This window comes from Streptomyces sp. ISL-94, assembly GCF_018614075.1.
Taxonomy (GTDB): Bacteria; Actinomycetota; Actinomycetes; order Streptomycetales; family Streptomycetaceae; genus Streptomyces.
Genome location: NZ_JAGGOZ010000013.1, coordinates 1 through 115,343, shown reverse-complemented (window position 1 = coordinate 115,343; position 115,343 = coordinate 1). Strand labels below are relative to the sequence as shown.

91 protein-coding genes, 4 pseudogenes and 1 riboswitch (1 of these 96 running past the window's edge) are annotated in these 115,343 nt (G+C 72.0%); of the genes and pseudogenes, 46 read left to right on the top strand and 49 right to left on the bottom strand.

Translation table 11 applies throughout. The features are described 5' to 3' along the window. The 3 genes and pseudogenes from J7E94_RS04295 to J7E94_RS04285 form a co-directional block, all read right to left on the bottom strand. Window positions 1-635: pseudogene (locus J7E94_RS04295) on the bottom strand (MerR family transcriptional regulator) (it extends 458 nt beyond the left edge of the window). Window positions 636-843: 208 nt separating this feature from the next. Further along, window positions 844-3,390: a DUF262 domain-containing protein gene (locus J7E94_RS04290; RefSeq protein WP_215012414.1), complete on the bottom strand. Its 2,547-nt coding sequence runs from the start codon at window positions 3,388-3,390 to the stop codon at window positions 844-846. 273 nt (window positions 3,391-3,663) lie between these two features. Continuing rightward, window positions 3,664-4,368: a hypothetical protein gene (locus J7E94_RS04285; RefSeq protein ID WP_215012412.1), complete on the bottom strand. Its 705-nt coding sequence runs from the start codon at window positions 4,366-4,368 to the stop codon at window positions 3,664-3,666. Between the two features lie 444 nt (window positions 4,369-4,812). Here J7E94_RS04285 and J7E94_RS04280 point away from each other — a divergent pair, with 444 nt between their 5' ends. Next, window positions 4,813-10,923 carry an AAA domain-containing protein gene (locus J7E94_RS04280; protein WP_215012410.1) on the top strand — a complete coding sequence of 2,037 codons (6,111 nt, stop codon included), beginning with the start codon at window positions 4,813-4,815 and terminating at the stop codon, window positions 10,921-10,923. A gap of 79 nt (window positions 10,924-11,002) precedes the next feature. On the opposite strand, the gene J7E94_RS04275 is transcribed toward J7E94_RS04280, so the two are convergent. After that, complete coding sequence (locus tag J7E94_RS04275) at window positions 11,003-13,174, bottom strand: DEAD/DEAH box helicase (RefSeq protein WP_215012409.1); 2,172 nt, start codon at window positions 13,172-13,174, stop codon at window positions 11,003-11,005. A gap of 181 nt (window positions 13,175-13,355) precedes the next feature. Here J7E94_RS04275 and drmA point away from each other — a divergent pair, with 181 nt between their 5' ends. The 7 genes from drmA to J7E94_RS04240 all read left to right on the top strand — a co-directional run bounded on the left by drmA (window position 13,356) and on the right by J7E94_RS04240 (window position 22,134). Next, complete coding sequence (gene drmA / locus J7E94_RS04270; RefSeq protein WP_215012408.1) at window positions 13,356-17,186, top strand: DISARM system helicase DrmA; 3,831 nt, start codon at window positions 13,356-13,358, stop codon at window positions 17,184-17,186. Further along, on the top strand, window positions 17,183-19,078 hold the full coding sequence (drmB, locus tag J7E94_RS04265) for a DUF1998 domain-containing protein (protein ID WP_215012407.1): 1,896 nt from the start codon (window positions 17,183-17,185) through the stop codon (window positions 19,076-19,078). Before drmA ends, drmB begins: the two co-directional genes overlap by 4 nt. Then, window positions 19,075-19,848 carry a DISARM system phospholipase D-like protein DrmC gene (gene drmC / locus J7E94_RS04260; RefSeq protein WP_215012406.1) on the top strand — a complete coding sequence of 258 codons (774 nt, stop codon included), beginning with the start codon at window positions 19,075-19,077 and terminating at the stop codon, window positions 19,846-19,848. Before drmB ends, drmC begins: the two co-directional genes overlap by 4 nt. A gap of 155 nt (window positions 19,849-20,003) precedes the next feature. Further along, window positions 20,004-20,264 (top strand): helix-turn-helix domain-containing protein, encoded by a 261-nt coding sequence (locus J7E94_RS35860; protein ID WP_215012405.1) that lies wholly within the window; start codon window positions 20,004-20,006, stop codon window positions 20,262-20,264. 440 nt (window positions 20,265-20,704) lie between these two features. Next, the gene (gene panD / locus J7E94_RS04250) at window positions 20,705-21,124 is read left to right on the top strand and encodes an aspartate 1-decarboxylase (protein WP_215012403.1); all 420 of its coding nucleotides are present in this window, start codon (window positions 20,705-20,707) and stop codon (window positions 21,122-21,124) included. A 15-nt stretch (window positions 21,125-21,139) separates the two neighbouring features. Continuing rightward, window positions 21,140-21,481, top strand: a complete 342-nt coding sequence (locus J7E94_RS04245) for a GNAT family N-acetyltransferase (protein ID WP_215012401.1) — start codon at window positions 21,140-21,142, stop codon at window positions 21,479-21,481. Next, window positions 21,478-22,134, top strand: a complete 657-nt coding sequence (locus J7E94_RS04240; RefSeq protein WP_215012400.1) for an aspartate/glutamate racemase family protein — start codon at window positions 21,478-21,480, stop codon at window positions 22,132-22,134. The genes J7E94_RS04245 and J7E94_RS04240 overlap by 4 nt, the downstream gene beginning before the upstream one ends. Window positions 22,135-22,383: 249 nt before the next feature. On the opposite strand, the gene gndA is transcribed toward J7E94_RS04240, so the two are convergent. Next, window positions 22,384-23,829 (bottom strand): NADP-dependent phosphogluconate dehydrogenase, encoded by a 1,446-nt coding sequence (gene gndA / locus J7E94_RS04235; RefSeq protein ID WP_215012399.1) that lies wholly within the window; start codon window positions 23,827-23,829, stop codon window positions 22,384-22,386. 186 nt (window positions 23,830-24,015) lie between these two features. Between gndA and J7E94_RS04230 the strand changes: the two genes are divergently transcribed. Further along, a complete protein-coding gene (locus tag J7E94_RS04230) occupies window positions 24,016-25,311 on the top strand; it encodes a transglycosylase family protein (RefSeq protein WP_215012398.1) in 1,296 nt (431 codons plus the stop codon). A 108-nt stretch (window positions 25,312-25,419) separates the two neighbouring features. On the opposite strand, the pseudogene J7E94_RS04225 reads toward J7E94_RS04230, so the two are convergent. After that, a pseudogene (locus J7E94_RS04225) lies at window positions 25,420-26,148 on the bottom strand (DMT family transporter); the annotation flags it as partial. Window positions 26,149-26,388: 240 nt separating this feature from the next. Here J7E94_RS04225 and J7E94_RS04220 point away from each other — a divergent pair. The 3 genes from J7E94_RS04220 to J7E94_RS04210 all read left to right on the top strand — a co-directional run bounded on the left by J7E94_RS04220 (window position 26,389) and on the right by J7E94_RS04210 (window position 29,867). Then, window positions 26,389-27,864 carry an SDR family oxidoreductase gene (locus tag J7E94_RS04220; protein ID WP_215012397.1) on the top strand — a complete coding sequence of 492 codons (1,476 nt, stop codon included), beginning with the start codon at window positions 26,389-26,391 and terminating at the stop codon, window positions 27,862-27,864. Window positions 27,865-28,511: 647 nt separating this feature from the next. Beyond that, complete coding sequence (locus J7E94_RS04215) at window positions 28,512-28,685, top strand: hypothetical protein (RefSeq protein ID WP_215012521.1); 174 nt, start codon at window positions 28,512-28,514, stop codon at window positions 28,683-28,685. A gap of 198 nt (window positions 28,686-28,883) precedes the next feature. Continuing rightward, the gene (locus J7E94_RS04210; protein WP_215012396.1) at window positions 28,884-29,867 is read left to right on the top strand and encodes an NAD-dependent epimerase/dehydratase family protein; all 984 of its coding nucleotides are present in this window, start codon (window positions 28,884-28,886) and stop codon (window positions 29,865-29,867) included. On the opposite strand, the gene J7E94_RS04205 is transcribed toward J7E94_RS04210, so the two are convergent. The 3 genes from J7E94_RS04205 to J7E94_RS04195 are packed head-to-tail and all read right to left on the bottom strand — an operon-like array spanning window position 29,853 to window position 32,730. Further along, entirely contained in the window at window positions 29,853-31,292 is a 1,440-nt protein-coding gene (locus J7E94_RS04205; RefSeq protein WP_215012394.1) for a lipase maturation factor family protein, read from the bottom strand. The genes J7E94_RS04210 and J7E94_RS04205 overlap by 15 nt on opposite strands. Window positions 31,293-31,312: 20 nt before the next feature. Continuing rightward, entirely contained in the window at window positions 31,313-31,846 is a 534-nt protein-coding gene (locus J7E94_RS04200) for a DUF1990 family protein (protein ID WP_215012392.1), read from the bottom strand. Next, window positions 31,843-32,730 (bottom strand): YndJ family protein, encoded by an 888-nt coding sequence (locus tag J7E94_RS04195; RefSeq protein ID WP_215012390.1) that lies wholly within the window; start codon window positions 32,728-32,730, stop codon window positions 31,843-31,845. Before J7E94_RS04195 ends, J7E94_RS04200 begins: the two co-directional genes overlap by 4 nt. A 163-nt stretch (window positions 32,731-32,893) precedes the next feature. On the opposite strand from J7E94_RS04195, the gene J7E94_RS04190 reads away from it, so the two are divergent. The 5 genes from J7E94_RS04190 to J7E94_RS04170 all read left to right on the top strand — a co-directional run bounded on the left by J7E94_RS04190 (window position 32,894) and on the right by J7E94_RS04170 (window position 38,255). Next, window positions 32,894-34,237: a DUF6777 domain-containing protein gene (locus J7E94_RS04190; protein ID WP_215012388.1), complete on the top strand. Its 1,344-nt coding sequence runs from the start codon at window positions 32,894-32,896 to the stop codon at window positions 34,235-34,237. A gap of 7 nt (window positions 34,238-34,244) precedes the next feature. Continuing rightward, on the top strand, window positions 34,245-36,335 hold the full coding sequence (locus tag J7E94_RS04185) for a SpoIIE family protein phosphatase (protein WP_308344526.1): 2,091 nt from the start codon (window positions 34,245-34,247) through the stop codon (window positions 36,333-36,335). A gap of 86 nt (window positions 36,336-36,421) precedes the next feature. Next, entirely contained in the window at window positions 36,422-36,937 is a 516-nt protein-coding gene (locus J7E94_RS04180) for a hypothetical protein (protein WP_215012386.1), read from the top strand. Between the two features lie 20 nt (window positions 36,938-36,957). Then, the gene (locus J7E94_RS04175; protein ID WP_215012384.1) at window positions 36,958-37,818 is read left to right on the top strand and encodes an Fpg/Nei family DNA glycosylase; all 861 of its coding nucleotides are present in this window, start codon (window positions 36,958-36,960) and stop codon (window positions 37,816-37,818) included. Window positions 37,819-37,844: 26 nt separating this feature from the next. Continuing rightward, complete coding sequence (locus J7E94_RS04170; RefSeq protein WP_215012382.1) at window positions 37,845-38,255, top strand: hypothetical protein; 411 nt, start codon at window positions 37,845-37,847, stop codon at window positions 38,253-38,255. A 22-nt stretch (window positions 38,256-38,277) separates the two neighbouring features. Here the strand turns inward: J7E94_RS04170 and J7E94_RS04165 are convergent, their stop codons facing one another. Both J7E94_RS04165 and J7E94_RS04160 read right to left on the bottom strand, forming a co-directional pair. Next, complete coding sequence (locus J7E94_RS04165; RefSeq protein ID WP_215012379.1) at window positions 38,278-38,778, bottom strand: hypothetical protein; 501 nt, start codon at window positions 38,776-38,778, stop codon at window positions 38,278-38,280. Between the two features lie 192 nt (window positions 38,779-38,970). Further along, window positions 38,971-39,510, bottom strand: a complete 540-nt coding sequence (locus J7E94_RS04160) for a sigma-70 family RNA polymerase sigma factor (protein WP_215012377.1) — start codon at window positions 39,508-39,510, stop codon at window positions 38,971-38,973. A gap of 345 nt (window positions 39,511-39,855) precedes the next feature. Between J7E94_RS04160 and J7E94_RS04155 the strand changes: the two genes are divergently transcribed. Continuing rightward, a complete protein-coding gene (locus tag J7E94_RS04155) occupies window positions 39,856-41,061 on the top strand; it encodes a CapA family protein (RefSeq protein ID WP_215012375.1) in 1,206 nt (401 codons plus the stop codon). A gap of 27 nt (window positions 41,062-41,088) precedes the next feature. On the opposite strand, the pseudogene J7E94_RS04150 reads toward J7E94_RS04155, so the two are convergent. Beyond that, window positions 41,089-41,577: pseudogene (locus J7E94_RS04150) on the bottom strand (universal stress protein). A 61-nt stretch (window positions 41,578-41,638) separates the two neighbouring features. Here J7E94_RS04150 and lysX point away from each other — a divergent pair. Continuing rightward, window positions 41,639-44,944, top strand: coding sequence for a bifunctional lysylphosphatidylglycerol synthetase/lysine--tRNA ligase LysX (lysX, locus tag J7E94_RS04145; RefSeq protein WP_215012373.1), 3,306 nt, complete (start codon window positions 41,639-41,641; stop codon window positions 44,942-44,944). A 94-nt stretch (window positions 44,945-45,038) separates the two neighbouring features. Then, window positions 45,039-45,926 (top strand): polysaccharide deacetylase family protein, encoded by an 888-nt coding sequence (locus J7E94_RS04140; protein ID WP_215012370.1) that lies wholly within the window; start codon window positions 45,039-45,041, stop codon window positions 45,924-45,926. A 79-nt stretch (window positions 45,927-46,005) separates the two neighbouring features. Here J7E94_RS04140 and J7E94_RS04135 read toward each other — a convergent pair whose 3' ends face one another. After that, window positions 46,006-46,668, bottom strand: a complete 663-nt coding sequence (locus tag J7E94_RS04135) for a class F sortase (protein ID WP_215012368.1) — start codon at window positions 46,666-46,668, stop codon at window positions 46,006-46,008. A gap of 363 nt (window positions 46,669-47,031) precedes the next feature. Here J7E94_RS04135 and J7E94_RS04130 point away from each other — a divergent pair, with 363 nt between their 5' ends. Further along, complete coding sequence (locus J7E94_RS04130; protein ID WP_215012367.1) at window positions 47,032-47,535, top strand: hypothetical protein; 504 nt, start codon at window positions 47,032-47,034, stop codon at window positions 47,533-47,535. A gap of 140 nt (window positions 47,536-47,675) precedes the next feature. On the opposite strand, the gene J7E94_RS04125 is transcribed toward J7E94_RS04130, so the two are convergent. The 3 genes from J7E94_RS04125 to J7E94_RS04115 all read right to left on the bottom strand — a co-directional run bounded on the left by J7E94_RS04125 (window position 47,676) and on the right by J7E94_RS04115 (window position 49,482). Beyond that, window positions 47,676-48,272 carry a hypothetical protein gene (locus J7E94_RS04125; RefSeq protein WP_215012366.1) on the bottom strand — a complete coding sequence of 199 codons (597 nt, stop codon included), beginning with the start codon at window positions 48,270-48,272 and terminating at the stop codon, window positions 47,676-47,678. Window positions 48,273-48,501: 229 nt separating this feature from the next. Then, a complete protein-coding gene (locus tag J7E94_RS04120; protein ID WP_215012365.1) occupies window positions 48,502-49,272 on the bottom strand; it encodes a DUF4239 domain-containing protein in 771 nt (256 codons plus the stop codon). A 36-nt stretch (window positions 49,273-49,308) separates the two neighbouring features. After that, entirely contained in the window at window positions 49,309-49,482 is a 174-nt protein-coding gene (locus tag J7E94_RS04115) for a hypothetical protein (RefSeq protein ID WP_215012519.1), read from the bottom strand. A gap of 826 nt (window positions 49,483-50,308) precedes the next feature. On the opposite strand from J7E94_RS04115, the gene J7E94_RS04110 reads away from it, so the two are divergent. Further along, on the top strand, window positions 50,309-51,139 hold the full coding sequence (locus tag J7E94_RS04110; RefSeq protein WP_215012507.1) for an SAM-dependent methyltransferase: 831 nt from the start codon (window positions 50,309-50,311) through the stop codon (window positions 51,137-51,139). A gap of 107 nt (window positions 51,140-51,246) precedes the next feature. Then, window positions 51,247-53,391 (top strand): EAL domain-containing protein, encoded by a 2,145-nt coding sequence (locus J7E94_RS04105; protein WP_215012505.1) that lies wholly within the window; start codon window positions 51,247-51,249, stop codon window positions 53,389-53,391. A gap of 88 nt (window positions 53,392-53,479) precedes the next feature. Here the strand turns inward: J7E94_RS04105 and J7E94_RS04100 are convergent, their stop codons facing one another. Beyond that, on the bottom strand, window positions 53,480-54,547 hold the full coding sequence (locus J7E94_RS04100) for an FAD-dependent monooxygenase (protein WP_215012364.1): 1,068 nt from the start codon (window positions 54,545-54,547) through the stop codon (window positions 53,480-53,482). Between the two features lie 107 nt (window positions 54,548-54,654). Here J7E94_RS04100 and J7E94_RS04095 point away from each other — a divergent pair, with 107 nt between their 5' ends. Beyond that, the gene (locus J7E94_RS04095; protein WP_215012363.1) at window positions 54,655-55,299 is read left to right on the top strand and encodes a TetR/AcrR family transcriptional regulator; all 645 of its coding nucleotides are present in this window, start codon (window positions 54,655-54,657) and stop codon (window positions 55,297-55,299) included. 12 nt (window positions 55,300-55,311) lie between these two features. On the opposite strand, the gene J7E94_RS04090 is transcribed toward J7E94_RS04095, so the two are convergent. Beyond that, window positions 55,312-56,190 (bottom strand): LysR family transcriptional regulator, encoded by an 879-nt coding sequence (locus J7E94_RS04090; RefSeq protein WP_215012361.1) that lies wholly within the window; start codon window positions 56,188-56,190, stop codon window positions 55,312-55,314. Window positions 56,191-56,283: 93 nt separating this feature from the next. Here J7E94_RS04090 and J7E94_RS04085 point away from each other — a divergent pair, with 93 nt between their 5' ends. The 4 genes from J7E94_RS04085 (at window position 56,284) to J7E94_RS04070 (ending at window position 60,693) form a co-directional block, all read left to right on the top strand. Further along, the gene (locus tag J7E94_RS04085) at window positions 56,284-56,988 is read left to right on the top strand and encodes a succinate dehydrogenase cytochrome b subunit (RefSeq protein WP_215012360.1); all 705 of its coding nucleotides are present in this window, start codon (window positions 56,284-56,286) and stop codon (window positions 56,986-56,988) included. A gap of 2 nt (window positions 56,989-56,990) precedes the next feature. Beyond that, window positions 56,991-58,955, top strand: coding sequence for a fumarate reductase/succinate dehydrogenase flavoprotein subunit (locus J7E94_RS04080; RefSeq protein WP_215012359.1), 1,965 nt, complete (start codon window positions 56,991-56,993; stop codon window positions 58,953-58,955). Then, window positions 58,952-59,692, top strand: a complete 741-nt coding sequence (locus tag J7E94_RS04075) for a succinate dehydrogenase/fumarate reductase iron-sulfur subunit (protein ID WP_215012358.1) — start codon at window positions 58,952-58,954, stop codon at window positions 59,690-59,692. Before J7E94_RS04080 ends, J7E94_RS04075 begins: the two co-directional genes overlap by 4 nt. 347 nt (window positions 59,693-60,039) lie before the next feature. Next, a complete protein-coding gene (locus J7E94_RS04070) occupies window positions 60,040-60,693 on the top strand; it encodes a hypothetical protein (RefSeq protein WP_251056107.1) in 654 nt (217 codons plus the stop codon). 3 nt (window positions 60,694-60,696) lie between these two features. Here the strand turns inward: J7E94_RS04070 and J7E94_RS04065 are convergent, their stop codons facing one another. From J7E94_RS04065 to J7E94_RS04055, 3 genes are read right to left on the bottom strand one after another with little or no spacing between them, the layout of a single operon-like run. Further along, window positions 60,697-61,089 carry a hypothetical protein gene (locus J7E94_RS04065; protein ID WP_215012357.1) on the bottom strand — a complete coding sequence of 131 codons (393 nt, stop codon included), beginning with the start codon at window positions 61,087-61,089 and terminating at the stop codon, window positions 60,697-60,699. 9 nt (window positions 61,090-61,098) lie between these two features. Next, on the bottom strand, window positions 61,099-63,525 hold the full coding sequence (locus tag J7E94_RS04060) for an excinuclease ABC subunit UvrA (protein ID WP_215012356.1): 2,427 nt from the start codon (window positions 63,523-63,525) through the stop codon (window positions 61,099-61,101). A 10-nt stretch (window positions 63,526-63,535) separates the two neighbouring features. Continuing rightward, window positions 63,536-64,525, bottom strand: a complete 990-nt coding sequence (locus J7E94_RS04055) for an LLM class flavin-dependent oxidoreductase (protein ID WP_215012354.1) — start codon at window positions 64,523-64,525, stop codon at window positions 63,536-63,538. A 74-nt stretch (window positions 64,526-64,599) separates the two neighbouring features. Here J7E94_RS04055 and J7E94_RS04050 point away from each other — a divergent pair, with 74 nt between their 5' ends. Further along, the gene (locus J7E94_RS04050; RefSeq protein ID WP_215012353.1) at window positions 64,600-65,097 is read left to right on the top strand and encodes a hypothetical protein; all 498 of its coding nucleotides are present in this window, start codon (window positions 64,600-64,602) and stop codon (window positions 65,095-65,097) included. Between the two features lie 50 nt (window positions 65,098-65,147). Here J7E94_RS04050 and J7E94_RS04045 read toward each other — a convergent pair whose 3' ends face one another. Beyond that, a complete protein-coding gene (locus tag J7E94_RS04045; RefSeq protein ID WP_030012846.1) occupies window positions 65,148-65,363 on the bottom strand; it encodes a dodecin in 216 nt (71 codons plus the stop codon). A gap of 166 nt (window positions 65,364-65,529) precedes the next feature. Between J7E94_RS04045 and J7E94_RS04040 the strand changes: the two genes are divergently transcribed. The 3 genes and pseudogenes from J7E94_RS04040 to J7E94_RS35580 form a co-directional block, all read left to right on the top strand. After that, on the top strand, window positions 65,530-66,792 hold the full coding sequence (locus J7E94_RS04040; protein WP_374224391.1) for an extracellular solute-binding protein: 1,263 nt from the start codon (window positions 65,530-65,532) through the stop codon (window positions 66,790-66,792). A 165-nt stretch (window positions 66,793-66,957) separates the two neighbouring features. Beyond that, window positions 66,958-67,809: a GNAT family N-acetyltransferase gene (locus J7E94_RS04035; RefSeq protein ID WP_215012352.1), complete on the top strand. Its 852-nt coding sequence runs from the start codon at window positions 66,958-66,960 to the stop codon at window positions 67,807-67,809. Beyond that, window positions 67,806-68,336, top strand: a pseudogene (locus J7E94_RS35580) (lysophospholipid acyltransferase family protein); the annotation flags it as partial. The gene J7E94_RS04035 and the pseudogene J7E94_RS35580, both read left to right, overlap by 4 nt. A 290-nt stretch (window positions 68,337-68,626) precedes the next feature. Here the strand turns inward: J7E94_RS35580 and egtD are convergent. From egtD to egtA, 4 genes are read right to left on the bottom strand one after another with little or no spacing between them, the layout of a single operon-like run. After that, on the bottom strand, window positions 68,627-69,670 hold the full coding sequence (gene egtD, locus J7E94_RS04025; RefSeq protein ID WP_215012351.1) for an L-histidine N(alpha)-methyltransferase: 1,044 nt from the start codon (window positions 69,668-69,670) through the stop codon (window positions 68,627-68,629). Beyond that, complete coding sequence (gene egtC, locus J7E94_RS04020; protein ID WP_215012350.1) at window positions 69,667-70,443, bottom strand: ergothioneine biosynthesis protein EgtC; 777 nt, start codon at window positions 70,441-70,443, stop codon at window positions 69,667-69,669. The genes egtD and egtC overlap by 4 nt, the downstream gene beginning before the upstream one ends. Then, window positions 70,443-71,747, bottom strand: coding sequence for an ergothioneine biosynthesis protein EgtB (gene egtB / locus J7E94_RS04015; protein WP_215012349.1), 1,305 nt, complete (start codon window positions 71,745-71,747; stop codon window positions 70,443-70,445). The genes egtC and egtB overlap by 1 nt, the downstream gene beginning before the upstream one ends. Continuing rightward, entirely contained in the window at window positions 71,744-73,129 is a 1,386-nt protein-coding gene (egtA, locus tag J7E94_RS04010; RefSeq protein ID WP_215012348.1) for an ergothioneine biosynthesis glutamate--cysteine ligase EgtA, read from the bottom strand. The genes egtB and egtA overlap by 4 nt, the downstream gene beginning before the upstream one ends. A gap of 107 nt (window positions 73,130-73,236) precedes the next feature. On the opposite strand from egtA, the gene J7E94_RS04005 reads away from it, so the two are divergent. After that, on the top strand, window positions 73,237-74,073 hold the full coding sequence (locus tag J7E94_RS04005; protein ID WP_215012346.1) for a TIGR02452 family protein: 837 nt from the start codon (window positions 73,237-73,239) through the stop codon (window positions 74,071-74,073). A gap of 168 nt (window positions 74,074-74,241) precedes the next feature. Here the strand turns inward: J7E94_RS04005 and J7E94_RS04000 are convergent, their stop codons facing one another. Further along, a complete protein-coding gene (locus J7E94_RS04000; protein ID WP_215012344.1) occupies window positions 74,242-74,706 on the bottom strand; it encodes a type II toxin-antitoxin system PemK/MazF family toxin in 465 nt (154 codons plus the stop codon). Window positions 74,707-74,810: 104 nt separating this feature from the next. Here J7E94_RS04000 and J7E94_RS03995 point away from each other — a divergent pair, with 104 nt between their 5' ends. Beyond that, window positions 74,811-74,963, top strand: a complete 153-nt coding sequence (locus J7E94_RS03995) for a Fe-S protein (protein WP_215012342.1) — start codon at window positions 74,811-74,813, stop codon at window positions 74,961-74,963. 68 nt (window positions 74,964-75,031) lie between these two features. On the opposite strand, the gene J7E94_RS03990 is transcribed toward J7E94_RS03995, so the two are convergent. The 3 genes from J7E94_RS03990 to J7E94_RS03980 all read right to left on the bottom strand — a co-directional run bounded on the left by J7E94_RS03990 (window position 75,032) and on the right by J7E94_RS03980 (window position 78,575). After that, window positions 75,032-76,468, bottom strand: coding sequence for an amidase (locus J7E94_RS03990; RefSeq protein WP_374224390.1), 1,437 nt, complete (start codon window positions 76,466-76,468; stop codon window positions 75,032-75,034). A gap of 68 nt (window positions 76,469-76,536) precedes the next feature. After that, window positions 76,537-77,232 (bottom strand): alpha/beta fold hydrolase, encoded by a 696-nt coding sequence (locus J7E94_RS03985; RefSeq protein WP_215012340.1) that lies wholly within the window; start codon window positions 77,230-77,232, stop codon window positions 76,537-76,539. A gap of 86 nt (window positions 77,233-77,318) precedes the next feature. Next, window positions 77,319-78,575 (bottom strand): MFS transporter, encoded by a 1,257-nt coding sequence (locus J7E94_RS03980; protein ID WP_215012338.1) that lies wholly within the window; start codon window positions 78,573-78,575, stop codon window positions 77,319-77,321. Window positions 78,576-78,857: 282 nt separating this feature from the next. Between J7E94_RS03980 and J7E94_RS03975 the strand changes: the two genes are divergently transcribed. The 5 genes from J7E94_RS03975 to J7E94_RS03955 all read left to right on the top strand — a co-directional run bounded on the left by J7E94_RS03975 (window position 78,858) and on the right by J7E94_RS03955 (window position 84,956). After that, window positions 78,858-79,904, top strand: coding sequence for a LacI family DNA-binding transcriptional regulator (locus J7E94_RS03975; protein WP_215012336.1), 1,047 nt, complete (start codon window positions 78,858-78,860; stop codon window positions 79,902-79,904). A gap of 253 nt (window positions 79,905-80,157) precedes the next feature. Continuing rightward, window positions 80,158-81,357: a thiolase family protein gene (locus tag J7E94_RS03970; RefSeq protein ID WP_215012334.1), complete on the top strand. Its 1,200-nt coding sequence runs from the start codon at window positions 80,158-80,160 to the stop codon at window positions 81,355-81,357. A gap of 178 nt (window positions 81,358-81,535) precedes the next feature. Further along, window positions 81,536-82,999: an aldehyde dehydrogenase family protein gene (locus J7E94_RS03965; RefSeq protein ID WP_215012332.1), complete on the top strand. Its 1,464-nt coding sequence runs from the start codon at window positions 81,536-81,538 to the stop codon at window positions 82,997-82,999. Continuing rightward, on the top strand, window positions 82,999-83,460 hold the full coding sequence (locus J7E94_RS03960) for a thioredoxin family protein (RefSeq protein WP_215012500.1): 462 nt from the start codon (window positions 82,999-83,001) through the stop codon (window positions 83,458-83,460). Before J7E94_RS03965 ends, J7E94_RS03960 begins: the two co-directional genes overlap by 1 nt. 41 nt (window positions 83,461-83,501) lie before the next feature. Continuing rightward, on the top strand, window positions 83,502-84,956 hold the full coding sequence (locus tag J7E94_RS03955; RefSeq protein WP_215012330.1) for an NAD(P)/FAD-dependent oxidoreductase: 1,455 nt from the start codon (window positions 83,502-83,504) through the stop codon (window positions 84,954-84,956). Window positions 84,957-84,978: 22 nt separating this feature from the next. Here J7E94_RS03955 and J7E94_RS03950 read toward each other — a convergent pair whose 3' ends face one another. Further along, window positions 84,979-85,629, bottom strand: coding sequence for an HAD family phosphatase (locus J7E94_RS03950; protein ID WP_215012328.1), 651 nt, complete (start codon window positions 85,627-85,629; stop codon window positions 84,979-84,981). Window positions 85,630-85,776: 147 nt separating this feature from the next. On the opposite strand from J7E94_RS03950, the gene J7E94_RS03945 reads away from it, so the two are divergent. After that, entirely contained in the window at window positions 85,777-86,544 is a 768-nt protein-coding gene (locus tag J7E94_RS03945) for a metallophosphoesterase (protein ID WP_215012327.1), read from the top strand. Window positions 86,545-86,640: 96 nt separating this feature from the next. Here the strand turns inward: J7E94_RS03945 and J7E94_RS03940 are convergent, their stop codons facing one another. From J7E94_RS03940 to J7E94_RS03915, 6 genes are all read right to left on the bottom strand, one after another. After that, entirely contained in the window at window positions 86,641-87,291 is a 651-nt protein-coding gene (locus J7E94_RS03940; RefSeq protein ID WP_215012325.1) for a hypothetical protein, read from the bottom strand. Then, entirely contained in the window at window positions 87,288-87,716 is a 429-nt protein-coding gene (locus J7E94_RS03935) for a DUF6114 domain-containing protein (protein ID WP_215012322.1), read from the bottom strand. The genes J7E94_RS03940 and J7E94_RS03935 overlap by 4 nt, the downstream gene beginning before the upstream one ends. Continuing rightward, window positions 87,707-88,354, bottom strand: a complete 648-nt coding sequence (locus tag J7E94_RS03930; protein WP_215012320.1) for a DUF6230 family protein — start codon at window positions 88,352-88,354, stop codon at window positions 87,707-87,709. The genes J7E94_RS03935 and J7E94_RS03930 overlap by 10 nt, the downstream gene beginning before the upstream one ends. A gap of 107 nt (window positions 88,355-88,461) precedes the next feature. After that, complete coding sequence (locus tag J7E94_RS03925; RefSeq protein WP_308344511.1) at window positions 88,462-89,214, bottom strand: MerR family transcriptional regulator; 753 nt, start codon at window positions 89,212-89,214, stop codon at window positions 88,462-88,464. A 54-nt stretch (window positions 89,215-89,268) separates the two neighbouring features. Next, entirely contained in the window at window positions 89,269-90,465 is a 1,197-nt protein-coding gene (locus tag J7E94_RS03920) for a methyltransferase (protein WP_374224392.1), read from the bottom strand. 102 nt (window positions 90,466-90,567) lie between these two features. Continuing rightward, entirely contained in the window at window positions 90,568-90,918 is a 351-nt protein-coding gene (locus tag J7E94_RS03915) for a M48 family metallopeptidase (RefSeq protein WP_215012496.1), read from the bottom strand. A gap of 97 nt (window positions 90,919-91,015) precedes the next feature. Here J7E94_RS03915 and J7E94_RS03910 point away from each other — a divergent pair, with 97 nt between their 5' ends. Beyond that, a complete protein-coding gene (locus tag J7E94_RS03910; RefSeq protein ID WP_215012316.1) occupies window positions 91,016-91,981 on the top strand; it encodes a pirin family protein in 966 nt (321 codons plus the stop codon). A 357-nt stretch (window positions 91,982-92,338) separates the two neighbouring features. Here the strand turns inward: J7E94_RS03910 and J7E94_RS03905 are convergent, their stop codons facing one another. Both J7E94_RS03905 and J7E94_RS03900 read right to left on the bottom strand, forming a co-directional pair. Then, a complete protein-coding gene (locus tag J7E94_RS03905) occupies window positions 92,339-93,259 on the bottom strand; it encodes a teichoic acid biosynthesis protein C (protein WP_251056105.1) in 921 nt (306 codons plus the stop codon). A gap of 168 nt (window positions 93,260-93,427) precedes the next feature. Further along, entirely contained in the window at window positions 93,428-93,829 is a 402-nt protein-coding gene (locus J7E94_RS03900) for a hypothetical protein (protein WP_215012312.1), read from the bottom strand. Between the two features lie 883 nt (window positions 93,830-94,712). Between J7E94_RS03900 and J7E94_RS03895 the strand changes: the two genes are divergently transcribed. After that, window positions 94,713-95,165, top strand: coding sequence for a hypothetical protein (locus J7E94_RS03895; RefSeq protein ID WP_215012310.1), 453 nt, complete (start codon window positions 94,713-94,715; stop codon window positions 95,163-95,165). Between the two features lie 165 nt (window positions 95,166-95,330). On the opposite strand, the gene J7E94_RS03890 is transcribed toward J7E94_RS03895, so the two are convergent. After that, the gene (locus J7E94_RS03890; RefSeq protein ID WP_251056104.1) at window positions 95,331-96,251 is read right to left on the bottom strand and encodes an AraC family transcriptional regulator; all 921 of its coding nucleotides are present in this window, start codon (window positions 96,249-96,251) and stop codon (window positions 95,331-95,333) included. Between the two features lie 496 nt (window positions 96,252-96,747). Here J7E94_RS03890 and J7E94_RS03885 point away from each other — a divergent pair, with 496 nt between their 5' ends. Next, a complete protein-coding gene (locus tag J7E94_RS03885) occupies window positions 96,748-97,566 on the top strand; it encodes a hypothetical protein (protein WP_215012309.1) in 819 nt (272 codons plus the stop codon). Window positions 97,567-97,605: 39 nt separating this feature from the next. Here J7E94_RS03885 and J7E94_RS03880 read toward each other — a convergent pair whose 3' ends face one another. Then, complete coding sequence (locus tag J7E94_RS03880) at window positions 97,606-97,884, bottom strand: hypothetical protein (protein ID WP_215012308.1); 279 nt, start codon at window positions 97,882-97,884, stop codon at window positions 97,606-97,608. A 563-nt stretch (window positions 97,885-98,447) separates the two neighbouring features. Then, window positions 98,448-98,513, top strand: a riboswitch (guanidine-III (ykkC-III) riboswitch). Between the two features lie 200 nt (window positions 98,514-98,713). Between J7E94_RS03880 and J7E94_RS34150 the strand changes: the two genes are divergently transcribed. After that, the gene (locus J7E94_RS34150) at window positions 98,714-98,890 is read left to right on the top strand and encodes an OsmC family protein (RefSeq protein WP_308344509.1); all 177 of its coding nucleotides are present in this window, start codon (window positions 98,714-98,716) and stop codon (window positions 98,888-98,890) included. A 138-nt stretch (window positions 98,891-99,028) separates the two neighbouring features. Here the strand turns inward: J7E94_RS34150 and J7E94_RS03870 are convergent, their stop codons facing one another. From J7E94_RS03870 to J7E94_RS03850, 5 genes are all read right to left on the bottom strand, one after another. Then, the gene (locus J7E94_RS03870; RefSeq protein WP_215012307.1) at window positions 99,029-100,468 is read right to left on the bottom strand and encodes a serine/threonine-protein kinase; all 1,440 of its coding nucleotides are present in this window, start codon (window positions 100,466-100,468) and stop codon (window positions 99,029-99,031) included. Further along, the gene (locus J7E94_RS03865; protein WP_215012306.1) at window positions 100,465-101,274 is read right to left on the bottom strand and encodes a serine/threonine protein kinase; all 810 of its coding nucleotides are present in this window, start codon (window positions 101,272-101,274) and stop codon (window positions 100,465-100,467) included. Before J7E94_RS03865 ends, J7E94_RS03870 begins: the two co-directional genes overlap by 4 nt. 498 nt (window positions 101,275-101,772) lie before the next feature. Next, window positions 101,773-103,803: a family 43 glycosylhydrolase gene (locus J7E94_RS03860; protein ID WP_215012305.1), complete on the bottom strand. Its 2,031-nt coding sequence runs from the start codon at window positions 103,801-103,803 to the stop codon at window positions 101,773-101,775. A 96-nt stretch (window positions 103,804-103,899) separates the two neighbouring features. Next, the gene (locus J7E94_RS03855) at window positions 103,900-105,411 is read right to left on the bottom strand and encodes a peptidoglycan DD-metalloendopeptidase family protein (RefSeq protein WP_215012304.1); all 1,512 of its coding nucleotides are present in this window, start codon (window positions 105,409-105,411) and stop codon (window positions 103,900-103,902) included. 68 nt (window positions 105,412-105,479) lie between these two features. Beyond that, window positions 105,480-106,469: an alpha/beta hydrolase-fold protein gene (locus tag J7E94_RS03850; protein WP_215012302.1), complete on the bottom strand. Its 990-nt coding sequence runs from the start codon at window positions 106,467-106,469 to the stop codon at window positions 105,480-105,482. Window positions 106,470-106,809: 340 nt separating this feature from the next. On the opposite strand from J7E94_RS03850, the gene J7E94_RS03845 reads away from it, so the two are divergent. After that, the gene (locus J7E94_RS03845) at window positions 106,810-109,446 is read left to right on the top strand and encodes a penicillin acylase family protein (RefSeq protein WP_251056103.1); all 2,637 of its coding nucleotides are present in this window, start codon (window positions 106,810-106,812) and stop codon (window positions 109,444-109,446) included. Window positions 109,447-109,622: 176 nt separating this feature from the next. Here J7E94_RS03845 and J7E94_RS03835 read toward each other — a convergent pair whose 3' ends face one another. The 3 genes from J7E94_RS03835 to J7E94_RS03825 all read right to left on the bottom strand — a co-directional run bounded on the left by J7E94_RS03835 (window position 109,623) and on the right by J7E94_RS03825 (window position 113,433). Then, on the bottom strand, window positions 109,623-111,284 hold the full coding sequence (locus J7E94_RS03835; RefSeq protein WP_215012490.1) for a peptidase M23: 1,662 nt from the start codon (window positions 111,282-111,284) through the stop codon (window positions 109,623-109,625). Window positions 111,285-111,426: 142 nt separating this feature from the next. Continuing rightward, window positions 111,427-112,542 carry a BTAD domain-containing putative transcriptional regulator gene (locus tag J7E94_RS03830; protein ID WP_215012301.1) on the bottom strand — a complete coding sequence of 372 codons (1,116 nt, stop codon included), beginning with the start codon at window positions 112,540-112,542 and terminating at the stop codon, window positions 111,427-111,429. A 324-nt stretch (window positions 112,543-112,866) separates the two neighbouring features. Next, window positions 112,867-113,433: a TetR/AcrR family transcriptional regulator gene (locus J7E94_RS03825; protein WP_215012300.1), complete on the bottom strand. Its 567-nt coding sequence runs from the start codon at window positions 113,431-113,433 to the stop codon at window positions 112,867-112,869. Between the two features lie 102 nt (window positions 113,434-113,535). On the opposite strand from J7E94_RS03825, the gene J7E94_RS03820 reads away from it, so the two are divergent. Beyond that, window positions 113,536-115,224 carry a CocE/NonD family hydrolase gene (locus tag J7E94_RS03820; RefSeq protein WP_251056102.1) on the top strand — a complete coding sequence of 563 codons (1,689 nt, stop codon included), beginning with the start codon at window positions 113,536-113,538 and terminating at the stop codon, window positions 115,222-115,224. Window positions 115,225-115,343 lie beyond the last annotated feature (119 nt).

Genomic DNA, 115,343 nt, shown 5'->3' with positions numbered 1-115,343 from the left:
TCGCCGGTCAGCAGCGCCCGCATCGCGTCGGCGAGCGGAAGCGGCACGACGACCTGCGTCCGGGGCCCGCCGTGCCCGGTGGTGCGTACTCGCGCGACAGCCATCCGGTAGCGGTCGGTGGCCACGAGGTGGAGTTCCTTTCCCTCGACGTCGAACAGGATCCCGCCGAGCATCGGCAACTCCGCGTCGGTACCGGCGGCGAAGCGCACCGCGTCCAGCGCGGCGGCCAACTCCGGCGCGAGGACGGACAACCGGGCGATGGCGGTGGCGGTGTGGAGCGAGGTCATGGGGTCTGTCTCCCTGCGGTCGAGTAGCGTTCGGAGCGTGGAGAACTCGCTGCGGGCATCGGACAGCCCCAGCTCGAGACGGCGCAGGTGCGCTTGAAGGAGACCGCGCACCAGGTCCGTGTCCGCGCCGGCCCAGCCGGCCAGCGCGAGCCGGATGTCGGCCAGGGGCATGCCCGCCCGACGCAGCCGGGCCAGCAACCGGGCCTCCTCCAGCTGCTCGGGCTCGTACCAGCGGTAGCCGCTGACCGGGTCCACCCAGGCGGGGACCAGCACACCGGCCCGGTCGTAGAACCGCAGCGCACTCACGCTCAGTCCGCCGTCCCGGGCCATCTCCCCGATGCTGCGCATCTCGTTCTCCACACCCGGAACCCTGAGCCCTCGACAAGGTCGAGGGTCAACCCCGGCCACTCGGATTCGTCCCATGGCCGCCCATTTTCTACCGGCCCGAGAGGAAAGTAAGGGCACGGCGGTCCCTCCGCGCAGGATGCGGTGTCTCGCCGCCGGTGACCGCGCGGTCGGCTCTCTGAGAGGGTGCAGCCCCGTGACATTCGCGCATTCAGTCCCTCCGCGCCAGATCCAGCGCCGCCACCCCCACGAACCAGTCCAGCACTTCGCAGATCTCGTCACCGTGCTCCGCGAAGACCCTGACCGGGAAGGACGGGCGCAGCTCCAGCTTCGCCTCGGGCAGGTCGATGCCGTCGATCTTGTTCAGGCGGTTCAGGAGCCCCCGGCGCTGCTCCGTGTCGTCGAACGGGCTGCGGGTCTTCAGGTACTGGAAGACCACCTCGACCGTTCCGCTGACGGGGTAGATCCCGACCGGCCACATCAGGTGCGGCCGACGGCTGGTCCCGAGGTCCAGCATCGGGAAGCAGCTCGTCTCCTCGTGCCGGCCGTAGGTCACGTGGCCGCCCTGGCGGCGCCAGAAGTCGAGGATTGCCATGACTCCGGCGTACGCGTCGGGCCAGCTCTCCCGCAACTGCGCGCGGAACCGCTCGGCCGCCTCCGTGTCCTCCCCCTCCGGGAGTGGGTCCTGCGCTACGGGCTGCGCCACGTCCCTGCCCAGCAGGGTGGCCAGCTCGGCGGCGGACAGACGCTGGGAAGGGTGGGCCCGCCCCAGGGAGTCGAAGCGCACTCCCTCGCTCGCCAGCAGCTCCTGCGGCGGCGGCCGGTCACTGCCGTCCGCCCAGCGGAACGACGGGGAGATCCTGCCCTCCACGGTGAGCACCCGGTAGGCGCCGATCACGCTCGTATTGGCGCCCAGGTAGGCCCCGACGGGCACCGGGTGGCTGCCGATCAGCTCCGCGACATCGCCGTACGTCGTCCAGGTGCCGCTCGGCATCGCCACCAGGGCGGCCCGCAGCTCGATCCAGCCCGGCGATTCCTCACCGCTCGGCTTGACTCCGCCGATCGGACCGGGCCACAGTTCCACGGCGCGGTCGGCCAGACGGTCGGCACGTTCCAGGATCTGCGCCTTGCCCCAGCGCTGAGCCGAGGCGATCTCGAGGTTCATGCGCAGGGCACTGGAGTCGAGGATCTGCTGCTTTCGCTCGAAGGGGTGATTGGAAAGCTTAGAGTTGTCACCGGTCAGCGTCAGGTTGCCGAGCGTATGCACCAGCAGGTCGTGCAGCTCCTGCGGAGTTTGATTCGGCTCCGTCTCCTCTGCGAGCAGGTCGAACCACGCGGGAGCGGGGCGTTGCGGCAGGACGTGCTCCACACTGAGGGATGCCTTGACGAAGTCCACGGGCTCGGAGGCGCGGTAGCTCTCCTCCAGGCGGCGCAGGATGAAGCTGCGCTGTAGAGGGCGCCCGGACCAGTAGAACGGTTTGGCGCGGACCGCCTCGCGCAGTTCCTCGTCGCTCGGCCAACGCCGCCGCCGGCCGGACAGGAACCGCCGCACCGCCTCGGCGGCCGGCCGGTCGGTCTCGAGCTCCTTCGGCGCTTCCATGAAGATTCGGTTGAGGCCGCTCGTCGGCGTCTGACAGATCAGGCGTCGCACCAGATAGGACTCGACGTAGCCCAGCGCCTGCGCCGCGTCGTCGGGCGTCGTCCCGCCGACCGCGAGGAGATCCAGCAGGTGCAGCGCGAGAGGGTAGTGCGTCTGGCCGCCCCAGGAGGCCAGACGTTCCAGGACCGCCCGAAGGGCGGGGGACCGCTCACGCGCAGGGTCGGTGATCCGCAGGAATCGCTCGGCCCGCTCGGCAAGTTGCTCGATGTCGCGCTGCAGGGCGTCCTCGTCGCCGGCCAGCGGCTGGAGCCGCTTCTGCTGCTCGCGGTAGATCTCACTCTGCTTGGTCTTGTAGTGGCCGCGTACCACCAGATCGAGCCAGACCAGGAGGTCGAGGTTCTTCGGGCCGAGGCTCTGCTGCATGGGCAGCCACAGTTCCTGGTAGATCCGCTCGCCCCGCTTGGGCAGCAGCATGAACACGTAGTTGCGCAGCAGGTCGCTCTGACTGAGCCCGACACCCGTGTTGTTGATCGACTCGAAGATCCGGTACACGTTGTCGCCCGGCTCCGCGGTGATCTCCACGATGGAGAGCAGGTCCTTGAGTACGGTCTCGACCGTGGCGGTCCAGTGGTCGTCGCCCGCCTCGTGGCCCTGGGTGAGCGCACCGCGGAAGAACCGGTAGGCAGCCCCGATGTTGTCGCCCCCGCCGGCGTCCGCCCGGGACTGGACACAGGCGGTGTACGCGTCCCGGTCCGCCTGCGTGGGCAGCAACCGATAGTGGTCCGCGCCCTCGTGGAACTCGTTGACCAGTATCTGGCGGTGCACCCGGTCCACCCCGCGGGCGTCACCCGTCTCCTTCAGGTGGTCGCGCAGCGCGGTGAAGGCCAGCATCAGCGTGGTCAACCGCTGTTGTCCGTCCACCACCAGCCACCTCTGCACCCCGCCCGCCTGGATCTGACCGGGTGCGAGAACCACGGAGCCGAGAAAGTGCGGCGTGGCCGGCTCGCCGGCCAGGTGCTGGTCGACGAGTTCCCCGATGTCCTCCCACAGCCGCTGAAGCTGCTCCCTGCCCCAGCTGTACGTGCGCTGGTAAAGCGGCACCTGGAACTGCTTGTCCCCTTGGACGAGCTTCAGGAAGGTGATCTCCTGGGCGCGCATGCGCCTCCTTTCCCCATGACACTCCTGACGGGTGCCCAGGCCAAGCCCCGTTCCGTCCGACACCGTTCGGGCCAGGGGCAGTTGTCCGCTGAATCTATGCCTTTTCAGGCGCCGCCGTTCGCCGATGTCAGGGACGAACGGCTGGAGATGCGCGGCATCGTCTCGTCGGGGGAGCGGCGCAGCAGCTCGATGGTGCGGCCCTCGACCCAGGCGTGAGTTCGTTCATCGCGGCGCGCTGGGAGTCGTCCTGAGCCATCCATCCGAAAACCGACGTTACGGAGTCGAATCCCCCGAGCCAGGACCGAAGGGCACCTCGTCCCCACGATCATCGCTGTCCCAGCTCGACGGGGGCTCTCCGAAGATGGTACGTGCGGACTTGATCGTCAGTCGCCCGAAGACATGGTTGCCGCCGGCGCCGAGCGCGGCACCGATGCCAAGCGGCACCTGTTTGCTCAGCACCAGGACCCCTTGCTTGGTCCCATATTTGGTAATGAACCGCGGGCCCAGAACGCTGTTGGCCCGGTTGATCGCGCTCATTGGGATCGCACCGACGATGCGCCGTGCCCAATAAGGGCCGGTGCGCCCGACGACTTTGTCCAGAGCCTTCACCGCTCCGTCGCCGAGGAGGACGGTCAGGACCAGGAGCCTACGTCGCTCGATGTCCTCGGGATGCATGCCATGAACCTCGGCCAGCGACAGCGTGTAGAGCACTGACGCTTCGGTGAAGAGCATGACATCAGCCAGAGCCGTCGGGATCCCGGCACCGGGCACGATCCCTGCCGCGCCGGATGCTCCTCCGGATGCGGTGACGCTGGCAAGGTAGTAACGATCCAGCCGACGGATCAGCTCCTGTGGAGTGTCGTTGGGGTGGACTCGCCGCAGGCGCTCGACATTCTTCCTCGCCAGCGGCTGCTGGGCGCCCAACGCCTTGTCGAGACCCTGCTGGACCAGGCTCTTGGCGTCATCGGCCTTGCTCATTGGGGTTGTGGTCCTCTCGGATTGCGAGCGCCTCCAGGGCGTCGCCATACGGCCAAGTCTGAAGCCACTCTGCCGCCAACTGGGGGGATGTGTCGATTACTTGCGTGTGCACGGCACTACTGCCCCTCTCTGGCAAGTGTCGAGGGACAGCCTGCCGTGCTTTGTGAACTGAGTCAACGTCGATACGGGGGGCGGGTGTCAGGCTCGAAGGTGTCGATGGGGTCGGCCGACGCCGTCGGTGATCACTCGCCGGCGGCGGTTCGTGCGGGACGTCGGAACGGTGGAATTGTGGTCGGGGTCTGCTGATACGCTCGCGATGTGTGCTCAGTTCACACCGAGTCCATGCGCCGGTGGGGGCGTCTTGTGATCGGGCTCGTGGTGGTCGGGGCGGGATGACCGGACGGGCCACCGGATGGCCCTCAGGAGCAGTGGTGGGGTGGGCGTGTGAGTCAGGATGAGCGCGGGCTGAGTGACGGTCTGCGGCCGGTCGGTTCCGTCTACCAGTTTGACGACGGCCTGTATGTGCGGGTGGACGACGTCGTGCCATACGCACTGGCGGACGCCGAGGACAGTCACGGGTACCGGCAGGGTGACGACCTGGTGCGGTGCACCCTGTCCGTGAGCAACGGCACCGGGCAGCCGCTCGACCTCGATGGCATCACCCTGCTGGTGCGGGGAGGGCCGTACGGCAAGACGGGCCGTCAGGTGCAGGACTACCGCAGTGACGTGCTCGACCACGAGCTTGAGGGCACGCTGCGTACGGGGCGCAGGGTCTCCGCCACGTGGGCCTACAGCATTCCGGCCGGCACCGCCGGTGACCTGGACATCGAGGTCCGCTTCCCGGGGCGCGACCGGAGGAGCGTCACGTTCAGCACAGCGTCGGCCGCCGCTACGGTGGTCGGCGAGCGCCCCGTACCGATGGCCTACGACCAGTCCGTACTGTTCGGTGAGCGGCAGCAGTCGTTGTTCGCGGAGCCGGACGACGCCCCGGAGCCCGTGAACAGGGCCGGGCAGGCGGCCTCGGCCGCCGCAGGAAAGCAGCGAGCGACCGCACCGGCCGCGCTCGACGTCGTCCCGGCGCAGTCGACCGGCCCCGGACGGCACAGCGCCCGATCAGTGGTCCCGGAGGTCTCCGCCGACGATCTGGACGCCGCTCGCGTCCGTCAGATCTTCCGGTTCCTCGCCGAGGCCGAGGAGTCGAAGACGCGCCCCGTGCGCACGCTCGACGGGGCGGCCGGCGCCGTGTGGTTCGACGAGTTGCCGGACGACGACGGCGTCGAGGTGATGATCGACGGCGCTCTCGCCGGAGACGACCCGGCCTGGCTGACCGTCGCCCGCCCCGAACGCGAGGACGCGCCACACCCCAAGGCTCTGCTCGCGCCCTGGGTGGACGAGACCCGGATCCGTGACTTCAAGGAGCCTCGCGCCCCGCACCTGCGCCGGCGTATCGAACCCGAGTTCCCCGACTGGTCCCGGGGCATCCCGCTCGACAAGACCTACCACGAGCTGGACGAACACCCCCAGCGGGAGAAGATCGAGAAGCTGTACGCCGCCTGGGAACAGGAATGGCTCGCCTGGGCGGAACGGCGCCGCGCGATCGACCCCCTGGTCAGGCTGTACGACCGGCTGCACAAGATGCACGAGGACGCCGCGGGCCTCGGTGAGGCGTACGAACTCGTGCTCGGGCTGGGCCGGCTCACCTGGCAGACGACCACCGGACAGCGGGTGGAACGGCACCTCATCACCCACCGTGCCACCATCCGGCTCGACCCCTCCACCGGCACGCTCACCGCCGCCCCCGACCCCACCGGCGCGGGCCTGGAACTCGAAGAAGGCATGCTCGAAGGGGCCCAGCACGTGCCGGGCGCCGTGCGCGAGACGATCGTCGAGGTGCTGGAAGGCGCCTTGGACGTGACCGACCCCGAACACCTCGACGCCGTACACACCGCCCTGCGCAGCTGGGTCAACGCCGCACACAGCGCCGGAAGTTACGCGCCGACCGTCGAGCGCGCCAAGCCGCGCAGCCTCGACATCCCGCAGGTGGGACTCACCCCGGCACTCGTCCTGCGCGAGCGCAGCCGCCGCTCCACCATGGACGCTCTCAAGGCCATCGCCCGGCAGATCGACGCGGGCACGCCGCCCACCGCACTGCTCGGCTACATCGCGGGCCGGGACGGCGCGCTGACCGCGGCGGACCTCGCGGCGGTGGAGGACGACGGAACGCCGCAGGGCGGCGACGAGATGTACTTCGCACTGCCTGCCAACGAGGAGCAGCGCACGATCGCCGAACGCCTGCGCGCCAACCGGCTCGTCGTCGTCCAGGGGCCGCCCGGCACCGGCAAGACGCACACCATCGCCAACCTGGTCACCGACCTGCTCGCGCAGGGCAAGCGGGTCCTCATCACCAGCCACACCCCGCGCGCCCTGCGCGTGCTGCGGGACAAGCTGCCGGAGTCCGTCCGTGACCTGTGCGTGAGCCGCACCGAGGACGGCGCGGCCGCCCAGCGGGAGCTGGAGGCGTCCGTGCAGCGGATCCTCGGCGAGTACGCCGGCTATGACGCGAAGGCATCCAGCAAGGGGATCCGGACACTCCAATCGCGCCTCGCCCAGGCCCGTGCCGCCCAGCAGGCCATGCTGCGCGACCTCGCCGTACTGCGCGAACAGGAGACCCACCGCTTCGAGGCGGAGATCGGCGACTACACCGGCAGCCTGCAGGAGATCGCCGGACGCCTCACCGCGGAGGCGGAACGGTACGACTGGCTGGGCCCGGTCACGCAGGAACAGCCCGCCCTGAGCGCCGACGACGCCCTGCGGCTGCTGCACACCACCCGTGCGTACACCCCGCACCACCAGGCCCTCGCGGCCGAGGTGCCCGGCCCCTCCGAACTGCCGGGCCCCGGCGACTTCGAGGAGGCTGTGCGCATCGTACGGTCGGCCGAGGAAGCACACACGGCCGCGCGCCAGGACCCGCTGTGCGCGGAGTACGACACGGCCGTGAGGGGTCTCGGCGAGGGGGAACAGCAGCGGCTGTCCTCGGCGCTCGACGTCTTTTCCACCACCCGCGCCCGCGCCGCGGCTCTCGCCGCCGCTGCCGGTGACTGGGCCGCGACGCTCCTGAGGCAGGTGACGGAGGGGCAGGACTGGCAGGCACGCAGCCGGCGGGCCGCCGTCACCGAAACCCTGGCGGCCGTCGACAACTCGCTCGCCACCCTGGGCACGGCCATGGTCAGCGGCCTGGAGCAGTACGACCCGGCCACGGCACTCGCCCAGGTCACCGCATTGCACGACGGCCTCGGTCAGGGACAGAAGCTGCGCGGACCCCTCGGTATGCGTTCCAGGCTGGCGAAGGCGGCCGGCGCGTTCGTAGAGACCGTGCGGGTCGACGGCCGGGCGCCGGAGGACGTGCCGACCTCGGCCGTCGTCCTCGCCCGCGTCCAGCTGGAACTGCGCCTGGCCCAGGTGGAGTCCGAGTGGGGCACGCCCGTCGCCGCCTGGCTGGGACACGGACCGCGCCTCGCGCGGCTGCGACAGGACGCGGAGGTGCTGGACGCACTGCTCGCCGTCGCCGCCGCCCGCACCGACGTCCTGGCCGCCGCGGCCACCTCCCCGGCCCTCGCGGTCGTCACCTGGCACGACCCGTCCGTCGAGAACGCCGTACGCACCCTGCTGCGCGCGTCGACCACTCTGCGCGCGGCCGAACAGTCGCGCAAGGTCATCGCGGACACCGAGGAACTGCTGCGGGCCTGGGGCGACCGGCCCGATGTGTCGCCCGCCGTGGTGCGCGCACTCGGCACCGTCCGCGACCGTGACCCCGACGGCTACCGCACGTTCAGCGACGAGATGGCCGAGGTGCGCGAGGCCGCCCGGCTGCGGGCCGAGCAGGACGTGGCCCTCGCCCGTGTCCGCGAGGCGTTCCCGGCCCTGGCCGAGCGGATCACCGCCACACACGAGGACAGCGCCTGGGACGCCCGACTGCCCTCGCTCGCCGAGGCCTGGGCCTGGTCCGCGTGGCGCGACCGCATGGAGCGGCTGACCGACCCCGAAGCCGAGCGAACCCTGCGCCGACGGCTGACGGAGGCCGACGACGAGGCCCGCATCATGCTCGCGCGGCTCGCCGCCGCCCGCGCCTGGCACCGCTGCCTCGGCCTGCTCACCGGTGACCAGTCCCGGGCACTCAGCGCCTACCAGCAGGCCGCACGGCGCATCAAGGGCAAGTACCAGCACCGCTACCGGCGCGACGCGCAGGCCGCCCTGCGCAAGGCGCAGACGGCGGTGCCTGCCTGGATCATGCCCCTGCACCAGGTCGCCGAGACCGTACCCATGGACCGGCCGGGTCTGTTCGACGTCGTCATCGTCGACGAGGCCAGCCAGTCCGGCCTGGAGGCCATGCTGCTGAGCTGGCTCGCCGACCGGATGGTCGTCGTCGGCGACAGCAAGCAGGTCAGTCCGTCCAACGTAGGCCTCAAGCAGGACGAGTACTTCCACCTCAGGGATCGTCTGCTCACCGCGCTGGAGCCGGACGTCCGCAGCCTGTTCGGCCCCGAGTCCAGCTTCTTCGACCTCACGGAAGCGCTCTCGGCGGGCCGCGGCACACTCATGCTCAAGGAGCACTTCCGGTGCATGCCGGAGATCATCTCCTTCTCCAATGACCTCTGCTACAACCGTGATCTACTGCCGCTGCGCCAGTACGGCGCCGACCGGCTGCCCCCGGTCCGCACGGTGTACGTCGAGACCGGCGAAGCCATCGGCGTCAACACCCGGCTGACCAACGTCGCCGAGGCCGAGGCCCTCGTCGACGCGATCGTGCGCTGCTGTGCCGACCCCGCTTACGACGGGAAGACCATGGGCGTCATCAGCCTGCGCGCCAGCAAGGGACACCTGACGGTGCTGGAGAACCTGCTTGCCGAGCGCCTCGACTACGAGCAGCGCGAGGAGCGGCGCATCCGGGTCGGTGACGCCGAGGACTTCCAGGGCGACGAGCGGCACATCATGTTCATCTCCTTCGTCAACTCGGCGACCACGGCCGCCGGAGCGGTCCCGGGCGGCTTCAACGGCAAGACCTACGAGCAGCGCATCAACGTGGCGGCCTCGCGTGCCCAGGACCAGGTGTGGGTGTTCCACAGCGCGAGGGCCGAACAGTTCCACGAGAACGACCTGCGCCGGGGTTGGCTCGATCACCTCTCCCGTCCCGGGGAGGAGGACGTCGTCGCGGTCGAGGGCGAGGTTCTGTCCGATGTCCGGCACGAAGCGTTCGACAGCCTGTTCCAGCAGAAGGTGTACCTGGAACTGACGGCACGGGGCCACCGGGTCCGTCCGGGATACAAGGTGGGCCGCCACACGATCGACCTGGTGGTGGAAGGCGGGACGCGCCGGCTGGCGGTCGCCTGCGACGGCGACGCGTTCGCCGAGGGGGAGGACGCCTCCACCGCGGCCGCCAGACAGCGCGACCTGGAACGCGTCGACTGGACGTTCGTCCGGATCAGGGGCAGTCGCTTCCACCTCGACCGCGAGCAGGCGCTGGCCCCGCTGTGGGCCGAGCTGGAACGGCTGGGCATCGAACCGGCCGGGCGGGATCCGGAAGGCTCCGGTGCCGCCGATGACGCCGGGCCCAGCGGGGTGGAACCGACGGCTGGGGCGGCGACCGGCGGTGAGGCAGCCGCCGGCAGCGGCGCGGCGACCGGCGGTGACGCGGCCGTGGCGGAGCACGCGGCCGAGGCCGGTCGCGTCACCGGCGTGGGTCACGTGCCCGGTGACGGCGTGCCGTTCGAGCCGCGGGGCGGATCGAGCCAGGAGGCGGGGAACGGGGACACGGCGCGAGCGCAAGCGCCGACCGGAACGGCAGCCCCCCTCGGAGCGGTGCCCGCACCCAGGGCCACGGACCCGCGCGAGCCCCTTCGTGGTCAGGCCCGACGGGCGACGCCCGCTCCGACGCGGCCACGTGCCTTGACCGCCGACAACGGGGCCGTACCCGCACGGACGGCTGGGGAGACGGTGTCCGGGGCGGCCCCTGCCGTACGGCAGGCGGACTCGGCCCGGTCGGCGGGGCACGTCGTACCGTCCGCGGGCTCGGCGATGGCCGCCCCGACCGCGCCGAGCCTTGCGCCGGTTCGGGAGATCCCCGCCCCGGCCTTCCAGCGGCTGGTGCGCGAGGTGCAGCAGTTGCAGGCGGCGGTCGAGGGTTCCCCCGAGACCCCCGAAGGAGCGGACGCGGCCCAGCTGGTCTTCCTCAGGAAGACCCAGGCCGAGCAGCGCGACCGGCGCACCAGGCGCCTCGCCTTCCTGCGGACCTTCCTCGACGCCGTCGGCGTCGGACGGGAAGGGGCTGTCCCCGACGTCGTGATCCCGGGCGCGCTGCTCCGGCTGGAGTTCGACGGCCAGGTGGACGAGGACACCCTGTACACGATCGCCGAACTGCCCACCGAGGAGGCGGACATCGTCTCTCCGTCCTCGCCGCTCGGCCACGCGCTGACCTGGCAGCCGACAGGACGCGAGATCTCGTACGACGCGGCCCAGGGCAAGACCCGCACGGTCGTCGTGCGCGAGATCCGCGTCTGATCGCGGTGACGGCACTGTGAGAAGACGGCCCTGTCCCGCGGACCCACCTTTCGGTCCGCGGGACAGGGCCCGGTGCGGCTCAGCCGGCGACGGGGTCCAGTATGCGGCTCCGCTCACCGTTCCAGGAGATCGCCAGCGCGTCGCGTGCCCGCGTACAGGCCACGAACAGCAGACAGTGCTCGGCCAGAAGATCCGAACGGTGCTGCACGGCGTCCTCGTCGGCCGGCGTCACCTGCGGAGCGAACGGCAGCACGCCGGATGTCACGCCGACGACGGCCACGCAGCGGAACTCCAGCCCCTTCATGGCGTGCATCGTCGCCACGCGCACACCCGGCACCGTCGGCCCCGGGTCGTCCTTGACCGCGACGGCGGGGACGCCCTCACGGCGCAGGCGGGCGATGACCGCGTCGACCAGGGTGTTGAACCGGGCGCACACCGCCACTTCGGACGGCTTCACCCCGTCCTGGTCGACCCACGTGCGGATCTGGTCCACCAGCGCGCGCAGTTCGTCGTCCTGGTTGCCATGACCGCGAGCCACGGGAACGCGGCCGTGCAGCTCGGAGCGGTAGCCCCGCAGCGAGTCCTGGCCGCCGTCGTCCTCGTCGTCCTCTCCGAGTCGGCCGACCGGCTGACCGTCCAGGAGGGACGTGGACCACCTCAAGATCTCCTCCGTGCTGCGGTAGTTGAGGCGCAGTCGGGACGTCCGTCCGCGCACGTTGACTCCCAGGGACCGCAGCGAGACCCGGGAGTCGTAGATGCGCTGATGGGGATCACCGACGAGGAACAGGTCGTCGGCCTGCTCGGCCACGCAGGCCCGCAGCACCCGCCACTGGGCCGGGTGCAGGTCCTGGGCCTCGTCCACCACGACGTGGCGGTAGCGCGGCCCCCGTTCGGCCAGAATCCGGGCGGCCTGGTCGCACACCATGGTGTACGTCGCGGAGTCGCGCGAGGCCAGATCCCCCGTGAACCGTTCCATGACCCGCCACAGCCGGGCCCGTTGCACTCGCCCCACCTGTGTGCCGCGTCCCCTGCGCACACATCTCAGGTACTCCTCAGGCGTCCGCAGCCCCTGAGCCAGGACGACGTTGCGGAACTCCTGGGACAGGAAGCGCTCCGACCAGGGCAGGTCCTCGCGCGCGGCGGCGCGGGTCCACGCGCTCTTCTCCGCTGCTGCCGACAGCGGTTTCGGCGAGCCGCCCCTGGCTTCCCGGATGACCCGGGCGGCCAGCGAGTCCACCGTCGTGACGTCGACGCGGTCGAGCAGATGCGCGTCGGCATCGCCGAGCAGGAGGGCCAGGCTGTCCCGCAGGGCGGCCGCCATGGCGTTGGTGAAGGTGGTGAGGAGGATCCGGTCGCCCTCGCGTCCGGTGCGCAGCAGGTGCCGTACCCGGTGCAGGGCGACGACCGTCTTGCCGGTGCCAGGGCCGCCCGTCACCTGAGCCGGTCCGTTGAAGCCCGGGTGGTAGGCGTACCGGCGCTGGGCCGGATGCAGGAAGACGCGCCAGCGAACGAAGTCCTCGGTGAGGATCCGCTCCAGCTCACCGGGGCCGGTGACCTCCACGATGCCGTTGGGCGTGTTGAGGATCGCCTCGCCGAGCGTGACGGCCGGCCGGTCCTCCGCCGTGCGCACCGTCTGCCCGCGCGGGGCGATCAGTTGCTCCCAGACGTCCTCGGGCGAGCAGTCGGTCGCCAGGTACTCCAGTACCTCGTACTGGTCGGCCGGCATCATGGGAGGCGCCATGACCGCCAGGTCGTCTGCCGTGACGCACACGCGCGCCAGTCGCAGGACCTGCTCGTCGATGCCGAGGTCACGCAGCACGGTGTCGGAGTGGTGCGCGAAGAGCCGGGTCGGCGTCTCGACCGCCTTCGTCTCGAAGTAGGTCTCCATCTGTTCGAGTGCCTCGACATTGCGCACCTCCAAGCCTCCGGTGGCGCCGTTGACCGAATAGGCACGCCTGCAGGCCCAGTTGATCGCCTCGTCGTGCGGTGCCACTCTGAGCAGGGTGAACAGCTCGCTGCCGTCGTCCGGGGCGAGGAGGACCCCCCGGTAGAACCGGGTGACCCGGATCGTGCGGATCCGCGGGTCGCGCGCCCCCTCGAGCTTCTCCAGATGCATTCCCTTGCTGGCATGAAGCTGAGGCACGGTCAGGCTTCGGAACATCTGGATCGTGCCGTTGACTTCCTTCTGGACAGGTCTCTGCAGGGAGATCAGATCCGCGACGAAGTCGTCGGAGAGGGCGAGGCGGGGCATAGGAGTCCTCGGGTCGCGGGCGGGCGGCAGGCGGGCACCAGCCTAGAGACCGACAGGATGTCGAGCGACGGACCCCCCGTATTCGTTGTGTGAACTGAGTCAACGGGTCTATATTTCTCGTGCTGCCACACCACCGGTGCACGTCCCTGCTCCAACGGCCCTGTCCGAAAGGACCCATCGCATGCCGGCCCAGCCTGCCCAGGCCGCTGTTCCGCATCCGCTCGACGAAGTTCCCCAGACGTTCCGTGCCGGGGACTCCTACGCGGTGCGCGACGCACTCGTGCACTACATCCGCCGGGACCTGTTGGGGCCCTGGGACGGTGAGACGGAAACGCTGCCGAGCGCCTCCTCCGGCCCCCGTGACCGGTACCTGGTCGGCATGCTCGGTCCGCGCCCGCAGGCCGTCACTGCCGACCGGATCGCCCGCGCGGCCGCCCAGGCCGCGGAAGGGGAGTCGGGTGACGAGCAGGAAGGTGACGACAGCGGTCTGCAGGACCGGTTGAGTCCCCAGGCCGCCGGACACATCTGGGCATCGTCCATGGGACTGTCCTTCACCGCTCCGGCCTCCGTCGGCACGCTCAGTGCCACCGTCCGCTGGGGTCGCTACACCCAGTCGGACGAGGCCACCGAGCGGGGGACGACGCGCAGGGTCTGGTCACGTGAGCCGGTCGAGCGCCTGGTGGACATCGACGTGACCGACGGGGCCGATCGCACCGTTCAACTCGACGGCGACACCGTCGTCCTCGACGTGCAGGTACGCCGGCACAGCGGCCGCACGGGCGCCGAGGACCTGCGCATAGTCGAGCTGGCCCTGGTGAACCGGCAGCCGGACAGCGCGGACGCGCGTGACGCGCACTGGCTCTTCCAGACCGAGATCGACGTCACCGCCTTTCCCGACGACCAGGCAGCCGTCTTCCTGCCGGTCGACGACCCCCTCGACCCGGCGAGCCACGACCACGCGCCGGAGGACGCCGAGGAACGGCGGCTGCGCCTGCTCTACCGGGACAGCCTCAGCCACGCCAAGGGCCGCAACGTCGCCGTTCACGCGCACGTCCGTGACGGAGAGCGCAACGCACACCGCCTGACCACCGTCTGGCTTCCCGAGTACGACGTCCGGGCGACCACCGCGCCGACCCTCGAGGAGCAGGACCTCCTCAAGGGGCTGGAACTGGGCATGGACGAGCTGGCGGCACTCGCCGTGCCGGGCCGCCGAGCCGAACTCAGCGCCGCTCTTGCCCCGTTGGCCGACGGATACGGCACGTGGCTGGAGCAGCAGCGTCGCAGTGCCGCCTCGCTCCCCGAAGACCTCCGAGAAGCGGCCGAGACCGCGATCGAGCAGGCACTCGAGGTCTGCGACCGCATCACCCTCGGCATCGACCGGCTGGTGGCCGACGAGACGGCCCTGCTGGCCTTCCGGTTCGCCAACCGGGCCATGGCCCTGCAGCGCCGCAACACGGCCATCGCGGCCGTCCGCACCGGCTGCGAGAACGACTCCCGGTCCTACCGGGAGGCCTACGACGAGGTCCACGGCAAGGGCAAGGCGGCAGCCAGCTGGCGGCCCTTCCAGCTGGCCTTCGTCCTGCTGAACATCGACTCCCTCACCCAGCCCGGACACCCGCACCGCGGCACCGGCCGTGAAGCCCTCGTCGATCTGCTGTTCTTCCCGACCGGCGGCGGCAAGACCGAGGCGTATCTCGGACTCGCCGCCTACACCTTCGCACTGCGGCGCCTCCAGGGGACCATCGGCTCGGGAGCGGACGCCCGCAGCGGTGAGGCGGGCGTGGGCGTGCTCATGCGCTACACCCTGCGGCTGCTGACCGCCCAGCAGTTCCAGCGCGCCGCCGCCCTGGTGAGCGCCTGCGAAGTCCTGCGCCGCGAGGAGTTCGCGCGGGACCGGCGTTGGGGAACCACCCCGTTCCGGATCGGGCTCTGGGTGGGCACCTCCGTCTCACCGAACTGGTTCGACGAGGCCAAGGAGCAGATCGCCGAAGCCAAGGAGAACGCCAGCGACAAGCACGCGCGGGTCCTGCAGGTCCTCACCTGCCCCTGGTGCGGCAGCGGGCTGACCGCCCGCGCGAACATGGAGTACGACGAAGGCCGCCGCAGAGTCCTGCTGTACTGCCCTCGCGGCGAGGGGGAGGACCGCTGCCCCTTCTCCCGACGTGAAGCGCTCGGCGAGGGCATCCCCGTGCTCACCGTCGACGAGGAGATCTACCGGCTGGCGCCCTCGCTGCTGATCGCCACGGTCGACAAGTTCGCCCAGCTCCCGTGGAACGGCTACTCCGGCCTGCTGTTCGGCAGGGTCACCGAGCTGTGTCCTCGCCACGGTTACCGCCACGACGACCTGGACGCCAAGACCGGCTGCGGTGGCCGCCACAACGCCAGGGGCGACCTGCCCGGCGTCACTGCCCAGCCCGTCACCCGCCTGCGGCCTCCGGACCTGATCATCCAGGACGAGCTGCACCTGATCTCCGGAGCCCTCGGCACCACCGTGGGTCTCTTCGAGGCAGCCGTCGATCAGTTGTGCACGTGGAGCTTCACCGACGTTCACGGAGAACGTCATGACGTCGGCCCGAAAATCGTCGCCTCCACCGCGACCACCAAGCGGGCCGCCGACCAGGTGCGCGGTGTCTTCGCCCGCAAGGTCGCCGTCTTCCCGCCCCAGGTGCTGGACGTCGGCGACACCTTCTTCTCCCGGCAGGTGGAGCTGAGCGGGGAGAACCCCGGCCGCCGCTACCTCGGCGTATGCGCGCACGGCACCCGTCTCAAGGCCGCCGAGATCCGCGTCGCGGAGATCCTGCTGCTCGCGGCGCAGCAGCTCTTCGACGAGTACGGCAGGCCGGCGGACCCGTACATGACCCTCGTCGGCTACTTCAACGCGACCCGTGAACTCGCCGGCATGCGGCGGTACATGGACGACGACATCACCACCCGCGTGCGGTCCAACGGCAGCCGCAAGGGCCAGGACACGCTGTCGGACCGCATCGTGAGCAGAGCCGGGATGCTCAGCATCCAGGAACTGACCTCCCGCATCTCCTCCTCGGACATCGGGGCGGCCCTGAAGCGGCTGGAGATCGAGTTCGACCCCGAGCGGGACACCTCGGTGCGCAGGCGGGCCTTCCTGCGCGAGTACGCCGCCGCCATGAAGGACAAGCGCGAACCCCGCGCGTCCATGACACCGACCGTGCGACAGGCCGTCGACGTCGTCCTCGCCACCTCCATGCTGCAGGTCGGTGTCGACGTCTCCCGCTTCGGCCTGATGCTCGTCGTGGGCCAGCCGAAGAACACCGCCGAGTACATCCAGGCGTCCTCGCGGGTCGGCCGTGACGCCGCCCGTCCGGGCCTGGTGGTGACCCTCTACAACTGGTCGCGCCCCCGCGACCTCGCCCACTACGAGGACTTCGAGCACTATCACGCGACGTTCTACCGCCGGGTGGAAGCACTGTCGGTGACCCCGTACACCCGCCGCGCGCTCGACCGCGGTGTCGCCGCCACCTATGTCGCCGCGCTGCGCCACGCGGCCTACGACTCCTCCCGCAACCTCGACGCCCACCACGTCGACCTCGACGGACCGCTCGCCCAAGACGTCGAACGCCGGCTCCTCGAACGGGCTGAACGGGTGGGAGGCGACCGGCCCCGCCAGTACCTGAGCGAACGACTGGACCGGCTCAAGGACGAATGGCGCCGCAAACGCGACGAGAGCAGTTCGGCCCTCGCCTACCGCAAGGAGAAGCACAAGACGACCGTCGTGAACGGCCTGCTGCGTCGGGCGGACGGCTCCCGGTGGACCGAACTGACCGTCGGCATGTCGATGCGCGAGACGGAGAACGAGATCAACCTGCTCCTCCCCGGCGGTGGCGCCTTCCTGGAAGAACCCTCGGGCGACGGTCCCGACTGGACGTTCGGCGCCCCCGGGACCGACTCCGACACCGACCCGGACACGGCGAGCACCGTGGACAGCGACGAGTACGGGCCCGTCACGGCCGGCACGGTCAGGAAGGCACAGCGATGAGCAGCCAGGGCAGCAACCGCAGGGTCGGCACCGTACGGCCCAGCCACCTCATGTTCACCGCCGGAGTCGGCGCCCTCGTAGACCTGCCCAACTTCTCGGTCCTGATCCGGGGAATCGACTCCTGGAGTCACTCCGGTGTCACCGACTACGACATCGACGAGCCCCGGCTGCGCGCCGCCGTCAACCGGTCGCTCCAGCGCTATGGACGCGGCCAGGTCGAGCAGTTGCGGGCCGCCCCCTGGCTGGAGGGCGCCGACGCGGACCCGAAGGGCTGGGCGGCACAGGGGGTCGGAGTGCCCGTCACGCCGTTCCCGCAGTGGCTGCGCTGCACCGCGTGCAATGTGCTGGCCGCGATCGACTCGGGCGAGTTCGCCTTCGTCAACGCCAACCCACGGACGCCGCACGAGGCGAAGTTCGTCCACGACTGCAAGCGGGGGAAGCCGCTCGCCGTGGCGGCCCGTTTCACCCTCGTGTGTACCGCCGGCCATCTCGACGAGTTCCCGTACACCCCGTATGTGCACCGTGGGCAGGCCTGCGGCAAGACACCGCGCCCGAAGCTGCGCATGAAGGACCACGGCGGAAACCAGGCCGCCAACGTCACCATCGAGTGCGTCGCCTGCGGCGTGAAGCGCAACATCCGGGAAGCCATGGGTGAACGAGGCCGGCGGAATCTGCCCCGGTGCCGTGGACGGCATCCGCACCTCGGCACCTACGAGACGAACGGCTGCGGCCGGGAGCCGGTCCTGATGGTGGCGGGCGCGTCCAACCAGTGGTTCCCGCTCACCCTCAGCGCCCTGGCACTGCCCAAGGCGCAGGGCGGAGACATCGGCAAGCTGCTGGACGACCACTGGCCCGACCTCGAACTGATCGAAGACCGGGGGCAGTTCGACTTCATGTCGCGCATGCCCAAGTTCACCTTCCTGAAGGAGTTCGACGCCGACGCGGTGGTCGCGGCGATCACGGCCCGCAAGCAGGGGGCCACCGGGTCTGCCCCCTCCGCCCCCGACGTCCAGGCCGACCTCTTCGGACCCGAATGGGACGCGCTCTCCGGTCCCGTTCCCACCCCCAGCGACGACTTCGCACTCCGGCAGATGCCCGTGCCGGCCCGTCTGAGCGAGTTCTTCGCCGATATCAGGCAGGTAGAGCGGCTGCGTGAGGCACGGGCGCTGATCGGGTTCACCCGACTCGACGCGCCCGACCCCGAATCACCGGAGATCGCCACGCGCGTCGAACTGTCCCGCGGGATCCGGAACTGGGTACCGGCGAGTGAGGTGCGCGGCGAGGGCGTCTTCCTGCGCGTGCGGGACGGTCTGATGGCCGAGTGGGTCGCTCGGATGGAGAAGTCGCCGCAGATGGAGGCGCACAGAAAGGCGTACGCACGGTTTCGTGCCAACCGGAAGTCAGACCGCAAGACCAGTGACTTCGACCCGTACTCCGGTTGGCCCGGAGCGCGGTACATCGCCCTGCACACCCTCTCCCACCTGCTGATCCGCACCATCGCCCTGGAGTGCGGCTACAACTCCGCCTCGCTCGCCGAACGGATCTACGCGGGCGACGAACACAATCCGAGGACCGGCATCCTCATCTACACCGCCGTCCCGGACTCCGAGGGCACCCTGGGCGGTCTGGTGTCCCTGGCCGAAGAGCGGGAGTTCGACCGGATCGTGCGCCGGGCCCTGACCGACGCCCGCCACTGCTCGGCCGACCCGCTCTGCGCCGAGCGCCTGCCACAGGACCCGGCTGACTTCCTCCACGGAGCCGCGTGCCATGTCTGCCTGTTCGTCTCGGAAACCACGTGCGAACGCGGCAACCGGTTCCTGGACCGCCGGTTCCTCGTCCCGCTGACCGGGGACCGGGACCCGGTGCTGACGCCGGTCGGTCTGCTGCCGTGAGCCGACCTGCGTTCGAGGGCGCTGCCGAGGCCGCCGTCGCGGCCCTCGGCCTCTCTCGCAGCAAGGACCTCGCCGGCCTGCTCGCCCAGGGACGCACCAGGGAACGGATACTGACCGAGCTGGCGACACCGGGAGTCAGCGTGGCTGTCGCGGCGCTCTACGACGCCATGGAGTCGGAGTCGGTGCCTGCCTCCGAGGCGGCTGCCTACGTGCGCGGCTATGTCGCTGCCTGGCGGCAGGCCCGGGACACAGTCCGGGTCCGCACCGTGTGGAGCGGTCCCTCGACACCGGGAGTGCCGGTCCGCGCCACCGCCCAAGTGCTGGTCGAGGTCATCAACGAGGCACAGCACGAACTGCTGGCGATGACGTACGCGGCTCGCCCGTATCCCGCCTTGACAAAGGCCCTGACAGAGGCTGCGGGCAGGGGCGTGCAGACGCACGTCGTGGTCGAAACCCTGGCCGGCGCAGGCGGCCTGCTCTCGGGGAGGGAACCAGCCGAAGCGTTCGCGTCCGTGCCCGGCCTGCGGATGTGGATCTGGGAACGGGGCCCGGCCGAAAAGGGCCGCTCACGTCAGCACGCCAAGCTGGCGGTCGCCGACCGTCGCACTCTTCTGCTCGGCAGCGCCAACCTGACCGAGTCCGCTGCTCGGCGCAACATCGAGGCGGGTGTGCTGGTGACCGGCGGTGAAGCACCGCGTCGCACGGCAGAGCACATCGTCGAACTGCAGCGCCTCGGCATACTCAAGCCTTTCCCACATCCGTACACCTAACGCCTGCAGATGGCCGCACCCATGGCCGATCCCGTACTTCAGCGCGCGCCGACGGGCACGGCAGCGCATATGGCCGTGCGGGCACCGCGGACTTGCGGAAGAAGGGGGACACCGTCACCACGACTGGCCTGAGACCTTCTGATCAGCGCCACCCGGTGGCGACCTGGTCAGCAACAGCCACCAGCGGCGGTTCCAGTACCGGGTGTGAGTACATCCCAAAGCAGCTGGAGGTGTTCTCCGCCCGGGGATTCCGAGCCGGGAGCCTCAATGACATTGCGGAGGAGGCCGGGCTTACGCGGGCCGGTCCGCTGCACCACTACCCGAACAAGCAGGTTGTCCTTCTGGCATTCCCGGAACAGCGGGACGCCGTCCTCGCACTCGGCGGTGGCGCGGGCGGCCGCCTTACGGATCATTGAGTGCCATGCCGCGCTCCCTTCCCCGGCGCCCGCGGGCACCGGGCCTTCCCTGTGGCGGCCCTGCCCGTACTCCGGAGTCGCCTCGGTGGCCTCCTCCGCCACCCGCGACATGCGTTTCCCGCACGCCCTTGTGGCCGCCGCGCTCTCCCGTGTCGGCGACCGGCTTCGTGTGGTCGCCCTACCGCTCGGCCGCGGCCCCTGCCCGTGACTCGCTCGCGGTCAGCGCACTGATGGCATGCGCCTACGTACCCTGGGTTCTTCCGGCCCGCAGATCGCAGTCCGCATTAACCTGATTATTCGTCATGAAAATCAGCAATGGGTCAGCGTGAGTCCTGTAACACCTGGAGACAGCTGACCGAACATGCGAATAGTTGTACGCTCCGGAGACCGCCCTTGACCTGGAAAAGCAGGCAGGGAGCAGACATTTCGGGAGCTTCTTCATGTTTCGTACCATGTTCAAGTCCAAGATCCACAGAGCGACCGTCACCCAGGCCGACCTGCACTACGTCGGGTCCGTGACCATCGACGCCGATCTGCTGGACGCCGCCGATCTGCTGCCCGGGGAGCTGGTCCACATCGTGGACATCACCAACGGGGCGCGGCTGGAGACCTACGTCATCGAGGGCGAGCGGGGGTCCGGCGTGATCGGGATCAACGGGGCCGCCGCGCACCTCGTGCACCCCGGAGACCTGGTCATCCTGATCAGCTACGCGCAGGTCGAGGACGCCGAGGCGCGGGCGCTGAAGCCCCGCGTCGTGCACGTCGACGCGGACAACCGGATCGTCGAGCTGGGCGCGGACCCCTCCGCCCCGGTGCCGGGTACGGATCAGGAGCGCAGCCCGCACGCCGTGGCTGTCTGAGGGGAGTCGGGGACCGTGGCGGTCGGGTTCGAGGACGAGCGCGGGGCCGGAAGGCTGCTGGCCGTCGAGGACGGGGCGGTGGTCGGGTTCATCGCGTACTTCGTGCTCGCCGCGGAGCCCCATGCCCTGGTGGCGGTGCACACCATCGTCGAGCCGGGCCACGAGGGGCGCGGTATCGCCGGGTCGCTGGTGAAGACCTTCCACGGGATCGCCGCCGACGAGGGCGTGCCCGTGGTGCCGCTCTGCCCGTATGCCGCGAGCTGGGCCGCCCATCACCCCGACCAGGCACCGGAGGCGCCGGCCGGGGTCGTGGCCGCGGCGAAGGCGCAGCTCGCCGGCGACTCGGACCTGTGGTGACCGCCCGCCCCGGCCCGGTCCTGCTGCACACCTCGCCCGCGCACGTTCCGGTCTTCGACGCCCTGCGGGACCGGAACCACCCCGGAGCCGTGCTGCGGCACCTGGTGGTTCCGGAGCTGCTGGCCCGGGCGCGCGTCGAAGGGCCGGGGGCGGTGGCTCCGGCCCTGCTGGAAGTGCTCGCCGAGGCCGTGTCCGGCGGGCAGGCGCCCGTGCTGGTCACCTGCTCGACGATCGGGGCGACCGCGGAGTCCCTGGCTCCGGAGCTCGGCGTCCCGGTGCTGCGCGTGGACCGGCCGATGGCGGCCGCCGCGGCGGCCACCGGCGCGCGGATCGCCGTACTGGCCACCGTCGAGTCGACGTTCGCCCCCACCTGCGAGCTGCTGGCCGAGGAAGCCGGTGAGCGGCCGGTGTCGATCCGCAGCCACTTGGTCGCCGGGGCCTGGGAGCGCTTCGAAGCGGGGGACATCGCCGGGAACCTCGCCCTGGTGGCCGCGGCCGCCGACGCCGTCCCCGAAGCGGACGCCGACGTCATCGTGCTGGCCCAGGCCTCCATGGCAGGCGCCGCGGATCTCGTCACGACCCGGATCCCGGTGCTGGCCAGTCCCGCCCTGGGCCTGGCCGCGGTCCTGCGGGCGGGGTCGGGAGACTCCTAAGGGCATTTCCGCCGCAATCGCGGGAAAATGGACTGCATGGTGCGAAAAGCCGAAGAGACACAGCCGCCGGTGCCTGAGCCCGAGCCGACCCCGGACCCCAGCCCCTTCCCGGGCCCCGGGCCGGTCCCGCGCCCCGTGCCGCCCGTGCCCGGCCCCGTCCCGGAGCCGGACCCGGTGCCGCCGCCGCCAGGGCCCGCGCCCATCCCGCAGCCCGGGCCCTGGAGCTGACCGGTTCCGAGCCGAGCGGCCTCAGTCCGTGCGGACCTCGGAGCGGTCGCCGCTCCAGAGGGTGTGGAACGAACCCTCGCGGTCGGTGCGCCGGTAGGTGTGCGCCCCGAAGAAGTCCCGCTGCCCCTGCGTGAGGGCCGCGGGCAGCCGCTCCGTGCGCAGGGCGTCGTAGTACGCCAGCGAGGCCGCGAAGGCCGGCACCGGGATGCCCTGGCGCACCGCCGCCACCAGGACCGACCGCCAGCCCTCCTGGGCGGCCCCGATCTCCTCCGCGAAGTGGGCGTCCGCCAGCAGGCTCGGCAGCCCGGGCTGCGCGTCGTAGGCGGCCCGGATCCGGTCCAGGAACGCGGCCCGGATGATGCAGCCGCCGCGCCACAGCGAGGCCACCGCGCCCAGGTCCACGCCCCAGCCGTACTCCTCGCTGCCGGCCCGGATCTGGTGGAAGCCCTGCGTGTACGAGACGATCTTCGAGGCGTACAGCGCCTGCTCCACCTGCGCGGCGAACGCGTCCGCCTCCTGTGGTGAGAGCGGCGCGGCCGCGGGGCCCGCGAGCCCGCGCGAGGCCGCCCGCAGGTCGCCGTGGCCCGACACCGCACGGGCGAAGACCGCCTCCGCGATGCCCGAGACCGGCACACCCAGGTCCAGGGCGATCTGCACGGTCCAGCGCCCGGTGCCCTTCTGCTCGGCGGCGTCGGTCACGATGTCGACGTACGGGCGCCCGGTCGCGGCGTCCGTGTGCGCGAGCACCTCCGCCGTGATCTCGATCAGGTACGAGTCCAGGCGGCCCCGGTTCCAGGCCCGGAACGTCTCCGCGATCTTCGCCGGGGAGTAGCCGGCGACCTCCCGCAGCAGGTGGTAGGCCTCGGCGATGAGCTGCATGTCGGCGTACTCGATGCCGTTGTGCACCATCTTCACGAAGTGCCCGGCGCCGTCGGGGCCCACGTGGGAGGTGCACGGGGTGCCGTCGGCGGCCTTCGCGGAGATCTTCTCCAGCAGCGGGCCGAGGGAGTCGTACGACTCCTTGGAGCCGCCGGGCATGATGCTGGGGCCGAGCAGCGCGCCCTCCTCGCCGCCCGAGATGCCCACGCCCACGAAGTGGATGCCCTGCGCGCGCAGTTCCCTCTCACGGCGCCGGGTGTCCTCGAAGTGGGCGTTGCCGCCGTCGATGATGACGTCGCCCTCTTCCAGCAGCGGGGCGAACTCTCGGATCACGGCGTCGGTCGGCTCCCCGGCCTTCACCATGATGATGAGGCGCCGGGGGCGCTCCAGCGCATCGACGAACTCCTTCGCGGACCCGGCCGCCACGAAAGAACCCTCGTGCCCGAAATCCGCCACGAGCGCCTCGGTCTTCGCGGCGGTGCGGTTGTGGACGGCCACGGTGAAACCGTTGCGGGCGAAGTTCCGGGCGAGGTTGCTGCCCATCACCGCGAGCCCGGTGACGCCGATCTGGGCTGTGCTGGTGCTCATGCGTGCGCTCCTGCGTGCTTCGGTGTGCGGGGAACACCGACGCTACATCGATCACCGGACCCGCCGACCTCCCCCTCGTCGAAAGAGCGTCAAATTCCGCCGGAGAACGGCCTGTTGCGCCCCTTGTCGTGTCCCGGTCGAGACGATTAGGTTGTGCGGTTCCTGATGTCTTCAATGGGGGCTCCCATGGGTGTACGGGGCCGGCACCGCCGGTATCAGCCGAGCAGCATCAACCGGGCCTCGCTCGCCGTCACCGCCGGCGGCGCCGGGATCGCGCTCCCCCTCCTGGGAGCCGGAACCGCCCACGCCGCGTCGGTGGACACCTGGAACAAGGTCGCCGCCTGCGAGTCGACGAACAACTGGCAGATCAACACCGGCAACGGCTACTACGGCGGGCTGCAGTTCAGCCAGAGCACCTGGCGGGCCTTCGGCGGCACCGCGTACGCGGCCCGTGCCGACCTGGCCACCAAGGACCAGCAGATCGCGGTCGCGGAGAAGGTCCTGAAGGGCCAGGGGCCGCAGGCCTGGCCGAACTGCGGCAAGCAGGCCGGACTCAGCCGCAGCGCACCGGCCCCCGCCGTCACACCCAAGGGCCAGGGCCAGGGCCAGGGCGCCAAGGCCCCGGCGCAGCAGACCAAGGCCGCCGCCACCGGGCAGCAGGGCGCCACGCCCCGCCCGACCGGGACGTCCGTGCTGCCGAACCCCTATGTGGTCGCGCCCGGCGACTCGCTCTCGGCGATCGCCACCGAGCAGCACGTCGAGGGCGGCTGGCAGGCGCTGTACGAGACCAACCGGGCCACCGTCGGCGGCAACCCGGACCTGATCTTCCCCGGGCAGCGGCTCACCCTGCGCATCACCGCCGCGCCGCCCGCGCAGAACCCCGAGAAGCCGCCGCGGACGGCGGAACCGGTGAAACCCGTGGAACCGGCGGCGCAGAAGCCCGTCGAGAAGCCCGTCGAGAAGCCCGCCGACAAGCCCGCGCCGAAACCGGCCGAGAAGCAGGCGGAGAAGCAGGCGGAGAAGCCCGCCGAGAAGCCGGCGGCGCCGTCCGCCTCAGCGAAGGAGCAGACCGCCGCGGGCGGGTTCTCCGCTCCCGTCGACGCCGCCCTCGGCACCGCCTACCGCGTCTCCGGTTCCTCTTGGTCCAGCGGCTACCACACGGGCGTCGACTTCCCGGCGGCCACCGGAACCTCCGTCCGGTCCGTCGGACCCGGCTCGGTCGTCTCCGCCGGCTGGGCCGGTGCGTACGGCTACCAGGTCGTCATCCGGCACACCGACGGCCGGTACTCGCAGTACGCCCACCTGTCCGCGCTCGCCGTCAAGGCCGGCCAGCAGGTCTCCGGCGGCCAGCGGATCGGCCGCTCCGGCTCGACCGGCAACACCACCGGCCCGCACCTGCACTTCGAGATCCGTACGGGACCCGGCTACGGCTCCGACATCGACCCGCTGAAGTACCTCCGCTCCCACGGCGTCGGCATCTGACCCCCGCGTGTGCGGCGGCACGGCCATGAGCAGGATCAGGCCGGCCGCCGCCAGCAGGGCGCTGGCCAGCGCCGCCACGGCGCCCGCCGCCCCGTACCGGAAGCCCTCGTCGAACAGCGTGATGCCGACCGTCGCCGCGACCACCGGGTTGACCACGGTCACCGTGGCCAGCGGCGCGGTCAGCCCCGCGCCCCGGTAGGCCGCCTGCGAGAGCAGCAGCCCGCCGGCCGCCAGCACCGCGATCGCCGCGAGGTCGGGCCCCAGGACCCCCGGCGCGCCAGGGGTGAAGGTCTCGGCCACCGACTTGGTGAACACCGAGGCCATGCCGAAGGCCGTACCGGCCGCGGCGGCCAGCAGCACGCTGCGCAGCACCGCCCGGTGCATCCGGTGCGCCGCCGCGAACAGCACCGCCACCCCGGCCCCGGTCGCCGTGAGCAGCAGGCTCCGCTCACCGCCCGCCAGGGCATGCGCCGCCCGCCCCTCCCCGCCCGTCAGCGCCAGCAGCCCGGCCAGACCCACCGTGGCCAGCACCGCCCCGCGCCAGGCCGCCGCGCCCGCCCGCCGGTGTACGAACACGGCCGCCATCGGCAGGGCGAAGACGATGGTGAGGGCGCCGAGCGGCTGGACCAGGCTGAGCGGCCCGTAGGCGAGGGCCAGTACGTGCAGCAGAGCGCCCAGGCCGTTCAGCCCGACCGCGATCCACCAGCCCCCGTGGCGCAGCGGAGCGTAGGGGCGGTCCGGCGTGGTCGCCGCGACCTGTTCCTGGACGATCGCGCCGCCCGCGTACGCCGCGGCGGACACGAGGCTGAGCAGGACCGACAGCGCCAGTGCACTCATAAGGTCCACAATGCGCGAGCGATCTACCCTATTCCTCCGTCCACAGGCGGTCACGGCTCATACTCCGGGCGTAGTACGGCAGTACAGGACCGGTCAGGTGCGCGCCGTGACCGGACGCTCTCGGGCTGTGAGGGGCGCGGCAGCGGTTTGGTTCCCGGCCCGTGGGATCCGTACAGTTTCCCTTTTGGGGACTTCCGCAGCAGGCGGATGCGGACGAGTGAGCAAGGAACGGCAGCGGCCATGACGGTGACCGAAGACAGCCAGGAATACGGGCACGCCCGCGGGCCGGGCATCGACCCCGAGCGGCTGGCCCTCTGCCTCAGCGTGCTCGACGAGCTGGACAAGCTCGACGTCGACCACCCTGACGCGGTCACCGTACGCCGTGCCACCGCCGGCCTCTACCGCACGGTCAAGCAGCGCCGCCGCCAGGAGCGCCGCGCGGCCAAGACCGCCAACGACAAGGCCGTCACCGAGGCCACCGCCACCGGCTCCGCCGAGCGCATCGACGACGAGACCCAGGGCAACGCCTTGACCGCCGCCACCAGGGGCCCGATCGCCGGGATACTCCAGCGCCCGCGGTCCTGCTACGTCTGCAAGACCCGCTACGTCGAGGTCGACGCGTTCTACCACCAGCTCTGCCAGGACTGCGCCGCCTTCAACCGTGCGCGCCGCGACGCCCGCACCGACCTGACCGGCCGCCGCGCCCTGCTCACGGGCGGCCGCGCCAAGATCGGCATGTACATCGCGCTGCGGCTGCTGCGCGACGGCGCGCACACCACCATCACCACCCGCTTCCCGAGCGACGCGATCCGCCGCTTCAAGGCCATGCCCGACAGCTCCGAGTGGCTGCACCGCCTGAAGATCGTCGGCATCGACCTGCGCGACCCGGCCCAGGTCGTCGCGCTCGCCGACTCGGTGGCCGCCGAGGGCCCGCTCGACATCCTGATCAACAACGCCGCCCAGACCGTGCGCCGCTCCCCGGGCGCCTACAGCGAGCTGGTCGCCGCCGAGAGCGCCCCGCTGCCGGCCGGCGAGCTGCCGTCCGCCGAGGTCATCGGCACCTTCGGCAGCGGCACCGTCGACCGCGTCGCCGCCCTGCCCACCGGCAAGGGCGAGAAGCTCAGCGCCCAGGACATCACGGAGCTGGCGCTCGTCTCCGGCTCCGCCTCCCTGGAGCGGATCGCGGCCGGCACCGCCATCGACGCCGGCGGCCTGGTCCCGGACCTGCACGACACCAACAGCTGGATCCAGACGGTGTCCGATGTGGACCCGATCGAGCTGCTCGAAGTGCAGCTGTGCAATTCCACCGCGCCGTTCATCCTGATCAGCAAGCTCCGCCCGGCGATGGCCGCGGCCGAGGCCGGCCGCAGGTACGTCGTCAACGTCTCCGCGATGGAGGGTGTCTTCAGCCGCGGCTACAAGGGCGCCGGCCACCCGCACACCAACATGGCCAAGGCCGCGCTGAACATGCTGACGCGCACCAGCGCCCAGGAGATGTTCCAGAAGGACCAGATCCTGATGACGGCCGTCGACACCGGCTGGATCACCGACGAGCGCCCGCACCCGGACAAGATCCGGCTGGCCGAGGAGGGCTTCCACGCCCCGCTCGACCTGGTCGACGGCGCGGCCCGCGTCTACGACCCGATCGTGCGCGGCGAGGCCGGCGAGGACCTGTTCGGCGTCTTCCTCAAGGACTACGCTCCCGCGAACTGGTAGGACGCAGGGCCCTCGGCGATCACCGGAGCCCCACGCAGTACCCCGGGCCCTACGAGGCCCCCGCGATCGACCCCCTCGGCGAACCGAGGGGGTCGTTCCCGTTCCGGCGCGGACGGCGCCGCGGCCCGCGCGTGCAGCCGTACCCGGCAGTGGGCGCGCCCCTCCACCGCATCACCCGGACGGAGCAGCTCGCCGAGATCCTGCACCAGAGCGGCGATGTGGAGCTCTTTGCCGAAGGGCCGAGAGCGCCGCAACAACGCCGCTGCCTGGAGTCCGCGGCCTCCGCGGCAGGTGCGGAGGAGATCGGTCAGCTCCGAGACGCTTGAGTTGTACGGCACTTCGGACCCCGGAATCCCGGACCTCGCCACCGCCGCTCCCTCCGTCGTCGCCGCGCGCATTCGGCGTCGAGCGGACCATGCTTGTCGCAGCCGCGGGCCGACGACTTCCTGAACTCGCGGCGAAAAGAAGAGGGCGACGCGGTTTTTGCCTTTCTATCGAGCGGAGGCCCGCTCATATGTGTACTGTGGGGCATCAGACGGCCCCATCCGGGCCTCGCTCCACCAAGGCGCCACCGCGTCCGGAAACCCTTTCATCCCTGCCCGGCGCGCGGTCCGCCTGCCGGGTTACGCGACACGAAGGAGTGCGCGGTGACTGAAATGACGCAGCCTGAACCGACGTTGCTGGAGCGACCGGGATCGCGGTCCAAACCGCGGACCGACGAGCTCGGCAGTCTCGAAGTCTGGGCCCGATCCGCCCCGATCCGGCTGGCCGGGTACGAGGACGACCTGGCGGAGCCCCACATCCTGCGCGGAATCGACTAGTCAGCAACAAGCGGTGCAAAGCGCCCCCTTCGTGCCGACCGCACAGGGGGCGCGGCGCTGTCCGGCGGCCCCGCTCCGCACGGCTCCCGCACGCGGGGCTCCCGCAGGCGGGGTTCCCGTAGCGAGTACGCCCTGAGCGTCATCGCTGTCGGCGATCAAGCCTTCCGGCGCCGCGTCCGCCCGGGCAGGCTCACCCTCATGAAACTGCTGATGCTGGGTGGGACCGAATTCGTGGGACGAGCGATCACCGAGGAGGCCCTCGACCGGGGCTGGGAGGTGACCGTCTTCCACCGCGGCCACCACGCGCCCCCGCCGGGCACCTCCGCCCTGCACGGGGACCGCACCGCCCCCGGGGGCCTGGACGCCCTCGCCGAGGGGGAGTGGGACCTCGTCGTCGACACCTGGGGCGGCGCCCCCACCGCCGTGCGTGACAGCGCCCGCCTGCTGGCCGGCCGGGCCGGGCGGTACGCGTACATCTCCAGCCGCTCCGTCTACGCCTACCCCGCCCCGGCCGGCCTCGACGAGGACGGCCCGCTGGTGGAGGGTTCGGCCGACGCGGAGTCCGTCGCCTACGCCGAGGACAAGCGGGGCGCCGAACTCGCCGCCCTCGACGCCTTCGGCGACCGCGCGCTGCTCGTGCGCGCCGGACTGATCCTCGGCCCGTACGAGAACGTCGGCCGGCTGCCCTGGTGGCTGAACCGCACCGCCCGGGGCGGCCCCGTCCTCGCCCCCGGGCCGCATGACCTCCCGATCCAGTACATCGACGTCCGCGACCTCGCGCGCTGGACCCTGGACGCCGCCCAGGCCGGGCACGCGGGCGCGTACAACCTGGTCTCCCCGCCCGGGCACGCCACGATGGGCAGCCTCCTCGACGCCTGCGCCGCGACCACAGGCGGCGGCGCCGAACTGCGCTGGACCGACCCGGCCCTGATCGAGGAGGCCGGCGTGCAGCCCTGGACCGAGCTCCCGGTCTGGATCCCGGCGGGCGAGGCGCACGACTACATGCACGGCGGCGACGTGTCCAAGGCTCTCGCCGCGGGTCTGAAGTGCCGCCCGGTCGAGGAGACCGTGGCCGACACCTGGGCCTGGCTCCGCTCGCTCGGCGGGGTGGCCCCGCAGCGCTCGGACCGCCCGGCCCCGGGCGTCGACCCGGAGCGGGAGGCCGCCCTACTCGGGCTCTGACCAGGCCGCCTCCGCGAGACGGGTCGGCGGGAGGTACTCGCCCACCAGCCTGCGGTGCCACCAGGCGCCCGTCTCGCGGAGCTCCCGCCAGGTGGTGAACCGGTAGCGGTACAGCCGGGCGCGGACGTAACGGGGCGGCGCGTCGGGGAAGGGATTGTGGCGGATCAGCCGCAGGGTGTCCCGGTCGCCCGCCAGCAGCCGCTCCACGAACGGGCCGAACCAGTCCCGGGCGTAGGCGGGGGAGAGCGCGGCGAACCACATCAGCCAGTCCAGCCGCAGATGGTACGGGGCGAACTGGCGCGGGATCCTGCGCAGTTCACCCGGCTTGCCCTTGAATCCGTACTCCCGCCAGTCGCCGTCCGCGTGCGGCAGCCGGTCGGCGGTCCCCTCCACCACCACCTCGTCGCGGATCCGGCCCACCGTGCCGAACGCTCCGTAGGTGTTCACCAGGTGGAGGGAGTCGAAGGAGCGGTTCATCACCTGGCGCCGCGAGATCATGTTCTGCACCGGATGCCGGCTCAGCACCAGCACCAGCACGGTCAGCGCGCAGACCAGGACGACGAACCACACCGGCGCCGGCCGCGAGGCGGCGGCCGGGGGAGCGCCCGCGAGGCCGGTGAAGTCCACCGCCGACAGGGCCACCGTGATCGTCACCCAGTTCAGCCAGGCGAAGTTCCCCGACAGCACCAGCCACAGCTGCGTCGCCACGATGATCCCCGCGGCGTACGAGGCCACCGGCTGGGGGGTGAACAGCAGGACGGGCACACCCAGTTGCGTCACGTGGTTGGCCGCGCACTCCACCCGGTGCAGCGGCTTCGGCAGGTGGTGGAAGAACCAGCTCAGCGGCCCCGGCATCGGCTGCGTCTCGTGGTGGTAGTCCAGGCAGGTCAGCCGGCGCCAGCAGGCGTCCCCGCGGATCTTGATCAGCCCGGCCCCGAACTCCACCCGGAAGAGCACCCAGCGCAGCAGCCAGAGCACCAGCACCGGCGGCCCGGCCCGTGCGTTGCCGAGGAAGACGGCCAGGAAGCCGACCTCCAGCAGCAGCGACTCCCAGCCGAAGGAGTACCAGGTCTGCCCCACGTTGACGATGGAGAGGTAGAGCAGCCACAGCACCGCCCACATGCCCATCGCCGCGCCGAGCGGCACCTCGTCCCCGGCCCCGGCGGCCAGCGCCGCGGCGAGGGCCGCGCCGGCCCAGGCGCACCCGGCGAAGAGGCCGTCGGAATAGCGCAGTTGGAACAGGCTCGGGGCGCGCCGGAACGGCACGTACCGCACGTAGCGCGGCACGGGCAGCATGCCCTTCGCCCCGATCAGGGCCCGGAACTGCAGGGCGGCCCCGAGGAAGGCGAAGAGGTAGACACCGGCGAGGGCCCGCTGGAAGACCAGTCGGCCGAGCCAGTACCCGGGCGCCGTGAACCAGTCCATCCCCTCCAGTATCGGACCGGTCAGGCCGCGGTGGCCAGCCGGCGCACGTGGCGGCCCAGCCGGCGCGCGTAGCCCAGCTGGAGAAAGGGGACCACCGGGCCCGCGAGCCGGGTGTACCAGCTCGCAGGGCGGCTGAAGGCGGTGACCGTGAACCACACCGTGCCGTCGGGGTCCAGGTCCACGATGAAGGACTCCTCCCCGGATTCGGGGTGGCCGGTCAGGGTGCCGTACGCGAACCCGATGCGGGTGGGCTCGTACGCCGTCCAGATCACCCGGCACGGAGCGGTGATCCGCAGCGGGCCGAAGCCGATCCCCACCTCGACGCGGTCGCCGGCGCGGACGGCCCCGGAATCGGCCCTGACGCGCATCCCCGAGGACCGGTGGGCGTGGAAGGTGGTCACCGCGACCCCGGCCGCCTCGAAGACCGCCCGGCCCTGGCCGATCCGGGCGCGGTGGCGCAGGTGGTGGTAGCCGGCGGGCAGCGGCTGCCGGGCCGTCGCGCCCTGGTCCGGGTAGCTGAGGGCGTCCCGGCCGGGGCTGATGAGGCGGGTCATGGCGTGATCTCCTGTCGGGCGGCGGTGGTGGTGTCGGCAGCGGTACGGGCAGCGGTGTCGGCGGTCGTGTCGGCGGTCAGCCGGAGCCAGGCCAGCACCGAGCACAGGGCGAATCCGAGGGCGTTGCCGAGGCCGTGGGTCGCGGCCATCCAGGTCAGGGTCGGGTGGACGATCCCGGTGGCCTCGCCGGCCGCCCACCACAGGGCGAGCAGCATCGTGGCCACCAGCACCGCCGCCGAGGTGGCGAGCAGCGCCCGCGTGGTGCGGTCGCGTCCGGCGGGCCGGATCTCGCGCCAGGTCGTCAGGGCCACCGCCCACATCCCGCCGGTCAGGACCACCGCGCCCACCAGCTCGGCCCAGTCGCCGACGAAGTAGCCGAGGAGTACGAGCAGGGTGCCCGAGGGGACGCTGTACGCGGCCCAGCGCGCTCCGGGTCCGGGCGCCGCGGCCCGGCACACCAGCCCGGCGACCAGGGCGGCGGTGAAACCGGCGAAGTGGAAGTGGGGCACGGTGAGCGCCAGGATGTCGAGGTCGAAGCCGAAGAGCCGGTACCCGGCGCGCTCGGCGACCAGGGCCGTCCCGGCGATCGACGGCGAGACCAGCGCGGTGGCGACCGCGATGGCGGCGGGGCCGGGCGGGCGGCCCCGCAGCAGTGCGGCCGGAGCCCGCGACGCCGCGAGGGCCAGGCAGGCCGCCGCGTAGAGTGCGGCGAGCGAGGTGGCGAGTGCGCCGCGCGGCAGCCACAGGCAGACCGCCCCGAGGGCGGCCGGCAGCGGCCAGAGGCGGGCGGCCCGGCGGAGTCCGGCGGGATCGATCAGGCGCAGGCCGGCCGGGACGACCCAGAGCATGCCCAGGGTGACGATCACGTTCACCAGTACTGTCACGGCGGACTCCCCTCCCGGTCGCGGCCGAACGCTTTGAACGCGTTCAACTCACGATCGCGACTCTAAGGCCTTCCTTGAACATGTTCAAGAACCCTTCCGGTTGCGGCATGCGCGCGGATGGGGCAGACAAGAGGGAGCAACCGGGGCGAAAAGGGAGATCCACGTGCACGGACCGACACCTCCGACACCTCGTCAGGCGCCGCGCCGTCACCTACCGGCCGGCGCCGCCCTCTTCACCGTCCTCGGGCTGTTCGCCGCGGCCTGCGGCGGTACCGAGGAGAACCGGGGCAGCGCCGGTGCGGAGAGCCAGGAGGTCTACCTCCAGCCCGTGGCCTCCGCCGGCCCCGCCCCCTTCACCGCCTCCTCGGCCACCGCCGAGTCCGCCCCCGTGCAGCCGCCGCTGCCCAACCCGACCGGCGACGGCATCCGTACCGTCAACGCGGCCACCCCCGGCCTCTACGGCGGCACCCAGCGGCTCGGGAGCTGCGACGTCGAACAGCAGCTCCGCTACCTCACGGCCGACGAAGCCAAGGCCCGCGCCTTCGCCGAGGCCTCCGACATCGAACAGGCGAAGATCCCCGAGTTCCTGCGCGGCCTGACGCCCGTGGTGCTGCGCGCCGACACCCGCGTCACCAACCACGGCTTCCGCGGCGGCGCGGCGGACGGCTTCCAGGCCGTCCTCCAGGCCGGAACCGCCGTCCTCGTCGACGAACACGGGATGCCCCGGGTCCGCTGCGCCTGCGGCAACCCGCTGCTCTCGCCGCGCGCGCCCAAGGGCTCCCCGGTGCAGAAGGGCGACCCGTGGAGCGGCTACCAGCCCAACCAGGTCGTCGTCATCGAACCCACCACCCAGGTGATCAACAACCTGCTGATCGTCAACATCGCCGACAACACCTGGATCGAGCGCAAGCGGGGCGACGACGGCGCCCAGGACCGGACCCCGCAGGTGCTGCCCCCGTACGACCCGGCCGACGGCATCCCGACCGGCCCCGCCACCCCGCCCGGTGCCACGCCCGGGGACCCGTGCCCGCCCCCCGACAGCAACAGCCTGGCCCGCACCGATCCGCCGGTGCCCGAGCCCTCGGGCACCGGCGCGGATGCCTTCCAGAGCGTCCCGGCCCCCGGGGCGACCGACTGCCCGCAGGGTGAGCAGCCCCCGCCGCCCCCGCCGGTTTCCCCCGGCACGCCGCAGAGCCCGGGCCTGCCCCCGAATCCGGCCACCCCGCCCCAGCAGCAGCCGCCGTCGTCCGACGTCCCCTCGGACCTCCAGTCCGACCTTCCCCCGGACATCCCTTCCGACCTGCCGGCGCCGTACCCGAGCGACCCCGGGATCCCCCTCGCGCCCGAGGACCCGTACGGCCCCTCCGACCCGAACGATCCCCAAAATCCGAATGACCCGAACAACTCGAACAACCCGAACAGCCCGACCGATCCCAACAGCCCGTACGCCGTCCCGGACCAGCTGACCGACCCTTCGGTGCCGGGCTACCCACTGGAGAGCGCCTGACCGGCCCGTGTGTCATGGTGGATCGGTGCCGACCGCCGTATCGCTGCCGGACGACTGGCCCGCGCACCCGGACCGGTCGCTCGCGCTGAACCGCATGGGCAGTTTCGACTGGGACCTGGTCACCGGTCTCATGCACATGGACGCGGCGGCCCTCGACGTCTTCGACACGACACCCGAGGCGTACGACGGGCGGCCGGAATCCCTCGCCCCGCGCGTCCCGCCCGCCGAGGCCACCCGGCTCGACGCCCTCGTCTCCAGCGCCCTCAAGAGCCGCGAGAACAGCTACGGCGCCTACTTCCGCATCCGCTGCCACGACGGACAGCTGCGCTGGACCCACACCCAGGGCCGCGTCATGCGCGGCCCGGACGGGCGCCCGTACCGGATCATCGGCATCGTCCGCGACGCGACGGAGGAGCTCAGCCACTCGGCGGAGCGCCTCGGCCTCGACGAGGAACGGCGCCGCCAGACCTCGGTGGTCGAGAGCACGACCGCGGCCCTCGCGCACGCGCGGACCGTGCAGGACGTCATCGACGCCCTCAGCGACGCCCACGGGCTGGAGCGCCTCGGTTCGATGGGCATGGTGATGGGCCTCGTGGAGGCCGGCCGGATCCACCTCGTCGCGGAGGGGCCGGTGGGCAGTTTCGTCCCCGGCACCCGCTACACCCGCGTCGACGAGCAGTACCCGATGAGCGAGGTCGTCCGCTCGCTCCAGCCGCGCTTCCTGGACTCGGCGCAGGAGTTCGCCCGGGGCTATCCCGGGCTCTGGTCGAAGATCTCCTCCATGCGGATCTCGGCGGCCGCCTACCTGCCGCTGATCGCCCAGGCCCGCCCCATCGGTGCGATCGGCCTGCTCTACCAGGACAAGGCCGGCTTCACCCAGGACGAGCGGAACCTGCTCGTCGCCCTCGGCAGCAGCATCGCGCAGAGCCTCCAGCGGGCCATGCTGCTGGAGCAGGAGCACGACCTGGCGGAGGGCCTCCAGCAGGCCATGCTGCCGCGGCGGATCCCGTCCGTGCCGGGCGCGGAGATCGCCGTGCGGTACCGCTCCGCCCGGATGGGCCAGGACATCGGCGGCGACTGGTACGACGTGATCCCACTGCCCGGGGGCACCTCCCGGACGGAGTCCGGGGGAAGCCGGGTCGGCGCGGTCATCGGCGACGTCCAAGGCCACGACACGCACGCGGCGGCGGTCATGGGCCAGCTGCGGATCGTGCTGCGCGCCTACGCCGCCGAGGGCCACTCGCCGGGCACCGTCATGGCCCGCGCCTCCGTCTTCCTGCACGAGCTGGACACCGACCGCTTCGCGACCTGCACGTACGTGGAGGCCGACCTGACGACGGGGGTGCTCCAGCTGGTCCGGGCCGGCCACATCGACCCCCTGCTGCGCACCCGGAACGGGGACTGCCGCAGGATCCCGGTGGCGGGCGGGATGCCGCTGGGCCTCTCCGCGGAGTTCGGCCGCCTCGAATACCCGGTCACCACGGTGGAGCTGGACCCGGGGGAAATGATCCTGCTGTGCACGGACGGCCTCGTCGAACAGCCGGGCGCCGACCTCGACGACGGGATCCGGCACCTGACCTCGCTGGTCCGCAGCGGACCCGCCGACCTCCAGCTCTTGGCGGACCGGCTCTGCGGGGTCGTCGACGAACGCGGCGGGGACGACGACATGGCGCTGCTCCTGCTGCGCCGCGAGGTGCAGGCCGCGCCCCAGGGCGGCAGCCGGCTCCAGCAGCACGTGGCGCCGGGCGACCCGGAGGCCCTGGTGGCGGCCCGCCACATGATCGGGGCGGCGGTGCGCGCCTGGGGCGCGCGGGAGCGGGCCGACGAGATCGAGCTGGTCGCCGACGAGCTGATCGTGAACGCCCTGATGCACACGGACGGCCCGGCGATCGTCACCCTGCGGATCCTGTCCGGCCCCGAGCGCCGCCTCCGCGTGGAGGTCGAGGACCGCTCCAGCGCGCTCCCGCGACGGCGCGAGGCAGGCGAGTCGGGGGTTTCGGGGCGCGGCCTGATGCTGGTGGAGCGGCTGGCGGACGTGTGGGGCGTGGAGTCGCGGGGCAGCGGCAAGTGCGTGTGGTGCGAGTTCGTGATGGCGTAGCGGCCGCTCCGCCTCACCCGTAGGGCGTCACGCACCGCCCGAAAGTCCGTTGCGGGCCGGTGCGCGGTCACCGAGGGTCGGGGGCGATGACCCCAGATGACGTCCGCCGGCTGCTGAAGATCGGGGAGCTGCCCGGAGCAGTACGGTCCCTGCGACCCCGTGCCGACACGGCGCCCGTCGCCGAACTCGCCACGGCGACCCGGGCCCTGGCCGACGCCGCCGGGTTCGAGGACCTGGCCGCCGCGGCCGAGGCTGCCGCCAAGAGGCGGGGCGACCCCCAGGCCCTCTACGACCTCGGCTACGCCTGCGTCGAGCACGGCGTCGCCTTCCTCGCCGTCGCACCGCTGCGCGCGACGCTCCGGCTGCTGCCCGACTCGCGGCCGCTGCTCGCCGAGCTGGCGGAGGACGAGCACCGGCACGCCGAGGCCGCCGCGGAGATCGCGGAGGCCGACCCCGCCGCGGACGAGGGCGACGGCGGGACGCCGGCCGACCCGGACGAGGCCTTCCGGGCGTTCGTCACGGGGGTCGGCACCGGCTGGCTCTCGGCGCCCCGCGACCGCGTCGCGTCCCCGGGACCGGTGCCCGGCTCGCGCTTCGCCTGAGACGGCGGCAGGCTGGAGCCATGCCGGAGCTGCCCGAGGTCGAGGCCCTGCGTGAGTACCTCGACGAACACCTCACCGGGCGGGTGGTCGAGCGCGTCCTCCCGCTCGCGGTGAGCGTGCTCAAGACGTACGACCCGCCGCTGACCGCCCTCGAAGGGCAGCCCGCCGGCGCCACCGCCCGGTACGGCAAGTTCCTGGCGGTGGCGGTCGGCGAGCTCCACCTCGTCACCCACCTGGCCCGGGCCGGCTGGCTGCGCTGGCAGGACACCCTGCCCACGCAGCCGCCGCGCCCCGGCAAGGGCCCGCTCGCCCTGCGCGTCGTACTCGAAGGCGGCGCCGGCTTCGACCTCACCGAGGCCGGGACCCAAAAGCGCCTCGCCGTCTACGTGGTCCACGACCCCCAGGAGGTCCCCGGCATCGCCCGCCTCGGCCCCGACCCGCTCGCCGAGGCCTTCGACCGGGACGCCTTCGCCGCCCTGCTCGCGGGGGAGCGGCGCCAGATCAAGGGCGTCCTGCGCGACCAGAGCGTCATCGCCGGGATCGGCAACGCGTACAGCGACGAGATCCTGCACCGGGCCAAGGTCTCGCCCTTCAAGCCGGCCGCCTCCTTCGACGAGGAGCAGATCACCCGGCTACACGCGGCCGTTCGGGACACCCTGGGCGAGGCGGTCGAGCGGGCGCACGGAGTGGCCGCGGGCCGGCTCAAGGCAGAGAAGAAGAGCGGCCTGCGGGTGCACGGCCGGACCGGGGAGCCGTGCCCCGTGTGCGGGGACACCGTCCGCTCGGTCTCCTTCGCCGACTCCTCCCTGGAGTACTGCCCCACCTGCCAGACCGGCGGCAAGCCGCTCGCCGACCGGCGGCTCTCGCGCCTCCTCAAATAGCCGGGCGCTGCGTAGACTCCCGCACCATGGCCGAGGAGCAGCAGCAGTCGCCGCCCCGGCGCGAGGTCGTCACCGGGGTGCCCCGCAGCGCCCGCCGCCGGCCGCCCGCGCACACCCCGGCGCACTCCGAGATCTCCGAACAGACCACCTTGGGCGCCACCTACGTACGGGCCCTCATGCGCAGCCAACTGCGCGCCGCGCTGGGGGCGCTGGCCGCCCTCGCGCTGCTGGTCGGGACGCTGCCGCTGGTGTTGGTGCTGCCGCGGACCGGGTCGGGGCCGCTGGTGTGGGTGGCGCTCGGCGTGCTGGTGTATCCGGTGATGTGGCTGATCGCCCGGTGGTACGTCGCCCGGGCCGAGCGCAACGAGGCCGATTTCACGGGCCTGGTGATGGACCCGGCCGAGGCGCCGGGCCCGAGTCCCCGCCGCCCCGCCTAAGCCGGTTCCTCCGAGGAGCGCCTCAGAAGAGGTGCATCGCCAAGTGGCCGAGCGGCAGGCCCAGTTGCCAGGCCGGGGTCCACACCCGGGCGTTCTCGTCCAGCCCCGGCGGGGTCTCGGCGTGGCCGTGCCGGCCCGGGTCGAGGTTGGTGGCGAACAGCTCGGTGCGGTCCAGCCAGCGCCACGCCGCCCGGGCCAGTTCCAGGTCCGGCTCCTCGGCGCGGCCGCGCTCGCGGGCCTCCTCGCCCAGCGCGAGGAAGCGGGTGTGCACCCAGTCGCGCCAGGGATGACCGTACGCCGTCAGCGAGAGCCACTCGTCGAGCTGGGACACCACCCGGATCCCGGAGAGTTCGCCGGCCGCGTCCGAGAGGTAGATGGTCAGCGCGAGCGTGTCGCGTCCGGCCCGGAACTCCAGGGTGCTGACCGGGATCAGCCGGCCCGTGCGCAGCAGTTCGTCTGCGATGTACTCGGCGTAGAGCCAAGCCATGGGCACCGCGAGCCCGCCGTCACTGGTGCCGTTCATACCCTCGGGCTGCACCGTTCCACCTTCTCCCGCGCGTCGAGCGTCCCGTCGTCAGCCCCGAGCCTTCACCGAGCGGCTCGCGGAGCGGGGGATGTTTACTCAACTTGAACGGTCTGATGCCTCATTTCATGCGCTTCATGTCCGGTCCGCATGCATTCGAGACGTTCTCAGATCCCTTCCCGTGGGCCGGGCTCAGGCGCCGAGGCCGTACCCGTACCCCTGGAGGCCCTTCCTCAGGGCCCGAAGGGCGTAGTAAGTACGGGATTTGACGGTTCCGGCCGGAATGCCGAGCTCGGCGGCGGCCTCGGCCACCGAGCGGTCCTGGAAGTAGACCTGCATCAGCACCTCGCGGTGCTCCGGCCCCAGGGAGCCCACGGCCCGCCGTACGTCGATCGCCGTGACGGAACCGGCCACCGCGTCCTCGGGCGCCGGCGCCTGCTCCAACCCCTCCGCGTCCACCTCCTGCGGCCGGGACAGGCGGGCCCGCCGCGCGTCGATCGCGAGGCGCCGGGCCACCGTGAACAGCCAGGGCCGCAGGGACTCGTGCCCGCTCGACAGGACCTCCGGGTGCTGCCAGACCCGTACGAGGGTCTCCTGTACGAGGTCCTCCGCGCGCTGGGCGTCCCCGGCGGTGAGCCCGACCAGGAAACCGAACAGCGCCCGCCCGTGGTCGCGCTGGAGTTCGGCCAGCGCCTCGGGATCGGTGCGCGTGAGGGTGGGGGAGAGCGGCACGAGGGGCTCCTTCCGGGGTGCGTGGGGTCCGTGGCCGAGGGCGACACATCAACCCTGACCTGCACGGAGCCGCCCGGGAACCGTCCGGTCCGGGCGGTGCGCCCAAGCACCCGGGTCATCCGGTGGGCGGCCGGGCCGGGCGGTGAACGGTCGAACGGCGCGGCGAACGGCAGCGGCCGCGGCGGTGGTTCCGGCAGCCCTCCCCCTGGCGCTCCCCATGGTGCCTTCGACAGCCGCCATCCGGGTGAGCCGGTGGCCCGCGACCGGATCTGTTCCTTGACTCGCGGCGTCTCTTTCTATGGATTGCAGGTAATCAGATAGTCCTACTAATGAGAGCCGGGGCAGATGACCAAGCGCACCCGACAGGCCGTCGCCGTCCTCTCGGCCCTCCTCCTGTCGGCCGCCGCCGGCTGCTCGGCCGCCGGGGGCCCGGGAGCGGGACCGGCACCGGCCCGCCTCGCCGAAGCCGGCAAGCCGACCCCCTCCACTGCCGCCGGATCCCCGGCCGCCGGGGGATTCACCCTGGTCGCGAGCGGCGACGTTCTTCCGCACACCTCGGTCATCCAGCGGGCGGCCGACGACGCGGACGGCGACGGATACGACTTCAGACCGATGTTCTCCGGCGTCAAACCCCTGGTCTCAGCGGCCGACCTGGCCCTCTGCCACATGGAGACCATCTACGGCGAGGAAGGCGGTCCCTTCTCCGGCTACCCCGCCTTCAAGTCCCCCCAAGAGGTGGCCGACGGGCTCAAGGACGCCGGGTACGACGGCTGCTCCACGGCCTCGAACCACACCCTCGACGACGGCGCCGACGGGCTGCGCCGCACGCTCGACCGCTTCGACAAGGTCGGCCTGAAGCATGCCGGTTCGGCCCGCACGGCGGCCGAGGCGGCCACGGTGACCACGTACACCGCGGGCTCCGCCAAGGTCGCGCACCTCGCGTACACCTACGACACCAACGGCTACCCGCTGCCCGAGGGGCAGCCGTGGGCGGTCAACCTGATGAAACAGGACAAGATCATCGCGGATGCGCGGGCCGCCCGGAAGGCGGGCGCGGACGTGGTCCTGGTCAGCGTCCACTGGGGCACGGAGTGGCAGACCGAGCCGGACGAGACGCAGCTGTCGCTGGGCAGGGCGCTGACCGCCTCGCAAACCGGCGGACGCCCCGACATCGACCTGATCCTGGGCACCCACGCGCACATCCCGCAGCCCTACGAGAAGGTCAACGGGACCTGGATCATCTACGGCATGGGCGACCAGGTGGCCGGCGAGATGTTCAATTACACGGGCGCGCGGGACATGCGCGGCAACTACGGCTCGATCGGCCGCTTCACCTTCGCCCCGCCGGCCGCGGCCGGCCAGCGCTGGCAGGTCACCAAGGCCGAGTTCGTCCCCCAGATGATGGACCTGTCCGCCGGCAAGGTCGTGAACCTCCCCGGCACCCTGGCGAAGAACCCCGACCGCGACGACTACGAGAGCGCCCAGGACACCATCAGCGAGGCCGTCCTCAGCCGCGGCGCCGCCAAGGACGGCCTCACCATGGCGAAGTAGGCCGACTGCAGAGCAACGCGCACCCGCCTACGGGACGGCCGTCACCGGCCGGCGGCCCGCCTTGACCAGGCGGATCGCCACCGAGCCCACGGTGCGGTGGCCGGCTTGTTCGGAGGCGCCGGCCACCACCGCGTCCGCCGTCAGCTCCTCCGCCGCGCTCACCAGGCCCGCTGGGGGGCACCTCCCAGCGGTAGCCGGGGGAGGGCCGCCGCGGAAGGTGTGGAACTGCCGGCGGACCTCGTAGATGCCCCTGAGGCGCTCCGCCGACTCGCGGATCTCCGCCACCAGGCCCTCCGCGATCTCGCCGGTGGTGTCGGCCACCGGGGCGCCCAGCGAGGCCCCGGCCGGCATCACCGGCTGGACGTACACCAGCGCCGGCAGCGCGTTCTGCCGCCGGGCCCGCCCCGCCGCGAGGCCGCGGCCCGGAGCGGGGACTCCGATCCGTCGACCCCGGCCAGGATCACCTCCGGGGCCGTCGGTACCGCGCTCGAATCCCGTGTTCACGTGCTCCGTCACCCTCCCGAGCGTCTCCGCCCCCGGCGCGCGGACGACGGCCGCCGTCCCTACAGTGCGAACCATGAGTGCCACCGTGGAGGAGAGACGCGGAACCCGGAACCGCTTCCTGAACCGGGTTCCCGACGGATTCGGCGCGTTCTTCGGAACGCTCGGCCTGCTGTGCGCTCTGCTGTCGCTCTCCCCGGCGCTGCGCAGGCTGCTGCGGCACGTGGTGCGCTTCCTGAACCTCATCGTCGTCCCGGTCAGCGCCAACCTCGCCTACGCGGTCTTCCTCTTCCTCCTCGCCGCCGCCCTCGGCACCCGCAAGAAGGTCGCCTGGTGGATCGTCGTCACCTATCTGGCCCTGCTGATCCTCGCCGACGTGCTGAGCATGGCCGAAGGCGACTACTGGATCGGCGTCCCCTCCATGGCCGTCGCCGTCGCCGCCCTGGCCCTGCTGATCGCCGCCCGCAGCGAGTTCTACGCCGCCTCCCGGCCCGGCGCCCTCTGGCGGGCCATGATCGTGCTCGGCACCGGCCTCCTCGCCGCCGTCCTCGTCGGCTGGGGGCTCGTCGCCCTCTTCCACGGCACCCTGCCCCGGGGGCAGTGGCTGGACTGGGCCGCCAAGCAGGTCTTCGGCGGCCTCTTCTCCGCCCGGGAGTTCGACGGCCGCCCGCCCCGCCCGCTGGACTTCCTGCTCGGCCTCTTCGGCGCCGTCGCCCTGCTGAACGCCGCCGCCACCCTCTTCCGCTCCCAGCGCCTGACCGCCGCCCTGCACGGCGACGAGGAGGCCCGCATCCGGGCCCTCCTCGGCGCCTACGGCCGCAGCGACTCCCTCGGCTACTTCGCCACCCGCCGCGACAAGGCCGTCGTCTTCGCCCCCAACGGCAAGGCCGCCGTCACCTACCGCGTCGAAGCCGGCGTCTGCCTCGCCAGCGGCGACCCGGTGGGAGACCCCGCCGCCTGGACCCCCGCCATCGACGCCTGGCTCGCCGTCGCCCGCCGCTACGGCTGGCAGCCCGCCGTCATGGGTGCCTCCGAGGACGGCGCCACCGCCTACGCCCGCTCCGGACTCGGCGCCCTACAGCTCGGCGACGAGGCGATCCTGCACGTGGCCCACTTCGACCTCGACGGCCGCGACATGCGCGTCACCCGGCAGGCCGTCAACCGGGTCAAGCGCACCGGCGCCACCACCGTCATCCGCCGCCACTCAGCCCTCTCCGAGGACGAGATGCAGATGATCGTGGACCGGGCCGACACCTGGCGCGACACCGAGACCGAGCGCGGCTTCTCCATGGCCCTGGACCGGCTCGGCGACCGGGCCGACGGGGACTGCCTGCTGGTGGAGGCCTTCGACGCCCAGGGCGAGCTGATCGCCCTGCTCTCCTTCGTCCCCTGGGGCAAGGACGGCATCTCCCTCGACCTGATGCGCCGCGACAGCACCGCCCCCAACGGGGTCATGGAGTTCATGGTCGCCCAGCTCTGCGCCGCCGCGCCGGCCCTGGGCGTACGCCGGATCTCCCTCAACTTCGCCGTCTTCCGCTCCGCCTTCGAGGAGGGCGGCCGGATCGGCGCCGGTCCCGTCCTCAAGCTGTGGCGCAAGCTGCTGCTGTTCTTCTCCCGCTGGTGGCAGCTGGAGGCGCTGTACCGCTCGAACGTCAAATACGGCCCCGAGTGGTACCCGCGGTTCCTCTGCTACCAGGACGCCGGCTCGCTCGCCCGGGTCAGCCTCGCCTCCGGCATCGCCGAGGGCTTCGTCTCCGTGCCCAGCCTGCGCACCCTGTGGGGCAACGGCCATCCCAAGGGCCTCACCGCCCCCGCCACCACCCAGGGGCTGCCCTCCATCGACTCCCTGAACCTGGACGCCGTAGGGGAGGAGGCCGAGGCGGCCTCCCGGGCCGAGCGGCTGCCCGAGCAGGTACGCGTCCGCCACGACAAGCTGGAGCGCATCCGGGCCGGCGGCACCGACCCGTACCCCGTCGGCATCCGGCAGCGCACCCACACCGTGGCCCAGCTGAAGGCCGCCCACCCCGCCCACCCGGCCGGCGCCCGCTCCGGCGAGGAAGCCACCCTCGCCGGGCGCGTCATGCTCGTACGCGATCTCGGCGGCGTCCTCTTCGCCGTCCTGCGCGACTGGTCCGGGGACATACAGCTGATGCTCACGCGCGACGAGACCGGCGCCGGCGCCCTGGACTCCTTCACCTCGCAGGTCGACTTCGGCGACCACGTCGTCGCGAGCGGCGAGGTCGGCGCCAGCAAGAGCGGCGAGCTGTCCCTGCTCGTGCGGTCCTGGCAGCTCACCGGCAAGTGCCTGCGTCCCCTGCCCGACAAGCGCAAGGGTCTCGCCGACCCCGAGGCCCGCGTCCGGCGCCGCTACCTCGACCTCGTCGCCAGTCCCGAGGCCCGGGACGTCGTACGGGCCCGCTCCAGCGCGGTGCAGGCCCTGCGCCAGGGGTTGCTCGACCGCGGGTACCTGGAGGTCGAGACTCCGATGCTGCAGCAGATCCACGGCGGCGCCAACGCCCGGCCGTTCCGCACCCACATCAACGCCTACGACCTCGACCTGTACCTGCGCATCGCACCCGAGCTGTACCTCAAGCGGCTGTGCGTCGGCGGCATGGAGAAGGTCTTCGAGATGGGCCGCACCTTCCGCAACGAGGGCGTCTCCTACAAGCACAACCCCGAATTCACGATGCTGGAGGCCTATCAGGCCTTCGCCGACTACGACGTGATGCTCGACCTCACCCGCGAGCTGATCCAGGGCGCGGCGAAGGCGGCCTTCGGCTCGCCCATCGCCCACAAGGCGGGAGCCGACGGGAAGCTCGTCGTCCACGACATCTCCGGACCGTGGCCGGTCAAGACGGTGTACGGGGCGATCAGCGAGGCCCTCGGCGAGGCGGTCGACGCGGACACCGAGGAGCACGTGCTGCGCGGGCTGTGCGACCGGGCGGCCGTCCCACACGCCGCCGAGGACACCCGCGGCGACGTGGTGCTGGAGATGTACGAGCGCCTGGTCGAGGAGCGGACCAAGCTGCCCACCTTCTACAAGGACTTCCCGACGGACGTCTCCCCGCTCACCCGGCAGCACCGCAAGGACCCGAGGCTCGCCGAGCGCTGGGACCTGGTCGCCTTCGGCACCGAACTGGGCACCGCCTACTCGGAGCTGACCGACCCGGTCGAGCAGCGGCGCCGGCTCACCGCGCAGTCCCTGCTCGCGGCGGGCGGCGACCCCGAGGCGATGGAGATCGACAACGACTTCCTGGACGCCCTGGAGTACGCGATGCCGCCCACCGGCGGCCTCGGCATCGGCGTGGACCGGCTCGTCATGTTCCTCACGGGCCTCACGATCCGCGAGACGCTCGCGTTCCCCCTGGTGCGACGCGGCTGAGCAGTCACGGGGGCGCTGGACCGAGCGGGTGAGGGGGAGGGGGTCCGTCCGCGCCTCTCGACATCTCCGGCGATGTCGTTGATACGTAGTAATAATGAAAAATGACGAGCCGACAGTAGGGCGACGCGTGCTCCTGCGTACCGCCGCCTTCCTCGGAGTCGCAGCCGCCGCCGGACTGATCAACGCGGGCGAAGAGGGCGGGGTGGCGGGCCGCCCCGGCGCGCCCGGTGCCCCCGCCGGCGCCCCCGGCCCGAACCCCGCGGCGGGACCGCCCGGCAGGATCCACGAATTGGCCGCCGAGAAGTCGTACCGGCTGCGGCCGATGACCGCCGAGGCCCCCGGCCGCCCGCGCGCCGCGACACCGGCCGTGCGCACCCGCCCCATCCTGGAACTCCCGGCCGACGCGACCGCGGCCGGCTCCATGGTCCTCACCTTCGACGACGGCCCCGACCCCCGCTACACCCCGGGGATCCTCGACACCCTCGCCCGGTACGGGGTCCGCGCCATGTTCTTCGTCTGCGGGGAGATGGCCACCGAGAACCGCGACCTGCTGCGCCGGATGGCCGCCGAGGGCCACGTCATCGGCAACCACACCTGGACCCATCCCCTCATCCCCACGCTCAGCCGGCCCGGCCTCGCCTCCGAGATCGGCCGCACGAGCGAGGTCGTCCAGCAGGTCGTGGGCGAGGCGCCGGTGTGGTTCCGGGCGCCGTACGGGGCCTGGAACCGGGCCGCCTTCGAGATCGGGGCGGAGCTGGGCATGGAGCCGCTCGCCTGGACCGTGGACACCCTGGACTGGAAGGAGCCGGGGACCACGACGATCGTCTCCCGGGTCCTGTCGGGCGCCGGGTCGGGCGTGATCGTACTGTCGCACGACGCGGGCGGAAACCGGTCGCAGAGCGTCCAGGCGATCTCCTCCTACCTGCCCCAACTGCTCGCGCGGGGCTACCGCATGACCCTCCCGGCGCTGCCGCCCCGCTGAGCGCGGCGGGCGCTGGGGCGGGGCGGGCACGCCGGGGGCGGGGCCGGGGCGGGGCCGGGGCGGGGCCGGGGGCCCCGGCTCAGCGGGCCTCCACCATCCGCGCGAAGACGACCACGTTGCCGTCGTAGCCCCGGCCCTTCGAGTAGCCGCCGCCGCACGTGATCACTCTGAGTTCCGGGTGCCCGGTGTCCCCGTACACCCGGGCTCCGGGGAAGGCGTCCTTGGAGAACACCTCCACCCCGTACACCTCGAACACCGCCGTGCGCCCGTCGTACCGCTCCACCTCGATGTGGTTGCCCGGCTTCACCGAGCCCAGGCCGTAGAAGACCGCCGGGCCCTGCGCGTTGTCCACGTGGCCCACGATCACCGCCGAGCCCCGCTGGCCCGGCGCGATGCCGTTGAGGTACCAGCCGGCCAGATTGCGGTCCTGCGGCGGCGGGGCGTCGATCCAGCCCTCCGCGTCCAGTCCGACCGTCATCACCGGAGCGTCCACGTTGATCGTGGGAATCCGGATGCGCTGCACCGACGAGTGCTCCAGCACCTCCATGTCCGCGGGCGGCGACGGAGGATTTGCCGGAAGCTGGTCGGCCGTGACCGCGACGGCCGAGGCCGCGGTGGGCTGGGGCGGCCCGTCGTCGATGTCCACACCGTTGCGCACCATCGCGAGGCCGGTGAGCATGACCAGGGCGATGACGCCCCACGGTGAGCGTTTGCGTGACTGCCCGGTCTCGTCCTCGCCCATCGTTCTCCCTTCCCGACGCGGGGGTCCCGACCCGCGTTCCTGTCCCACCCCTGTACGCCCTACTTCACGCACGCTAAGGCTGCATCGGCAGGACGGCGAGAGGGGAGCGGCGAACGGGTGGCGGGGCCCGGATGGGGCCGGAAGAGGTGCGCCCATCCAGGTAATCGTCACATAAACGCCTGACGGGTCGTGACCTGCGGATCCGTCAGCTGCGCCGCCCGCGCTTCGGCGTGTCGCTCAACCGGGCGGCCCAAAGGCGGAAATGCGGAGCTTGCGAGCCGCCCCGAGGGTTCGACGTGGGAGGCGTTCTCGTCGATCATCCGGGGCCGACGCTCCGGGGCGCTTTCCGCTGGAGGTTCCACCATGCGTGTTTTTCGCGCTCTCACCATGACGGCGGCAGCCTGCGCCGCGATCGGCCTCAGTGTCCCTTTCGCCTCCGCGAACACCCCGATGGGCGGTGGCGGCGGCCCCAGCAACATCTCGGTCAACCCGTACGCCGTGCACCAGGGTTCCACGATGCAGGTGAGCGCTTCGGGCTGCGTACACGGCGGTACCGTCACCTCGCCCGGCAACTTCCCGCCGGCCAACCTCTCCGCCGGGTCGATCGGCTTCGCGACCGTCCGGATCTTCAACCACGCCTCGCCCGGTCCCCACACGCTGTCGGTCAAGTGCAACGACAACAGCCTGGTCGCCACGCACCGCTTCACGATCCTCGCCGGCAACCCCTCACAGGGCGGCATCGGCGGCTCCTTCGGCCCGTCCACCGCCGAGACCGCCATCGGCGCGGGCCTCGTCGGCGCGGCCGCCCTCGGCGCGGGCGCCCACGTGGTGCGCCGCCGCCGCCGTCCGATCCGCGGCCGCGCCTGACCGGCCGACCTCCCCGGTCGGGCACGGAAAACCGCCGGTCGCCCTGAGTCCTGGCCAGGACTCAGGGCGACCGGCGGTTGGGAAGGCGAGGTGGTGGCCGGCGCGCTGGGCGGCCCGGTTCTGGGGGGAAGGGCGGCGGCTCAATGGCCGCGGCTGCTTCCGCGGCGTCGCAGCGTGTACACGGTGCCGGCCGCGGCGGCGAGGAAGAGGGCCGCGCCCGTGCCGAGTTCGACGGGGTTCATGCCCGCCACACTGCCGCCGAGGCCGCCGCGGACACCGAGGGTGGAGGCTGAGGTGGTGACGGCTCGCGGGGGTGTGATGGCCCCCTGCGTCGAGCTCGTGGTCGGCCGGGACGAGCCGCCGGCGATCGTCAGGTCGGCCGAGCCGGTCTCCCCGTTGCAGGTGAAGGACACGGAGTACACCGCTCCGATCCGGGCGTCCCGGTCCACCGTGACGCGTACGGTCCGGCCGCGGAAGATGCTCACGGTGTCGAAGACCCCGGAGGAGGCGGTGGCGTAGGCGGCGTTGCAGCCGCTGACGGACAGCAGCGTCTGGCCGCCTGGGGCGACCGTGGGCGGGGTGACGGCGAAGCCGAACGAGGTGACCTGCTTGGCCTCGGCCTCGGCCGCGGTCGCGGTGGTCGCGGCGGGCGTACCGAGGGTGCCGAGCGCGAAGACGGCGCCGGTGGCGACGCCGACGCTCAGCAGGGCTGTGGCGGAGGAACGTATCGCACCCATGGTTGGTTCTCCGGATCTCCGAGGAGCAGCCGCGGAACGGTTCCGCACGTGGGGGGTCGTGCGCCTCGATGTCCGCCACGCTAGGTGCGGGTGCGGCGACCCGCGATCAGGAACGGCCGAATGGGGCATGGCCGTAGGCCGAACCGGGGGCGGGAGGCCCGTCCCGGGTTTGGCCGGGCTGCCCGGTGCCGCCGGATCGCCGGGGTGCGCGGCTCCACGGCCCTGCCGGTCAGTCGTCCAGGCCCAGATGCGGGAACTGCGCGAAGAAGGGTTCGGCGGTGGCCGCGATACCGCGTCCGAAGGGCGCGTCGAAATCCCAGATGAGGAACAGCAGGAAGGCGATCAGCGCACTGAACAGCCCCGCCAGCAGCAACTCCCGGAACGACCGCCGGATCTGGAGGGTGAAGATCAGGCCCACCGTCACCAGGGCGCCGACGATCAGCCCGAACCACACGACTCCGGGCATGGTGGCCCCGGCGCTCTGGCCGCGCGCACTGCGGGCGTCGTCCACCACCGCGACCTGGTCGACCAGCGGCTGGTAGGCCTGCCCTTCGTGGTCGGTGTGCGGCTCGTAGTCGGTGACGTCGCGGCGGATACGTTCCAGCAGCTCCCCGCCGCGGTCCGTGAGACTGCCGCGGTCCGCCATCACCTTCCACTCCGTGTCCACCACGTACGTCACGTACGCGTCGACGTCGGCCCGGATCTTCCGGCGCACCTCGGCCGGGTAGACCTCGGAGCGGGTGCTGATCTCGTGCAGGGCCTGCGCCTCCTGGCGTACGTACTCCTGGGCGGCGCCGCGGCCCTCCCAGACGCCGGCGATCGCGAGGCCCAGCACGATCGCGTAGATCACGCCGATCATCATCGTCATGTACTCGATGACGTCCGGGGTTTCGTTCGGATCGTCGTCCTCGCCGATCCTGCGGTGGTTGAAGAAGGCGGTGGACAGCACCACGGCGCAGGCCGCGGCCATCGCGAGGGACAGGACGAGCCATTCCGACAAGATGACTCCCAATCGGTCACAGGTGGGGCGGACGTGCTAGCGGGGGCGCAGCGCGACGATCGCGAGCACCGCCGGAGCCGCGGTGAGCAGGGTGAAGGTCACCGGTGAGACGTGGTGCTCGACCGGCTTGCGGGTCGGGGCGTGGTACGCGGGACGGGCCACCGGTTTCGGCGGCGCCACCACGGGGGTGGGCGCGGGTGCCTGGACCACCGGGGGAGGCGTGGGCGCCGGCTTCGGCGGGGCCGGAGCGGGCGGGACCGGCTTCGGTACGGGTTTCGGTACGGGTTCGGGTACAGGTTTCGGCGCCGGCTTGGGTGGCGGTGGCGGTGGCGGGGTGGGCTTGGGCGGCGGGGTGGGTTTCGGCGGCGGGGGTGGCGTCGGCTTGGGCGGTGGCGTCGGCGTCGGCTTCGGTGGACACGGCGGGGGAGGCGGGGGCGGGCAGTGGTGCCCGCCGTGATGGCCGCCCCCGGGCCCTCCTCCGTGGCTGCCACCGGGGCCGCCACCGTGGTGGCCGCCGTGATGTCCGCCACCCGGACCGCCTCCGCGGCCCCCGCTGCCGGCCACCGCGACCGCTGCGGCGGCGGCCGCGCCGTCGCCGGAGCCGGTCGTGGCGTAGGCGCAGCTATCAGCCACGGCCGGGGTGGCGGACAGCGCCGCCCACAGCAGGACCGGGACCACCAGCAGGCGCCTGGCACAGGCTTTGTTCACCCGGGGATCATGGGCCCGGGTGCCCCCGGGCACGCTGGGGGTCGGCTCCGGTTCGCCTGAACGGATGGAGTGCCGACCATAGAGGTTTGAGCCAGTCGTGAGTCGATCGCCCGGCGGCTCCGATCACTCACCGGTCAATTCCCAAAAGGGATTTGTCGGTAACGATCAATCCCCCCGCCGGGCGGGGCTCACGCCTTTGGTGTGTGACGAAGAACGGATCGGCAATTTCCGCTTTTGCTCGCCCCGTTGGGCAATGATCAGTACATTCGGCTCGGACAGGAGTCCGACTCCGCACGGACCACCGTAGGAACAAGGCTTGGAGACCTCGATGGAGCGCCCCGCCTGGGCCCCGCCAGGCATCGACATATCGGTGCCGAGCGTGTCCCGCATCTACGATTACTACCTGGGCGGCTCCCACAATTTCGAGGTCGACCGCCAGACGGCCCGCCGCGCCATGGAATTCATGCCGGGCCTGCCCAAGATCATGCAGGCCAACCGGGCATTCATGCGCCGCGCCGTCCGGCACGCCGTCGCCGAGGGCATCACGCAGTTCCTCGACATCGGCTCCGGCATCCCCACCTTCGGCAATGTCCACGAGATCGCCCAGGCCGCAAGCCCCGAGGCACGCGTGGTCTACGTGGACCACGACCCGGTGGCCGTCGCGCACAGCCAGGCAGTCCTGGAGGGCAACGAGCGCACCGGCGTCGTCGCCGCCGACCTGCGCAAGCCGCAGGACATCCTGTCCGCCCCCGAGGTCGCCCGGCTGCTCGACCTCGACCGCCCGGTCGCCCTGCTGCTCGTCGCCGTCCTGCACTTCCTGGAGGACACGGACGAGCCGTACGCCGCCGTGGCCCAGCTGCGCGACGCGCTGGCCCCCGGAAGCCTGCTGATCCTCACGCACGCCTCCTTCGAGGGGGTCCCGCTCTCCGAGGAGGTCGCGGGCGGTGCCGTCGGCGTCTACCGGGACATCCGCAGCCCCCTCGTCATGCGCACCGGAGTGCAGGTCCGCGGCTTCTTCGACGGGTTCGAGATGCTGGAGCCCGGGCTCGTGTCCATGCCCAAGTGGCGCCCGGACAGCGCCGACGGCGCGGAGGACGGCGAGGCGCAGGAGGACCCGTACGCCTTCTCGGGCTTCGGCGGCGTGGGACGCAAGGCGTGAGACTCCCGGCACAGACGGCGGGCGCCCCGGACACCGCCCCGGCTTCCTGCGCCACGCCCGACCCGGAACCGGTGGCGGCCCCGGGCGCGCCATCGGCCCCCGATACGGTGGCGGCCCCACAGGGCGGGCTGGAGGACCGGATCGCCCGCTTCGCGACCATCTGGGGGCGGGCAATCTTCCCCGTCACGGCCACCTCGCTGACGCGGACCGAGTTCGAGCGGCACCTGGTGCCGCTCACCCGGACCCTCGTCGAGGCCCTGCACGCGCGGCCCTTCGACGCCGTCGCCGGCCAGCGGGTCGGCGCCGAGCTCGTCGCCGTGCACTGCACCGACCCCGAGGCCCTGGCCGGCACCCTCGGCGTGGTCGAGTCGTACCTGGTGCTCTACTGCGGTTCCGGCGCGCAGGGCACCGAGGAGTACCGGGCCCGCTGCGCCCGGCTCCAGCACGGGATCGCCGCGGGGTTCGCCCGCGCCCTGCGCGAGCGCACCCTCAAGGAGCAGGAGGCCATCGCCCGCTCCGCCCTCACCGCCCGCAGCAATGCCCAGCAGGCCCTGCACGCGAGCGAGGAGCGCTTTCGGGCGGTCTTCGAGGGGGCGGCCATCGGGATCGGCATCGCCGACCTCGAAGGCAACATCCTGGAGGTCAACGACGCGCTGCTGCAGATGTTCGGCGGCCTGGAGGGACACGTCCGGAGCCGCAAGGTCAGCGAGTGGGGACACCCCGACGACACCCCGCACGTCTGGCGGATGTACGGCGAACTCGTGCGCGGCGAGCGGGAGAGCTACCGCGTGGAGAAGCCGTACTACCGCCACGACGGGACCGTGCTGTGGACCAACCTGACGGTGTCGCTGCTCCGTGACGCCGAGGGCGTGCCGCAGTACCAGCTGGCCCTGATGGAGGACACCACCGAACGCCGGCTGCTGAACCTGCGCCTGCGCTACGAGGCCACCCATGACGCCCTGACCGGCCTGCCCAACCGGACGCTCTTCTTCGAACGGCTGGAGAAGGCCCTGAGCGGGGCGGGAGGCAGCCGCTTCGGCCTGTGCTACCTGGATCTCGACGGGTTCAAGACGGTCAACGACAGCCTCGGCCACTCGGCGGGGGACCGACTCCTGGTGGAGGTCGCCGACCGGCTGCAAAGCTGCGCGACCGGCCCCGGCGAGGTGGTCGCCCGGCTCGGCGGCGACGAGTTCGTCGCCCTGACCACCGGCTCCGACACCGAGCAGAAGGCGGCCGATCTCGCGGTCCGCATCCTGTCCGCCCTGTCCACGCCGATCCGGCTGGAGGGACGTGAGCTGACGGTGCGGGGCAGCATCGGCATCGTGGAGGGTCCGGCCCGCGAACGCACCCCGGCCGAGGTGCTGCGCAGCGCCGACATCACGATGTACCGGGCCAAGGCGGCCGGCGGCAACCGCTTCGAATTCGCCGACGCCGAGGCCGACGCTCGGGCCATCACCCGGCACGGGCTGACCAACGCCCTGCCGGCGGCACTGGAGCGCGGCGAGTTCTTCATCGAGTACCAGCCGCTGGTCCACATGCACGACGGCAGCGTGCACGGCGCCGAGGCGCTGGTGCGCTGGTCGCACCCGCAGTACGGGGTCCTCGGACCGGACCGCTTTATTCCGCTCGCGGAACGCACCGGGCTGATCGTGCCGCTCGGCCGCTGGGTCCTGGAGGAGGCCGTCCGCCAGGCCCGCAATTGGCAGCGCCAGCACGGTGGTTCCTCCCTGCGGATCAACGTCAACCTCTCGCCGACCCAGCTGCACCACCCCGGCCTGGTCGCCGACACGGTCGCCGTGCTGGAGAAGTCGGGCCTCGCCCCGGGCGCGCTGTGCCTGGAGGTCACCGAATCGGCGTTGATAGGCGCCGACGACGAACTCCTCGAACCGCTGCGCCGCCTCGCCGCCCTGGGTGTGGACATCGCGCTCGACGACTTCGGCACCGGCTACTCGAACCTCGCCAACCTGCGCCGCCTCCCCGTCAGCGTCCTGAAGCTGGACCGCTCCTTCACCCAGGGGATGCAGCAGAGCCCGGCCAACCCGGTCGACGTCAAGATCGTGGAGGGGATCGTCGCCCTGGCCCACAGCCTCGAACTCGCCGTCACCGTCGAGGGCGTGGAGACCGGCGCCCAGGCCGCCCAGCTGCGCGACCTCGGCTGCGACACCGCCCAGGGCTGGTACTACGCCCGCCCCGGCGCCCCTGACCGCATCCACACCCTCTCCCTCTCGGACGCGGTTCCCACCGCCTCCTGACGGGGAAGCCCGGCGCAGGCCGCTCGCCGCCGGCACGGCGGGCGGCCCGCCGCTCGGTCCGGGGACCGCCTCCGTCAAGGCCCGCCGCTCACTCCAGGCCCGCCTCCGTCCCGGTACCCGGCTCACGGACCGCTGCCAGAACCCGCTCCATCCGCCGGGAGGTGTCGGCCAGCAGCTCGGCGGCCACTGGCAGGCGCTCCGCCTCGTAACCGTCGAGTACGTCCTCCCCCGCGGACCCGGAGAGGGCGGCAGCCAGGGTCCGGCCGAGGGCTGCCGCGTCCCGGATTCCGGTGTTCATGCCCAGCCCGCCTGCGATGGGGTGGACGTGCGCCGCGTCCCCGGCGAGGAAGGCCCGGCCCTCGTGTATCCGGGCGGCCATACGGACGTTGAGCCGCCAGGCCGACAGCCACGTCGGCTCCGCCAGCCGGATCCCCGGCATCCGGGCGTGCCGGTCGAAGAGCCGCTGGAAGCCCTCCAGGGAGGGCGGCAGCGGCTCTCCCCGCTCGTCCAGTTCCCGCGAGGCCTGGAGCTGGAAGATCTCGGTTCCCGGTATCGGGCAGAGCAGGATCCCGCCGCCGTCCGAGGTGAACCACTGGTGCCAGTAGCCACGGCCCAGTCCGGGCGCCTTCACGTCCCCGAGGGTCATCACCTCCGTCTCCGCCGTGTGTCCTTCGAAGGGGATTCCGAGGACCTTGCGGACGGTGCTGTGGCCGCCGTCGCATCCGGCGGCGTAACGGGCGCGGACGGAACGGCCGTCCGCCAGCCGCGCGGTGACCCCGGTCTCGTCCTGGTCGATCCCGACGACCTGGAGCCCGTACTCGACGGCGACCCCGAGGCCGGCAAGCCGCTCGCGGAGGACCTCCTCGACCTGCCACTGGCCGATGACGAGGCCGTCGCCGGCGGGCGTGTCCTTGACGGGTGCGCCGTCGAAGTACTTGCGCAGCACCAGTCCCCGGGTGCCGGTGGCGGAGATCCGCTCGGCGGTGCCGAGCCGGGCGAAGACCTCCAAGCTGCCCCGGTCGAGTCCTTTGCCCCGGGACTCGCGGTGCGGGCCCGAGCGCCGCTCGAGGATCCGCACGGCGACGCCGCGCAGGGCGAGGTCGCAGGCCAGGGTCAGGCCCGTGGGGCCGGAGCCCACGATCAGTACGTCGGTCATCGGAAGTCCTCTCGTCGCGTTGTGACTCAAGGAAAGCGGCTCCGCCGAGAAAAAGCAACCCGGTTAAAAAAATAACTCGGTCACAAAATTGTGGTAGGGTGTGAGGCATGGACAACACGACGGGTCTGCGCGAGAACAAGAAGCTCCGTACGCGTCGCCTGCTGGCGGCCACGGCGCTGGAACTCTTCCTGGAGCGGGGCTTCGATGCCGTATCGGTGGCGGATGTCGCCGCCGCGGCCGAAGTCTCCAAACCCACCCTGTTCCGGTACTTCCCCAGCAAGGAGGATCTGGTGCTGGACCGCTTCGCCGACCATCAGGACGAAGCGGCGCGGATCGTGCGCGACCGGCCCGAGGGCCAGGGCCCCGTCGGTGCCCTGCACGCGCACTTCGTGGAGGCCCTCGGCCGGCGGGACCCGATCACCGGGCTCTGCAGCCACCCCGAGGTCCTCGCTTTCCAGCGGCTGCTCTACTCCACCGCGAGCCTGGAGTCCCGTATCGCCCTCTACAGCGCCCGCGAGGTCGAACTCCTCGCCGCGGCCCTCGAGTCGGAGTCCGCGCCGCCGCTCACCGCCCGGCTCGCGGCGCTGCACCTGGTGGCCGTGCGGCACGAGCTGGGCCGGGTGAACTGGCGCCGGCTCGAGGCCGGCCAGAGCGCCGACGAGGCCCACCCGGCGGCCGTCGCCGACGCCGACACGGCGTTCGGGATGCTCGCCGACGGGCTCGACCGGGTCCTGCCCATACGCACGGCCTGACCGCCGGGCGGGTCAGCCCACCAGCATCCGCTTCAGCTCGCGCGCCGCACGTGGGGGAGCGACGTCCGTACGGTGGGCCAGGGCGATCGTGCGGCGCAGCGGGGAGCCGGAGAGGCGGGTCGCCCGCAGCCCGGGGCCGGCCCGGTCCACCACCATCGCCGGGACCACCGCGACGCCCAGCCCCGCCCGTACGAAACCGAGGACGGCGTCCATCTCGCCGCCCTCCACCGTGAACACCGGCTCGAAGCCCTCCGCGCGGCAGGCCGCCACGGTCAGCTCCCGCAGGTCGTATCCGTGCCGGAACATCACCATCGGCTCGTCGCGCAGCCCGGAGATGGTCAGCTCCCCGCCCCCGCCCGGCGCCGGCCGCTCCGCCGAGGAGACCACCACGAGGTCCTCCGTCAGCAGCTCCACCGTGGTCAGCGCCGGAGCCGAGGGCGGCAGCGGCAGCGCGATCAGCGCCAGGTCCAGCGCCCCGCGCGCCAGCTCCCGCACGAGGTCGAGCGAGCCGCTCTCCTCGATCAGCAGCTCGATGCCCGGATGCGCGGCGTGGAAGGCGCGCAGCACGTCCGGCAGCAGGCCCGTGCAGACGCTCGGCGTGGCACCCAGCCGGACCCGCCCGCGGCGCAATTGCGCCAGCTCCTGCACCTCCAGTCGCGCCGTGTCCGCGTCCGCCAGGATCCGGCGGGCCAGCGGAAGCAGCGCCTCACCCGCGTCGGTCAGCGCGATGTTGCCCCGCGCCCGGCTGAAGAGCTCGGCCCCCAGTTCCCGCTCGAGCGCCTTGATCTGCTGGGAGAGCGAGGGCTGTGCCACATGGACCCGCTCCGCGGCCCGGGTGAAGTGCCGGGTCTCGGCGACGGCCACGAAGTACAGAAGCTGCTGGAACTGCATCCCCCCAGGATACGGCCTGATAGGCATCCCCTATCGAGATCAGCTCCATCATGTCTTGGACCTGTCGGGACTTTGGTCCTTACGGTCAATGGCATGGCTTTGGCAACGCGGACGGGTCGACGGCCGTCCACCACGCGCACGATCTGGGACTCCTCCCTCGGCAAGAAGACCGTGATGGCCGTCTCCGGCCTGATCATGCTCGGCTACCTGGTCGTGCACATGCTCGGCAACCTCAAGATCTTCTTCGGGGCGGACGAGTTCAACGGCTACGCCCACTGGCTGCGCACCCTCGGCTCGCCCTTCCTCCACCACGAGTGGGCCCTGTGGATCGTCCGCGTGGTGCTCCTCGCCGCGGTCGTCGCACACGCCGTGTCCGCGTACCAGCTCAGCCGCCGCGGCCGGCTCGCCCGCCCGGTGAAGTACGCCCACAAGCGCCGCCGCGCGAGCTACGCCACCCGCACCATGCGCTGGGGCGGCATCATCCTCGCCCTCTTCATCGTCTGGCACCTGCTGGACCTCACCACGCTCACCGTGAACGAGCGCGCCTGGGCGGGCCACCCGTACGAGAACGTCCTCGCCACCTTCTCCACCTGGTACGGGAACACCGTCTACATCGTGGCGATGGCCGCCCTCGGCCTGCACGTACGGCACGGCTTCTGGAGCGCGGCCCAGACCCTCGGCGCGGGCAACGCCCGGCGCGAGCGGACGCTGAAGTTCCTGGCCAACGCCCTGGCCCTCGTCCTCTTCGCGGGCTTCGTCTCCGTCCCCGTGGCCGTCATGACCGGAGTGGTGAACTGACCATGAACGACACCCTCGTGAACGACTGCACCCGCTACACCACCGGCGAGCCCATCGCCGACACCAAGGCCCCCGAAGGCCCGATCGCGGACCGCTGGGACCGCCGCCGCTTCGAGGCCAAGCTCGTCAACCCGGCCAACCGCCGCAAGCACACCATCATCGTCGTCGGCACCGGCCTGGCGGGCGGTGCCGCCGGCGCGACCCTCGCCGAGCAGGGCTACCACGTCGTCCAGTTCTGCTTCTCCGACTCGCCGCGCCGCGCCCACTCCATCGCCGCCCAGGGCGGCATCAACGCCGCCAAGAACTACCGCAACGACGGTGACTCCGTGCACCGCCTCTTCTACGACACCGTCAAGGGCGGCGACTTCCGCGCCCGCGAGTCCAACGTCCACCGCCTCGCCCAGATCTCCGTCGAGATCATCGACCAGTGCGTGGCCCAGGGCGTCCCCTTCGCCCGCGAGTACGGCGGCCTCCTCGACACCCGCTCCTTCGGCGGAGTCCAGGTCTCCCGCACCTTCTACGCCCGCGGCCAGACGGGCCAGCAGCTGCTCCTCGGCGCTTACCAGGCCCTGTCCCGGCAGATCGCCGCCGGCAACGTCGAGATGCACGCCCGCACCGAGATGCTCGACCTGATCGTCGTCGACGGAGTGGCCCGCGGCATCGTGGCCCGCGACCTGGTCAGCGGCCAGATCTCCTCCTACTACGCGGACGCGGTGGTGCTGGCGAGCGGCGGCTACGGCAACGTCTTCTACCTCTCCACCAACGCCATGAACTCCAACGCGACCGCCGTCTGGCGGGCGCACCGGCGCGGCGCGTACTTCGCCAATCCCTGCTTCACCCAGATCCACCCCACCTGCATCCCGCGCACCGGCGACCACCAGTCCAAGCTCACCCTGATGAGCGAGTCCCTGCGCAACGACGGCCGCATCTGGGTCCCCAAGGCCAAGGGCGACCACCGCCCCGCGGCCGAGATCCCCGAAGCGGAGCGCGACTACTACCTGGAGCGGATCTACCCCTCCTTCGGCAACCTCGTCCCTCGCGACATCGCCTCCCGCGCCGCCAAGAACGTCTGCGACGAGGGCCGCGGCGTCGGCCCCGGCGGCCAGGGCGTCTACCTCGACTTCGCCGACGCCATCCGCCGCATGGGCCGGGACAAGGTCGCCGAGAAGTACGGCAACCTCTTCGAGATGTACGAGCGGATCACCGCGGAGAACCCGTACGAGGTACCCATGCGCATCTACCCCGCCGTGCACTACACGATGGGCGGCCTCTGGGTCGACTACGACCTCCAGACCACCGTGCCCGGACTCTTCGCCATCGGCGAGGCCAACTTCTCCGACCACGGGGCCAACCGCCTCGGCGCCTCCGCCCTGATGCAGGGCCTCGCCGACGGGTACTTCGTGCTGCCGTCCACGATCAACGACTACCTGGCCCGCCATCCGCACCGGGAGAGCGTGGACGACAGCCACCCCGAGGCGCTGGCCACCGTACGCGAAACCCGCGAGCGGCTCGCGAAGCTGCTCGCCGTCGACGGCGACCGCACCCCCGACTCCTTCCACCGCGAGATCGGTGAACTGATGTGGGAGTACTGCGGGATGGCCCGCACCGAGGAGGGCCTGCGCAAGGCCCTCGACCGGATCCCCGAAATCCGCGGCGAGTTCTGGCGGCGGATCAAGGTCCCGGGCACGGGGGAGGAGTTCAACCAGTCGCTGGAGAAGGCCAACCGCATCGTCGACTACCTGGAACTCGCCGAGCTGATGTGCCTCGACGCGCTCGCCCGCGCCGAATCCTGCGGCGGCCACTTCCGCGAGGAGTCCCAGACACCGGACGGCGAGGCCGAGCGGCGCGACGAGGAGTTCTCGTACGCCGCCGCCTGGGAGTTCGCCGGTACCGGCGCCGCACCCGTCCTGCACAAGGAAGACCTCGTCTTCGAGTACGTCCACCCCACCCAGCGGAGCTACGCATGAAGCTCACCCTGCGCGTCTGGCGCCAGCACAACCCCGACGCCCCCGGCGCCATGGCCACCTACGAGGTCGACGGAATCTCGAAGGACATGTCCTTCCTGGAGATGCTCGACACCCTCAACGAGGACCTCATCGTCCGCGGCGAGGACCCGGTCGCCTTCGACCACGACTGCCGCGAGGGCATCTGCGGCGCGTGCAGCCTCGTCATCAACGGCGACGCCCACGGACCGGAGCGCACCACCACCTGCCAGCTCCACATGCGGTCCTTCGCCGACGGCGACACCATCGACGTCGAGCCGTGGCGCGCCTCGGCCTTCCCGGTGGTCAAGGACCTCGTGGTCGACCGCGGCGCCTTCGACCGCATCATCCAGGCAGGCGGCTACATCACCGCGCCGACCGGGGCCGCGCCCGAGGCGCACGCCACCGCCGTGCCCAAGGCCGACGCCGACCACGCCTTCGAGCACGCCGAGTGCATCGGCTGCGGTGCGTGCGTGGCGGCCTGCCCGAACGGCTCGGCGATGCTCTTCACCTCCGCCAAGGTCAACCACCTGGGCGTCCTCCCGCAGGGCTCGCCCGAGCGCGAGAGCCGCGTGCTGGACATGGTGGCCAGGATGGACGAGGAGGGCTTCGGCGGCTGCACCCTGACCGGCGAATGCGCAACGGCCTGCCCGAAGGGCATCCCGCTGCCGTCGATCGCCGCCATGAACAAGGAGTGGCTGAGGGCGGTCCGCAAGGGCTGACCGCGGCGGGCCCCGGCGGTCCCTGCGGGCCCCGGCGGTCCCGGCAGTCCCCGGCCCGGGCCGCCCGTACGAGCGCCCGGCCGCCGGACCCCGGCGCGGGCGCCCCGGCCGCCCGAGCCCGGTCTGGCCAACCGAGCCCGGCCCGGCCAACCGAGCCCGAACCGGGCCGCCCGACCCGGCGGACCCGGCCGGGCGTACTCCCCACCCCGAATTCCCGTACGGGCGTCCCGGCCCCAGGCCCGCCGCCTGGGCCGATCGGCTGACCCGATCCGCCGACCGGGCGCTCGTACGGGCCGTACGCCGCGCCGCGCCCCGGCGCTCTGCGGCGCGTGCGGAACAGTGGCCGCATGCCACATGCCTCCGCAGGGTCCGGACCGCGCCGCCGCAGCGTGCTGGCGGCAGCCCTCGCCCCCCTCGCGGCGGCCGGCTGCTCGGCGCAGGAGAATCCCCGCCCCGCGGCCCGTGGCCCGCAGAACGGCCCCGCGGACGCGCTGGTCATGGTGATCCGGCACGCGGAGAAGCCGTACGCCGGTGACACCGGCTGGGACGAGGAGGGCGAGGACGACCCCGGCTCGCTCGCCGGGCGCGGCTGGCGCCGGGCCGAAGAGCTGCCGCGGATCTTTCCGCCCGCCCGCGGCTCCTCGCTGCCCCGCCCCGCCGCAGTCTTCGCGGCCGGCGGCAAGGGCGGCGCAGCCCCCGCGCGGTGCAAGCAGACCGTGGCGGCGCTGGCCGCCGCCCTGCACACCCCCGTCCGCACCGAGTTCGGCCTCGGCGCCGAACCGGCCCTCGCCCACGCCGTGCTGGCCGCGCCCATGCCCGTACTCGTCTGCTGGGAGCACACCGGCATCCCCCGCCTGGTCGGCGCCCTCGGAGTCCACCACGTCCTCGGCGTCCCCGCGGCCTGGCCCGACCGCTACGACCTCGTCTGGCAGTTCACCCGCCGCCAGGGGCAGTGGAGCTTCCGCGAACTGCCGCAGCACCTTCTGCCGGGTGACGCCTGAGCCTCAGGGCCAGCGGATCAGTTCGTTCCCGGACGCGTCCTCGATGATCGTCAGATCGCCGTTCGCCCAGACCACCAGCGTGTCCGGGTGGTGGTCCAGCTGAAAGGGCTCGTTGGGCACGGTGGTGCCCGACCAGGGCCGGTCGCTGCCGGGGGTGCCGACGGTCACGACCGTCACCGTTTCGCCCGGCTCCACACATTCGTCCCAGGCCCACGGTTCGAGAATGAGCGTCAACCGCTCCTGCCCGCTGTTCGTCACGGGGAGGCGCGCGACCGGCGCCGCCGGATCGATCGGCTCCGGTGCGGCTTCCTCCACGGGAAGCGCGGCGCTCTCCCCCTGAGCGGCGGCGGTCTCGCCCGCCGCCGGGGCCGGGTCCCCCAGGCGTCTCCAGAACATCCGGGCAGCCTATCCGTCCTCCTCCCGGCCGGCTTCGACGGCCCGCGCGAGATACCCCGCCGTACGGCTGCCCTCGGCGTGCGCCACCTCCTCCGGGGTACCCGCCGCGACGATCCGGCCGCCCTCCGCGCCCCCGCCCGGCCCCAGGTCCAGGACCCAGTCCGCGCCCGCCACCACCTCCATGTCGTGCTCCACGACCACCACCGAGTGCCCGGCGTCCACCAGCCCGTGCAACTGCCGCAGCAGCACCCGCACATCGGCCGGATGCAGCCCGGCCGTCGGCTCGTCCAGCAGGTACAGCGTGTGGTCCCGGCGCAGCCTCTGGAGCTCCGCGGCCAGCTTGATCCGCTGAGCCTCGCCGCCCGACAGCTCGGTCGCCGGCTGCCCCAGCCGCAGATATCCCAGCCCGATCTCCTCCAGCGCCCGCAGGCTGCGCGCCGCCGCCGGGACCTCCGCGAAGAAGCCGGCCGCCGACTCCACCGTCAGGCCCAGCACCTCCGCGATGTTCAGCCCGGCGTACCGGACCTCCAGGGTCTCGGCGTTGTAGCGGGCACCTCCGCACTCCGGGCACGGGGCGTAGGTACGGGGCAGGAACAGCAGCTCCACCGAGACGAAACCCTCGCCCTGGCAGGTCTCGCACCGGCCGCCCGCCACGTTGAAGGAGAACCGGCCCGCCTTCCAGCCGCGCGCCCGCGCCTCCGGCGCCGCCGTGAACAGCCGCCGCACCACGTCGAACAGACCCGTGTACGTGGCCAGGTTGGAGCGCGGCGTCCGGCCGATCGGCTTCTGGTCCACCTCCACCAGCCGCCGTACCGGAAAGTCGGGCTCCGTGAGCCGCTCGCCCACCTCCCGCGCCAGTACCTGGCCCACCAGCGTGGACTTCCCCGACCCGGACACCCCGGTCACCGCCGTGAACACCCCGAGCGGGAACTCGGCGTCCACATCCCGCAGGTTGTGCCGGTCGACGCCGCTGAGCCGCACCGCCCCCGTCGCCTTCCGTACCGGCCTCGTCCGCGCAGGCACCTCGCCCCCCGTGAAGAGGTGCCGCGCTGTCGCCGACTCCGCTACGCCGGCCAGCCCTTGCGGCGGACCGCTGTACAGCACCCGCCCGCCGTGCTCCCCGGCCAGCGGCCCCACGTCCACCAGCCAGTCCGCATGCCGCACCACGTCCAGGTGGTGCTCCACGACGAAGACCGTGTTCCCCGCCTCCTTCAGCCGGTCCAGTACGCCGAGCAGCGCCTCGGTGTCCGCCGGGTGCAGCCCCGCCGACGGCTCGTCCAGGACGTACACCACCCCGAACAGCCCCGACCGCAGCTGGGTGGCCAGCCGCAGCCGCTGGAGCTCGCCCGCGGACAGGGTGGGCGCGGTGCGGTCCAGGCTCAGGTAGCCGAGCCCGAGCTCTACGACGGGCCCGATACGGGAGCGCAGGTCCTCGGCGAGCACCCGCGCCGCCTCCCCGTCCGGACGCGCTGCGGCGAGTACGCCGTCCAGGCCGGTCAGCGGCAGTGCCGCCAGCTCGGCGATGCCGCGGCCCGCGAAGGTCACGGCCAGCGCCTCAGGCCGCAGCCGCCGCCCCTCGCACGCCGGGCACGGCGCATCGGCGAGGAACCTCTCGGCGCGGGCCCGCAGGGTGGCGCTCTTGCTGTCCGCGAAGGTCCGCATCACGTAGCGGTGGGCGCTCATGTAGGTGCCCTGGTAGGGCCGTTGGATCCGCTCTGCCTCCCGCACCGGGTGCACGGTGACCACCGGCTGCTCCTCGGTGAACAGGATCCACTCGCGGTCCTTCGCCGGCAGCTCCCGCCACGGCCGGTCCACGTCATGGCCCAGCGCCTCCAGGATGTCCCGCAGGTTCTTGCCCTGCCAGGCGCCCGGCCACGCGGCGATGGCCCCCTGACGGATCGACAGCCCGGCGTCCGGTACGAGGAGTTCCTCGCTGGTGCGGTGGATCCGGCCCAGTCCGTGGCACGAAGGGCAAGCCCCCGCCGTGGTGTTGGGGGAGAAGGCGTCGGAGTCGAGCCGCTGCGCTCCCGGGGGATGGGTGCCGGCCCGGGAGTACAGCATCCGCAGGGAGTTGGACAGCAGGGTCACCGTGCCGACGGAGGAGCGCGAGCCGGGGGAGGAGCGGCGCTGCTCCAGGGAGACGGCGGGCGGCAGCCCGGTCACGGAGTCCACCTTCGGCGCGCCGATCTGGTGGATGAGGCGGCGGGCGTACGGGGCCACGGACTCGAAGTACCGGCGCTGGGCCTCGGCGTAGAGCGTGCCGAAGGCGAGCGAGCTCTTCCCGGAGCCGGAGACGCCGGTGAACACGGTCAGCGCGTCGCGCGGGATGTCCACGTCCACGCCGCGCAGGTTGTGCTCCCGGGCGCCCCGGACCCGTACGAAGAGGTCGTGGGCTGGGGAGGGCTCGGCGGCGCGGCGATCCGGGGAGTGGTGCATTCGCCCCAGTTTAGAGGCCCGTGATCCGCGCCAGCCTGCGGTAGGAGTCGAGCAGCGCCGTCCGGTCGTAGGTGGAGGTGGTGACCAGCAGCTCGTCCGCCCCGGTGAGCCCGGCCACCTCGGCCAGTTCGGCCGCGACCTGCTCCCCGGTGCCGTGGATGTGCCCGGCCAGCGCGCCCTCGTACAGCTCCCGCTCCTTGGGGGTCATGGTCAGGGCCTCGATTTCCTCGGCCGGGCGGAGCGGCGGGAAGCTGCCGCGGGTGCGCGAATAGGCGAGGGACCACGCCTCCGGGACCAGGATGCGCCGGGCCTCCTCCGGCGTGCCGGCCACCGCCACCGTCCCGGAGACCACGACGTACGGCTCCGCGCCCCACGCCGAAGGCCGGAACTCCTCGCGGTACGTCCCCACCACCTCGATGACCCTGCCGCGGGCCCGCAGGTCCCCCACCACCAGCGGCAGCCCGGCCCGGGCGGCGATCCCGGCCCCCTCGCCGGTGGCCAGTACGTAGGCCGGTATCCGCAGCCCCTCGGCGGGTCGGGCGTGCACCTCCGGATGGGCCTGCTGGCTTCCGTCGAGCCAGCCCAGCAGCTCGTCCAGCTGCTCCTCGAACCGGTCGGCGTCGCCGGTGTCACGGCCCAGGGCCCGCCGGATCCCGTTGGTGAAGCCGACCGAACGGCCGAGCCCCATGTCGATCCGCCCGGGGAACAGCGCCTCCAGGACCCCGAACTGCTCCGCGACCACCAGCGGCTGGTGGTTGGGCAGCATGACCCCGCCCGTGCCGACCCGGATCCGCCGGGTCGCCCCGGCCACGGCGGCGGCCAGCACGGTGGGTGCGGAGCCGGCGACCCCGGGCACGCTGTGGTGCTCCGACACCCAGAACCGGTGGTAGCCGAGCTCCTCGGCCACGCGGGCCAGCTCCACGGTGTCGCGCAGGGCCTGCGGGGCCCCGTACCCCTCGCGGGTGCGGGACCGGTCGAGTATCGAGAGTGTTCGGATCACACACGTCTCAACGTCCGGGGGCCGTCAGGATTCCCGGCCCGTGCCCCTGTGCCCAGGCCGTCTAGGGTTGCCGGATGAGCGAGAACACGCGCCGGCCGCTGGCACTCTTCGACATCGACAACACCCTCGCGGACACCGGTCACCGCCAGCACTTCCTGGAGCGCCGCCCGCGCGACTGGGCCGGCTTCTTCGGTGCGGCCCCCGCCGATCCGCCGCTCGGGCGCGGGGTGGCGCTGGCGGTGGCGGTGGAGAGCGCGGCCGACTGCGAGGTGGTCTACCTGACCGGCCGCCCGGAGCGGTGCCGCGCGGACACGGTGGACTGGCTCGCCCGGCACGGTCTGCCCGAGGGCCGGGTGTGGATGCGCGGGAACCAGGACCGGCGGCCGGCCCGGACGACCAAGCTGGAGGTGCTCCAGCGGATCGCCCGGGGCCGGGAGGTGCGCATGTTCGTGGACGACGACGAGCTGGTCGTCCAGGCGGCGCGCGCGGCGGGCTTCCGGGTGGTCCTCGCGGACTGGGCGGCGGAGGCACCCGAGCTCAAGGACGCCCAGGAGAATGAAGGCCGGACCTGAGCGCGGCGCCGGGGGACGGGCGACCCCGGATGGGAGCGGCGGGGACCGGCTCAGTCCTCGCCGTCGAGGCGGAAGCCGACCTTGAGCCCCACCTGGTAGTGGGCGATCTCGCCGTTCTCGATGTGCCCGCGCACCTGGACGACCTCGAACCAGTCCAGGTTCCGCACGGTCTGCCCTGCCCGGGCGATCCCGTTGCGGATGGCCTGATCGATGCCCTCGTGGGAGGTGCCGACGATCTCGGTCACCCGGTACGTGTGATTGGACATGGGGGTCTCCCGACAGTGGGTGGCTAGGGCCAGGTTCTACGGTGCCCCAGTAAGTCCGGCTCCGCGAGCTTTGCGTGAACAATCCGGAGCGAAAGTCCCTTGACCGGCCCATTGGTCTATGCCAATTTCAAGCCATCTGACATCGACCCACCAGAAGGTGACCTTCGTGAAGATGCGCTTCCTCGCCGTGTGCACCGCACTCGCGGCCGCGACCACCCTGACGGGATGCAGCCAGTTGGCCGGCCAGGGCGGAGGTACGCAGAAGGTGACGCTCTGGCTGATGAAGGGCAGCGCCTCGGAGGACTTCACCGACAAGTTCACCGACACCTTCGAGAAGGAGCACCCCGGCGTCGACCTGGAGGTCAGGATCCAGGAATGGACGGGCATCGGCGAGAAGGTCAACGCCGTGCTGAAGGGCACCGGCAAGGAGGGCGCGGACGTCATCGAGGTCGGCAACACCCAGGTGGCCCAGTACATCGAGACCGGCGGCCTCTCCGAACTGACCCTCGAAGGCCTGCGCCAGTGGGGCAACAAGGACTGGCTCAGGGGCCTTTCCGACCCGGGAAGCGTCAACGGCGCCCAGTACGGCGTGCCGTGGTACGCCGCGAACCGGGTCGTGATCTACAACAAGGACCTCTTCGCGAGCGCCGGGATCAAGTCGGTGCCCAAGAGCCGCGCCGAGTGGATCCAGACCACCCAGAAGCTCGACAAGGGCGACCAGCAGGGCATCTACCTCGCCGGTCAGAACTGGTACGTCCTCGCCGGCTTCATCTGGGACGAGGGCGGCGAACTCGCCGTCGAGACCGGCGGCCGTTGGACCGGCACCCTGGACGACGAGAAGGCCCTGGCCGGCATGGACTTCTACAAACAGCTCCAGGGCCTCGGCGACGGCCCCAAGGACGCCGACGAGGAGACGCCGCCGCAGTCCGAGGTCTTCGCCCGCGGCCGGGTCGCCCAGATCATCGCCCCGCCCGGGCAGGCCGCCGCGATCGAGGAGGCCAACCCCACCCTCAAGGGCAAGCTGGGCTTCTTCCCGATCCCCGGCAAGACCTCCGACAAGGTCGGCTCCGTGCTGACCGGCGGCTCCGACCTGATCATCCCGGAGCGCACGAAGCAGCGCAAGCACGCGGTCGACGTGATCACCGCACTGGTCAGCGAGAAGTGGCAGACCGAACTCGCCCGCACGATGAGCTACGTACCGAACAAGACCAGCCTCGCCCACGTCGTCGAAGGCAACGAGGGCGCCACCAGCATGGTCCCCGGAGCCGCCCAGGGCCGGGCCACCCCGAACTCCGCGCGCTGGGCCGAGATCGAGGCCAAGAACCCGATCAAGCCCTTCATGACGGCCGTCCTCACCGGCCAGGACCCCAAGCAGGCGGCAGGCACAGCCTCCGAGACGATCAGCAAGGTGCTCAGCTCCGACCGCTGAGCCGGGCCGGCCCGCGCCGGACCCGGGGGGCGGCGTCTTGTTCAGCGTCCGCACATCCGAGGGCCGCTGAGCGGTCATGTCGAATCCAGCCGGTCACGGAAGAAGTAAGGGAGCCAGGCCACACACCTGCCGGCCTGGCCCACCGTGCCCGGTTCAGGAGCCGCCATGACCATCGCACCCCTGTCCCTGTCCCCGTCCCCGTCCCCCGTTCTCCCCACCGCCCCGGTCGCCACCCCCGCGGTCCCGGTCCAGGTCCCGGTCCAGGCCCCCGCTGCCGCCCCCGCCCCGGGCCCCCGCTACGCCGTCCGCCTCGCCCGCGACGAGGCCGAGGTGCGCGCCGCCCAGCGCCTGCGCCACCAGGTCTTCGCCGGTGAGCTGGGCGCCCGCCTGGACGGGCCCGAGCCCGGCCTCGACTCGGACGCCTTCGACGCGTACTGCGACCACCTCCTCGTCGTCGAGGAGGAGACCGAGCAGGTCGTCGGCACCTACCGGCTGCTGCCCCCCGAGCGCGCCGCCGTCGCCGGACGCCTCTACGCCGAGGGCGAGTTCGACCTCTCGGCCCTCGCCCCCATCCGCCCCGGACTCGTCGAGGCCGGCCGCTCCTGCGTCCACCCCGACCACCGCAACGGCGCCGTCATCGCCCTCGTCTGGGCCGGCCTCGCCCGCTACATGGACCGCTCCGGGCACAACTGGCTCTCCGGCTGCTGCTCGATACCGCTCGCCGACGGCGGGCTGCTGGCCGCCGCCACCCGCGAGGCCGCCCTGGCCCGCGCCCTCGCCCCCAAGGAGTACCGGGTCACCCCGCACCTGCTCTGGAACCCCGCGGGCATCGCCTTCCCCGCCCGCATGGAGCTGCCCCCGCTGCTGCGCGGCTACCTGCGCCTCGGCGCATGGGTCTGCGGAGAGCCCGCCCTCGACGCGGGGTTCGGCTGCGCGGACCTGTACGTGCTGCTCTCCCTGCGCCGCACGAACCCGCGCTACCTCAAGCACTTCCTCTCGCTCGCCCCGGGCGCATGAGCGTATGGCTGCCCACCTCGCCCTGCACCCCCGAGGCCTGCGCCGGCCACGAGGGGGGCACCGCGAGCATCCCGCGCGCGGTGCTCCGGCTCGCCGCCGCCGTCTCCCTGCTCCTCGCCGGGATCCTGGGCGCCCCGCCGGTCCGGCTGCTGCCGGCCCGCCCCCGCCACGCGGTGGTGCGGGCCTGGTCGGCGGCGCTGGTTCGGGCCTTCGGGATACGGATCACCGTGCACGGGGGCCCCGGCCCCGACGGCGGCCGCCTCGTCGTCGCCAACCACATCTCCTGGCTGGACATCCCGCTCGTCGCCGCCGTCCTGCCCTGCCGGATGCTGGCCAAGAGCGACATCCGGGCCTGGCCGGTCCTCGGCCGGCTCGCCGGGCGGGCCGGGACCCTGTTCATCGAACGCGACCGGCTCCGCGCCCTGCCCGACACCGTCGCGGCCGTCACCCGCGTGCTGCTGGCCGGCGACCGGGTCACCGTCTTCCCCGAGGGCTCCACCTGGTGCGGGCGCGCCCGGGGCACCTTCCGCCGGGCCGCCTTCCAGTCGGCTCTGGACGCGCGGGTCCCCGTACAGCCCGTGTGCCTCGCCTACCTGCGGGACGAGGGGGACACGGCCGGGGAGCCGGCCTTCGTCGGGGACGACCCGCTGACCGCCTCGCTCTGGCGGATCGCCCGGGCCCGCGGGGTGCGGGCCGAGGTCAGACTGCTGCCGCGGATCCCGCCGGGCCGGTACGCGGACCGGCGGGACCTCGCGGCCGCGGCTCAGGAGGCCGTCGCCACGGCCGTCACCTCACCACCGCTGCCCGGCATCCCCGCTCAGGCCGCCGGGTCGGCGTCGTCATCGTCGCCCACGCCCACGCCGACGCCCCCGCCCACGCCCCCGCCGCCGTCGCCGTCGCCGTCGGCGACCGAGAGCGACAGCGCGAAGCGGCCCGCGGCATCCGTCCACCATTGGGTCAACTCCAGCCCGGCGGCAGCCAGTTCCTTGCGCAAGCCCTCCTGACGGAACTTCGCGGAGATCTCCGTCAGGATCTCCTCGCCCGCCTCGAACGGCACCACCAGATCCAGCGCCCGGATCTTCACCAGCACCTCCGACCGGGCCCGCAGCCGCATCTCGATCCACTCCTGCTCCCGGTTCCACACCGCCGCGTGCGCGAAGTCGGCGGTGTGGAAGTCCGCGCCCAGCTCCCGGTCGATGACGGCCAGCACGTTCTTGTTGAACTCGGCCGTCACGCCCTGCGCGTCGTCGTACGCCGCCACCAGCACGGCCTCGTCCTTGACCAGGTCCGTGCCGATCAGCAGCGCGTCCCCGGGCGACAGCATCGCCCGTACGGACGCCAGGAAGACCGCCCGCTCCGGCGGCAGCAGATTCCCGATCGTGCCGCCAAGGAACACCACCAGCCGGGGCCCGGGGGACTCCGGCAGGCGCAGGGCGCCGGTGAAGTCGGCCAGCAGCGCGTGCACCCGCAGCCCGGGATGCGCCGCCAGCAGGGTCTGCGCCGCGCCGCGCAGGGCGCTCTCGCTCACGTCCACCGGGATGTAGGTGTCCAGCGCGGGCAGCGCCTCGATCAGGTGCCGGGTCTTCTCCGAGGAACCGGACCCCAGCTCCACCAGCGTCCGCGCCCCGCTCACCGAGGCGATCTCCTGCGCCCGCTCCAGCAGGATCTCCCGCTCCGCGCGCGTGGGGTAGTACTCGGGCAACCGGGTGATCTGCTCGAAGAGTTCACTGCCCCGCGCGTCGTAGAACCACTTGGGGGGCAGCACCTTGGGGGTGTGCGTCATCCCGTGCAGTACGTCCGCGCGCAGCGCGGTCTCGGCGGCGTGCTCGTCGAGGGTCCGGGTCAACTGGAAGTCACTCACTGGCGCTCCTTCTCCCTCAGCGGGGTCTCCTTGAGCGGGGTCAGGTCGACCCGGGTACGGGTGGCGGTCAGCAGGGTCAGGTCGGGAACTTCACACCAGCGGGCATCGTCGTCGTAGGGCTCGGACGCCACCACCACGCGGTGCGCCTCCGCGTCGGCCAGGTACCAGAGCGAATCGCCCCAGGCCGTAGCGGCGATCGTGACGCCGTCCGTCAGCAGCAGGTTCAGCCGGGAGCCGGGGGCCGCCTCGGCCAGTTCCCTGACCGTCTCGGCCAGCGCCGTGCCGGGAGCGTCCCCCGAGCGCAGCCGGTGCAGGACCAGCGCCCAGACCAGCGCCGAATCCGTGCGCGCGGCCAGCTGGAGCAGTTCCTCGGGCGGCAGGCCGAGCGCGAGCGGAGCCGCCGAGTCCGGCCAGTCCCGCACCGAGCCGTTGTGGCTGAACAGCCACGGCCCGTCCGCGAACGGCGCCGCCGCGGCCTCCCCGTCGGCGCCCGGCCGCGTGCCATCGCGTACGGCGGCCAGCGCGGCGCCGCTGCGGACCACACGGGCGAGATCGGTGAAGGCCAGGTCCGCCCAGATGGGCCCGGACCGGCGGTAGCGCGCGGGAACGGGATCGCCCTCCGCGTACCAGCCGACCCCGAAGCCGTCGGCGTTGACGGTGCCGCTGCGCTGGCGGCGGGGCTCCCAGGCCTGGCGCACCAGCGAGTGCTTGGGCTCGCTCAGCAGCCTTCCCAGGGGTATCTCCGCTCCCAGGTAAGCGAGATGACGGCACATCAGACGTCCCTCGCGGTGCGGAAGCCGGAGAAGATCTGCCGCCGGACGGGCAGGTCCCAGTTGCGGAAGGTGCCCCGGCAGGCCACCGGGTCCACCGCGAAGGAACCGCCGCGCAGGACCTTGTGCTCCGGACCGAAGAACACCTCCGAGTACTCGCGGTACGGGAAGGCCCGGAATCCCGGATACGGCAGGAAATCGGAGGCCGTCCACTCCCACACGTCGCCGATGAGCTGGCGCACCCCCAGCGGGGAGGCGCCGGCCGGATAGCTGCCCGCGCGGGCCGGGCGCAGGTGGCGCTGGCCCAGATTGGCGTGCGCCGGGGTCGGGTCGGCGTCGCCCCACGGGTAGCGGGTCGAGCGGCCGCTCGCCGGATCGTGCCGGGCGGCCTTCTCCCACTCCGCCTCCGTGGGCAGCCGGCGTCCCGCCCAGCGGGCGTAGGCGTCGGCCTCGTACCAGCTGACGTGCACCACCGGCTCCGTGTCGGGCACCGGCTCGGTCACCCCGAAGCGGCGGCGCAGCCACTGGCCGGCCTCCCGGTGCCAGAACAGGGGTGCCCCGATGCCGTGTTGGCGGATCTGCTCCCAGCCCGCCGCCGCCCACCAGCGCTCGTCCTGGTAGCCGCCGTCGGCGATGAAGGCCAGGTACGCGCCGTTCGTCACCGGCGCCGCGTCGATCCAGAACGGCGCCGTCTCCCGGGTGTGGGCCGGCCGCTCATTGTCCAGCGACCACGGCTCGGTGGAGGTGCCCATGGTGAACGGGCCGCCGGGGACGAGGGCTTCGGCTGCGGGTGGCGGGTCGTACGGCGCGTCCGGGTCCGGGGCGGTCAGCACGGCTGGGCCCCGTCGGAGCTGATGGGTGATCAACATGGTCTCGTCGTGCTGCTGTTCGTGCTGGGCGATCAGGCCGAAGGCGAAGCCGTCGTCGAGGAGCGCACTGCCCTCCAGCGGCGTGTGCTCCAGCAGGTCGAAGACCCGGCCGCGCACTTCGGCCGCGTACCGGCGGGCCTCGGCGGGCCCGAGCAGGGGGAGGTTCGGCCGCTCGGAGCGGGAGTGCTGGAAGGCGTCGTAGAGGGAGTTGATCTCGGGGCGCATGAAGTCGCGCCCGGCGACGCGGCGCAGCAGCCAGAGCTCCTCCTGGTTCCCGATGTGCGCCAAGTCCCAGACCAGCGGGGACATGAGGGGGGAGTGCTGCGCGGTGAGGTCCTCATCGGTCACGGTGTCGGTGAGCACGGCGGTACGGGCGCGCGCGGCGGTCAGGGCGGCGGCCGCCCGTTCCCGCAGGCCGGGCTGGGATCCGGTGGTCACGGGCGGGCCTCCTTCCCGGTGGCCGGGCGGTGGGATGGGGAGTGGCGGCGGGCGTGGTGGTCGGGCAGCTGGTCAGGGCGCCGCTCGGGTCGCCGGTCGGGCCGCTGGTCGGGCCGCTGGACGGGCGGGTCGTCGGCCGGGCAGCGGCCGCGCAGGACGTACCGCTCGGTGAAGGCGCCGACCGTGTCCCGGACGTGGGCGCTCGCGCCGAGGCGCGGCAGCGCCTCGCCGGCGGCCAGGAAGCAGGCCTTGGCGGCCGCCCGGAGCTCTGGATCGGCCGGCCCGTGCCGGGCCGCCGACCGCCAGAGCGGATTGCGGGGCGCGGGCCGGGTCCCGTACGTGTCGGCCAGCGCCTTGGCCACGCGGTACGCGGTCTCGGCGGCCTCCGGATCGTCGAACAGCGCGTGCACGACGGCGACCGGGACCAGCCAGCCGTCGTCGCCGGGCTGTGCGTCGATCATCCGCAGCTCCAGGTGGCCGCGCGGCCGGACCGGCGGGAACAGCGTGGTCAGGTGGTAGTCCAGGTCCTCCGCGGTGGGGGGCCGCAGCCCGCCCCCGGCGGCCGGGCCGCTCCCGCGCAGCCAGTCGCGGAAGGTCATCCCCCGGGGGCCCGCCCACGTCCCGCCGTCGTACGACCGTACGCACATCACCTCGGTGTCCAGCGCCTGCCGGGTCCAGCCGCCGCGCGGCGCGGCGTCCAGCGGCGGGGCGAGGGCGCGGCGGCTGTCGATGTCCGCCCAGTTACCCTGGCGGGCACTGCGCCAACCGGCGTACGGGCCCTCGTCGGCGGGGGAGTTGGCGAAGGCGGCCACCAGGACCGCGCCCAGCAGGTGGGCCAGCCGCCAGCGCCGGCCGTGGCCGAGCGCGCCGGGCTCCTCGTGCCCGGCGTCCACGCAGACCTGCACGGAGGCAGAGCCGCGCATCATGGAGCGCCCGGCCGGGCCGGTGCGGTCGAAGTAGGCCTCCATCGCGTCGTAGCGCGGGCTGGCCAGCAGCCGGCGGTACGGGCGGCGCCGATCCTGGCCCTCGCCGCGCAGGACCATGCCCTGGGCGGCGAGGGCGGCCCGTACGGCGGTGAGATCGGCCTGCAGCCCGTCCACGCAGCGGGTGAGGGAGCCGGCGGGGGCCGAGCTGAGTTCCAGCTGGCCGCCGGGCTCCACGGTCACCCGGGAGTGCAGGGGCAGGGCCCGGGCGGCGGCGTGCGCGGCGCGCAGCCGCTCGGACGAGAGGGGCTCCTCGGGTCGTTCGGCGTCCACGACCAGCCATTCGAGCTCCGCTCCGAGGAGGCGGGGCGGGCCGGTCTTGAAGCAGATGCCGTGGATCAGATCCTCGGCCTGGGTCTCGGTGATGGATGGTTCGGGTGGGTCCTGTGCCTGTGACATGAGCGGGTCCTCGTCTCCCGTCGTCGGCCGTGACGTCACCCGTGCTTACCCGTCTCCCGGTCAACAATGCCTTTGCCGCCGGAGATCCGAGTACGGAGGAGGGCGGTGTGAGCAGTAGATTGCGTGAGATCGCGCGGGAGAACTCGGACATCCTGGCGGCTGGTGGCTACCGGACGCGGTCGGGACGGCAGGTCTCCCTGGCCGCCGCCCTGGCGGAGGCCAAGGCGGGAACCAGGATATATGGACCAAACCAGGTCATTCCAGACGAAGGGCTCATCGGTGGGGCCGCCCGGACGGCCTTCGAGGTGACGGGCGAGAGCAGCACGGTCGCGGTGCGCAGGCTGGCGGTCGAGGGCTTGGACCAGCCCGCGGGGACGGCCCGGGTGGCCGTGCTGAACTTCGCATCGGCCCGGAATCCGGGGGGCGGCTACGTCCGCGGGGCCAAGGCCCAGGAGGAGGCCCTGTGCCGCGCCTCGGCGCTGTACGAGACGCTGCTGGAGGCTCCGGAGTACGACGAGGTCCACCGCGCGGAGCGCAGCACCTTCTACACCGACCGGGTGATTCACTCGCCCGGGGTGCCCGTTTTCCGGGATGACCGGGGCGCGCTGCTGGAGACGCCCTTCCGGGCCGGTTTCCTCACCTCCCCGGCGCCGAACGCGGGCACGATCCGGCGGCAGGAGCCGCAGCGGGCGTCCGGGATACCGGGGGCGCTGCTGCGGCGCGGGGAACGCGTCCTGGAGGTGGCGGCGCTGGCCGGGTACCAGCGGCTGGTGCTGGGGGCCTGGGGCTGCGGGGTGTTCCAGAACGACCCGGCGGACGTGGCGGAGGCCTTCCGGGCGCTCCTGTCGGGCCGCTTCGCGGACGTCTTCGAGCGGGTCGTGTTCGGCATCCTGGACCGCGACCCGCGCACCCGCGAGCCCTTCGACCGCGCCTTCCCGGCCTGAGCGCCCGCCCGAGCCGGGCCTTCCGAACCCGGTCCTCCCGAATCCGCCCGGGCCGCGCCCCCTCCCGGGCCGCAGCCGGGCCCGCTCGAGCCCCGCACGGGGGGCCGCCGCCGGGGAGCTACGGCGTCCCCGCGTGCGCGAGCGGCGGCGCCGGGCGGTGCGGACGGGTCAGTGCCAGCCGTAGCGGAGCCGGAGCCGGTCGGTCACCAGGCGGAAGCGGGCGCGGTCCAGTGCGCACGCCTCGCGGCGCATGCCCGACTCGTGCACGCGCAGCACCCGGTCCAGATTCACCCAGGACTCCCGTCCCGCCGCGTCCCAGGGGCCGGAGCCGATCGGCACCCACTCCCGGTCGGTGTCGTGGCGCTTGCTCGACAGCTGGACGGCGAGCAGCGTGCTCCCGCCCGCCTCCCGCGCCACCACCAGTACGGGGCGATCCTTGCCGCGGCCGTCGTTCTCCTCGTACGGGACCCAGGTCCAGACGATTTCCCCGGGGTCGGGATCCCCGTCGTGGTCGGGTGCGTACTCGGTCCGCACCGGGCCGATGGCGTGCGGATCGGCCTCGGTGGTTGCGGTGGCCCCGTCGCGGCCGGGCTGGTCGAGGGGGTGGTTGCCGTGGTGGGAAAGTGCCGTCATCCGGGTGAGGTTACTGGCTCCGGGCCCCGGCAGGCGGAATCCGGCCCTGGACCCGGGGCGGTCTGTCGGGGGTGTGGTTCGAGCGCTCCAGCGAGCGGTGTGTGATGACCAACGAGGCTCAGCCCGGCCTGCCGCACTCTCCGCTGATCCTGCGCGCCCTCGCGCGGGCGCACGACACCCGGCTGGACGCCCTGGCCGCGGTCGCCCGCCCGGGACGGGTCCGGCTCGGGGACCCGGTGCACCTGATCAGCAGCTGACGGCCGCGTCCGCGGAGCAACACCTGGCCTCCTCCCGGAACTTCACCCCCAGGCCTCGGTACGGGACCTCAGCCCGGCCGCTTCGTCGCCCAGCCCTCCGCTGCCTCCACCTGTGCGGCCAGGGCCAGCAGCGTCGGCTCCGCCTCGCCAGGACCCAACAGCTGGGCGCCCAGCGGGAGTCCGGATGCCGTGAATCCCGCCGGAATGTTCACCCCGGGCCAGCCCAGGACGTTCCACATCCAGGCGTACGGGCAGGCGGTGATCATCGCCCGGTCCGTGGCCATCGCCCCCAGGCCGGTCAGCGCGCCGATCCGCAGCGGGGGAGTGGCCGTCGTCGGGGTCAGGACCACGTCGAAGCGGCCGAAGATCTCGCCGACCCGCCGCCGCAGCACCGACTCCGCCCGGCGGGAGATCCGCAGCGGCAGGCCGCCCAGGATCCGGCCCGTCCGTACGGCCTCGTGCGTGCGCGGGTCCAGCAGCGCCCGGTCCGGCACCCGGGACGCCCAGTCCCGTACGCCCGTGGTCGCGCGGGGGACGAAGGTCAGGCCGATCGGGCCGTAGCGGGGGTCCTCCGGGACCACCTCGTGGCCCAGCGACTCCAGCCGCCCGGCCAGCCGCTCCACCGCCGAACGGACCTCCGGATCCAGGGACTTGGGTGTCGCCGTGAAGGGCATCGCGAAGGAGAGGGCGATCCGCAGCCTGCGCGGGGCGCGTCCGGCCGCCTCGACGGCCGAGATGCGGGCCGGCCGGTGCAGATCCTCGGGATGCGGGCCGCTCGCGGCGTCCAGCAGGAGCGCAGCGTCGGCGACCGTGCGGGCCAGTACGCCGTTGACCGTGAGCCCGTGGAACGACTCCGGCTCCGGCCAGGTGGAGATCCGCCCGCGCTGCGGCTTCACGCCTACCAGGTGGGTCCAGGCCGCGGGGATCCGTACCGAGCCCGCTCCGTCCGACCCGAGCGCCGCCGGGACCAGCCCCGCAGCCACCGCGGCCGCGGAGCCGCCCGAGGAACCGCCGGGCGTGTAGGCGGGGTTCCATGGATTGCGGGTCTCGCCGAAGGCGTCGCCCTCGGTGAAGGGCCACTGCCCCAGCTCCGGGGTCTGGGTCTTGCCGACGATCACGGCGCCGGCCGCGCGCAGCCTGCGTACCGCCTCACTGTCGGCGGTCTTCGCGGCGAAGTCACCCGCGCAGCCGAAGGCGGTCGGCTCGCCGGTCACGTCCATGTCGTCCTTGACGGCGAGCGGAACGCCCAGCAGCGGCCGCCGCTCCCCGGCGGCCAGCCGCCGGTCCGCCGCGTCCGCCTCCGCCAGAGCGGCCTCGGCCCGTACGGTACGGAAGGCGTTGAGCTCCGGCTGCGCGGCCGCGATCCGGCGCAGGGACCGTTGCGTCAACTGCCGTGACGATACGAGGCCTTCGGCGAGCGCGGCCGCCATCTCGACCAGGCCGGAGGGGTCGTCGGTACCGGCCACGGCCGCCGGTGCTGTTGCCTGCACTGAAGAATCCGACACCGCGACCACTCCCCCATGACCGGTTACCGCTCAGTAGGGAGACCGTAGTGGGGAGTGGCCGCGCGTGACTAGATCCAGCCCTCCAGAGAGGACATGAACCCGTCGAAGTCGTCGCGGTGGATGGTGTGTCCGGCCCCGGCGACCGAACGCACCTCGAAACCGCGGCCCTTGAGGATCTCCGCCCGCTCCCGCGTGATCAGGTGGCTCGGATCGGCGAGCTGCACCAGCGAGGGGACCGCCGGCGCGGCCGGCATCAGATCCGATCCCATCAGCGGGGCGAGGCCCAGTGCCGTCGCCTCGTCCCACACCGCCAGAGTCTCCAGCTCGATGTCGACGTCCGCCTCCTCCCAGCGCGGGTTCATCGCCTGGATCTGCTCCTTGGGCGCCGTCTTGAACTGCGCGAACAGCTCCGGCCCGAAGCCCTCGGCGGGAGCGGCGAGGTACCAGGCCGGGTCGGAGAACACCGCCCGCTTCGGCTTCAGCCGGTCCACCGCGAGCGACAGGGTCAGACCGCCCAGGGAGTGGCCGATGGCGAGCTCGGCACCGGCGGGCAGCGTGTCGGCCACGTCGTCGGCGTACAGCTGCGGGCCGTACTCACCGCGGCCGCTGGCCCCGTGGCCCCGCAGGTCCACGGCGATGACGCGGTAGCCGCGGTCGGCGAGGGCGGGACCGACCCGGCGCCAGGTCCGGTGGTCCGCCATGATGCCGTGGATCAGCAGGGCGATGCGGTCGCCCTCGCCCCAGGTGTGGGTGTGCAGCTGCACGGTGGTGCCCTTCTCTGTGCTGTCTGTGCCGTCTGAGTCGTCGGTGGGACTGTTCGGCGGGGAGGGATCGAAGGCGGCGTCGCGCGTCAGCGCACGCTGCGGATCGGCATCACGGCCAGGGCGCCCGCCACCGCCAGTACGGCCGCGACGACGAACAGGGCGGTGTATCCGCCGCTGAGCGAGACGATGACCGAGGCGATGAACGGCGCGATGATCTGCGGCCCGGCGTTGGCGATGTTGAGCACGCCCATGTCCCGGGCCGCGTCCTCGGCCTTGGGGAGCACCATCGTCACGAGCGCCGTGTCCACGGCCATGTAGCAGCCGAACGCGAGCCCGTTGACGGCCGAGAAGGCCAGCATCGCGGTCCAGCCGGTCGACACGGCCGGGATCACCAGCGCCACCGCGGACAGCAGGGCGGACGCGCCGACGAAGAGCTTGCGGCGGTCGAATCGGTCGGAGAGATAGCCGCCCAGGACCGTGGAGACGACCATCGCCACGCTGGTCAGAGGCATCATCACCGCGACCGCGGCCTCCGGCTCCATGCCGTCGGGCAGCACGGTGTGGTCCTGAAGGATGTACAGCTGGTACCCGCTCACGGCGAAGTAGCCGAGGATCAGGAGCGCCCGCCCGATGAAGGCCCAGCGGAAGTCGTGGTCGCGCAGCGCGCTCGCGAAGGCGGCGAGCTGGGCCTTGACGGGCAGGGGCGCGCGGGCCGGGAGTCGCTGTTCGCGGGTGCAGGCGGTGAAGAGGACCGCGGCCCCCGCGACGAGCGCGCCGAAGACGAGGTAGCCGGTGCGGTAGTCCTCGGAGAAGGCCGCACCGATCAGCGCGCCCAGCGTGGAGCCGAACGGCAGGCCCAGGCCGACCGCGGCCGAGGCCTTGCCGCGGGCGCTCATCGGCACCCGGTCGGGCACGACGGAGGTGATGGCGGCCTGGTAGATGTTCATGACGGCCTGGCCGAGGCACCAGGCGATCGTGATCAGCAGGATCGTGTCGGCGAAGCCGAGCAGGAACATCGCCGGTACGGCGGCGAGGCCGCCGCCGAGGATCCAGGGGTTGCGCCGTCCGCTGCGGTCGGACAGCGCGCCTGCGACGGGGTTGAAGACCGTCGCGAAGATCGCCGAGACCCCTGCGATCAGGCCGAAGTTCGACACCTTGTTCGCGGGGTCGATGTCTTCCACCTGGAGCGCGAGCAGGACGCCGGCGACGCCCACGTAGAGCGCGTACATCGCGGAATTTCCGACCAGCAGCAGCGGGAGCAGCCCGCGTCCGGGGCCGGACGGCGCGGATGCGTCGGTGGTGGCGGCGGTGGCGTTGCCGGTGCCGGGGGAGGAAAGGGCCACGGTGCCCTCCTGGGCGGGTGCGTGCGGATGAGGGGTACCTGCGGGGACGTACGGGAGGTGGGTGACTGATGCGAGGGGTGCGCGCCGCCCCGTCGCGACGGCGGGGGTGCGACGGAGCGCGACAGGGCGGCGGCACGGCGGGACACGTGGGGTGACACACCCGATGTGGGGACGTGACACCCTGGTTACACGTGTCAATGAATCGTGTAACCACTGTGTAGCACTCGTTTCACGCCATCCGCTAGCCCCCGGGCGCAACCGGTCTGGAAAGATGCCACGGCAATGTCTCAGTCATCGAAAACACCGAAGCCGCCGACACGGGCCTCCGGGACCGCCGCGCCGCCGCCCCCGGTGCCCACCAGCGCCGACGTGGCCCGTCTCGCGGGCGTTTCGCGCGCCACGGTCTCGTACGTGCTGAACAACGCGAAAGCCGTCCGCATCAGCGAGCCGACCCGCCGCAAGGTCCGCGAGGCCGCCGAGGAGCTCGGGTACGTCCCGCACGCGGCCGCCCGCAGCCTGCGCGCCGGGCACACCCGTATCGTGCTGCTGCCCACCTCCCACGTGCCGATCGGGCCGCTGTACAGCGGCTTCCTCAACGAACTCGAACGGGCCCTGCGCCGCCTCGACTACACGGTGGTCCAGTACGGGAGCCTCGGGCTCACCGGCGACGAGGCCGCCCGCGCCTGGGCGGAGCTGCGTCCGGTGGCGGTGATCTCCCTCGGCGAGATCACGCTCTCCGCGCGCAACGTCGCCACACTCAAGCGGGCCGGGGCCCGCGCAGTGATCACCATGGGCCCGGTCGGCGTGCCGGGGGCACACGCGCTGGTCATGAACCAGGAGGAGGTCGGCGCACGGGCCGCCGCCCACCTGGTCGAGCGCGGCCGGCGGCGGATCGGCGTGGTCGTGCCCGAGGAGGAGGGGCTGGAGCTGTTCTCCGCGCCCCGGCTGGCGGGTGCCCGCTCGGTGGCCGGCGCCGAGGTGGAGGCCCTCCCCATGGCCTACTCCGAGGACTCGGCCGCGGCGCTCGCGGCCCGCTGGCGCGGGCTCGGGCTGGACGCGGTCTTCGCGTACAACGACGAGTACGCGATGCTGCTGATGCGGGCCTTGCAGGACGAGGGGCTGCGCGTCCCCGAGGACGTCGCCGTCATCGGCGCCGACGACCTGCTCCTCGGACGGCTGCTGCGGCCGCGGCTGAGCACGGTGCAGATCGAGCTGCCGACCGGCGACCACTTGGCGTCGCTGGTGGACCACGCGGTGCGCGAGCCCTCGGAGGCCACGGAGCGGTACGACCTGATGGCGGCCGCGGCCATCGGGCGCGAGTCGACCTGACGACGGCGGGGCGGCCGCGCCGCGACTCGGCCGGGCCGCGACTCGGCCGGCCCCGGCTCGCCAACCCGCGGCCGGCCCGGCCGGGCCCTGAGCGCCGCGACCCGGGTCGCCGCCGCCAGGGGGCCGTTGACAGGCGGTGACGTGCGGACGGAGACTGCGGGCGCGCCCCACCAGGCGCGCCCGGCGGCGTCTCCCGGTGCACACACCGGCACCGATGCGCCACCGCCCGTACGGATCCGCCCAGGAGAGACCCATGAGCATCCGCACCGTCCGCGACGTCTACGTCGTCGACGCCGTCCGCACCCCGATCGGCAAGTTCGGCGGTGCCTTCGCCGGGGTCCGGCCGGACGACCTCGCCGCGCACGTGGTGCGCGCGCTGGTGGACCGTACGCCGGACCTCGATCCCGCGCGCATCGACGACGTGGTCTTCGGCGACGCCAACGGCGCGGGCGAGGACAACCGCGACGTGGCCCGCATGGCCGTGCTGCTGGCCGGACTGCCGGTGAGCGTCCCCGGGGCCACCGTCAACCGGCTCTGCGGCTCCGGCCTGGAAGCCGTGATCCAGGCGGCCCGCGCCATCGCCCTCGGCGACGCCTCCGTCGCCATCGCGGGCGGCGTCGAGTCGATGAGCCGCGCCCCCTGGGTGGTGCAGAAGCCCGAACGGGCCTTCCCCGCGGGCCACCAGCAGATGTGGTCCACCACCCTCGGCTGGCGGATGACCAACCCGCGCATGCCCGCGGAGTGGACCGGCTCGCTCGGCGAGGGCGCCGAACTCGTCGCCGACAAGCACGGGATCACGCGCGAGGCGCAGGACGCCTTCGCCCTGGAGAGCCACCGGAAGGCGGCGGCCGCCTGGGCGGCGGGGCTGTACGACGACGAGGTCGTGCCGTACGCCGGGGTGGACCTGGTGCGCGACGAGTGCATCCGCGAGGGATCCACCCCCGAGGCGCTGGCCCGCCTCAAGCCCGCCTTCCGGACGGACGGCAGCGGCACGGTGACGGCCGGCAACGCCTCCCCGCTCAACGACGGCGCCGCCGCCCTGCTGCTCACCGACGAGGCGGGGCTGGCGGCCACCGGCCGGGAGCCTCTCGCCCGGATCAGCGCCTCGGCCGTCACCGGCATCGAGCCGCAGCTGTTCGGCCTGGGCCCGGTGGACGCCGTCGAGCGGGCGCTGGCCAAGGCCGGGCGCTCGCTCGGCGACCTGGCCGCCTTCGAGCTCAACGAGGCTTTTGCCGCACAGGCGTTGGGCTGCCTGGCCGCATGGCCGGAGCTCGACCCGGCCGTGGTCAACCCGCGCGGCGGCGCCATCGCGATCGGCCACCCGCTCGGTGCCTCCGGGGCCCGGCTGGCCGGGGCGGTCGCGCACCAGCTGGCCGCGGCGGGTTCCGGGACCGGCATGGCGGCGCTGTGCATCGGCGTCGGGCAGGGCATCGCGCTCGTCCTGGAGCGCTGAGCCCGCCTCCTCGGCGGGTTGGGTGCGAGCGGCAGCGAACGGGGAGGCGTCGATCGTTTCCGGTCACTGTCGCTTGTCAACTGCCCTATAACTGAACAGAAGTGGAGCCTTCGGTCTGGCACGATGGCGCATGCTGCCGCCCCCCGCCACGCCCATCCCCACCCGGAGGCCCCGCGCCATGCCGCTCCTCGACCCGACGCTCTGGCAGGACGGACCCACCCTCACCGGCGGCGCCGCCCCGGTCGTCGAACCCGCCACCGGCCGTACCCTCGCCACCATCGACCTGGCCGCGCCCGCCGACGTCACGGAGGCCGCCGTACGGGCCGAGGCCGCCCAGCGCGACTGGGCGCGTGCCACCCACATCGAGCGGGCGGCCGTGCTGCGCCGCGCCGGGGACCTGTTCGCGGCGCACGCCGACGAGCTGGGCGAGTGGCTGGTGCGGGAGTCCGGCTCGATACCCGGCAAGGCCGCCTTCGAGCTGCACGTCGCCGCGCAGGAGTGCTACGAGGCCGCAGCGCTGGCCTCGCGCCCGACCGGGCAGGTGCTGCCCAGCGAGGCGCCCCGGCTGTCCTTCACCCGCCGGGTGCCGGCCGGGGTGGTCGGAGTCGTGGCCCCGTTCAACGCCCCGCTGATCCTGTCGATCCGCTCGGTCGCGCCGGCCCTGGCGCTCGGCAACGCGGTGCTGCTCAAGCCGGACCGCCGGACCGCCGTCAGCGGCGGGCTAGCCCTCGCCGCGGTCTTCGCCGCCGCCGGGCTGCCGGGCGGGCTGCTGCACGTCCTGCCCGGGGGCGCCGGGACCGGGGCCGCGGTGGTCGCCGACCCGCGCGTCCGGGTGGTGTCCTTCACCGGTTCCACCGCCACCGGGCGTATGGTCGGCGAGCTGGCGGGCCGTCACCTCACGCGTGCACACCTGGAATTGGGCGGCAACTCCGCGCTCGTCGTGCTCCGCGACGCCGATGTCGAGGCCGCCGTCGCCCAGGCCTCCTGGGGCTCCTTCTTCCACCAGGGCCAGATCTGCATGACCGCCGGACGCCACCTCGTGCACGCCTCGCTGTACGACGAGTACGTGGAACGGCTCGCCGCGCGGGCCGAGGAGCTGGCGGTGGGGGACCCGTACCGCGAGCAGGTCCACCTGGGCCCGCTGATCGACCGCGACCAGCTGGAGCGCGTACACGCCCTGGTGCAGGCGAGCACCGGGCAGGGCGCCAAACTCGTCGCGGGCGGCACCCACCGGGACCTCTTCTACCGCCCGACCGTGCTGGCGGAAGTCGCCGACGACACCCCCGCCTATGCGGAGGAGGTCTTCGGCCCGGTCGCGCCCGTACGGTCCTTCGCGACGGAGGAGGAGGCGGTCGAGCTCGCCTCGGCGGGCCCGTACGGGCTCTCCCTCGGGATCGTGACGCGTGACGCGGGGCGCGGGCTGGACCTGGCCGAGCGGATCCCGACCGGGATCGCGCACATCAACGACCAGACCGTCAACGACGAGGCGGTGGCCCCCTTCGGCGGGGTCGGCGCCTCCGGCACGGGCGCCCGCTTCGGCGGCGAGGCGAACCTGGACGCCTTCACGGAACTGCGCTGGACCACGGCCCGCACCACTCCCGCCGGCCACCCGTTCCAGGCCGTCCGGCCCGCCTCGGAATGATGGGGCCAGGCCGATCGTTCAAGGAGCAGACGGCTCTATCAGGAGGTCTGGACACCGTGGCTACAGTCGAGCTCACCAAGGAAAACTTCGACCAGACGGTCAGCGAGAACCCGTTCGTGCTGATCGACTTCTGGGCGGGCTGGTGCCGGCCGTGCCTGCAGTTCGCGCCCGTCTTCGAAAGGGCGTCGCAGGCCCATCCCGACCTGGTCTTCGCGAAGGTCGACACCGAGGCGCAGCAGGAGCTGGCCGGGGCCTTCCAGATCACCTCGATCCCGACCCTGATGATCGTCCGGGACCAGGTGGCCATCTTCGCCCAGCCCGGCGCGCTGCCGGAGGCGGCGCTGACCGACCTGATCGGGCAGGCCCGGGCGCTCGACATGGACGAGGTGCGCGCGAAGATCGCCGCCGGACAGCAGGCCGCGGGGGAGTCGGGCTCGGAGCCCGGCACGCCGGAGGCCTGAGTGCGTGACGCGGGCGCGGCCGGGCGGTGACACTGGCCCGTATGACCGAAGCCGTGGAGTACGACGTCGTGGTGCTCGGTGGGGGGCCGGCCGGCGAGAACATCGCCGACCGGACCCGCGCCGCCGGGCTGAGCACGGCCCTGGTGGAGAGCGAGCTCGTGGGCGGCGAGTGCTCCTACTGGGCCTGCGTCCCGAGCAAGGCCCTGCTGCGCCCCGTGCTGGCCCGGGCCGATGCCCGCCGGGTGCCGGGACTGGCGGCCGCCGCCCGGGGTCCGCTGGACCCGGCGGCGGTGTTCGCGCACCGCGACTACTGGACCGGCAGCTGGAAGGACGACGGCCAGGCCGACTGGCTCGACTCGATCGGCGCCCACCTGTACCGCGGCCACGGCCGGCTCTACGGGATCCGCAAGGTCTCCGTGACCAGCCCCGAGGGCGAGCACCACGTGCTGTCCGCCCGGCACGCGGTGGTGGTCGCCACCGGCTCGCGGGCCGTGATCCCCGCACTGCCCGGCATCACCGGGGCCCGCCCGTGGACCAGCCGGGAGGCGACCTCCGCCCAGGAGGTCCCCGGCAGACTGCTGATCGTGGGCGGCTCGGTGGTGGCCGCCGAGATGGCGACCGCTTGGCAGGGCCTCGGATCTCAGGTCACCGTACTCGTCCGCGGCTCCCGGCTGCTGCCGCGCATGGAGCCCTTCGCGGGCGAGCTGGTCGCCGACGCGCTGCGCGAGGCCGGCGCGGTGGTGCGTACGGGAGCGGCGGTCGAGGCGGTCGTACGGGACGGCTCGACCGGGCCCGTCACCGTGGTGCTGGAGGGCGGCGAGACCCTGGTCGGCGACGAGCTGCTGATGGCGACGGGCCGGGCGCCGCGGACCGAGGACATCGGGCTGGACACGCTGGGGCTCGCCCCGGGCGAGTGGATCGGGGTCGACGAGAGCTGCCGGGTGCCGGGGCACGACTGGCTGTACGCCGTCGGGGACGTCAACCACCGCGCGCTCCTCACTCACCAGGGCAAGTACCAGGCCCGGATCGCGGGCGCCGCCATCGCCGCCCGCGCGGCCGCCCGCGCGGCCGGCGGCGCCTCGTCGGGGGCCGAAGCCGACAGCGGCCGCTGGGGCGCGCACGCGGCGACCGCCGACACCCTGGCCCTCCCGCAGGTGGTCTTCACCGACCCGGAGGCGGCCGCCGTCGGCCTCGGCCTGGCCGAGGCGGAACGGGCCGGCCACCGGGTGCGCGCCGTCGACTACGACCTGTCCAAGGTCTCGGGCGCCGGGCTGTACGCCGACGGCTACCGCGGCCGGGCCCGGATGGTCGTCGACCTGGACCGCGAGGTCCTCCTCGGCGCCACCTTCGTGGGCCCGGGCGCCGCCGAACTGCTCCACTCGGCCACCGTCGCCGTCGCGGCGGAGGTCCCGATCGCGCGGCTGTGGCACGCGGTTCCCGCCTTCCCCACGATCAGCGAGATCTGGCTGCGCCTGCTGGAGGAGTACCGGGGGTAGGCCGACGGCCGCCGTGTGGCCGTCAGGCTGCGGCGAGGAGGGCCGGCAGCTCGCGCATGTCGCGGAACACGACGGTGCCGGCGCCTTCGAGCCGCTCGGCCGGGGTCAGCCCGCCGGCGTAGCCGAAGGCCCGCATGCCGGCGGCGCGGGCGGCCTGGACACCGGGCAGGCTGTCCTCGACCACCGCACACGCCGCCGGGTCGACGCCCATCTGCCGTGCGGCGTGCAGGAACAGGTCCGGGGCGGGCTTGCCGCGGCGGACCTCGGCGGCACTGTGGATGCGGCCCGCGAAGCGTGCGTAGAGGCCGGTGTGGCCCAGGGTGTGGCGCATCTTCTCGTGGGAGCCGCTGGAGGCCACGCAGGTCGGCAGGGTGATCGCGTCGAGTGCCTCGGGCAGCCCCTCGACGGGGGCCAGGCCGGCATCGACGGCCTCGCGGTGCAGCTGCTCGAACCGCTCCCACCAGAGGGCGGCGGTCACGTCGCCGAGCCGGGCGCCCACCTGCTCGCGGATGGAGGTGCCCGACCGCCCGATGAACCGGTCGATGATCTCCTGCTCGGTGAGCGGCCACCCCAACTCCGCTCCCAGGGCGACTTGGACGCGTACCGCGATGCGTTCGCTGTCGACCAGCACACCGTCGCAGTCGAATATCACGAGTTCAATCGGCTTGATCATCCCCGCAGCATAGGGGTGCGTCCTTTGGGCCGGATCCGCCGGGAGAGCGCGCACGGGGCTCTTTCACCGGGCCTCCCTCACCGCGCGAGCACCCTGTTGAATGAGGTGATCACCTCTCTGGACCAGAGACGAAGGAGTACACCGCTCGTGATCGTGATCGCCCACCTCAGCGATGTCCATCTCGACGGCGGCGCGCGGGCCGCCGACCGCACCCGCGCCGTCATGGAGTACCTCGACAGCCTTCCGTACGACCTGGACGCCGTTCTGGTGAGCGGGGACATAGCCGACCGCGGCGCCCCCGCCGAGTACGAGGAAGCCGTCAAACTGCTGCGCTCGCGGCACCCGTTGGTCGTCAGCCCCGGCAACCACGACGAGCGGATCGCCTTCCGGCAGGGGATGCGGGGGGAGGGCGCCGCGGCGTCCGCGCAGCCGGTCGACCAAGTGCTGCGCGGGGACGGCTTCGTCCTCGCGGTGTGCGACTCGTCCGTACCCGGCGAGGACCACGGCCTGCTGGAGGAGTCCACGCTCGGCTGGCTGGACGGCGTACTGGCCGACACGCCCCGGGAGACCCCGGTGCTGGTCGCCTTCCACCACCCGCCGGTCCCGCTGCACACCCCGTACGTCGACGACATCCGGCAGTTCGGCGAGGAGCGGCTGGCGGCGCTGGCCGAACGCCACCCCCACCTCACGGCCTTCCTGTGCGGGCACGCCCACACCGCGGCAGCGACCACCTTCGCGGGGCGGCCGCTGCTGGTGGCGCCGGGCGTGGTCTCCACCCTGCGGCTCCCGTGGGAGACCCAGACGGGGCCCGACCACCACGTCCACCTCGACGAGCCGCCCGCCGTCGCCTTCCATGTCCTGGGCGGGGACGGGCGTCTGACGACCCATTACCGGGTGGTCGTCGCCCGCCGGTAGCTGCTGCGGTCCGGGTCGGGCCAGACGGTGTCTGGCGCAGCCGAGCGGCCCGCCGCCCCGGACGCGCTCCGGGGGGCGGGCCGCACGCGTGGGGGTTCAGGGCCCTACGGTGATCTGCTGGGCCGGGTCGGTCGAGTCGGCGACGAGGTAGACCGCGTTGAAGGTGGACGAGGTCGCGCTCGTCGGGCAGCCGAACCCGCCGGTGACCTTGACCGGCACGGACGCGTTGGCGAAGGTCAGGCTCGACGGCGCGCCGTTGGTCCAGCTGCCGGCGACGTTCGCCGCGGCCGTGGGCGCCGCGGTGACGGTGCAGGTGGCGAGCCCGGTCGTCTTGAGCACCAGCCCGCCGAGCGGCACGGTCATGGTCGCGGTGATCGGGGAGCCGTCCTGCATCGACACCGACCAGGCGCCGCTGGTCGTGACCGTGGGGGTCACGCCCGGCAGGCTGGAGGTGCAGGAGCTGTACGCAGGCGGCGAGATCGGCGAGGAGACCGGCCCGGCGGCGTTGTGGTTGCCGGGGGCGCCCGGGACCGTACCGGTGGAGACGGAGACCGAACAGGTCACCGTCACCGAACCGGCCTTGAGGGTGGCCTTCCCGCTGAGGGTGGCCTGGAAGGAGTGCCCGGCCGGGGTGACGGTGCTCGACCCGGCCAGCGGCAACGGCGCTGCGGAGGCGGTGGCCGAGGCCACCGACAGGGCTCCGGCGGCGGCCATCCCGAGTGCGAGTGCGGTGCGCGTACGGCTCATGGCTGTGCTCCTTGGGGATCCTGGTGCAGGGTGGGGGAGGCGGAGCTGGGGGAAGGGCTGGGGGAGGAGCTGGGGAGCGGGGCGGCGTCCGGCTGCCAGGCGAACATCAGGCCGCCGCCGAGAATCCCGAGCAGGGTGCCGATCAGGAACCCGCCCAGGTTCGACAGGACCAGGGCGGCGGTGGCGATCAGCGTGGTGAGGACACCGGCCAGGTTCCGCTGCGGGGGCGAGAACCAGGCGGTGAGGCCGAGCACGATCATGACGAGGCCCATCAGCACGGAGGGGATGCCCGCCACCCCCTGCTGGAGCATGACCTTCAGCGGTGCGAGGGGCAGGAGGCAGATCTCGGTTCCGGCGAGGACGGCGAGGAGCCCGCCCCAGAACGGCCTGCTGCGCCGCCACCGCCGCCAGCGGATCAGAAGCATTCCTTCTTGCCCTTGCTGATGTTCATGCTGAGCCCGGAGAGCTTGAAGGTGCCGGCGTTCGTCGCCCACGCCGTCTGCTGGAGGTTGGTGATACTGACCGTGTCCGCCTGCTGGGCGAAGAGGTCCTGCATCCCCTGCGCGTCGGCCGGCCCCTTGTCGAGGGTGGAGGCGTCGCGCCCGATCTCGATGTTGCGGAAGACGGCGTCGCCGGAGAGCTGCGTCGCGTCGACGAACAGGTTGCTCGCCTCGACCGGGGTCTTCTGGCCCGCGGTGAGGTTGAGAGAGATCTCCCCGATCACCGGGAGGGAGGTGACCACGGACTGGCACAGGCTGTTGAGCTTCGCCTCCCTGATGGCGGTGACCGCCACCGGGATGAGCTCCTCTCGGGCGTTGACGTCGACGCTGCCGTACTGGGCGAAGCCCTGGCCCTCCAGGCTCTTCGCCGACACCTTGAACTGCTGCCCCGACACGGCGAAGGAGGCGGCGAGCGCGCCCTGCGCGAGGGCGATGCCGAGGCCGGCGGTGACGGCTACGGCGGGGACGGTCAAGACCGCGAACCGGCGCCAGCGGACGCGGCCACCGCCTGAGGGAGGTGTGGGAAGTACGGGGGACTCGGGTAACTCGGGGGAATCTGCCATGAGATCGTCCCTTATTTCGGCTGTGCACCGTTGTTACCGACGAGTTGAATGTAAGAGTGCCAATGGTGGTTGGCAAGGTTGTGCGAGCGCACCTTTTCGGCCGACTCCTACTGCTCCGTACGCAGCAGTTCGGCGACCTCCACGTCCACCCGGCGCGCCATCGCCCGCGCGAACTCCGTGGCCACCACCTCACCGGCCACCGGCCTCAGCGCCGCCACCGCCGCCGTGATGTGCTGGAGCTGTGCGGCCGAAAGTCGCTCCAGCCCTTGCGTACCGATCACATGGCGCCGGAACAGCCCGACGAACCGGTCCGCGAGCGCGGCCGCCTGCACCTGTACGAAGTCCCCCGCATCCAGGATCTCGGCCAGCGGCACCCCCTGCCGCACCAGCGTCAGCGTCGCCTCCAGCAGCCTGCGGCTCGGATGCGTGACCAGGTCCCCGTCGACCGTCACGTACCCGAGCTCCGCCGCGCGCCGGGTGTCCTCGGCCGTGGCCGTCGGCCCGAACAGCTCCCGCAGCTCGGCCCGGGTCATCGTGACCGGCTCCTCCTGCACCCAGTCCCGGGTCATCTCCCGTTCCAGGCCCAGCAGTTGTGACAGGCCGCCGCCGTCCTCCCACGCGTGCAGCAGCTCGGCGATGCCGTTGACCGTGTAGCCGCGCCCCAGCAGGTCGCTGATCAGGCGCAGCCGGGTCAGGTGGTCGTCGGAGTACCAGGCGATCCGGCCCTCCCGGCGCGGCGGCGGCAGCAGCCCGCGTTCCTGGTAGTAGCGCAGGTTGCGCACCTTCACGCCGGCCGCCCGCGCCACGTCCTCGCGGCGGTAGCGCCCGCCACCGATCCCGTCCTCCACCTGGCTGCTCACGCGGCCGAGTGTAGGACGTACCGGCAGGTCACATAGGGTTTGGAGAAGGCGGGGTCACATCGGCCGCGGCCGGTCCTGCTTGACCGCCCGCAGGACCACGAACTTGGGCTCGCTCGCGACGACTTCGCTGTTGCCGAACAGCCGGCGCAGATGCGTGTGGTAGCCCATGTGCCGGTTGGCGACGATCCACAACTCACCGCCGGGCCGCAGCACCTTGCGCGACTGCGCGAACATCCGCAGCGCCGTCGCGTCCGTCGTGGCCTGGTGGGAGTGGAACGGCGGATTGCACAGCACCAGGTCGACGGAGCCGGGATCCAGCATCGCCACCCCGTCGCCCACGAAGAACTCGGCGGTCCGCCGGCCCTCGCGGACGTTCGCCCGGTACGTCGCGCGCGCCGAGGCGACCGCCTGGTAGGACTCGTCCGTGAAGACGACCTCGGCGTCCGGATCGTGCACCTGGACCGCCGTGCCCACGACACCGTTGCCGCAGCCCAGGTCCACGACCCGGGCGCCGTCTGTGTTGGTCGGCAGGTTCTGCAGGAAGAAGCGGGTGCCGACGTCGAGCCGGTCGGCGCAGAAGATCCCGGCGTGGTTGACGACGGTCAGCCCGGAGGCCGAGCCGGCGTCCTCGTCCACTGTGTACGTCAGCGGCCACGGCCCGGGGGTGGTGGGGCGGGTGGCCCCGGGAGTGCCCGGCGTGCAGAAGATCAGCCGGGCCTTCTTCTCCGCGAGCGAGGTCTTCGTCGGGCCGAGGATCTTCTCGAAGAGCCGCAGCGTGGAGGTGTGGATCTCCTTGACCATGCCGGCGCCGACGACCACGGTGCCCGCGTGCACGTGCGGGGCCAGCCGGTACAGCTGGTCCTCCAGCAGCGCCAGGCTCTTGGGGACGCGCACCAGCAGGACGTCGATCCGCTCGGGCGGCGGGTCCTGCGTGGTCAGCAGCGTCACCGTCGCCTTGGACGTCCCGATGCCGGCCCGGTCCAGATTGGCCGCGGTGGCGGAGCGGGAGAGGGCGGAGTCGGTGATCTGCGTCGGGTGGTACGCGGCGAGCGCCGTCGTCAGCGTCCCCCAGCGGTCCCCGAGCACGGCGATCCGGCCGGAGGCGGCGGCCAGGTCCACCGGACCGCGCTCCCCGGTACCGGAGTCGAGGTGGCGCAGCAGGTACTCGTCGGCGGCGTCCCAGGCGCGGAGCCGGTCGCGCGGATCCTCGGGGAAGCGGGTGAGCTCGTAGGAGCCGAAAGGCGTGGTCAGACGGTTCATATGCGACCCAGGCTAACCGAGCCGGAGCCCCGCCCCCGCACGGACGGGCCCGCGTTCCTGCGCGCGGGGGCCGATCGGCCCTGCTCCGCGGCCCTACTCGGCGAAATCCCCGGCCATGGCGGCGGCCGTGCGCAGGTACGGACGGGCCTCGCCGGGCCTGCCGAGCCGCTCCAGACTGCGACCGGGCATCAGCTGCGCGTAGTCCTCCACCGGCCGGCGCTCCAGGATCGCGCGCAGCTCCCGCTCGGCACGGGAGAGCTGGGCCGAGTGGCAGTAGGCGCGGGCCGGCAGCAGCCGGGGTGCCGGCTGCTCGGGCACCTCGCCTGCCAGGGGCTCCAGGATGCGGGCGGCCGTCGCGTACTCCTTCGCGTCGAAGAAGAGCCGGGCCCGCGCCCAGCGCTCGGCTGCCGTCCCGTGCTCGAAGTACGTCGTCGGCCTGTTCAGGGCGTCCCTTCCGTGGTGAAGTCCCCCGCTCGAACACCCGCACACCGGGGAACACTCCACCCGACGCGCCCACCCCACTCAGGACTAGGTTGTCCGTATGAGCAATCTCGATCGCCAGCCCGCCCTCTCCGCATGCGGCGGCCGCGGCTTCGTCGTGGCCGAACCGGTACGCGAGCTCCTCAGCCCGCGCACGGTCCAGCTCGGGGAGTCCACCGAGGTACGCCGACTCCTGCCGAACCTGGGCCGCCGCATGGTGGGCGCCTGGTGCTTCGTGGACCACTACGGCCCGGACGACATCGCCGCCGAGCCGGGCATGCAGGTCCCTCCCCACCCCCACACCGGGCTGCAGACGGTGAGCTGGCTCCACGAGGGCGAGGTGCTGCACCGCGACAGCGAGGGCAGCCTCGCCACGATCCGGCCGCGCGAGCTGGGCCTGATGACCTCCGGCCGCGGCATCAGCCATTCCGAGGAGAGCCCGCGCCCGCACGCCCGCTTCCTGCACGGCGCCCAGCTGTGGGTGGCCCTCCCGGACGCCCACCGGGACGTGCATCCGCACTTCCAACACCACGCGGAGCTCCCGCAGGTGACGGCCCCGGGCCTGACGGCGACGGTCATCCTGGGCACCCTGGACACCGCCACCTCGCCCGGCACGGCGTACACCCCGATCGTCGGCGCCGACCTGGCCCTGGCGGCGGGCACCGAGGCCCGTCTCCCGCTCGACCCGGACTTCGAGTACGCGGTCCTGTCGATGTCGGGCGAAGCCCACGTCGACGGCGTCCCCGTCCTCCCGGGTTCGATGCTCTACTTGGGCTGCGGCCGCACCGAACTCCCCTTGCGCGCAGCCTCCGACGCGGGCCTGATGCTCCTGGGCGGCGAGCCGTTCGAGGAGGAGATCGTCATGTTCTGGAACTGGATCGGACGGTCCCACGAGGAGATCGCCCAGACCCGCGAGGATTGGATGTCCGGCACCCGGTTCGGTGAGGTCAAGGGCTACGACGGCCCGCCGATCCCTGCCCCGGCGCTCCCGCCAGTGGCCCTGAAACCCCGCGGTCGGGTTCGCTGACCCGCAGTTTTCCTCAAGGAACACCTCGGCCTCGATGTCATTCCGGGGCCTGTCCCACCGAAGCGCCGGCCGCGCTGACGGTCGGGGCGTTCGGCAATGAGTGGGTCTGCGTCAGGAACCCATGAGCCGTCTCGCCACCGGATTCGGCGGCGAGACGGCGTGCGCAGTCGAGTATGAGGGGCTCGGTTTCCTCCGGGGTCAGTCGCCGCACGGAACCGGCTCCCAGGCCTGGAACAGCTCGGTCACACGCGGGGCGTGGAACTCGGAAAAGTGGATCACCACCCCAACGGCGCGTGCGTGGCAGCCCGGGTTCCCGATGCTTCCGGGCGTCCATGCGCATGGGGGCGGTGCCCACCGTCAGACCAGGACGTTTTTGTAGAAGAGGTTGGAGCGCCGGTCGCCGGCCGCGCCCGAGGCGAAGCCGAGGAAGAGGCGGGACTCACCGTCCGCCGTCTGATAGACCGCCAGCCCCTCCGGCTCCCGGAAGGTGAGGGTGGAGCCGGCGTTGGTCAGCACGGGGCCCTGGCTGATGGCGCCGGTGTTCAGATTGACGCTCGTGATCTCGGAGTCGACCACGTTGCCGTTCGCTTCGTACGAGGTTCCGGTCAGGAGGTACAGGTAACTGCCGTAGGCCGTGTAGCCCTGGAACGTGGACGAGCGTGAGCCGAGCGTCGGCTGCGCGAAGTCGGCGAGCGGGCTGCTGAAATCGCCGTTCGCGGCGGCCGTGAGGCCGTAGAGGGCGATGTGCTTGGCTCCGTTCAGGTGGTAACGGACCACGAGGCGGTTGTGGACGGGATCGATGGCACAGGTGTGCTCGGTGGCGGCCGCGACCGGCTTGAACTTGGTGAGCGCAGACGAGGTGTTCGTCAGTGTCACGCCGTTGGTGAACCGGAAGCGCGCGAGGCGGCCGCCGTAGCCGTTGCCGTTGGCGTCGACTTCCGTCCACAGATATGTGGACGTACCGACCCCCTGGGCGCCGAAGGCGACGCCGTGGCCGAAGCCGGTCAGGTACATGTAGCCGAGCTGGTTGCCGGCGAAGTCGAGCTGCGTGATGCACAGGTCTCCGGCCGTCTCGGCCGTGCCGTTGCGGCGCTGGGCGAGGAAGAGCCGCCGGTTGACGTTGTCGAAGGCGAAACTCTGCTGCACGGTGTCATCGCGCAGGGTCTTGCCGCGGAACAGGTCGTACGACGGCTGGGTCAGGTCGAAGCGCTTCGACACCGGAACCGCGGCCGACGCGGGTGCGGCTCCGAGTCCCAGGCCGAGCGCGGCAAGACCCATTCCGCTCCCCGCGCGAAGCAGTCCTCGGCGACTCAACGATCCGTGGGGCATGGGCGTCCTCCGATAAATGGGTGCTGCGTGGCGTGGTCGGATCAGGATCAGGAGCCCGAGGGGGCAGGCCGCCGCACCAGCGGCCGGCCTGCCCCGTCAAGCACTCCAGGATGGAACTCAGGCGACGCCGTGGTACACCGTGAAGGGCTCCTCGACGGTGTCGCCCTTGCGGCGCAGGACGTACACGTCGACCGCTGTGCCTTCGGCGATGTTGCCGCTCGCCCAAGGCGAGCAGTACGGGGAGTCATGGCCGCGGGTGCTGGCGATGCGGTCGATGGTGCCGTTCCGGTTGATGTCCAGCCAGACTTCGATGCCCCAGCCGTCGGCAGCGTTGTCGCAGGCCCTGATCGCGTCACCGGGTATGGAACCGGCGGGGTCCGGGTTCCACTGACCATAGCCACCCGGATGAGAGATGGTGACGGTCGATGCCGCCATGGCCTGCCCCTGCATGCCCATCACAAGGGTGATGCCGCCCAGCGCGACCGCTGCCGCTCGGACGCCTGTAGACCTGAACTTCATTTGTTGCCTCCTGTGTGAGAGGGGCCTGGCCATCCGCCCCTGGCTTGGTGCGCCGTGAACTTATCCAGACGACCGCCTCGTCCGCACCCCTGACTTCGCATAGAGCAATGCAAATCAGACAGGGGAGGGCCCGGTGGGCACCGTGCCTCCCAGGCATATGAAGTGGGCGGAGGTGGCACAACCCACCGTGTCGAACCAGCGCCTTGTTGGCCGGAAATAATCGGAAAGCCTGCTGTTTTCCACCGGAGGCGTCCACCATCCGGACGTCCGGCACCGACGGCGGGCCGACGGGGCGCACGGCGCGAGTACAGCTCGGAGGGGATGTCGACGCGACCGGCCGGTCAGCACACCAACCCCCTTCCCGGCCAGCCGGAAACGGCGGGGACCCGCACCGAAATCGGATAGCGCGGTCATCGAGACCCGAGGAGTCTGGAGAGGCGCATCCCTGCGGGGAAGTCGGGGAAGTCCCGGGAGGTGCTGCGGCCGACATGAGAGGTATGCGATTGCAAAGCATGTGCAGGATCGCCTGGATCGGTGGAATGTACGAGACCCAGGGCTACCTGGCTCCCTTGCCGCTGCCCCTGCCGCACCGTATGCCGTATGCCGCAGGGCGCCTGGACGACGCCGGCAAGGTGCGCGGTGACCTCGCTGGGTCTGCTGCTGACGCCACGACGGCGGCCGCCACACCCGCCGTCAAGGAGACGGTCCTGAAACCTCGCCCGCCGGCACTGGCGGGTGAAGCGGTTCATCGGCGTCGGCCAATGTCCGGACCTGTGACAGGCACCGCGACCGCAGCCGCACTGCTGCGTTGGGAGGACGATGACCTGGTGTTATAGCGTGCTCACGTCAATAGAACGTACAACCGCCCGGGAGAGCTACCCATATGACCCAGACGCCGCAGTACGGCTCCAATCCCTACGGCCAGCCTGACCCGCACGCACAGCAGCAGCCGTATCCGGCCCAGCAGCAGTGGTCAGCCCAGCCGACGCAGCCCGCCCGCAATGGGGGCATCGGCTTCAAGAAGATCCTGAAGGGCATCGTTGTCGTAGTCGCTCTCATCATGTGCGGTGTGGGCTACGTAGCGAGCCGTGACGATGCCGACAAGGCGGAGGCGGGCGACTGCCTCAAGAACAACGGGTCGATGGCGGCTCCTGACCTGCAGGTCGTGAAGTGCGGGGCCGCCGAGGCCACGTACACCGTCGTCGAGGTCATCCCCGACACGCTCGACACCGCCAAGTGCGAGGGCAAGTCGGACATCGGTTACCAGGAACGGACCAGCGGACGGCGCAGCTCGGGCAAGCAGTTCGTCCTCTGCATCAACGAGATCAAGAAGTAGGCAAGGTCCGAAGGCGAGCGGCAGCGTCATCCCGCATCTGGAGCAGAGCACAGATTGCCCGATGAACTGCCGACTCGGACAGGCGTCACTCGTCGTTGCGGCGCTCCTCCCCGGATGGCCGCGAGTGAGGCACCATGTGCCTGGTCGGTTCCCCGGAACGGCGGCCTATCCGGGGCAGTTGGTGTTGCGCAGGGTCTGCGCGGGCGTCTCCCCGTAAGTGGCGCGGTAGTAACCGGTGAACCTCCCCAGGTGGGTGAAGCCCCACCGGAGCGCCACATCGGTGACGTTGCCCGCTGCCCGGCCCTCGGCGACGGCCAGCAGGTCGCGGCGCACCAGGTTCAACCGGACACTGCGCAGATACGCCAGAGGGGTGGTGGCCAGATGCCTTTGGAAGCCCTCGCGCAGGCTCCGAACGCTGACGCCGGCAGCCCGTGCCATATCGGCTGCGGATATTGGTTCGCGAGCGTGATCGGCACAAAAGTCCTTGGCGCGTATGGTGCGGGGCAAGACGGCGGACCCACGGCCGGCCACCTTCTCGCTCAGCGCATGGGGCTGCACGTCCAGCAGCCCGTTCACCAGCAGCTGCTCGAAGTGGCCCAGGACCAGGGGTGAACGTGCCGCCAGTCCGGAGTCAGCGAACTCGGCGAACTGTCTCACCAACCCCAACCACGCCTGCACCGGAGCCCCCCGGTCGTCGATGACGGGATCGAAGGCCAGCGAGCTGGGTGGCAGTTCACCCAGCCGGATGGCGAGAGCCTCGTCGACCGTCTGGCGCCGGATGATAAGGATGCGGTTCACGCTGTCTCGATTCCAGCGCATCGACACCTCGTGCCCCGGCCCCACAATGCTGAGAGGGGAGGAAAGTTCCTTCCTGTTCACGGTGAGGGTGCCGTCACCGGCGAGCGGGATGTGAACGTTGTAGAAGTCCAAAGGCGCATGGGGCATGACATCGACCTCTGCACCGTACCCGAGTTCGTACAGCGCAACGGGCCCCTCATGCACGCACCGGAAACGGCCGTCGAGCGGCTGATCGTCCAGGACCGACATCCGATTCGGCGAGAACTGAGTGCTGATCAGCTCATGCAACTCCTCGACATCGCTTCCCCGAAAGAGAACGCGCCGGCCTTCCCGTCCACTCCTCGGACTGGGCGTACTCATGCTGGACACGGACCTCACCGTCAGACGTTTGCGAGCTCCTGAAATGTACGACAGCTGCTGACTTCACTGACGAGTGGGGAGAAGTCTGGAGGGAAGCCAGGGTGCGCCTCCGGCAGAGGAACGTCATGCCGGGGAGCCCGGTCCGGGTTCTTTCGCCTGCGGCGGGCGCCTCCAAGGGGTCTGCACGGTCGCCTCCCGCGGCGCCGATCGGCGCCTCTCCTTCTGCCGTGGAGGCCCTGCCCTCTGGCGGTGGCCGGGGCGTGCGCGGGGGGCGCGGGTGCCGCGGAATGCACCTTGCGCGCCCTGTACGACCTGGTGCGCCTCCGGGGTCCTGCGTAGGGTTGGCCCGGCCGGAAGGGGGCGGTCCGGCGTAAGCCGTGCAACCCGGGGGTGGGTCGTGAGCCGATCGCAGACGGAGCAGCACGTGGTTGAGGAAGACCTCGTCAGGCAGATCGCCCGCGAGGTGGTGGAGCATGTGGCTCCACACGAGTTGGTCCTCTTCCACGCCGAGAGCTCGGCCTACTTCCGGGATCCCTGCAAGGCGTTGAAGGCGGCGCGCAAGCGGGCGGCCGCGACACCGAAGGACGAGCGGTTCGGCTTCGGGGGCGGTGAGCTGATCGCCATAGCGACTCCGATCGTGCTGGCGATGGTCGAAACCGCGCTGGTCACCGTGTGCGCACACCTGGCGCTGACGGCGACGGAGCGGGGTGCGGGCTCGGTACGCGCCCTGGTCCGACGCATGCTGCGGCGCCGGGACCCGGCGGAGGGGGAGCCGGCCGACGCGGTGGGGGCCGTTGCCCTGGCCGTACGCCGCCGTGTCCGGTCGGAGTCCCCGCCGCGGCCCGTGGCCGAGGCGGCGTCCGAGGGCAGGCTCACCGCACGCCGGGTCGGCCTGACGGCGCTGCTCCTCGCCGGAAGCGTGACGGTGTTCGCGTGCACCACGGACAAGACCGACCGGACCTTCGGGTCGCCGGCGGGCGGGCTCGAAGAGGTCCGCTCCGCCTGCCGGCAGTACGACGAGCTGCTGGGCTCGCTGGATGCGCTCACGTCCGCCGAGGTGCACACCCGGTTGGACGGGGCCAGTCAGCTGGCCGTCCAGGGCGGGGAACCAGCTCTCGCGCTTGCCTTCATGGAGCACTTCAAAGCAGCTCTGGAAGGCGATTCAGCAGCGTTCGAAACACACGGAGAGCGAATCAACCAGGCCTGTGGCACTGCCGGGGTCGTTCTGGTGAACCTTCCCTGAACCGGCGAAATCGGCACAGAGAAACCACCCCCGCTCGGCTCAACCGCCGCCGGTCTGCCGTACGTAACTCACTCCGTCGAGCACGAGATTCTCGAACGTATAACCGTAACCGCCGTCAAATTCGCTTACCGACCACTGCGAGTACGTGATGGGGCCGCCCGGCACATAAAAAATCATGGACGAATTCCCGACGACTGCGGGTCCGGTCAGGACCCGGCGGTTGTTGTAGCGGAGCACGACGTTTCCGTCGGCCGTGAAGACGATCCGGTCGAGCTGCGCGGAGCCCTTGGCATCTCCGTCCCACTCGCCGACCAGCACGGGAGGGACGTAGCCCTGCGGGAGAACCGGCGTGGAGGGAACGGGCGGTGGGGCAGGCGGACGTACGCCGGGAGGTGTCGGGGAATCCTGGTCCGGCCCGGGTTGGGGGCCGGTATCGTCTAGGTCGTCCGTCGACGTGGACGACCCGGATTCAACGCGCTGATTCGGTTCTCCGCACCCGCCGGCAAGCGCAGCCACGCAGATCGCCGCGAGAGTAGTCCGCTTGAACAGCAACCCCATGGACATCATTTCCCCCGGTTTTCTGTGCGATGCGATGCCGCAGTGCACGGAAGGCGAATCCCTGAGAGCGTACTCCCGCCGGTATTCCTTCGGAATACCTTTCTCGCGATAAGCCCCGGGCCGTGTTGACGACCCTCGTCCGCGCCTGATCCAAGAGAAAGGGGCCAGGGAACGCCGTCGGCGACCTCGCCCCCGCACTGGCCGCCGAGGGCCAGGAGGAGATGGTCTTCGGTCGCCGGCCCGCATCCCCGGGCAGCGGCGGGGCCGACAGCGGGTGAGGAGCGTCACCGCGGGTGAGGCCACTGCCGGCCGCCTCCGTTGCTGCATTGTCCGGCGGCCGGATCCAAGGCCCCGGACGAGATGCGCCGTACCCGGCTGCACGACGCCGCGTGAGGTACTGCACGAGCAGCGCCGTCCGCTGTCCGCACCCGGACAGCGTCCTCGTCGAGCAAGATGGGCCGAACGCCATGACCGTGCCACTCACCCGCAGCCTGTACGGACGACCGCACATGCCGCCGGGGGCCGTACCGGATCCGTCCGCACGGACGACGGACGTCTGGACGTCCGCCTCGCCCCGCCGCGCAAGAAGGTGCCCGGCACCACCAACCCCGAGCAGCTGTTCGCGGCAGGTTTCGCCGCCTGCTTCACCTCGGCGCTCGCGGAGGTGGCCGCCGAGTTCGGGGCGGATGCCTCCGCCGCCCGCGTGGCCTGCGAAGTGCAGCTCGGCACCGGGGAACCTGGCCGTGGACGGCTCCGCCGACGATGACCGGGCCTGAACTCCGGCCGACGGGCCGCTGCCCGGGCGGCCCCGGCATCCCGGTGCCCGAGCACGGGCGGCCCACGAGCCGGCCGGGGGCGCCCCGGGCCCGGGCAAGCGGAACGATCCGGAGGGGCACGCCCCGCGTCAGGGCACGGCCGCGGGGTGCGGGCACCCCGGCAGCGTCGGCCGTCCCTTGGTGCGTACGGCGGGGAGCCACGCCGCAGGGGGCGCAGAGCCGGGCGGGAGACGGACGCGGAACCAGCGGGTGGACCGCAGGTCCGCCTCGTCGATGATGGGCTGCCCGTCGGCCACCTGGCAGTCGGCGGCGAGGACGTCGCCGTGCCACACCCGCGTCGGTACGACGTTGTCCGCGGCGTACGGCTTCAGGGGATCGATTGCCAGGCCCAGACTGCACTGCGGGTCCCGGTCGATCCGCTCCTGGCAGCCCCGCTCCGCGTTGAACACCCGGATCGTGCCCGCCGTCTCGCCCGCAACGCCGGGGGGTGCGGACGAGTTCACGCGTACCGCGTCCGAGCCCAGGGCCGCCCCGGCGATCCCGCAGAGCGCGGTGACCAGGACGGCGGCGCGGGCCCGGCCCCGCAGCCTTCCCGTCCGCGTCCCGGGCGTCCGCTGCTGGGCGGAGATGCGGGCGAGCAGGCTATCGGCGGTGTGCGGGGCGCGCGCCGCGTGCGTCGGGGCGAGGCAGTCGGCGGCCAGCGCGCGCCAGAACGGTGGCAGGGCGTGGTCCATGCGCAGCGGGGCACGCCCCGCGCCGTACTCCTGGACCGCGGCGCCCCGCGCCACAGGTGTGGCGCCGGAGAACGGTGAGCCACCGGACGCGAACACCTCGTGGATGACGATGCCCAGGGCCCAGATGTCGGCACTCGGCCGGACCTGCACGCCGAGTTCCCCGAGGGGCGCCCTCCAGCGCTCGGGCGGGAGGTAGTCCAGGGTGCCCATGGGCGGCACATACCCGTGCGTCCCCGTCAGCTCGGTGGCGAGGCCGAAGTCCGAGAGCTTCACGGAGCGGTCCGTGCCCAGGAGGACGTTCTCCGGCTTGAGATCGGCGTGGACCCAGCCCGACCGGTGGAGATGGGCGAGTCCCTCGCAGATTCCTGCGATCAGCCGGCTGCGATCGGCCACGGGCACTCCCGCGTCGACAAGCTCCCGCAGACTGCCGGCGGCCCGTTCCATGACCAGCACGATGGCGCCGTCCAGGGAGGGCCGGTCCGGCGCGGCGAGAACGAAGGTCTCCAGAAAACCGATCAGCCGCGGATGCCCCAGCCTGCGTCCGAGTTCGACCTCGCGGCGGGCGGATTCCACGATTCTGCGCGCTTGGCGCGGCGCGAGCCCGGCAGTCGGCATGATCTTGAGCGCGACGTCGGAGGGGCCCGAAGGCCGGCCCGCGGGGGCCCCGCCGGTCCGCTCCGGGTTCCTGTCGGCCGGCCACGCCCCGTAGACCGTGGACCAGCCTCCGGACCCGATCAGCTCGGTGACCACCCAGTCTCCCACCTGGTAGCCGGGCGGCAGCAGGTCCGTGCGGTCGCACTCCGCCGCGCGGCCCAGGCCGAGCTGCGCTGTCATCGCTCGGCCTGCCGCTCCCGCCGGCCGGCCCCCGTCAGAGGCGGCAGCAGCGCGAGGTGCTCTTCCCGTACGAGCCCGAACCGCAGTGCGAGCCCGACGATCTCCTCCCGCTTGCCGTTGCGGCGGTCGCCCTTGCCGCGTTCGTTGGTGTCCAGGACGCCGATGCGCAGCTTCTCCTCGGCGAGGTAGTCGATGTGCGAGCTGATCGCCCGCGCGGTCAGCGTGCCGCAGGTGACGTGCCGCCTGAGCCGCTCGACGATCTGGGGAGTGGTGGGGACCGCCACGCGGGACTGGTCGCGCAGGCGCGGTTCGCAGAGCGCGACGAGGACGAGGAAGTATGTGGCCGTCTCGTCCAGGGAGTACGCGGTGACCGTGCGGTTTCCCCAGGGGACGCCCATGGCTTCGGGATCCAGATAGACGTGGTCGGGTGCGAACACCTGGAAGGAGACGGCGATGTCACTGCGGGTGGGCAGTACCACGCGAGAGAACTCGAACGGGATGGGCGCCCCGACCCGTCGCGGCGACACCCTCAGGTATTCCCCTGCTCCCTCCGGATTCTCCACGAGATAACTGTGGGTGGTGCTGTGGTTCGTCAGCTGCCAGTGGTCGTCGGTCACGCGGATCTCCCCGGCGAGCCGGGAGATCGCCGCGTCGGCGAGGCGCAGCTCGACGGGGATCGCCGTGGAGCCCCGTCCGAAGCGGGCCACCTCGCCGGGGCCGAGCCGTAACGTGACCGCGTCACCGCCCGGTTCGCCGCCGTCGGAGCCACCGCTTCCCTGCGGCAGATGGACGACTACGCCGCTCACCGCTCCCCCCGTTCCACGCGTCGCATTGGTCGGACGAGCGGAACGATACTCATCTCTCAGGGGAGTTCACCGGCGTACTTCGGCCACTTCGGCCGGGACCGCCGACGGGGCGGGCTGCCGGCGCCGGCGGCGCGAGGAGGCTTCCTGGAGCCGTCCTCCGCGGGGCGCTCGGCGACGCGCCCCCGCAAGGGCGCCCCTTGCCGTGCCCAGGTCACGACGACTCTGCGGCAGGAGTGGCGATTCGGGGTCTTCTCCGGGCCCCTGCCGGGCGGTTCGGCCGAAGATCTCACGCCGGGGTGTGGGGAGACGGCCTGCCGATGCCGAAGGCCAAGGTGCGGAACCTGCCCTCCTGCGCGGGGCGCGGATGCCTCGTCCCGCGCCCGCCAAGGTGGGGAAAGTCACCGTGTACCGAGGGGCGGATCGGCGGTTCGGGAGGTTCGCGGCGCGATCGAACCACCGTTTTCCCTGTTCACTTGGCGAGATCCGGACTCCGCGCGCTCAGAGAGCGGGACTCCCCGACACCAGGGGCGCGACCGCGCGATCGCCGAAAGCCGTCCACGGCCGCCATCCGCCATTCGGCTGGGCCTGGACGCGGGTCCGTATCCGGCCCTCGGCGGTGACGGCGAAGACGTGCGTCCGCCCGGTGGAGTCGAGCGCGGCCGTGGGCGTGGCGGCGAGCCTGATGCCGGGCTCGCCGAACTCCCCGCCGGGATCCGAGCTCCCGCCCGGAGTGACCTGCCAGCGGTGGCTGAGCCGGGCGCCGCCGGGCGTCAGGGAGAACGCCTCCAGCCGGCCGTCGGCGTTGGCGGCGAACGCCGGGGCGGCGGCGCTCCAGCCGAACATCGGCAGCCACTCGTCCCAGCCGCCGCTGGGCACGGCCTGCCGCCGGTAGAAGGTTCCCACGCCCGACGGCCCGATCGCGGCGACGGTGAGGCGGCCGCTGCCGTCCCTGGCCACCCGCGGCGCGGCGCCTGCCGCGGTGCCGAACCGGTGCCATGCAGCGGTCCAGGGGCCGCCGGGGACCTCCTGCCACCGGTGGTGGATCCCGGAGCCGCCGGGCGAGAGGGCGAACACCTCCAGCCGGCCGTCGGCGTTGGCCGCGACCACCGGTGGCGCGCCCGCGGCCCCACCGAAGCCGGGCTCCCACGGGTCCCAGGTCAGCGAGCCGGGTGACCGCTGCCGTCGCCGCGCGACGGAGGCGCCGCCGGGGCTCAGGGCGAAGACCTCCAGCCGGCCGTCGGCGTTGCGGGCGACGGCCGGGGCGGCGCCGGCCGGGCCGCCGAATTCCGCCCAGTCCTGCCAGCCGCTGTCCGGCCGCTGCACCCGGTGGTGCAGGTTCACGCCGCCCGGGGCGAGCGAGAACACCTCCAGCCTGCCCTCGGTGGTGCGGCCGAGCGTGGGAACCGCACCGGCCGGCCCTCCGAAGGGCTCCCACTCCGACCAGGTGTCGGTGTACGGGTCGAGCTGCACGCGCCGCAGCATCGAGCGGTCAGAGGCGTCGAGCGCGAACACGGTGAGGCGGCCGTCGACGTCGAGCCCGGCCACCGGATTGTCCGGGCTCTGCCACGGCGGTGGCGTGTCCCGCCAGTACAGGGGCGCCACATACAGCCCGTGCCGGAACCAGCCCGCGGCGCAGGCGTGCCACGTCTCCCCGTCGGCGACCACCTCGACGGCGTGCCCGGGCACATGCCCCGCGTATCCGGCGAGGCCGAACTGGAACGGGTTCCGGGACGCCAGTACGTCGGTGCCCTCGTAGCCGCCCCGCGGTCCGATGAACAGGTAGTACCAGCCGTCCCGTTCGACGACGTACGGCGACTCGGTGACCGATACGGTCGCGTCCGTACTCGCGTCGGTGAACGCGACGCCCGGATCGCTCCAGTGCAAGAGGTCGGCGGAACGCCGGCAGGCCACGACATGGTGGCCGCCCGCGCCCGAGAGTTCGGTGTAGTACATGACCCACTCGCCGCCGACCCGCAGCACCATCGGGTCACGGGCCGCGAGCCCCCGGAACAGCGGGCCGGACGGCTCGCGGGTCCAGGTGAACAGGTCGGTCGACGTGGCGAGGTTGATCGCGGCACCGCTCTCGCCGCCCGCGGCGTAGAACATCCAGAACCTGCCGCCCGCCTCGACGACGTGGGGCGCCCACAGGTGTTCCTCGCCGAAATAGGACGGGTCGACGGTGAGCGCGTCGGAGTGGGTGGTCCACGGCCCGTGCGGGCTCGGCGCGGAGGCGTGGGCGAAGGAGATCTCCGCCGTGCTGTCCGGGGCTTCGCCGCGCGGCGCGCTGTCCCCGACGATGCCGAACATGTGCCAGCGGCCCTGGGCCTTGATCAGGGTGTGGTCGTTGAGATAGCGAGGGCCGGCGGCGGTGGACGGGTCGTAGACGTACGCCAGGGGTCCCGCGCCGACCCACTGAGGGGGCGGGGCGTCCTCCAAGGTCGCGGCCGCGGCCCGGCCGGCGCCCAGGAACGGGAGCGCGCCCGCCCCGGCGGCACCCCGCAACAGGTTCCGCCTGCTGATCGGAAGCACGGGTCTCTCCAGTCTCTCCAGACAGACCGTACGGTCGGCCGTGCCGTACGGGCACGGCCGACCACGGCTCGGGTGTGCGGGGCGGTCGGGGACGGGTCAGTTGAGGGCGGGGCCGGCGGTGTTGTTGACCCAGGTCCAGTCTGACCAGGTCGTGAAGCCGGTCTGCCATGTGTGGTAGGTGCCGGCCTGGCTGGTGCCGAAGATCTCGATGCGGCCGTCGGCGTTGGTGGTCGCGGTGACTTCGGTGCCGCCGGTGCCGAAGGCGGCCCAGTCGCTGTAGGGGGCGTTGGCGGCGGTTTGCCAGGTGTGCATGGCGGTGTTGCCGTTCATGGCGAAGACCTCGACGCGGCCGTCGGCGGTGCGTTCGCTGGTGAGCTGCGAGTCGGCGGGGCCGCCGGCCGGTTCCCACTGCGACCAACTGGTGGGACCGGTCTGGTATTTGTGGAACACACCCACCGGGCCGGAGGCGAAGACCTCCAGGCGGCCGTCGGCGTTGTGGTCGGCGGTCAGGTCATGGCCGCCACCACCGAAGGTGTCCCACGGGGACCACCCGCCGTTGGGAGCCGTCTGGTATTGGTGTTGGAAGGTGCTGCCGCCCAGGGCGAACACCTCCAGGCGTCCGTCGGGTGACTTCTCCATCTCGACACGGCTGTCGGCGGGGCCGCCGCCGGTGGGCTCCCACTCGGACCAGCCGCCGTTCGGGGCCACTTGATACCTGTGCATGAGCCCGACCGGTCCGGAGGCGTAGACCTCGATGCGGCCGTCGGCATTCACGCCGGCCGCGGTGTCCTTGCCGCCGCCGCCGAAGGTCTCCCAGTTCGACCAGCCACCCGAGGGCGACAGTTGCCAGCGGTGCTGGAAGGTGCTCCCGTTGAGGGCGAACATCTCCAGGCGGCCGTCCGCGTTCGGTGCGATGGCCAGCTCGGCGCTGCCCGGTCCGCCGAGCGGCTCCCAGGCCGACCAGCTGCCGTTCGCTTCCTGCTGCCAGGCGTGGTGCACGCCGTCGGCACCGGCGGCGAACACCTCAAGGCGACCGTCCGCCGACCGTGCCGACACCACCCGGCCCGACTCCGCCGGATACACCAGCTGCTTGGGCCGTGGACCGCTGCCCGGGGTGCAGGGCAGCACCACGCCGCGCTCCGCGAGGTAGGCCTCGGGGTCGATGCCGTAGGAGGTGGACTGGTCTCCCCAGATCCGCAGATGCAGGTGGGGGCCGGTGGAGTTGCCCTCGGCACCCATCAGTGCGATCTGCTGGCCGGCTACGACACGGTCGCCGACGGAGACGTCCCGCCGGGACATGTGCCCGTACTCGGAGATCCTCCCGTCGGGGTGCAGGATGCGGATCCACTGGCCGTAGTCGCCGGTGTACCCGGAGATGGTCACCTCACCGTCGCCCACGGCGTAGATCGGCGTCCCGACGTCGTTGGCGATGTCGACGCCGTTGTGGCCGCTGTGGAAGTGCTGGGACACGAAACCGCCGGCCGGGCACGCCGCGGCGAAATCGGCGGTCCGGGCCGCAGCCGGAGTCGTGGCCGCCAGCGCCGGCAGTAGGGCGGCTGCCGCCGCGAGAACACAGTTCAGTGCGGTTCGCAATGGTCCGGGAAGCACGTGGCGCTCCTCCCCTTGGCGGTCTCGGGGTGAGTGGGATGGACGTGGGGTGCGAGGGGCGGCGGCGGTCACGCCTTGCGCAGCCGGTCGATGATGCCGTCGATGTCGCGCTGCAGCATGTCGTGGCGGATGAAGTGCCCGCCGGGCAGCTCGTACCACTCGTGCGGGATCCCCGCGTTGCCGAGGAGGGAGCGGAACTCCCGCTGTCCCGCGAGCACCTGGGTCTCGTTGGCCGTGTCGAACCAGTTGATCGGATCGGGGCTGGTGCCGGCGACCAGGAAGACCCGCTTGTTGCGGTAGCTCTCGATCCGCTGCACCGGGTTGTCCGCGTTCACCCGGGCCTCGTCCCAGAGCGGCGCCCCGTAGACCGTGCCGCCGTTCAGGTCCAGGGCAGCGGAGGAAACGTTGGCCCAGTGGACCACGAGGCCGTTGTCCCGGCGCAGGCTGGCCGGTCCGGAGTGAGCGCTCACCGAGGCGAAGTGGCCGTAGTACTTGGCGGCGTACTTCAGCGCGCCGAAGCCGCCCATCGAAAAACCGGACACGGCACGGCCTTCGTACTCCGCGTACGTGCGGAAGTTCGCATCGATCCACGGGATCAGCTGTGCGATGTGGAACTGTTCCCAGTTCCGCGGGCCGGCGTTGGAGCTTACGGGGTTGGAGTACCAGCCCGCGTGGCCGCCGTCGGGCATCACGACGATGATCGGCTTGCCCGCGGTCCAGTCCCGGATGCGCTCGCGGTCGAACGTGATGAAGTCCTGGTCCGTGCCTCCTCCGTGGAGGAGGTAGACCACGGGGTACGTGCGTCCGCTCCAGTGGTAGTCGTCGGGGAGGAGCACGTTGACGGCCGGATTCCAGCCGATTGCGCTGGTCTGGAACCGGTAGTACCACATGCGGGCGTCCGCCTCGCCGCGCTCCACGATGCGCAGGCCGAAGCCGTCACCGACGGCGGAGGCGGTGGACGCGGCGGCGAGGACGCCTGCGCCGCCCAGGGCCACCGCGGCCGAGAGGCCTCCTGCGGTCTTGAGAATGCTCCTGCGGGTGGGGTGCTGCGCGCTCAACGTGTCCTCCTGAACGGGAGTAAGAAGATGTGTCTCGACGCAGCGGAAGGCCGTCGCGCCGCTTCGGACCGCGCCGGCCCGTCGGCTCGGGCCGTGCGAACGGGCGGTCTGGAAGGTAGCAGCGGCGTGGGGGCCGGGGGACCCCGGAAGATTGCGGACTGACAGGCGGGAGCGCATCGGCTAGGGGGGCTTGCCGATCAGTCCGGGTCAGGAGCGGCGGGCCTGGTCACCGGGCGGCGATGGCGCGCGAGGGTGCCGCGGCGTCATCGAGATTTCACCGGTCCTCCTTAGCGTTGCCGCGTTCACACGACGGCCTGTGCCACAGGGGAAGGACGGCTCGATGGCGTGGAGGAGATTCACAGCGAGGCTGCCCATGGCGGTCACGGCCGCGGTGGCGGTGATGAGCACGATGGCGGCCACCGGGTCAGCGGCCACGCGGTCGGCTGCCGCCGAACCGGGGCCGGACAAGCCGACGATCCGTTACACCGAGTACGGAATCCCGCACATCATCGCCTCGAACTGGGAGGGGCTGGGAACGGGCTACGGATACGCGGCGGCCAAGGACAACGTCTGCACCTTGGCCGACACCTATCTGATGGTCAATGCCCAGAGGTCCCGTTATCTGGGGCCCGATGGCAGGGCGAGCCCCGGCCAGAACCAGAACGGCACCACCAATCTCAACAGCGACCTGTACTTCCAGCGGATCAAGGACAACCGGGTGGTGGAACGGCTGCTCGGCCAGCCCGCCCCGAACGGGCCGGAGCCGGAGGTCAAAGAGGCCATTCGCGGCTACGTCCAGGGATACAACAGGTACCTGGCCGAGACGGGCGTGAACAACATCTCCGACCCGGCCTGCCGCGGTGCGGCCTGGGTGCGGCCGATCACTGAGCTGGACGTGTACCGGCACGCACACGCCGAGATCATCATGGGCAGCGCCGATGCGCTGCTGGACGGTCAGGTGAACGCCGCACCCCCGGGGGCGTCGGCCGCCGCGCAGCCGGCGTCCTCACCGGCGAAGACCGCGACGGAGATCCGCGATGCGATGGCGGTGAGCCGTCAGCAGAGCATGGGCAGCAACGCGTTGGCGGTCGGTTCACAGGGCGTGTCCGGCGGCACCGGCATGTTGCTGGCCAACCCGCACTTCCCGTGGCAGGGAAAGAACCGGATGTGGCAGAGCCAGCTGACGATCCCGGGAGAGGTCAATGTCTCCGGGGCCGGCCTGCTCGGACTGCCCGCGGTGAACATCGGGTACAACAACGACGTCGCCTGGAGCCACACGGTCGCCACGGTCGCTCCGTTCGGGCTGTTCGACGTACAGGTGGATCCCTTCAACCCCACCAGCTATCTGGTGGACGGCACCTGGGAGAAGATGACCTCGCAGCAGGTCGGTGTAGACGTGCTGAACGCGGACGGCTCCCTCGGCAAGGTCACCAGGACGTTGTGGTCCACCCGTTACGGCCCGATCACCACATCGATCCAGGGCATTTCGTTGCCCTGGGCGGTCAGCGCGCACGCGGTACGCGACGTGAACATGGACAACCTGCGGGCGTTGAACACCTGGTTCCGCCTCGACAAGGCACATGACGTCAACGACGTGGTGAACACTCTGGAGACCACGCAGGGCGTCCCCTTCTTCAACACCGTCGCCTCCGACCGCAACGGCAACGCGCTGTACGCGGACATTCAGGCCACCCCGAACATCACCGACGAGCACGCGCAGTCATGCCTCACCGAGACGGGCAAACTGCTGTTCAACCAGTCGCTACGGCTGCCCAACGTGCCGCCGATCTCCATCTTCGACGGCAAGCGCAGCGCGTGCGACTGGCCCGATGACCCGAACGCGGTCGCGCCGGGGCTGCTGGACCCGCACAAGCAGCCACGCCTGATCCGGTCCGACTTCGTGGGCAACGCCAACGACAGCGCCTGGCTGGCCAACCCCGAGCAGCCGCTGTCCTTCCCCCGGGTGATGGGCGACATGTCGGCGCCTCGGTCGCTGCGGACCCAGGAGTTGATCCTGACCGCGCAGAACCGGATCAACGGCACCGACGGCCTGCCGGGGAAGGGCTTCACACCGCAGACCATGGGGCAGTTGCTGTTCGCCGACAACAGCAGGGCGGCCGACCTGGGCCTCAACGCCACGGTGACGATGTGCCAGAGCGTCCCCTTCGGCCTCATCCTGGTCCTGCACGGCTCGCCCGACGACCCGGTCCAGCAGACCTATCCGGCGCTGAGCATGTCGGACGAGATGATCACCGTCATCCCGGACGGCGGCGCTCGGAGCTGGTACGCCAACTGGCTCAACCAGAAGACGGTGCTCGGTGCCCAGAACTGGGAGAACTTCCACCTCAAGCAGGTGATTCCGTTCATCGACGCGAACCTGCGGACCATCGCCACCAAGAAGTCCAGGGCTGTCGCCGGTGTCTCCATGGGCGGGTTCGGGGCCTTCCGCTACGCGCAGGTCCGTCCCGACCTGTTCAGCCAGACCGCGTCCCTGTCGGGAGACATCGATCTGTCGGCCGATTCCATGGACCTGCGGATGGCCGTCGTCGCCTCCGTCATTGATGCGGCGGGCGCGATCTGCGGCTCGGCATCCGGAGCCTGCGATCCCAACGACTCCCCCTACAAGCCCGGTGTGGACAGCGATGCCCTGTTCGGCTCGCCCTACCCGGTGTTCAACGCCGACTGGCGGTGGAACGAGGTCGACCCGTCCCAGCACATGGACCGACTCGCCGGAATCGGGGTCTCCCTCTACGTGGGCGACGGAGGCGGCTCGCCTCTCGACATGGAGTTCTGGCTCGCCGGCGCGGCCAAGAACGTCAAGGCCCGTATGGACGTCCTGGGCATGCCCTACTACTACGTCAACTACGGTGACGGATCCGGCTGGGGCACCCAGTGCAACGGCGGCCACAACGCCGGCTGCTGGGAAGAGGATCTCCGGGACCTGATTCCCAGGCTGGAAAGGGCCTTCGCCTCCTGACTTCCCCAGGGCCGCGCCGCATCACACCCTTGTTCAGCAGGCGCGCCCCGTACCCGACGTCAAGCGCCCGACGTCAAGCGCCCGCCGTCGTCCCGCCTGCCGCTGGTGCGGTCTGCGGGACGGCGGCGGGCGCCCTCCGGAGCTCTCATTCCCGGATCGGATCCAGATCGAAGCGGCTAGTTGATCGCGGGCCCGGAATCGTTCAGCCAGCCCCATTCCGACCATGTGGTGAACCCGGTCTGCCACCTGTGATAGATGCCGGCGTGGCTGGTACCGAAGATTTCGATGCGACCGTCAGCGTTGTTGCCCGCCCCGATCCCGGTGCCACCGCCACCGAAGGTCTCCCACTGCGAGTACGACGCGTTCGGGCCGGTCTGCCAGGCGTGGCTCGCGGTGCCGGCATTGATCGCGAACACCTCGACCCGGCCGTCGACCGACCGCGAGGTGGCCAGCTCGGCGTTGGAGATCCCGCCGGTGCCCGCCCACTCCGACCACGAGGCCGGGCTGGTCTGCCAGCGGTGGAACACACCTTGGGCGTTGGAGGCGAACACCTCGAGCCTGCCGTCCTGGTTGTAGCCGGCGGCGACGGCGTGTCCGCCGCCGCCGAAGTTCTCCCAGGCGGACCAGCCGCCGTTGACGCCGGTCTGATACAGGTGCTCGAACGTCGAGTCCGACAGCGCGAACACTTCGAGTCGCCCGTCGGGGGTGTTCTCGACGGCAAGTCGTGCATTGGCCGGGCCGCCGCCGGCACCTTCCCAGTGGGCCCAACCGCCGCTGGGCGCGGTCTGCCAGCGGTGGAACACACCATTGGCATTGGATGCGAACACCTCGATACGGCCGTCGGCATTGCTGCCCGCCGCCAGTCGGTACCCTCCGGTGCCGAAGTTCTCCCAGGCGGACCAGCCCGCACTGGGCCCGGTCTGCCACATGTGATCGAACGTGCTGTCCGACAGCGCGAACAACTCCAGCCGGCCGTCCGCATTGGACGCTACCGCCAGTTGCGCATTGCGCGGACCGCCCTCGAACCGCCATGGCGACCAACTGCCGTTCACTGCGGTCTGCCACGCGTGGTACACGCCATCGGCACCAGCTGCAAAGGCCTCCAGCCGCCCGTCCGCGGACCGCCCGGACACCACCCGGCCCGAGGCGTACGGGTGCTTGGGGCCGCCGCCCATACCGGACCACAGCGCGTTGGCGATGAGCGCCGCGTCGTCCGCCTCGATCGCGTACAGGCCGCGCAGGTCCTCTCTCGGTCGCTGGACGTGCCAGCACACCTCGCCGATCGCCTCGTTGTTCCACGAGCCGCCCGGGTACTGCTGCTCCATCGCATCGAGGAAGGCGTTGGTGGCGTGCGCCGGGTTCAGACGCTCTTCCCGGGTACCCCACCAGTCCTGCTGCTGGAACAGGCCCAGGCTGGTGTAGTCGACGGCCTGGGAGTAGTTGTTCATGCTGCTCTCCACGATGATCGTGGCGATGGCGATCGTCGCGGCTCTGGGGTTGAGCCCCCGGTCCTTCACCGCCTGCGTGACCATCCGCGCGCAGGACACCTTGTAGGCGTTCAGGTAGCCGGCCATCTTCGCGCGCAGCTGTGGGTTGAGCTGGTCGGCCATGATGCCGTCGGTCGCCGTCGGGCCGGCCGGATCACACGGCTCGGTCGCAATGGCCAACCCCTGGGGGCCACTGAAATAGCGGGAGACGCCGAACCGGTCATCGCCCGGGCTCGGAACAGGCCCGGGTTGGGCGATGGCAACCGAGGTGGTCATCCCGATGGCCAACGCCCATATACCGGCGACAACGGCCAGTCTGGTGTACACCCGGTATAAGCCATGTCTTGCCATGGTGTGCCTTTCCGTCGTGAAGTGAAGTGTGCGGAGCGCCATGTGCGGAGGATGCCGGCGCTGCCACGGGGTGGGAGGGGCTTGTGGGTTTTCAGGGGGGACAAGGGTCCCCGGCGCAAGCAGCGGCTCGGTGCGAGGGCACCTACACGATCGTTGTCGGTGGCACGGGCAGCTCACGTGTCCGCGGCCACCCGGCCAAGGGGGTGAGGCCGAGGCCGGCTTCGTCGCCGCGCAGAATCATCTGGTGCGTGCGCCGCAACATCCGGCTCGGAGAAACCCCCAACTCGTCGGCCAGACGGCGGCGGGCGCGATCGAACACGGTCAATGCGTCGGCCTGTCGGCCGTTCCGGTACAGCGCCCGCATCAGCATCGCGGCCAACGGCTCGTTCACGGGGTGCGCCGCGGACAGAGCGACCAGCTCGGCGATTGCTTCCGATTCCTGGCCCAGCCGCAGCTGCCACTCCAACTTCCGCTGCATGAGGGCGACCCTGCGCTCAGTGAGCCGCATCCGCTCCAGTTCGGCGAGCGGCCCGGGCAAACCGGCCAGGAGCTCCCCGCGAAACAGCTCCAGCGCCTGGGCACACAGGCGGACCGCCTCGGTCGGGTCGCCCGCTCGATCGGCCGTCCCGATGTCGGTGACCAGTTCCTCCATGCGTGCCACGTCCACGTCGACTGCGCCGGAGACCAGCCGGTATCCACACCGGGCGTGCTCAATGACCGAGTCCGGACTGTCCCCGATGCGCAGGGCCTTGCGCAATCGGTAGATGTATACCGGCACCACGTTCGCGACCGGCGGCTCCATCCCCCATACGTCGTCGAGCAGTTCCTGCCGGCTGAGGGTCCGCCCCGCGCACAGCGCCAGCGCCGCCAGTACGGCTTGCCGGCGCAGATGCCCGAGGTTCAGGGGCCGCCCGCCCTGCCATGCCTGCAGGGGTCCGAGCACGGAGATCTGTACCTTCGGCCCGGCCGCTCGGTCGGCGGCGGTCCGCAGCACCGGGCTCACCGACCGCGTGCGGGGGCCCCGTCCGGGGACGACCAGGCCGCAGTCGAAGGCGTGGACGATGGCGGCGGCCCGGTCGCGCAGACCGAGCTTCGCGAGGATCCGCGCGAGGTGTTCGGCCACCGCGTCCTCGGGGATGGCGAGGGCGGCGGCGATCTCGTCGTCGCGCAGGCCGCAGCCGACCGCGGAGAGCACCTTGCGCTCCTGATGCCCGAGCGCGGCGGCAGTTGGGCGGTCGGTGGTGGCGGTCGTCGGCATCGCTGCTCCCCGGGCTCCGGACGGGTCGGTCTGACGGGCGCCGTCGACAAGGTAGTGGGGGAGCGTCGCGCAAGGCATCCGGAACGATCCGGAGTGACATTGCGTGAGATGTGGTCTGTTATCTCGCGTTACGTTCTGGAACTGGAGCGGGTTCGGCGAAGTGAAGGGCGAAGGCTCCGGTGACTCGCTCCTCCCGTGCACGTCCCTGGCGCAGCAGGGTGCGGTGGTGCGAAGGGCTGGGCGGCCCGGCCGGGAAGCCGGAGGACGGGACCGGGCCACGTCGACAGCGGTTCACCGGCACCGCGGACAGGTTCACCCGCCCACTCAGCCGCCGATGAGGGCGTCCACAACCGCTTTGGCAACGCGCCCGGCCCGCTCCGCGGTCCAGTAGGTCGGCTCCTCCATGGTGGAAACGTAGTAGCCGCGGGTCAGCAGTGAGAGGACGTCGGCGGCGAGGTCGGCGTCCGGCACTCCTGCGGCGGTGGACAGGTCGAGGAACTCCTGGCGTGATGCGCGCGGCTCCCGACGGTCGACCCCGTTGGGGTCGGTGTGCGCCGACGAGAGCATCTCGACCCAGAGCGCACGGAGCAGCAGGTCCTCGGGTTCCGTGCTGAGGTGCCATTCCACCGTGGCCCGCAACAAGTCCGCCCCGGTCAGGTCGCCCACGCGGGCTTCCAGGTCGTCCCGCCACCGGGACTCCGCCGCGCGGACGGCGTTGGTGATCAGATCCGTCCGGGTGGGCACGTAGTTGGTGACCATCGCCGTGGATCCGCCGAGTTCCTTGGCTACGGCGCGGATGGTGATGGCGTGCGTGCCGTCCCGGGCGGCGACCGCGAGGGTCGCTTGGGCGATTGCCTTGCGGCGCTGGACTTCGTCGACGTCGATCGGCATGGAAGCAAACCTAGCTCAGTGGGGGTTGACGCTGAATGCACTTGAATGCAACGGTGTTATATCACGTTGTTTTCTAAAGGTTTGCTCCCCTGGAGGGCCTTCATGAGCCTTGCCGTCCTGCACGTCGGCCCGCAGCCGGTTCCTCCCCACGCGCAGCAGCACATGGTGCGCATGCGAGACGGAGTCCTGCTGGCCACCGATGTCTACGGCGCCGATCCGAACAGTCCGGCGCCGGTGGTGCTGGCGCGACTGCCCTATGACAAGAACAGCCGATATGTGTTCTTCGACAAGATCGCGCAGCGCTTCACCGCGCACGGCTACGCCGTGGTGGTCCAGGACGTCCGCGGCAAGTTCCGCTCACAGGGCCGGACGCTGGGCTGGACCGGAGAGGTCGACGACGGCTACGACACCATCGAGTGGATCGCCCGCCAGCCCTGGTCCGACGGGATCGTGGGCATGTTCGGCGACTCGTACTACGGCTTCACCCAGTGGTCGGCGGTCACCAGCCAACACCCCGCGCTCCGCGCCATCGTGCCCCGGGTGACCTGCACCACGAATGCCCCGGGCATCGCCACCTACGACTCCGGTTCCGGGCGGCAGCCCCTGTGGCTGGAGGGGGCCACCTACCAGGCGCAGGTGTGGACGGACAACGACATCTACGAGTTCGACCTCGATCTCACAAGGCGGCCCATCGTCGCCGCCTACGAGGAGGCGTTCGAAGCGATCGGGAAGCGCTCGGCCGGCTTCGACCTCATCGTCGGCGGCATCCCCCTCGCGCCGTACAACGGCCCGCACCCCTACGACGCTCGTCCCGTACCCGTGCTGCACTGCGTGGGCTGGTTCGACAACCTCGGCATCGCCCATATGCGCGACTACACGGAGCTGGCCAAGTGCCCCGGTTGGGCCGCCGTACAGTACCTGATCGCCGACACGACCGACCACGAGAACTACTTCCTGGAGCACGCCCCGGTGTCCACCGAGGCCGACCATCTGGCCGACGAGGGCGCCCTCGAACGCATGCTGGACGCCTACACCGGTCCCGCGATCGAGTTCTTCGACGTCTTCCTCAAGGGGACTGCCCAGCCCGAGTCACTGCCCCGGGTGTGCTGGAAGCTCGGCCACGTGGGCTGGCGCACCGCGCACACGTGGCCGCTGCCGCAGGCCACCGAGACCGAGCTGTACCTCGGCGACCCGGCGGCCGCCGCCGGGACGGTCCCGGGTGGAAAGCTCGCCCCTCACCCGGCCGCCGGAACGGAGTTCGCGCAGTGGCGGTACGACCCCGACGATCTCGTACCGTCGGCCGCGGCTGACACCTTCATGCAGCTGCGCGACCACGTGGACGAGCGCCGCACACTCGACCGGGACGACGTGCTGGTCTTCACCAGCGCCGCCTCGGACACCCCGCTCGACCTGGCCGGACCGGTCCACGCGGTGCTCCACGTGGAGAGCACGGCACCCACGTTCGACGTGTTCGTCCGCCTCCTCGACCTGTCGCCGGACGGCACGGCGCGCCTGATCGTGCGCGGCTGCCTCCAGGCCGACAGGCCCGGTGAGGTGGAGATCGCCCTGAGCCACACCGGCTACCGGGTACGCCCGGGCCACCGCCTCGCGCTGATGATCGCCGGCAGTGACTTCCCGAACCATCTGCCCAACTCCGGCTCGACGGAGAGCCCGTGGCTGACGACGGCTCCCCGGCCCAGCCTGCAGATCCTCCGCACCGGTTCCGCCCACCCCTCCCGCCTGCGCTTCACCGTCCTGCCCGAAAGCGGCGAACAGCCCCTGCTCCATTGAGGGCCCATGCCCCCTCTGCGCCCTGACCCCCGCACGCCGGCCCCTGCCGCGGTCGTGCACCCCCACCCGGCGGAGGCGCCGTGCGGCGAAGGAGGCGGCCCTAGGTCCTGTCTGGAGAT

Bases quoted from the DNA above. Each gene is read 5' to 3' on its own strand.
- J7E94_RS04290 (WP_215012414.1), bottom strand. From the start codon at position 3,390: ATGCGCGCCCAGGAGATCACCTTCCTGAAGCTCGTCCAAGGGGACAAG.
- J7E94_RS04285 (WP_215012412.1), bottom strand. From the start codon at position 4,368: ATGAGCAAGGCCGATGACGCCAAGAGCCTGGTCCAGCAGGGTCTCGAC.
- J7E94_RS04275 (WP_215012409.1), bottom strand. From the start codon at position 13,174: ATGCCCCGCCTCGCCCTCTCCGACGACTTCGTCGCGGATCTGATCTCC.
- drmA (WP_215012408.1), top strand. From the start codon at position 13,356: ATGCCGGCCCAGCCTGCCCAGGCCGCTGTTCCGCATCCGCTCGACGAA.
- drmB (WP_215012407.1), top strand. From the start codon at position 17,183: ATGAGCAGCCAGGGCAGCAACCGCAGGGTCGGCACCGTACGGCCCAGC.
- panD (WP_215012403.1), top strand. From the start codon at position 20,705: ATGTTTCGTACCATGTTCAAGTCCAAGATCCACAGAGCGACCGTCACC.
- gndA (WP_215012399.1), bottom strand. From the start codon at position 23,829: ATGAGCACCAGCACAGCCCAGATCGGCGTCACCGGGCTCGCGGTGATG.
- J7E94_RS04230 (WP_215012398.1), top strand. From the start codon at position 24,016: ATGGGTGTACGGGGCCGGCACCGCCGGTATCAGCCGAGCAGCATCAAC.
- J7E94_RS04220 (WP_215012397.1), top strand. From the start codon at position 26,389: ATGACGGTGACCGAAGACAGCCAGGAATACGGGCACGCCCGCGGGCCG.
- J7E94_RS04210 (WP_215012396.1), top strand. From the start codon at position 28,884: ATGAAACTGCTGATGCTGGGTGGGACCGAATTCGTGGGACGAGCGATC.
- J7E94_RS04205 (WP_215012394.1), bottom strand. From the start codon at position 31,292: ATGGACTGGTTCACGGCGCCCGGGTACTGGCTCGGCCGACTGGTCTTC.
- J7E94_RS04200 (WP_215012392.1), bottom strand. From the start codon at position 31,846: ATGACCCGCCTCATCAGCCCCGGCCGGGACGCCCTCAGCTACCCGGAC.
- J7E94_RS04180 (WP_215012386.1), top strand. From the start codon at position 36,422: ATGACCCCAGATGACGTCCGCCGGCTGCTGAAGATCGGGGAGCTGCCC.
- J7E94_RS04175 (WP_215012384.1), top strand. From the start codon at position 36,958: ATGCCGGAGCTGCCCGAGGTCGAGGCCCTGCGTGAGTACCTCGACGAA.
- J7E94_RS04170 (WP_215012382.1), top strand. From the start codon at position 37,845: ATGGCCGAGGAGCAGCAGCAGTCGCCGCCCCGGCGCGAGGTCGTCACC.
- J7E94_RS04165 (WP_215012379.1), bottom strand. From the start codon at position 38,778: ATGAACGGCACCAGTGACGGCGGGCTCGCGGTGCCCATGGCTTGGCTC.
- J7E94_RS04155 (WP_215012375.1), top strand. From the start codon at position 39,856: ATGACCAAGCGCACCCGACAGGCCGTCGCCGTCCTCTCGGCCCTCCTC.
- lysX (WP_215012373.1), top strand. From the start codon at position 41,639: ATGAGTGCCACCGTGGAGGAGAGACGCGGAACCCGGAACCGCTTCCTG.
- J7E94_RS04140 (WP_215012370.1), top strand. From the start codon at position 45,039: ATGAAAAATGACGAGCCGACAGTAGGGCGACGCGTGCTCCTGCGTACC.
- J7E94_RS04135 (WP_215012368.1), bottom strand. From the start codon at position 46,668: ATGGGCGAGGACGAGACCGGGCAGTCACGCAAACGCTCACCGTGGGGC.
- J7E94_RS04130 (WP_215012367.1), top strand. From the start codon at position 47,032: ATGCGTGTTTTTCGCGCTCTCACCATGACGGCGGCAGCCTGCGCCGCG.
- J7E94_RS04125 (WP_215012366.1), bottom strand. From the start codon at position 48,272: ATGGGTGCGATACGTTCCTCCGCCACAGCCCTGCTGAGCGTCGGCGTC.
- J7E94_RS04110 (WP_215012507.1), top strand. From the start codon at position 50,309: ATGGAGCGCCCCGCCTGGGCCCCGCCAGGCATCGACATATCGGTGCCG.
- J7E94_RS04100 (WP_215012364.1), bottom strand. From the start codon at position 54,547: ATGACCGACGTACTGATCGTGGGCTCCGGCCCCACGGGCCTGACCCTG.
- J7E94_RS04095 (WP_215012363.1), top strand. From the start codon at position 54,655: ATGGACAACACGACGGGTCTGCGCGAGAACAAGAAGCTCCGTACGCGT.
- J7E94_RS04090 (WP_215012361.1), bottom strand. From the start codon at position 56,190: ATGCAGTTCCAGCAGCTTCTGTACTTCGTGGCCGTCGCCGAGACCCGG.
- J7E94_RS04085 (WP_215012360.1), top strand. From the start codon at position 56,284: ATGGCTTTGGCAACGCGGACGGGTCGACGGCCGTCCACCACGCGCACG.
- J7E94_RS04080 (WP_215012359.1), top strand. From the start codon at position 56,991: ATGAACGACACCCTCGTGAACGACTGCACCCGCTACACCACCGGCGAG.
- J7E94_RS04075 (WP_215012358.1), top strand. From the start codon at position 58,952: ATGAAGCTCACCCTGCGCGTCTGGCGCCAGCACAACCCCGACGCCCCC.
- J7E94_RS04070 (WP_251056107.1), top strand. From the start codon at position 60,040: ATGCCACATGCCTCCGCAGGGTCCGGACCGCGCCGCCGCAGCGTGCTG.
- J7E94_RS04065 (WP_215012357.1), bottom strand. From the start codon at position 61,089: ATGTTCTGGAGACGCCTGGGGGACCCGGCCCCGGCGGCGGGCGAGACC.
- J7E94_RS04060 (WP_215012356.1), bottom strand. From the start codon at position 63,525: ATGCACCACTCCCCGGATCGCCGCGCCGCCGAGCCCTCCCCAGCCCAC.
- J7E94_RS04050 (WP_215012353.1), top strand. From the start codon at position 64,600: ATGAGCGAGAACACGCGCCGGCCGCTGGCACTCTTCGACATCGACAAC.
- J7E94_RS04045 (WP_030012846.1), bottom strand. From the start codon at position 65,363: ATGTCCAATCACACGTACCGGGTGACCGAGATCGTCGGCACCTCCCAC.
- J7E94_RS04035 (WP_215012352.1), top strand. From the start codon at position 66,958: ATGACCATCGCACCCCTGTCCCTGTCCCCGTCCCCGTCCCCCGTTCTC.
- egtC (WP_215012350.1), bottom strand. From the start codon at position 70,443: ATGTGCCGTCATCTCGCTTACCTGGGAGCGGAGATACCCCTGGGAAGG.
- egtA (WP_215012348.1), bottom strand. From the start codon at position 73,129: ATGTCACAGGCACAGGACCCACCCGAACCATCCATCACCGAGACCCAG.
- J7E94_RS04000 (WP_215012344.1), bottom strand. From the start codon at position 74,706: ATGACGGCACTTTCCCACCACGGCAACCACCCCCTCGACCAGCCCGGC.
- J7E94_RS03995 (WP_215012342.1), top strand. From the start codon at position 74,811: ATGACCAACGAGGCTCAGCCCGGCCTGCCGCACTCTCCGCTGATCCTG.
- J7E94_RS03975 (WP_215012336.1), top strand. From the start codon at position 78,858: ATGTCTCAGTCATCGAAAACACCGAAGCCGCCGACACGGGCCTCCGGG.
- J7E94_RS03970 (WP_215012334.1), top strand. From the start codon at position 80,158: ATGAGCATCCGCACCGTCCGCGACGTCTACGTCGTCGACGCCGTCCGC.
- J7E94_RS03965 (WP_215012332.1), top strand. From the start codon at position 81,536: ATGCCGCTCCTCGACCCGACGCTCTGGCAGGACGGACCCACCCTCACC.
- J7E94_RS03960 (WP_215012500.1), top strand. From the start codon at position 82,999: ATGGGGCCAGGCCGATCGTTCAAGGAGCAGACGGCTCTATCAGGAGGT.
- J7E94_RS03955 (WP_215012330.1), top strand. From the start codon at position 83,502: ATGACCGAAGCCGTGGAGTACGACGTCGTGGTGCTCGGTGGGGGGCCG.
- J7E94_RS03950 (WP_215012328.1), bottom strand. From the start codon at position 85,629: ATGATCAAGCCGATTGAACTCGTGATATTCGACTGCGACGGTGTGCTG.
- J7E94_RS03940 (WP_215012325.1), bottom strand. From the start codon at position 87,291: ATGAGCCGTACGCGCACCGCACTCGCACTCGGGATGGCCGCCGCCGGA.
- J7E94_RS03935 (WP_215012322.1), bottom strand. From the start codon at position 87,716: ATGCTTCTGATCCGCTGGCGGCGGTGGCGGCGCAGCAGGCCGTTCTGG.
- J7E94_RS03930 (WP_215012320.1), bottom strand. From the start codon at position 88,354: ATGGCAGATTCCCCCGAGTTACCCGAGTCCCCCGTACTTCCCACACCT.
- J7E94_RS03910 (WP_215012316.1), top strand. From the start codon at position 91,016: ATGAGCAATCTCGATCGCCAGCCCGCCCTCTCCGCATGCGGCGGCCGC.
- J7E94_RS03905 (WP_251056105.1), bottom strand. From the start codon at position 93,259: ATGGGTCTTGCCGCGCTCGGCCTGGGACTCGGAGCCGCACCCGCGTCG.
- J7E94_RS03900 (WP_215012312.1), bottom strand. From the start codon at position 93,829: ATGAAGTTCAGGTCTACAGGCGTCCGAGCGGCAGCGGTCGCGCTGGGC.
- J7E94_RS03895 (WP_215012310.1), top strand. From the start codon at position 94,713: ATGACCCAGACGCCGCAGTACGGCTCCAATCCCTACGGCCAGCCTGAC.
- J7E94_RS03870 (WP_215012307.1), bottom strand. From the start codon at position 100,468: ATGACAGCGCAGCTCGGCCTGGGCCGCGCGGCGGAGTGCGACCGCACG.
- J7E94_RS03845 (WP_251056103.1), top strand. From the start codon at position 106,810: ATGGCGTGGAGGAGATTCACAGCGAGGCTGCCCATGGCGGTCACGGCC.
- J7E94_RS03835 (WP_215012490.1), bottom strand. From the start codon at position 111,284: ATGGCAAGACATGGCTTATACCGGGTGTACACCAGACTGGCCGTTGTC.
- J7E94_RS03830 (WP_215012301.1), bottom strand. From the start codon at position 112,542: ATGCCGACGACCGCCACCACCGACCGCCCAACTGCCGCCGCGCTCGGG.
- J7E94_RS03825 (WP_215012300.1), bottom strand. From the start codon at position 113,433: ATGCCGATCGACGTCGACGAAGTCCAGCGCCGCAAGGCAATCGCCCAA.
- J7E94_RS03820 (WP_251056102.1), top strand. From the start codon at position 113,536: ATGAGCCTTGCCGTCCTGCACGTCGGCCCGCAGCCGGTTCCTCCCCAC.